The 113,559-nt window shown below is 69.1% G+C and carries 99 protein-coding genes and 1 pseudogene (2 of these 100 cut by a window edge); 42 read left to right on the top strand and 58 right to left on the bottom strand.

The genetic code is table 11. The features are described 5' to 3' along the window. Together dld and ABD893_RS13625 are read left to right on the top strand one after the other, a co-directional pair. A protein-coding gene (dld, locus tag ABD893_RS13630; protein ID WP_345081260.1) for a D-lactate dehydrogenase crosses the window boundary here: on the top strand, window positions 1–1,369 show its 3' portion. It extends 341 nt beyond the left edge of the window; the window shows 1,369 of its 1,710 coding nt (coding positions 342–1,710); its start codon lies off the left edge, out of view; it ends in the stop codon at window positions 1,367–1,369. A gap of 31 nt (window positions 1,370–1,400) precedes the next feature. Next, window positions 1,401–2,339 (top strand): SMP-30/gluconolactonase/LRE family protein, encoded by a 939-nt coding sequence (locus tag ABD893_RS13625; RefSeq protein ID WP_345081257.1) that lies wholly within the window; start codon window positions 1,401–1,403, stop codon window positions 2,337–2,339. Window positions 2,340–2,358: 19 nt separating this feature from the next. Here ABD893_RS13625 and ABD893_RS13620 read toward each other — a convergent pair whose 3' ends face one another. The 7 genes and pseudogenes from ABD893_RS13620 to ABD893_RS13590 form a co-directional block, all read right to left on the bottom strand. Then, window positions 2,359–3,114: an SDR family oxidoreductase gene (locus ABD893_RS13620; protein WP_345081254.1), complete on the bottom strand. Its 756-nt coding sequence runs from the start codon at window positions 3,112–3,114 to the stop codon at window positions 2,359–2,361. An 854-nt stretch (window positions 3,115–3,968) separates the two neighbouring features. After that, entirely contained in the window at window positions 3,969–4,274 is a 306-nt protein-coding gene (locus ABD893_RS13615; protein WP_345081251.1) for a helix-turn-helix transcriptional regulator, read from the bottom strand. A gap of 5 nt (window positions 4,275–4,279) precedes the next feature. Beyond that, window positions 4,280–4,630, bottom strand: coding sequence for a type II toxin-antitoxin system RelE/ParE family toxin (locus tag ABD893_RS13610; protein ID WP_345081248.1), 351 nt, complete (start codon window positions 4,628–4,630; stop codon window positions 4,280–4,282). A 79-nt stretch (window positions 4,631–4,709) separates the two neighbouring features. Further along, complete coding sequence (locus tag ABD893_RS13605; protein WP_345081245.1) at window positions 4,710–5,921, bottom strand: Wadjet anti-phage system protein JetD domain-containing protein; 1,212 nt, start codon at window positions 5,919–5,921, stop codon at window positions 4,710–4,712. Next, window positions 5,921–6,511 (bottom strand): SbcC/MukB-like Walker B domain-containing protein, encoded by a 591-nt coding sequence (locus tag ABD893_RS13600; RefSeq protein ID WP_345081242.1) that lies wholly within the window; start codon window positions 6,509–6,511, stop codon window positions 5,921–5,923. Before ABD893_RS13600 ends, ABD893_RS13605 begins: the two co-directional genes overlap by 1 nt. Before the next feature lie 32 nt (window positions 6,512–6,543). Further along, window positions 6,544–6,879: pseudogene (locus ABD893_RS13595) on the bottom strand (transposase); the annotation flags it as partial. 199 nt (window positions 6,880–7,078) lie between these two features. Continuing rightward, window positions 7,079–8,164 (bottom strand): 2,3-butanediol dehydrogenase, encoded by a 1,086-nt coding sequence (locus ABD893_RS13590; RefSeq protein ID WP_345081239.1) that lies wholly within the window; start codon window positions 8,162–8,164, stop codon window positions 7,079–7,081. Between the two features lie 169 nt (window positions 8,165–8,333). Between ABD893_RS13590 and ABD893_RS13585 the strand changes: the two genes are divergently transcribed. Continuing rightward, window positions 8,334–9,245, top strand: a complete 912-nt coding sequence (locus tag ABD893_RS13585) for an ankyrin repeat domain-containing protein (protein ID WP_345081236.1) — start codon at window positions 8,334–8,336, stop codon at window positions 9,243–9,245. A gap of 49 nt (window positions 9,246–9,294) precedes the next feature. On the opposite strand, the gene ABD893_RS13580 is transcribed toward ABD893_RS13585, so the two are convergent. Together ABD893_RS13580 and ABD893_RS13575 are read right to left on the bottom strand one after the other, a co-directional pair. Continuing rightward, complete coding sequence (locus tag ABD893_RS13580; protein ID WP_345081233.1) at window positions 9,295–10,029, bottom strand: DUF429 domain-containing protein; 735 nt, start codon at window positions 10,027–10,029, stop codon at window positions 9,295–9,297. 5 nt (window positions 10,030–10,034) lie between these two features. Next, window positions 10,035–11,525: a C69 family dipeptidase gene (locus ABD893_RS13575; protein ID WP_345081230.1), complete on the bottom strand. Its 1,491-nt coding sequence runs from the start codon at window positions 11,523–11,525 to the stop codon at window positions 10,035–10,037. Window positions 11,526–11,656: 131 nt separating this feature from the next. On the opposite strand from ABD893_RS13575, the gene ABD893_RS13570 reads away from it, so the two are divergent. Continuing rightward, window positions 11,657–12,376, top strand: coding sequence for a hypothetical protein (locus ABD893_RS13570; protein ID WP_345081227.1), 720 nt, complete (start codon window positions 11,657–11,659; stop codon window positions 12,374–12,376). A 196-nt stretch (window positions 12,377–12,572) separates the two neighbouring features. Here ABD893_RS13570 and ABD893_RS13565 read toward each other — a convergent pair whose 3' ends face one another. Beyond that, the gene (locus tag ABD893_RS13565; protein WP_345081224.1) at window positions 12,573–15,764 is read right to left on the bottom strand and encodes a DEAD/DEAH box helicase; all 3,192 of its coding nucleotides are present in this window, start codon (window positions 15,762–15,764) and stop codon (window positions 12,573–12,575) included. A gap of 243 nt (window positions 15,765–16,007) precedes the next feature. On the opposite strand from ABD893_RS13565, the gene ABD893_RS13560 reads away from it, so the two are divergent. From ABD893_RS13560 to mcrC, 3 genes are all read left to right on the top strand, one after another. Beyond that, on the top strand, window positions 16,008–17,015 hold the full coding sequence (locus tag ABD893_RS13560) for a hypothetical protein (protein WP_345081221.1): 1,008 nt from the start codon (window positions 16,008–16,010) through the stop codon (window positions 17,013–17,015). 257 nt (window positions 17,016–17,272) lie between these two features. Then, window positions 17,273–19,507, top strand: coding sequence for an AAA family ATPase (locus ABD893_RS13555; protein WP_345081218.1), 2,235 nt, complete (start codon window positions 17,273–17,275; stop codon window positions 19,505–19,507). Further along, on the top strand, window positions 19,504–20,553 hold the full coding sequence (gene mcrC / locus ABD893_RS13550; protein ID WP_345081215.1) for a 5-methylcytosine-specific restriction endonuclease system specificity protein McrC: 1,050 nt from the start codon (window positions 19,504–19,506) through the stop codon (window positions 20,551–20,553). Before ABD893_RS13555 ends, mcrC begins: the two co-directional genes overlap by 4 nt. 64 nt (window positions 20,554–20,617) lie before the next feature. Here mcrC and ABD893_RS13545 read toward each other — a convergent pair whose 3' ends face one another. The 4 genes from ABD893_RS13545 to ABD893_RS13530 form a co-directional block, all read right to left on the bottom strand. Next, window positions 20,618–22,351, bottom strand: coding sequence for a DNA/RNA helicase domain-containing protein (locus ABD893_RS13545; RefSeq protein ID WP_345081212.1), 1,734 nt, complete (start codon window positions 22,349–22,351; stop codon window positions 20,618–20,620). Further along, the gene (locus ABD893_RS13540) at window positions 22,338–22,619 is read right to left on the bottom strand and encodes a MazG-like family protein (RefSeq protein ID WP_425548381.1); all 282 of its coding nucleotides are present in this window, start codon (window positions 22,617–22,619) and stop codon (window positions 22,338–22,340) included. Before ABD893_RS13540 ends, ABD893_RS13545 begins: the two co-directional genes overlap by 14 nt. A gap of 148 nt (window positions 22,620–22,767) precedes the next feature. Continuing rightward, entirely contained in the window at window positions 22,768–24,366 is a 1,599-nt protein-coding gene (locus tag ABD893_RS13535; protein ID WP_345081206.1) for an SNIPE associated domain-containing protein, read from the bottom strand. 117 nt (window positions 24,367–24,483) lie between these two features. Then, window positions 24,484–25,761 carry an exonuclease domain-containing protein gene (locus ABD893_RS13530; RefSeq protein WP_345081203.1) on the bottom strand — a complete coding sequence of 426 codons (1,278 nt, stop codon included), beginning with the start codon at window positions 25,759–25,761 and terminating at the stop codon, window positions 24,484–24,486. A gap of 193 nt (window positions 25,762–25,954) precedes the next feature. Here ABD893_RS13530 and ABD893_RS13525 point away from each other — a divergent pair, with 193 nt between their 5' ends. Next, a complete protein-coding gene (locus ABD893_RS13525; RefSeq protein WP_345081200.1) occupies window positions 25,955–26,947 on the top strand; it encodes a phospholipase D-like domain-containing protein in 993 nt (330 codons plus the stop codon). A 344-nt stretch (window positions 26,948–27,291) separates the two neighbouring features. Further along, window positions 27,292–28,476, top strand: coding sequence for a Fic family protein (locus tag ABD893_RS13520; protein ID WP_345081198.1), 1,185 nt, complete (start codon window positions 27,292–27,294; stop codon window positions 28,474–28,476). An 81-nt stretch (window positions 28,477–28,557) separates the two neighbouring features. Here ABD893_RS13520 and ABD893_RS13515 read toward each other — a convergent pair whose 3' ends face one another. The 4 genes from ABD893_RS13515 to ABD893_RS13500 all read right to left on the bottom strand — a co-directional run bounded on the left by ABD893_RS13515 (window position 28,558) and on the right by ABD893_RS13500 (window position 30,941). Beyond that, window positions 28,558–29,301 carry a hypothetical protein gene (locus ABD893_RS13515; RefSeq protein ID WP_345081195.1) on the bottom strand — a complete coding sequence of 248 codons (744 nt, stop codon included), beginning with the start codon at window positions 29,299–29,301 and terminating at the stop codon, window positions 28,558–28,560. 76 nt (window positions 29,302–29,377) lie between these two features. Next, entirely contained in the window at window positions 29,378–29,482 is a 105-nt protein-coding gene (locus ABD893_RS13510) for a hypothetical protein (protein ID WP_345081192.1), read from the bottom strand. Further along, window positions 29,455–29,775: a multicopper oxidase domain-containing protein gene (locus ABD893_RS13505; RefSeq protein WP_345081189.1), complete on the bottom strand. Its 321-nt coding sequence runs from the start codon at window positions 29,773–29,775 to the stop codon at window positions 29,455–29,457. The genes ABD893_RS13510 and ABD893_RS13505 overlap by 28 nt, the downstream gene beginning before the upstream one ends. Window positions 29,776–29,969: 194 nt before the next feature. After that, entirely contained in the window at window positions 29,970–30,941 is a 972-nt protein-coding gene (locus ABD893_RS13500) for a sugar-binding transcriptional regulator (RefSeq protein ID WP_345081186.1), read from the bottom strand. A gap of 87 nt (window positions 30,942–31,028) precedes the next feature. On the opposite strand from ABD893_RS13500, the gene ABD893_RS13495 reads away from it, so the two are divergent. The 4 genes from ABD893_RS13495 (at window position 31,029) to ABD893_RS13480 (ending at window position 35,265) form a co-directional block, all read left to right on the top strand. After that, window positions 31,029–32,399, top strand: coding sequence for an ABC transporter substrate-binding protein (locus ABD893_RS13495; RefSeq protein WP_345081183.1), 1,371 nt, complete (start codon window positions 31,029–31,031; stop codon window positions 32,397–32,399). A gap of 9 nt (window positions 32,400–32,408) precedes the next feature. Then, window positions 32,409–33,266 (top strand): carbohydrate ABC transporter permease, encoded by an 858-nt coding sequence (locus ABD893_RS13490; protein ID WP_345081181.1) that lies wholly within the window; start codon window positions 32,409–32,411, stop codon window positions 33,264–33,266. Further along, window positions 33,263–34,147: a carbohydrate ABC transporter permease gene (locus ABD893_RS13485; protein WP_345081178.1), complete on the top strand. Its 885-nt coding sequence runs from the start codon at window positions 33,263–33,265 to the stop codon at window positions 34,145–34,147. Before ABD893_RS13490 ends, ABD893_RS13485 begins: the two co-directional genes overlap by 4 nt. 65 nt (window positions 34,148–34,212) lie before the next feature. Next, the gene (locus ABD893_RS13480; protein WP_345081175.1) at window positions 34,213–35,265 is read left to right on the top strand and encodes an NAD(P)-dependent alcohol dehydrogenase; all 1,053 of its coding nucleotides are present in this window, start codon (window positions 34,213–34,215) and stop codon (window positions 35,263–35,265) included. A 61-nt stretch (window positions 35,266–35,326) separates the two neighbouring features. Here ABD893_RS13480 and ABD893_RS13475 read toward each other — a convergent pair whose 3' ends face one another. From ABD893_RS13475 to ABD893_RS13445, 7 genes are all read right to left on the bottom strand, one after another. Then, window positions 35,327–35,653 carry a nucleotide pyrophosphohydrolase gene (locus ABD893_RS13475; RefSeq protein ID WP_345081172.1) on the bottom strand — a complete coding sequence of 109 codons (327 nt, stop codon included), beginning with the start codon at window positions 35,651–35,653 and terminating at the stop codon, window positions 35,327–35,329. 167 nt (window positions 35,654–35,820) lie between these two features. Beyond that, on the bottom strand, window positions 35,821–36,756 hold the full coding sequence (locus tag ABD893_RS13470; RefSeq protein WP_345081169.1) for a carbohydrate kinase family protein: 936 nt from the start codon (window positions 36,754–36,756) through the stop codon (window positions 35,821–35,823). Next, the gene (locus ABD893_RS13465) at window positions 36,753–38,162 is read right to left on the bottom strand and encodes a glycoside hydrolase family 32 protein (protein ID WP_345081166.1); all 1,410 of its coding nucleotides are present in this window, start codon (window positions 38,160–38,162) and stop codon (window positions 36,753–36,755) included. The genes ABD893_RS13470 and ABD893_RS13465 overlap by 4 nt, the downstream gene beginning before the upstream one ends. 143 nt (window positions 38,163–38,305) lie before the next feature. Next, the gene (locus ABD893_RS13460; protein WP_345081163.1) at window positions 38,306–39,892 is read right to left on the bottom strand and encodes an extracellular solute-binding protein; all 1,587 of its coding nucleotides are present in this window, start codon (window positions 39,890–39,892) and stop codon (window positions 38,306–38,308) included. Window positions 39,893–39,936: 44 nt separating this feature from the next. Further along, on the bottom strand, window positions 39,937–40,878 hold the full coding sequence (locus tag ABD893_RS13455) for a carbohydrate ABC transporter permease (protein ID WP_345081160.1): 942 nt from the start codon (window positions 40,876–40,878) through the stop codon (window positions 39,937–39,939). Further along, the gene (locus tag ABD893_RS13450) at window positions 40,878–41,897 is read right to left on the bottom strand and encodes an ABC transporter permease (RefSeq protein ID WP_345081157.1); all 1,020 of its coding nucleotides are present in this window, start codon (window positions 41,895–41,897) and stop codon (window positions 40,878–40,880) included. The genes ABD893_RS13455 and ABD893_RS13450 overlap by 1 nt, the downstream gene beginning before the upstream one ends. Continuing rightward, entirely contained in the window at window positions 41,897–42,910 is a 1,014-nt protein-coding gene (locus ABD893_RS13445) for a LacI family DNA-binding transcriptional regulator (protein WP_345081155.1), read from the bottom strand. The genes ABD893_RS13450 and ABD893_RS13445 overlap by 1 nt, the downstream gene beginning before the upstream one ends. Before the next feature lie 206 nt (window positions 42,911–43,116). On the opposite strand from ABD893_RS13445, the gene ABD893_RS13440 reads away from it, so the two are divergent. Further along, window positions 43,117–44,583, top strand: a complete 1,467-nt coding sequence (locus ABD893_RS13440) for an FGGY family carbohydrate kinase (RefSeq protein ID WP_345081152.1) — start codon at window positions 43,117–43,119, stop codon at window positions 44,581–44,583. Between the two features lie 355 nt (window positions 44,584–44,938). Here ABD893_RS13440 and ABD893_RS13435 read toward each other — a convergent pair whose 3' ends face one another. Beyond that, window positions 44,939–45,544 carry a flavin reductase family protein gene (locus ABD893_RS13435; protein WP_345081149.1) on the bottom strand — a complete coding sequence of 202 codons (606 nt, stop codon included), beginning with the start codon at window positions 45,542–45,544 and terminating at the stop codon, window positions 44,939–44,941. A gap of 251 nt (window positions 45,545–45,795) precedes the next feature. On the opposite strand from ABD893_RS13435, the gene ABD893_RS13430 reads away from it, so the two are divergent. Then, window positions 45,796–46,629: a hypothetical protein gene (locus ABD893_RS13430; protein ID WP_345081146.1), complete on the top strand. Its 834-nt coding sequence runs from the start codon at window positions 45,796–45,798 to the stop codon at window positions 46,627–46,629. Between the two features lie 7 nt (window positions 46,630–46,636). On the opposite strand, the gene ABD893_RS13425 is transcribed toward ABD893_RS13430, so the two are convergent. The 3 genes from ABD893_RS13425 to ABD893_RS13415 all read right to left on the bottom strand — a co-directional run bounded on the left by ABD893_RS13425 (window position 46,637) and on the right by ABD893_RS13415 (window position 49,196). Beyond that, window positions 46,637–48,058 carry an MFS transporter gene (locus tag ABD893_RS13425; protein WP_345081142.1) on the bottom strand — a complete coding sequence of 474 codons (1,422 nt, stop codon included), beginning with the start codon at window positions 48,056–48,058 and terminating at the stop codon, window positions 46,637–46,639. Next, entirely contained in the window at window positions 48,051–48,539 is a 489-nt protein-coding gene (locus ABD893_RS13420; RefSeq protein WP_345081138.1) for a MarR family winged helix-turn-helix transcriptional regulator, read from the bottom strand. Before ABD893_RS13420 ends, ABD893_RS13425 begins: the two co-directional genes overlap by 8 nt. A gap of 87 nt (window positions 48,540–48,626) precedes the next feature. Next, window positions 48,627–49,196, bottom strand: coding sequence for a DUF421 domain-containing protein (locus tag ABD893_RS13415; protein WP_345081135.1), 570 nt, complete (start codon window positions 49,194–49,196; stop codon window positions 48,627–48,629). A gap of 267 nt (window positions 49,197–49,463) precedes the next feature. Between ABD893_RS13415 and ABD893_RS13410 the strand changes: the two genes are divergently transcribed. From ABD893_RS13410 to ABD893_RS13400, 3 genes are all read left to right on the top strand, one after another. Next, window positions 49,464–50,114, top strand: coding sequence for a VOC family protein (locus tag ABD893_RS13410; RefSeq protein WP_345081132.1), 651 nt, complete (start codon window positions 49,464–49,466; stop codon window positions 50,112–50,114). Between the two features lie 23 nt (window positions 50,115–50,137). Then, window positions 50,138–50,860, top strand: coding sequence for a GNAT family N-acetyltransferase (locus ABD893_RS13405; protein ID WP_345081129.1), 723 nt, complete (start codon window positions 50,138–50,140; stop codon window positions 50,858–50,860). Window positions 50,861–51,030: 170 nt separating this feature from the next. Then, window positions 51,031–51,747: an NINE protein gene (locus ABD893_RS13400; protein ID WP_345081126.1), complete on the top strand. Its 717-nt coding sequence runs from the start codon at window positions 51,031–51,033 to the stop codon at window positions 51,745–51,747. Window positions 51,748–51,772: 25 nt separating this feature from the next. Here ABD893_RS13400 and ABD893_RS13395 read toward each other — a convergent pair whose 3' ends face one another. Together ABD893_RS13395 and ABD893_RS13390 are read right to left on the bottom strand one after the other, a co-directional pair. Next, on the bottom strand, window positions 51,773–52,546 hold the full coding sequence (locus tag ABD893_RS13395; protein WP_345081124.1) for a pyrimidine reductase family protein: 774 nt from the start codon (window positions 52,544–52,546) through the stop codon (window positions 51,773–51,775). 28 nt (window positions 52,547–52,574) lie between these two features. After that, window positions 52,575–52,889 (bottom strand): MGMT family protein, encoded by a 315-nt coding sequence (locus tag ABD893_RS13390; RefSeq protein ID WP_345081121.1) that lies wholly within the window; start codon window positions 52,887–52,889, stop codon window positions 52,575–52,577. A gap of 421 nt (window positions 52,890–53,310) precedes the next feature. Between ABD893_RS13390 and ABD893_RS13385 the strand changes: the two genes are divergently transcribed. Beyond that, window positions 53,311–53,841 carry a Dps family protein gene (locus tag ABD893_RS13385; protein WP_345081118.1) on the top strand — a complete coding sequence of 177 codons (531 nt, stop codon included), beginning with the start codon at window positions 53,311–53,313 and terminating at the stop codon, window positions 53,839–53,841. A 106-nt stretch (window positions 53,842–53,947) separates the two neighbouring features. On the opposite strand, the gene ABD893_RS13380 is transcribed toward ABD893_RS13385, so the two are convergent. From ABD893_RS13380 to ABD893_RS13365, 4 genes are read right to left on the bottom strand one after another with little or no spacing between them, the layout of a single operon-like run. Next, window positions 53,948–56,371, bottom strand: a complete 2,424-nt coding sequence (locus ABD893_RS13380) for a TIM-barrel domain-containing protein (RefSeq protein WP_345081115.1) — start codon at window positions 56,369–56,371, stop codon at window positions 53,948–53,950. 7 nt (window positions 56,372–56,378) lie between these two features. Further along, the gene (locus tag ABD893_RS13375) at window positions 56,379–57,197 is read right to left on the bottom strand and encodes a carbohydrate ABC transporter permease (protein ID WP_345081112.1); all 819 of its coding nucleotides are present in this window, start codon (window positions 57,195–57,197) and stop codon (window positions 56,379–56,381) included. After that, a complete protein-coding gene (locus tag ABD893_RS13370) occupies window positions 57,197–58,150 on the bottom strand; it encodes a carbohydrate ABC transporter permease (protein ID WP_345081109.1) in 954 nt (317 codons plus the stop codon). Before ABD893_RS13370 ends, ABD893_RS13375 begins: the two co-directional genes overlap by 1 nt. Window positions 58,151–58,198: 48 nt before the next feature. Then, complete coding sequence (locus ABD893_RS13365; RefSeq protein ID WP_345081106.1) at window positions 58,199–59,575, bottom strand: ABC transporter substrate-binding protein; 1,377 nt, start codon at window positions 59,573–59,575, stop codon at window positions 58,199–58,201. 164 nt (window positions 59,576–59,739) lie between these two features. Here ABD893_RS13365 and ABD893_RS13360 point away from each other — a divergent pair, with 164 nt between their 5' ends. Continuing rightward, window positions 59,740–60,756, top strand: a complete 1,017-nt coding sequence (locus tag ABD893_RS13360) for a LacI family DNA-binding transcriptional regulator (RefSeq protein ID WP_345081103.1) — start codon at window positions 59,740–59,742, stop codon at window positions 60,754–60,756. A gap of 16 nt (window positions 60,757–60,772) precedes the next feature. Here ABD893_RS13360 and ABD893_RS13355 read toward each other — a convergent pair whose 3' ends face one another. Then, window positions 60,773–62,176 (bottom strand): FAD-binding oxidoreductase, encoded by a 1,404-nt coding sequence (locus ABD893_RS13355; RefSeq protein WP_425548382.1) that lies wholly within the window; start codon window positions 62,174–62,176, stop codon window positions 60,773–60,775. A 195-nt stretch (window positions 62,177–62,371) separates the two neighbouring features. Between ABD893_RS13355 and ABD893_RS13350 the strand changes: the two genes are divergently transcribed. Beyond that, the gene (locus tag ABD893_RS13350) at window positions 62,372–63,565 is read left to right on the top strand and encodes a MalY/PatB family protein (RefSeq protein ID WP_345081094.1); all 1,194 of its coding nucleotides are present in this window, start codon (window positions 62,372–62,374) and stop codon (window positions 63,563–63,565) included. Window positions 63,566–63,649: 84 nt separating this feature from the next. Further along, entirely contained in the window at window positions 63,650–65,173 is a 1,524-nt protein-coding gene (locus ABD893_RS13345; RefSeq protein WP_345081091.1) for a hypothetical protein, read from the top strand. An 82-nt stretch (window positions 65,174–65,255) separates the two neighbouring features. Here ABD893_RS13345 and ABD893_RS13340 read toward each other — a convergent pair whose 3' ends face one another. From ABD893_RS13340 to ABD893_RS13320, 5 genes are all read right to left on the bottom strand, one after another. Further along, window positions 65,256–65,675: a type II toxin-antitoxin system VapC family toxin gene (locus ABD893_RS13340; protein WP_345081088.1), complete on the bottom strand. Its 420-nt coding sequence runs from the start codon at window positions 65,673–65,675 to the stop codon at window positions 65,256–65,258. Continuing rightward, entirely contained in the window at window positions 65,672–65,908 is a 237-nt protein-coding gene (locus ABD893_RS13335; protein WP_345081085.1) for a type II toxin-antitoxin system Phd/YefM family antitoxin, read from the bottom strand. Before ABD893_RS13335 ends, ABD893_RS13340 begins: the two co-directional genes overlap by 4 nt. Window positions 65,909–66,243: 335 nt before the next feature. Then, the gene (locus ABD893_RS13330; protein ID WP_345081082.1) at window positions 66,244–66,897 is read right to left on the bottom strand and encodes a dihydrofolate reductase family protein; all 654 of its coding nucleotides are present in this window, start codon (window positions 66,895–66,897) and stop codon (window positions 66,244–66,246) included. A 207-nt stretch (window positions 66,898–67,104) separates the two neighbouring features. Continuing rightward, window positions 67,105–67,317 carry a CsbD family protein gene (locus ABD893_RS13325; protein WP_345081079.1) on the bottom strand — a complete coding sequence of 71 codons (213 nt, stop codon included), beginning with the start codon at window positions 67,315–67,317 and terminating at the stop codon, window positions 67,105–67,107. A gap of 175 nt (window positions 67,318–67,492) precedes the next feature. Continuing rightward, the gene (locus tag ABD893_RS13320) at window positions 67,493–69,439 is read right to left on the bottom strand and encodes an aconitate hydratase (RefSeq protein WP_345081076.1); all 1,947 of its coding nucleotides are present in this window, start codon (window positions 69,437–69,439) and stop codon (window positions 67,493–67,495) included. A 340-nt stretch (window positions 69,440–69,779) separates the two neighbouring features. Here ABD893_RS13320 and ABD893_RS13315 point away from each other — a divergent pair, with 340 nt between their 5' ends. From ABD893_RS13315 to ABD893_RS13290, 6 genes are all read left to right on the top strand, one after another. Next, on the top strand, window positions 69,780–70,892 hold the full coding sequence (locus ABD893_RS13315; RefSeq protein ID WP_345081073.1) for a 3-deoxy-7-phosphoheptulonate synthase: 1,113 nt from the start codon (window positions 69,780–69,782) through the stop codon (window positions 70,890–70,892). Continuing rightward, window positions 70,889–71,539 (top strand): DUF5701 family protein, encoded by a 651-nt coding sequence (locus ABD893_RS13310; protein WP_345081071.1) that lies wholly within the window; start codon window positions 70,889–70,891, stop codon window positions 71,537–71,539. Before ABD893_RS13315 ends, ABD893_RS13310 begins: the two co-directional genes overlap by 4 nt. A gap of 49 nt (window positions 71,540–71,588) precedes the next feature. Continuing rightward, on the top strand, window positions 71,589–73,070 hold the full coding sequence (locus ABD893_RS13305; RefSeq protein ID WP_345081068.1) for a DUF1990 domain-containing protein: 1,482 nt from the start codon (window positions 71,589–71,591) through the stop codon (window positions 73,068–73,070). A 304-nt stretch (window positions 73,071–73,374) separates the two neighbouring features. Further along, a complete protein-coding gene (locus tag ABD893_RS13300; RefSeq protein ID WP_345081065.1) occupies window positions 73,375–75,093 on the top strand; it encodes a carbon starvation CstA family protein in 1,719 nt (572 codons plus the stop codon). 56 nt (window positions 75,094–75,149) lie between these two features. After that, entirely contained in the window at window positions 75,150–75,434 is a 285-nt protein-coding gene (locus tag ABD893_RS13295) for a cory-CC-star protein (protein ID WP_345081062.1), read from the top strand. Then, the gene (locus ABD893_RS13290) at window positions 75,425–76,417 is read left to right on the top strand and encodes an ArsA family ATPase (protein ID WP_345081059.1); all 993 of its coding nucleotides are present in this window, start codon (window positions 75,425–75,427) and stop codon (window positions 76,415–76,417) included. Before ABD893_RS13295 ends, ABD893_RS13290 begins: the two co-directional genes overlap by 10 nt. 11 nt (window positions 76,418–76,428) lie before the next feature. Here the strand turns inward: ABD893_RS13290 and ABD893_RS13285 are convergent, their stop codons facing one another. From ABD893_RS13285 to ABD893_RS13270, 4 genes are all read right to left on the bottom strand, one after another. Then, the gene (locus ABD893_RS13285; RefSeq protein WP_345081056.1) at window positions 76,429–76,905 is read right to left on the bottom strand and encodes a P-loop nucleotide/nucleoside kinase family protein; all 477 of its coding nucleotides are present in this window, start codon (window positions 76,903–76,905) and stop codon (window positions 76,429–76,431) included. Between the two features lie 34 nt (window positions 76,906–76,939). Then, complete coding sequence (locus tag ABD893_RS13280; protein ID WP_345081054.1) at window positions 76,940–78,511, bottom strand: DHA2 family efflux MFS transporter permease subunit; 1,572 nt, start codon at window positions 78,509–78,511, stop codon at window positions 76,940–76,942. Window positions 78,512–78,757: 246 nt separating this feature from the next. After that, window positions 78,758–79,465: a response regulator gene (locus tag ABD893_RS13275; RefSeq protein WP_345081051.1), complete on the bottom strand. Its 708-nt coding sequence runs from the start codon at window positions 79,463–79,465 to the stop codon at window positions 78,758–78,760. Next, window positions 79,462–80,853 carry a sensor histidine kinase gene (locus ABD893_RS13270; RefSeq protein WP_345081048.1) on the bottom strand — a complete coding sequence of 464 codons (1,392 nt, stop codon included), beginning with the start codon at window positions 80,851–80,853 and terminating at the stop codon, window positions 79,462–79,464. Before ABD893_RS13270 ends, ABD893_RS13275 begins: the two co-directional genes overlap by 4 nt. A gap of 103 nt (window positions 80,854–80,956) precedes the next feature. Here ABD893_RS13270 and ABD893_RS13265 point away from each other — a divergent pair, with 103 nt between their 5' ends. The 3 genes from ABD893_RS13265 (at window position 80,957) to ABD893_RS13255 (ending at window position 84,108) form a co-directional block, all read left to right on the top strand. Next, window positions 80,957–81,703 carry a GAP family protein gene (locus tag ABD893_RS13265; RefSeq protein ID WP_345081045.1) on the top strand — a complete coding sequence of 249 codons (747 nt, stop codon included), beginning with the start codon at window positions 80,957–80,959 and terminating at the stop codon, window positions 81,701–81,703. Between the two features lie 81 nt (window positions 81,704–81,784). Beyond that, a complete protein-coding gene (locus ABD893_RS13260; RefSeq protein WP_345081042.1) occupies window positions 81,785–82,822 on the top strand; it encodes a LacI family DNA-binding transcriptional regulator in 1,038 nt (345 codons plus the stop codon). A 5-nt stretch (window positions 82,823–82,827) separates the two neighbouring features. After that, window positions 82,828–84,108 carry an alpha/beta fold hydrolase gene (locus ABD893_RS13255; protein ID WP_345081039.1) on the top strand — a complete coding sequence of 427 codons (1,281 nt, stop codon included), beginning with the start codon at window positions 82,828–82,830 and terminating at the stop codon, window positions 84,106–84,108. Between the two features lie 130 nt (window positions 84,109–84,238). Here ABD893_RS13255 and ABD893_RS13250 read toward each other — a convergent pair whose 3' ends face one another. Continuing rightward, complete coding sequence (locus ABD893_RS13250; protein ID WP_345081036.1) at window positions 84,239–85,216, bottom strand: formylglycine-generating enzyme family protein; 978 nt, start codon at window positions 85,214–85,216, stop codon at window positions 84,239–84,241. Continuing rightward, window positions 85,213–86,157 (bottom strand): ribokinase, encoded by a 945-nt coding sequence (locus ABD893_RS13245; protein WP_345081033.1) that lies wholly within the window; start codon window positions 86,155–86,157, stop codon window positions 85,213–85,215. Before ABD893_RS13245 ends, ABD893_RS13250 begins: the two co-directional genes overlap by 4 nt. 196 nt (window positions 86,158–86,353) lie before the next feature. Here ABD893_RS13245 and ABD893_RS13240 point away from each other — a divergent pair, with 196 nt between their 5' ends. Then, on the top strand, window positions 86,354–87,736 hold the full coding sequence (locus ABD893_RS13240) for an exo-beta-N-acetylmuramidase NamZ family protein (RefSeq protein WP_345081030.1): 1,383 nt from the start codon (window positions 86,354–86,356) through the stop codon (window positions 87,734–87,736). Between the two features lie 13 nt (window positions 87,737–87,749). Continuing rightward, window positions 87,750–89,525, top strand: coding sequence for a glycoside hydrolase family 3 protein (locus ABD893_RS13235; protein WP_345081027.1), 1,776 nt, complete (start codon window positions 87,750–87,752; stop codon window positions 89,523–89,525). 7 nt (window positions 89,526–89,532) lie between these two features. Here ABD893_RS13235 and ABD893_RS13230 read toward each other — a convergent pair whose 3' ends face one another. Then, window positions 89,533–90,792 (bottom strand): MFS transporter, encoded by a 1,260-nt coding sequence (locus ABD893_RS13230; protein WP_345081025.1) that lies wholly within the window; start codon window positions 90,790–90,792, stop codon window positions 89,533–89,535. Window positions 90,793–90,929: 137 nt separating this feature from the next. Here ABD893_RS13230 and ABD893_RS13225 point away from each other — a divergent pair, with 137 nt between their 5' ends. From ABD893_RS13225 to ABD893_RS13205, 5 genes are all read left to right on the top strand, one after another. Next, window positions 90,930–91,526 (top strand): helix-turn-helix domain-containing protein, encoded by a 597-nt coding sequence (locus ABD893_RS13225; RefSeq protein ID WP_345081022.1) that lies wholly within the window; start codon window positions 90,930–90,932, stop codon window positions 91,524–91,526. Further along, a complete protein-coding gene (locus tag ABD893_RS13220) occupies window positions 91,523–91,738 on the top strand; it encodes a hypervirulence associated TUDOR domain-containing protein (protein ID WP_345081019.1) in 216 nt (71 codons plus the stop codon). Before ABD893_RS13225 ends, ABD893_RS13220 begins: the two co-directional genes overlap by 4 nt. A 67-nt stretch (window positions 91,739–91,805) precedes the next feature. Next, complete coding sequence (locus ABD893_RS13215; protein ID WP_345081016.1) at window positions 91,806–92,213, top strand: GNAT family N-acetyltransferase; 408 nt, start codon at window positions 91,806–91,808, stop codon at window positions 92,211–92,213. A 49-nt stretch (window positions 92,214–92,262) separates the two neighbouring features. Further along, the gene (locus tag ABD893_RS13210; RefSeq protein WP_345081014.1) at window positions 92,263–93,147 is read left to right on the top strand and encodes an aldo/keto reductase; all 885 of its coding nucleotides are present in this window, start codon (window positions 92,263–92,265) and stop codon (window positions 93,145–93,147) included. A 249-nt stretch (window positions 93,148–93,396) separates the two neighbouring features. Then, window positions 93,397–93,894, top strand: a complete 498-nt coding sequence (locus ABD893_RS13205) for an FBP domain-containing protein (RefSeq protein ID WP_345081011.1) — start codon at window positions 93,397–93,399, stop codon at window positions 93,892–93,894. A 37-nt stretch (window positions 93,895–93,931) separates the two neighbouring features. Here ABD893_RS13205 and ABD893_RS13200 read toward each other — a convergent pair whose 3' ends face one another. The 7 genes from ABD893_RS13200 to ABD893_RS13170 form a co-directional block, all read right to left on the bottom strand. Next, window positions 93,932–94,579, bottom strand: coding sequence for a nucleoside/nucleotide kinase family protein (locus ABD893_RS13200; protein WP_345081008.1), 648 nt, complete (start codon window positions 94,577–94,579; stop codon window positions 93,932–93,934). Then, complete coding sequence (locus ABD893_RS13195; protein WP_345081005.1) at window positions 94,569–97,793, bottom strand: UvrD-helicase domain-containing protein; 3,225 nt, start codon at window positions 97,791–97,793, stop codon at window positions 94,569–94,571. The genes ABD893_RS13200 and ABD893_RS13195 overlap by 11 nt, the downstream gene beginning before the upstream one ends. Next, window positions 97,790–100,477, bottom strand: coding sequence for a PD-(D/E)XK nuclease family protein (locus tag ABD893_RS13190; protein ID WP_345081002.1), 2,688 nt, complete (start codon window positions 100,475–100,477; stop codon window positions 97,790–97,792). Before ABD893_RS13190 ends, ABD893_RS13195 begins: the two co-directional genes overlap by 4 nt. 80 nt (window positions 100,478–100,557) lie before the next feature. Then, window positions 100,558–101,595, bottom strand: a complete 1,038-nt coding sequence (locus ABD893_RS13185; RefSeq protein ID WP_345080999.1) for a hypothetical protein — start codon at window positions 101,593–101,595, stop codon at window positions 100,558–100,560. Between the two features lie 94 nt (window positions 101,596–101,689). Beyond that, window positions 101,690–102,841, bottom strand: a complete 1,152-nt coding sequence (locus ABD893_RS13180; protein WP_345080996.1) for an SPFH domain-containing protein — start codon at window positions 102,839–102,841, stop codon at window positions 101,690–101,692. A gap of 51 nt (window positions 102,842–102,892) precedes the next feature. Then, a complete protein-coding gene (locus ABD893_RS13175) occupies window positions 102,893–103,384 on the bottom strand; it encodes a glutathione peroxidase (RefSeq protein WP_345080993.1) in 492 nt (163 codons plus the stop codon). 94 nt (window positions 103,385–103,478) lie between these two features. After that, window positions 103,479–104,390 carry a PfkB family carbohydrate kinase gene (locus ABD893_RS13170; protein ID WP_345080990.1) on the bottom strand — a complete coding sequence of 304 codons (912 nt, stop codon included), beginning with the start codon at window positions 104,388–104,390 and terminating at the stop codon, window positions 103,479–103,481. A gap of 30 nt (window positions 104,391–104,420) precedes the next feature. Between ABD893_RS13170 and ABD893_RS13165 the strand changes: the two genes are divergently transcribed. Beyond that, window positions 104,421–106,298, top strand: a complete 1,878-nt coding sequence (locus tag ABD893_RS13165) for a penicillin-binding transpeptidase domain-containing protein (RefSeq protein ID WP_345080987.1) — start codon at window positions 104,421–104,423, stop codon at window positions 106,296–106,298. On the opposite strand, the gene ABD893_RS13160 is transcribed toward ABD893_RS13165, so the two are convergent. Then, window positions 106,299–108,362: an oxidoreductase gene (locus tag ABD893_RS13160; RefSeq protein ID WP_345080984.1), complete on the bottom strand. Its 2,064-nt coding sequence runs from the start codon at window positions 108,360–108,362 to the stop codon at window positions 106,299–106,301. It lies immediately after the preceding gene. Window positions 108,363–108,501: 139 nt separating this feature from the next. Here ABD893_RS13160 and ABD893_RS13155 point away from each other — a divergent pair, with 139 nt between their 5' ends. After that, a complete protein-coding gene (locus ABD893_RS13155) occupies window positions 108,502–109,119 on the top strand; it encodes an isochorismatase family protein (RefSeq protein WP_345080981.1) in 618 nt (205 codons plus the stop codon). 1 nt (window position 109,120) lies between these two features. Here ABD893_RS13155 and ABD893_RS13150 read toward each other — a convergent pair whose 3' ends face one another. After that, window positions 109,121–110,833, bottom strand: coding sequence for an HNH endonuclease signature motif containing protein (locus ABD893_RS13150; protein WP_345080978.1), 1,713 nt, complete (start codon window positions 110,831–110,833; stop codon window positions 109,121–109,123). A 591-nt stretch (window positions 110,834–111,424) separates the two neighbouring features. On the opposite strand from ABD893_RS13150, the gene ABD893_RS13145 reads away from it, so the two are divergent. Continuing rightward, complete coding sequence (locus ABD893_RS13145) at window positions 111,425–112,672, top strand: AAA family ATPase (RefSeq protein WP_345080975.1); 1,248 nt, start codon at window positions 111,425–111,427, stop codon at window positions 112,670–112,672. A 44-nt stretch (window positions 112,673–112,716) separates the two neighbouring features. Further along, the gene (locus ABD893_RS13140; RefSeq protein ID WP_345080972.1) at window positions 112,717–113,214 is read left to right on the top strand and encodes a DUF1648 domain-containing protein; all 498 of its coding nucleotides are present in this window, start codon (window positions 112,717–112,719) and stop codon (window positions 113,212–113,214) included. A 9-nt stretch (window positions 113,215–113,223) separates the two neighbouring features. Here ABD893_RS13140 and ABD893_RS13135 read toward each other — a convergent pair whose 3' ends face one another. After that, window positions 113,224–113,559: the 3' end of a MerR family transcriptional regulator gene (locus ABD893_RS13135; RefSeq protein ID WP_345080968.1), read on the bottom strand. The gene runs 753 nt beyond the window's last position; only the last 336 of its 1,089 coding nucleotides appear in the window; its start codon lies beyond the right edge, outside the window — the gene reads right to left on this strand; it ends in the stop codon at window positions 113,224–113,226.

Here is a 113,559-nt window from a genome sequence, read left to right as displayed (position 1 = left end):
TGAGGCGATCTGCCTGCCCGGCTCCACCCTCTTCGCACTCGAGGAGACGCTCGCCCAGCACGGGCGCGAGCCGCACTCGGTGATCGGCTCGACCTCGATCGGGGCAACCGTGGTGGGCGGCATCGCCAACAATTCCGGCGGCACCCAGATCCGCAAAGGCCCGGCGTACACCGAGCAGGCGATTTTCGCGCGGGTCGATGAGCACGGGAAGATCCAGCTCGTGAACCACCTGGGCATCGATCTCGGTTCCGACCCCACGCACATCCTGGACCGGCTGCAGCGAGGCGAGTGGGAGGCCGCCGACGTCACCCCGCCGCCGCCTGACTCGACCGGCACCGCCTATGCCGATCATGTGCGCCAGCTCGCCGGCACCCCGGCCCGCTTCAACGCCGATCCGACCTTCCTCCATGAGGCCTCGGGCTGCGCCGGGAAGTTGATGGTGTTCGCGGTGCGCACCCGCACGTTCCCGCTCGAGAAGGACAAGGCGACCTTCTATATCGGCACCGACCGTCCGGCGGACCTCGAGGGTCTGCGCCGCACCTTCCTCGCCGCGGACGCCCCTTTGCCGATCTCCGGGGAGTACATGAGCGCGCACGCCTTCGACCTGGCCGTGACGTATGGGAAGGACACGTACGTCTCCCTCAAGCACGCCGGCTCCCGCACCCTGGTGCGCATGTTCGCCCTGAAGAGCTGGGCGAACGGGGTCCTGGCGAAGGTTCCGGGGCTGGGGCCGTCGGTGGCCGACGCGATCTCCCAGAAGCTGTTCGCCCTGGTGCCGGAGAAGCTCCCGGCGCGCCTGGTCGAGCACCGCGACCGGTACGCCCATCACCTGCTGCTGGTGGTCAGCGGCAGCCAGCGGGAGGCGACCGCGCAGCTGCTGACGGAGTTCTTCACCGCGCCCGAGCACGAGGGCGCGTTCTTCGAGTGCGACGCCGACGAAGCCGAGAGCGCCACCCTGATCCGCTTCGGCGTGGCCAGCGCCGCCAGCCGCTTCTTCGTCATGCACCGCAGCGAGGCCTCGGCGATGGTCACCTTCGACGTCGCGTTGCGCCGGGACGACGAGGACTGGCTCGAGGTGCTGCCCCCACAGATCGCCGACCAGCTGCTGGAGAGCGTCTACTTCGGGCACTTCTTCTGCCACGTGCTGCACCAGGACCACGTGGCGAAGAAGGGCGTGGACCCGGTGGCGCTGAAGAAGGAGATGACGGCGCTGCTCGTGGACCGCGGCGCCGCCGTGCCCGCCGAGCACAACTTCGGGCGCATCTACCCGGCACCCGAGCCGATGATCCAGCACTTCCAGCAGCTCGACCCGCTGAACATGTTCAATGCCGGGGTCGGGGAGACCTCGGCGCGGAAGGGGTGGGCGTGAAAGCGGCGATCCCGGTAGACGGAGGCACCCCATGAGCATCGACCACCTGCTGGCCCCCGACGCCCGCCTGGAGAAGGTCGCGAGCGGATTCACCTGGGTCGAGGGACCCGCGTGGATCCCGTCCCGCGGCGTGCTCCGCTTCAGCGACATCCCCGGGAACCGGGTCCTCGAATACTCGGAGACCGCTGGCACCACCGCCGAGATCAGCACCGACGCCGAGTACACCAACGGCCGCACCCTGGGCCGCGACGGCGCGGTCATCGAGTGCTCTCACGGCCGACGGGCGGTGCAGATCGACCGGGCCGCCTCAGAGCCGGACGCACCGTATGCGCCGGAGATCCTGGTGGACCGCTTCGGGGACGCGCGGCTGAACTCCCCGAACGACGTGGTCGAGAAGTCCGACGGGACGATCTGGTTCACCGACCCCTCCTACGGCATCAAGCGACCCGACGAGGGGCATGCGGGGGAGGAGGAGTACGGGGACCGGTACGTGTTCCGCTTCGATCCGACCGACGGCTCCCTGCGCCCCGTCGTCATCGATGTCGAGGCGCCCAACGGCCTCGCCTTCTCCCCGGACGAGTCGATCCTGTACGTCGGGGACTCCTCACTCTCCCCGGCCGACCGCGACCACCCGAATCCCGCCCGGCCCCGGGGTCACTCGATCCACGCCTATGACGTGGTCGAGGGGCGGCATGCGAAGAACGGAAGCCCGCTGGTGGAGGTGAGCCCGGGCCTGCCCGACGGCTTCCGCGTCGACGGGGAGGGGAACCTCTGGTCCTCCTCCCTCCGCGGCATCCAGGTCTTCACCCCTGGCGGCGAGAAGCTCGGCGAGATCCCGGTGCCGGAGAAAGTCGGCAACTGCTGCTTCGGCGGGGCCGACGGGCGCACGCTGTACATCTGCGGCAGCACCAGCATCTTTCGGATCCGCACCCGCGCCCAGGACGCCGCCGCGGCACGGCGCGCGGGCTGAGCGCTCGCGGGCACCGGGCTCAGCCCGCCCGGTGCTCCTCCTGGAGCCACTGCGCGAAGGTCATCTCACCGACCAGGGCATCAGCGGGGTCACCCCGCAGCGCCCCGGAGGCGAGCCCGCGCCCGTAGGCGCCGGGGAAGCGCGCCTCGAGCACCCGCCGGGAGGTTCCGTCGTGCGCAGAGAGGCGGCGGATCATGTCGGCGAGCGTGTGCTCCTCGGGGCCGATCAGGTCCTGCGCGCGACCGGTCGGGGCGGCTTCGGCGGTCCGGATGAGGTGCTCGCCCACCTCCCGCGCGGCGACGGGCCGGGCCAGCAGGCGCGGCGCGATCGTGAGCGGGCCGAGGGAGGTGCGGGCGCTCATCTGCTCGGCGAACTCGTGGAACTGGGCCGCCCGCGCGATGGTGTGCGGAACGCCGGAGGCCTCGACGGCCCGCTCCTGGGCGAGCTTGCCGGCGTAGTAGGACGCGTCAATCCCATCGATGCCGACGATCGAGAGCACCACATGGTGGGCCACGCCCTGGCGCGCTCCGGCCTCCAGCAGGTGACGGCTCGTGGTGCGGAAGAACTCGGTGGCTTTCTCGCGCGAGAGCGACGGGGTGTTCAGCGCGTCCACGACCACGTCGACGCCTTCCAGGTGCTCCTCGAGCCCGGCACCCGAGAGCACGTCGATGCCCTCGCTGCGGGAGAGGACCACCACCTCATGTCCCTGCGCCCGTGCGGCCTGGACCGCTCGACGTCCGACAACTCCGGTGCCCCCGGCGATCGCGATCCTCATGGCAGTCCTCTCGTCCTGCCCAGCATCGTCGTCTCGGGGCGGAGCGGGGTCAAGGGCGGTGCGGCTCTGTGGTGAACCAGCTCGAAGAGAAGGACTCCGCCGACCCCTGCGCGGATCTGCTTCAGCTGGCTGTAGGCCCGACGGGGATCTCCTGTCCTCGCCCGGCGAGGCGGTACGGGTCGGCACTCGCGTCGAAGGCAGTCTTCGTCTGCTCGCGCAGCTCGGTGAACCAGGCTCGGTAGGAGTCTGCGGGGCTACAACCCTCACCCGACCCACTCCAGGACTCGAGGTAGCGGCGGATCAGCGTCGACTGGCCGGTGCCCGCCTTGCCGGTGAGGAACAGGTGGTGGCCGGCATGGAGGTGGTCGAGCGCGGTCTGGAACTCGGTGGTGATGGTGAGAGGAGTGGCCGACGGGGCCAGTGCTACCGACGGGGTGGGTGCGGCCGGCGGGGCTGCGCGGACCGCATCGGCCGGGCGGCGTGCATCCGGGCGCGCCGGGCAGCGAGTCGGTGGTGGTGGCGGCGACCGCCCTCGGAGATCCCGCCGACGGCGATGCCCTGCGCACGGGCCCAGATACGCGGCTCGGGCGAAACCTACGTCATCACTGAGAGCAGATGCGTGCTGGTCGAGAACGGGAACGCCTGACGCCCTGCGGTCGAGCGAGCCCGCGGATCGGACTCACTCCGTCCCTGCGGCCGTCTCGGAACTACTTGAAGTTTTTTAGAGTAGTTGCAAGTAGCTTCGAGTCGGCGTGCGCGTGGCTGGGTGATCGAGTGGATGCCGAAGCGGAGCGCGCGGCCGCAACGCGACGCAATGGTCATGGCCTCCTGCTTCGAGGTCACTACCGCATCGCTCAGGCGACCTGGACCCTGGAGTCGCCGGTGACGTACTCGAGCGAGAGCCCACCACCGACGGCTTCGAGATAGCCGCGGATGGTTCCGACCTTGGCGTTCTCCAGGTCGCCGTGCTCGATTTTGGAGACCTGTCGCTGAGAGACACCGATGCGGTCGGCCAGCTGCTGCTGGGTCAGCCCGGCATTTTCACGGAGCTCGCGGAGACGGTATGCGCGCACCTCGGCGAGCAAGCGCTGCTTGTGTTCCTCGACGCGCGCGCGATCCACCGGGTGCTCGGCGAGGAAGTCGTTCAATGTCATGGCCATGTCCGTCATTCTCCTTTCTGCGTGCGGAGGTGATCGTCGAAGAGGTCGTCTGCCACGGGTATGTTGCGCTGGTACCAGCGCTTCCAGCTGCCTGCCTTGTCTCCAGCGACGAGCATTATCGCGTTCCTCGTGGGATCGAAGGCGAAGAGTATTCGAAGCTCTGATCGTCCAGAAGAGCCTGGGCGGAGCTCCTTCATGTTCTTGTGACGGGACGTGCTGACCGTGTCGACCAAGGGGCGACCCAGGTGCGGCCCCTGATCCTCCAGGATCTCGATGGCGGCGACCACCTGTGCCTGCGAGTCCTCATCCAGCGAAGCGAGCCATCCCGCGATCAGCTCGATGTCGACGCTCCACATGAAGCAACTTTAGAACCTCCAGGTTCTGGGGTCAAGGTCCCGGGAGGGGTGCGGCGGTGCTTCGTGAATGGCCGGGAGGTCAGGGCAGGGAGGGAGGGGGCGTGGTGTGCAGCCGCTCATCGAGCGTCCTGCGCAGCTGCTCGACGGCATACCCCAGCTCGATCCGCTCCTGCTCGAGCCGCAGCCCCGTCGCGCTCAGCTCGCGATACAGCTCGGCCTCCGCAGCTGTGAGGTGCGTCAGCACGACCTGGCTGCGCTCACCTCCGGATCCTGTCAGTTCCTGGTGCGCGTCGAGAGTGGCTCGATCCATCAGCACGCTGCGGACATCGCTGTGGTGATGGCGGGCCCTGTCGAGGATCCGCAATCCGTCAGCATCGGTATCGCCCCAGTACAGGACGGGTGCTCGCTGGATCCATGGCACAGCGAAAAGTTCCGACAGGTTGTAGCCGGTCCCGCCCACCGCCACGGTCCCTGGCAGGTCCGGCAGCACCTGCACGGTCTCGGAGTTCTCGCACACGATCACCACGCGAGGGTGAAGCCTCGTCGCAGCGAGCGCCTCCGGATCCATGCGGCTCGATCGGGGCAGGCCCGGCCGCTCGGCACGTGACGGGGGATCGAGCACCACGAGATCGTGGAAGGTGGGCGCGGGCCGGAGCCCCAGCTCGGTAGAGCCATCGGCCCGCGCGGCGCCGACAAGTCCTTCGACCACGGCGCGATGATCCTTCAACCACTTCGTGTGCATCCCGGGCAGCGGCACCTGACGGATCCGGTAGCCGCTGCCGGGATGAGCGAGCAGCCAGGCAGCGGCCCGGACGCACAAGTCCGCATCGACCGATGGCATCTGCAGCCACTGCGCTCGGCGACGCGTGATCGCGGTGGCCACTCGGGACCGCAGATCCGAAGAAGCATCGTCCGCGAGCGTCATCGCCGCGAGAGCCTCCACCGCCGCCTCCGCATGTCCGAGGAGCACCGCCCACTCCGCTCGAGTCGCCTCCCCGGCGAGCCGACACAGCGCCCCTGCCTCCCCGGCCTGCCACCGCACAGGAACCAGCTGGGTACCCAGGTTCGCCCAGCGCCGCTCCTCCCACGCCACGAACTCAGCCAGCAGGCCGGTACTCCGCCACGCATCGATCCAGGTGTGGGCGCTGGTCGGGTCGGCGAGCGCCTCGGCGCCCGTCGGTGGATGCAACGGCACCGAGACGGCCGCGCCCGAGGGATCGGCGATCCACGCTGCGGTGTTCCGTGCCCATGCCTGCTGCAGGCGCTTGCGCACTTCCTCCGGGAAACGCATCACGCCTCCAACTCGGCGAACGTCACGGCCGCGAGATGAGAGGTGCTGTCCGCACTCTTGGCCACCACGGCGGCACCGCCCACGTATTCCTCGATGGTCTGCAGCATCTTCAGCGGCGTGGCCAGCAGCATCTGGAACCCGAAGGAGCGGAACACCTCGAGCCCGGCGCGTGTGTAATGCATGTCGGAGTTCCCGAAGGCTTCGTCCAGCACCACCGAGCCATACGCCGGCACTCCGTCGGCCGACTCCATGAGTTGATAGCGCAGCGCTGCAGCCAGGCAGAACGTCACCAGACGTTGCCGCTGCCCACCCGAACGGCCGCCCGCACCGCGGTAGACATCCACCACCGTGCCGGATTCATCGAGCTCACGCGCCTCGAACTCGACGTGCCGGCGTGTGTCGAGCACGCGACGTCTCCAAGAGACGTCGCTGGTCTCCGCACTCCCGAGACGGCGCAGAAGCGCATCCATCCGCACATAGCGGTGCTCCGCCTGGGCGATGGTCTCCTCTCCTTGGCCGAAGGCGCCCTGTGTGATCTCCAGCAGCGCGGTGAGGAAGTCCCGTACCTCTTCGGTGTGCTTCTTCTTCACGACGATGGTGAATCGGCCCAGGTTCTCTGCCGCTACTTTGCGGGTGCGGGCTCTCGGGTGAGGGCCTCGTAGTGGAGCGTCTCGGACTCTACCGGGGTGAGCATCCCGAGAGAGCCGTGGAGGCGGCGGTTGTTGTACCAGTCGACCCAGCCGGCGGTTGCGAACTCGACGTCCGCGAGAGTCCGGAACGGGCCTGAATGGAAGACGGTGGTGCGTATGCACTCGGTCTTGTAGAGCCCGCTGATCGTCTCCATCAGCGCGTTGTCATATGCGTCGCCGACGGTCCCGATCGACGGGGCGATGCCCTCGAGGGCGAGGTGCTCGGTCAATCTGATCGCGGTGTACTGGGATCCCGCGTCGCTGTGATGGGCTGGCAACACCGTACCGCCGATCCTTCTGTCGGCCGTCGAGCATCCGGAGTTCCGCACTCTCATCGATCTGATCACCCACCCGGGCGCTGCCGTGGACGCGACCTACGTGGACGCGCTCACGTCGGAAACAGCGGGACCGGAGCACCGCGAGGCGAGGAGCTCCGGTCGCGGCCGCTGAACGTCACGGCACCCCGGCTCAGGCCGGGTCGACGCCCTTGCCGGAGGGGGAGACCAGGATCTTCACGGCCGTCTCGTTGCGATGGATGAGGGTGTCGAACCCCTTGTCGATCAGGTCCTCGAGCTGGATGCGCCCGGTGATGAAGGGAGCGAGATCGATCTTGCCGCTCTCCACGAGCTCGATGACCGCCGGGTGGTTGTTGACGTATCCGATCGATCCACGCAGGTCGATCTCCTTCATCACCAGCTTGTGCATGTCGAAGTCGGAGCGGTGGCCCCAGATCGAGATGTTCAGCAGCACCCCGGTGGGTCGCAGCGCATCCATCAGGGTGTCCAGCACCGCCTGCACGCTGGTGGCCTCGAAGGCGATGTCCGCGCCCTTGCCGCCGGTGAGGTCGTGCACCTCCTGGGCCACGTCGACTGCGGCCGGGTCCAGTGCGTGATCGGCGGCGCCGGAGTCCAGGGCCTTCTGGCGGCGCAGCGAGGAGAGCTCGGAGACCACCACTGTCACGCCCAGGGCCCGCAGCACCGCACCGGTGAGCAGTCCGATGGGGCCGGCGCCGCCGATCACGGCGATGTCACCGGCCTTCGCGCCGGAGCGCTGTACTCCGTGATAGGCGACGGCGAGCGGCTCGATGAGCGCGGCCTGGTCCAGCGGGATGCTGGGATCGATCTTGTGGACCCAGCGGCGACGGACGGCGAGCTTCTCGGCCAGACCGCCTCCGCCGCCGCCGAGGCCGATGAAGTTCATTCCCTCGGAGAGGTGGTAGTCGGTCGAGTCCGGACCGGTGTCGGTGCCGTCTTTGAGGATGTAGGGCTCGACGACCACCGTGTCACCCACCTCGAGGTCGGTGATGCCCTCGCCGAGCGCCGACACGACCCCGGAGAATTCGTGGCCGAGCGTCACCGGGGCCGTCTCTCCGGTCCAGGACGTCGGCGTGTCCGGGGTGGGACAGAAGATCGGACCGTCCAGGTACTCATGCAGATCGGTGCCGCAGATCCCACAGAAGGCGACGTCGATGAGCACCTCGCCAGCGCCGGCGGTGGGTTCGTCGATCTCCTCGATGCGGATGTCCTTGTTGCCGTAATAGCGTGCTGCGCGCACGGTGATCAACCCTCTCGACTTCGCTCTCCGGTCGCTTCTCGCCCGGGGAAGTGATGGCATCGATCGTAGCGAGCCGGATGAGATGCGGAGGGGGACCAACGTCGCTCAGAGCGGAGCGGCACGATGACCTGAGGACGACAACCCCCGACGAGATCCGCGATGACCGCTCATGAGCGCAGAATGGCCCGGCATCCTCGATCCCGAGGTGATGAACGAGAGCATCGTCGAGGCATCCCACCGCCTCGCAGACGCCGGGAAGACGGGCCGCTGGGACGTGGTGATCGACCTCCTCGAGTCGGGGCAGGCGCAGAACGCCAACCAGTGGCGGTTCGGCGGGACGTCCTGGTTCACCCCGCTGCACCAGGCGGCGTGGCTCGGCGCTCCGGTCGAGGTGGCCGAACGACTGATCCGACTCGGCGCGTGGCGCTCGCTCCGGACGGCCGGCGGCGCCCGAGCGGTCGATCTCGCACGGAAGCGCGGCCACCACCACCTGCTCGAGATCCTCGCCGTCCCGGAGCCGACCGAGCGGGAGCAGCAGAAGTTCGCAGCGTGGGATCAGCACGTGGCCGACCTGATCGCGGAGCGCACCCGGAGCCTCGATCCCGTGCGGTCCCGCCCGGTGCCCACCGAGGTGATCGCTCTGGACCGGCTCGAGTCGCTCTGGTTCCCCTATCCGGGGGATGTACGGCGGCTTCAGCATGTCGCTCCAGGAGGACCGGCTCGTGGTGGCGAGCTGGAGCCGGGTTGTCGACGGCTCCGGGTAGAGGCACGTCATCACCGAGAACGGGTGCGAGCTCGTCGAGGAAGGGTTCGTCTGAGCCGTCGTCGGCACGTCGGCGTGCTCGCTCCTCCCACCTGGTCCGCCGCTCCCGCCGCGCGTAGCCTGGGGGCACCACGACAGGGAGGCCTCGCCATGACCGTTCGCTCCGGAGATCCCACGCACGAACCGTTCCCCGGACCTGGGGAACCGCCCATCCCGCAGCTCGAGGACGATCAGACGACGGCGCCCCGCCCGGAGGAGGAGATCGCAGATCAGCTGCGGTCCGAGCCCGCTCCGGACGGCCGCCCGCACGACGGCTGACACGCGGCGCACCGCACGAGCCCAGGTCGTCGCGGCGGGACCATGGCCCTCACTCCGGCGCGGGCAGCCAGATCCATCCTTCGTCGGCTGCGGCGGCGGCCAGTTCCGCTGGTGGAGCTATTGCCCTGCCGAGGAGCACCTCCCGGGCGACCACCGCGGCGATCACGGCGTCGAGTGCATCGTCCGAGCCCGCGCACACGTCCTCGTGTCCTGCCCAGTCCAGCCACGGCCAGCGGGCGCTGAGCGCTTCGACGAGCTCGCCGCGCACCAGAGCTCCGGCGGCCTTCTTGTAGCGCTGGGCTCCGAATCCCCAGGCGGCCAGCGCGGCGCCCGGGTAGACCTCGCAGGCCACACCGCTTCCGTCGAGCGGGGTGGGGGTGTCCTGCTCCCGCAGGCGCGCAGCGATCGCTGCCCAGCGGATGGCGGGGTAGGCGATCTTGTCCGCTGCGACGCTGAGAGGCGTCTTGCCCACCCGCCTGCGCACCTCGAGATCCGTCTCTCGGAAGAGAACGGCCCGACGCCAGTCCGGTCCGGTGTCCGCCGGGGACTCGAGGTCGCCCGCCTGGTGCCCGGCGACCAGGTCGACGAAACGGCGTGGCCATCCGAAGGGCACGTCCACGCCGGCTTTCGAGGCGGGAATGATCGCCGCGAGAACGTCGTCGTCGCTCGCCCCCACGTGGACGTCCTCGATGCGGACCACGTGGTTCTCCTCGCGGAGCACCGCGAGACCCGTCCTGCGCGGGTCCGCCGCGAGATCGATGCCGGCGACGAGCCGAGGGGCCACCGTTCTCACCCGTCCGACCGTGAGAACCGGTTCGTCATGTGCGTGCTCGCGGTGGCGAGGACCTCGCCCAGCAGCGCATCCGTCGCGGTGCGGATCTGCTCGGCGATCGTCGTGTTCGCCACGGCGAGCAGGCCCGGCACCGCGGCGTCGTCGGCCGACGATGCCGCCGCGGTCGCCGCGTGCACGGCGACGTGACCGAGGGCCAGGGTGCGCTGCTGGTAGCGCTCGATCGCGGGGATGATCTCGGCGTGGTGCGCATCGGCCAGGGCGGCGATCAGCCGTGAGGTCCAGTAGAAGCTGTCCGTGCTGACGGTGCCGGTGGTGGTCGTGAGATAGGCGGGTGCCTCCTCGACGTTCGTGAACATCGGGATCAGCGTGGTGAAGGGGAGCGAGGCGTAGGCGACCCACTGCAGCGCGCGATGGGACGGGGGCAGGTCCGGGCGGATCTGCAGGATCGCGAGCGCGTTGTGGCGGTTGATGCCGATGGGGCGGAACGCCGTGCGCTCCGCCGCGGTGCCGCGGGCGGAATACGGGTCGAAGACCGTGCCCTGGTAGTGGGAGCTGAGCACGTCCTTGACGTCCTCGATCGTGAGGAGGCGCTCGGGCCGCCGGCTCCACGGGAGATCGTCCGAGTCCGGGCTCGCCCCGGGCAGGCCCGCGTCCCAGTCCTCGCTCCTGGGGTTCAGGGTGCGCTGCATGGACCAGGCGCGGGGTGTGTTGTAGACGTGGTCCGCGGGTGAGTGGGAGCCGAACGCCTCGCGGGGGTTGAATTCCGACGGCGCCGGATCGTCCACGTCCCGCTGTGTGAGGTCCAGGTGGTGGGTGGTGAGGAACTCCCGCAGGTCGGGGCTCGCCAGGTGGTCGCGGCCCGGCCCTTCCGCGTCGTCGAGGTCGAAGGAGTCGATGCCCAGCTGGTTCGGCATCGTCACGTAGTGGTCCTCCGGGACGCGCCGCGCGGTCCAGTGGTGCCCGCCCACCGTCTCGAGCCACCAGATGTCCTGCTCGTCGCTGAAGGCGATCCCGTTCATCTCGTAGGTGCCGTGCTCTCCGAGCAGCGCGCCGAGGCGCTCCACCCCCTCGCGGGCGGAGCGGATGTAGGGGAGGACCAGCGTCACGAAGTCCTCCTCGCCGAACCCGCAGGGCGCGCCCGTGGCCGGGTCGTGCTCCACGAGCGGATCCGCGCCGAGCACCCGCGGGTTGCTGGTGATCGTCTCCGTGGCGCTCATGGCGACGTTCGCCGCGTTGATGCCGGCGCTCGCCCACACCCCGTTGACCCCCAGCGCATCCGGGATCGCGGTGTATCGCAGCGGCTCCTCGGGCAGGGCGATCGTGCGCCTGCCGATCACGGAGGTGTAGGTGCGGGGCTGCTCGGCCGGCTGCACCACCACGACCCGCTTGGGATCGAAGGACCCTTCGCTGGAGTCCTCGTTGCGGGCGACCAGGGGAGAGCCGTCGGCGCTCGCGCGGCGGCCGACGAGGAGGGTGGTGCATGGCATGGGGGAGGGTTCCTTCGAGCGCAGGGATCTGGGGAGGTCCACGGTAGTCCCGGGGCCGACGGTCCCGGTGCGGGCCGCCCGTCTCCTGGGTCGGTCCCGACGCTGAGGAGTTCCGCAGCTCGTGCCACCAGGTGCGCGCACAGCTCGCGGACGTTCTCGAGAGGATTCGACGATGGGCGGACGACCTCGACGCCGAGGCCGACGAGCAGGACGCAGCCTCAACGGCCGATTCGGCCGGGTCGGGCTCTGGCGGCGGTGGGACCGGATCGGACAGATCTCCGTTCGACATCCTCAAGGACTTCCCGTTCGGCACCGGGGATGGTGATTCGTGGTCGCTGCCGGACATCTTCCCCCGCATCTCGCCGCACGGGTGGGTTCCTCCCCTTCTGAAGGAGGGCGCCGATGTCGTCGCCGACCGGGTCGAGAAGGGACTCCCGGTCGCCGAGCGGGTGCTCAAGAAGGGGACACCGCTGATCCCCGACCTGTACGACGCCGGACGCCACTACCTCAACGGCGAGACCGCGGAGGGGAACTTCGTGGTGATGCGCGCGGCGGTCAGCGCGGTCCCGTACGTGGGCGCCGGGGTCGATCTCACCGACCTAGCGACGTCCGCCGATCCCGACGGCTCGATCCTCGACCGTGCCGAGAGCTGGTACGTCGAGAAGCTGAAGGATCCCAACTCCGCCATATCCAGGGGAGAGCAGATCGGCCTGCAGGAGGCGGATGAGCGCGGCATCGAGAACACCTACGTCCGGAACATCTTCGAGGTCGCCATGGGGAGCGGCACGGCGTGGGGGGAGACGAATCTGCATCGCGACGAGAACGGTGACATCAATCCCTGGATGACCTGACCGTCTGCGCAGGGCCTTGCCTGAGGAACAGGCGCTCCGCGAGCGCGACGCCGTGCGGGGGAAGGCATCCACTCAGTGCCTATCGAGGGCCGCGGTGCAGCTCACACTCTGTGCATAGGCCTACAAGTTCTGGATGCCCGGGGAGCTTGGGCGGGTCATCGAGATCCTCGGCAGGAGGTTCCAACGCACCGCAACCCTATGCCGCCAGCGCTGAACTGAGCTCGCGGAAGTACGGGTGCCGCGCCCATTGAGCGCGGTCGCCGATGACATAGAGGCGTCTCTTCGCCCGGCTTGCCGCGACGTTGACCAGATTGACGCTCTCCGACGCCCAGCTCTTCGCCCCTTGCGCCGCGGGGTCGCCGCCCAGCACGAGGAACACGACCGAGGCCTCTTTCCCCTGTGCTCGATGAATGGTGCCCGCCGTGAGATCAGGGACCTCGCGGGTGAGGGCCGCCAGCCGATCAGCCACCGCCCGGAAGGGTGAGATCGCGATGATCGACGCGGGATCAACACAGTGCTCGCGCAGCCTCTCGATCTCGAGGAGCATGCGGGCGATCTGGTTCTCCTGGAGATGGGTTCCCTCAACGGGCGCGGGCTCATCAAGCCATCTGCTCTGGGTGATGCGGGGGCCGTCCGGGCCGTCGAAGAGATCGGGCCGACGGGGGTCATCAAGGGTGCGATCGATGCCGTTGACCATGATCCCGCCGTAGGCCACGTCGTTGCAGAAACTGAACATCGGGTCGTCGCACCGTCGGTGGACCGTGAGCGGAGCGCTCACCCAGACGTCCTCCTCCCCATTGCGCAAGGTGGTTCCGAAGCGGGAAACGCGGTCGGTGAGAGTCTGGACAGATGCCTGCGGCGGAATCCACGTGCCCGCCACCCCGAACGCCTGGGCGATATCGCGCTGTGCCTTGTGCGGCATCGTGACGACGGGTTGCAGCTGAAGGGGGTCGCCGACGGAGACCACTCGCCGTGAACGCCAGATCGCACCGGCGGCGTACTGCGGGCTGGCCTGACCGGCCTCGTCGATCAGGAGCCAGCCGAGCGATTCTCGACCCAGGCCGGTGAACATGCGTGCGTACGAAGCGAAGGTGGTCGAGACCATAGGCACGACGAGGAAGAAGGTCTGCCAGGCGGCGAGCACCTGCTCCGGCGTCAGGTTCCGCGGTGCATTTCCCGCGACGACGTCCATCGCGGCGCCGAGGCCCTTCTTCATGTCCGTCGCGGTATTGGCGAGGAAGTCCTCATGCAGACGCATCGCGGCGAGGAACAGACGGGAGCGCGCTGCATCGAGCTGAGCGTCGAGCCACGGGGCGTGAAGCTCGCGACGGTCGCCGCTCCAGTTCTCATCCGGGTACCCCGCACCGAATCGACCAGCGTCCTCGGTGAGCTTCGCCTGCAACGTGCGGAGCCCGTCGTCCGCGCGAGCGCGGGCCACGGCGGCTGCCTCGGCATGCTGCTCGAGGGTGAGGAGCTGATGTTCGAGCTGCTGAGAGTGGGCTCTGGCCTGCGCGAGATCATCCTCTGCAATCTGTCGGCGCTCCTCGGCGTCTCCGACCTTCGCACGCCAGTCCTTCGTTGCCCGCCCCCAGGTCAAGAGCGTCTCGAGCCATCCGGGTCGAGTGGCGAGGTGGCGGTCCCATTCCTCTGACGCCTTCGCGAACTCGGCTTCCGCGAGCCCGGCTACTGTGTCCTCCTCCGTATAGGCGTGCTGCGCGGCAGTCAGATCGGTGGAGAGCTCGTATTCTCGTCGTACCTGATCCTCGAGTTTCCGGAGGGCGTGAGGGAGCTTTTCGCGACGTTCCGCAGCGTCTCGGCGAAGACGGATCAGCTCCTCTACTCGGGCGGCTTTCGCCTGGAACTCGTCGCGTGCTTCTCGCCAGCTGCGGTGGGCTGTAGCGCCACTTTCCCAATTCTTGAGCAGGGTGAGCATCCCTGGCACAGCGTGAGAAGCGGCGGTGCCCGTTCCGTGAGGTTTCTGGTCGAACCAGAACGAGGAGAAGAACGACCCTCGGTTGCTCTTGTTCCCCAGCTTCGCAGCGATGAGCCCCCAGGCGCGGGGGAGATCGTCGTCGCGGCGAGGTAGTGCACTTCCCAGTGCCGCGGAGGCGATGTCGGCGAAGAACTCCGCGGAATCGCGCCACGGGTCTGCGATGGCGTCCCGGGCGGGGATCTCCGCGCTCACGTTCTCCACGGCGGCATTGTTCGCTGAGGCGACGACCATCTCGAATCCGGTCAGCTCAGGTCGGAGCTGGCGAACCGACCGGGTGTATCGGCCGGTCTTCCACGTGTGGGTGGTCTGGGTGAAGGCGTCTCCAGGACTCTTGAGCTGAGAGAGACGACGAGCCCGTTCCACGACGTTCCCTGCCAGGATGTCCCGCAGCATCGTCGTCTTCCCGGTACCTGGCGGGCCGTTGATGCCCAAAAGCCCCGAGGACGAGGCGAGTTCGCCGAGGGCGCGGTTCACGGCGAACTGCTGGCGGAGCGCGAGGGCGTGCTCGGGGTCAGACGGCCACCGACCTCGAGGAAGATGGCCGAGCCCCGCCTCGGCATCGACAGTCCGATGCGACGTCATGACGTCGATCCGGTGGTCGCGGCGCAGCTCCCGCTCCGGCGTCAGATACTCGCTCAGCGCTGCCGGAACACCTCCGCGGCGGAGATCCTTCTCAACCTGCGCGAGGTCTTCGAGGAAGAAGCTATTGAGGAAGTCGTTGTCGCTCGCCTGCGACTCTTCACGCACCCGGGACTCGATGACGATACGTGTGCTCGCGAGCTCGGGAATCGCCTGAACCCCCGCTGCACGGTGCGCGACCCTGAGGAGGGCGAACAGGGACTCCTCATCGTGGGGGAGCGGCTGATCCGCACCATAGAGGTCTCGACGGGCCCCTTCGACCTCGTCGATCGTGTCGCGGAACGCGCTCGCAGCGTCGGGGAAGTCGGTCGCCCACTCGGGACCGCGCGAGGGAGACCCGGCCTCGAGCTTTGCGATCGCCCACGGCGCAGATGCCAGGACGGACGAATCGATCGCCAGAACTCCCTTGTGGTCGAGCACCACGGCGGCGCACGCGCTCTGGCCCGAGCGGCGTGCGTCGTAGGCGTCCCGATCCTCGCCGAAGGCACGGTGGAGGAGCTGGAAGGTGTCCTCGAGCTCGTAGACGCCGAGGTAGACAGTGTGCTGCCACGATTTCGGGGTCTTCCCCCGCTGTGGCGGAGGGGCGAGTGTCACCCAGGGCAACTGCTGACCGGGCTGCCAGGAGACGACCTGCTTGTCTCCGGGGCGGGTCGATCGCCGAGTCGGCTTGGGCACCGATTGCGGACTGAAGAGTTCGAGCAGCGTCCAGAACTGCAGGATGCGCTGTCTGTCGGTCGTGTGAGTCCCCATCCCCATGGGGCGATTCTGCCTGACTGATGGGACGAATGAGGTGCAGGTAACGGTTCCGGCGCGAATCGGCCCGGGTCTGCTCTCCCCATTGAATCCGACAACTGTTGCAGGACCGAGACCGCCACGCTGCATATCCGTCATACGGCACGCCTATTCTGCGCTTGACAGCCCGTCGCCTCCGATCGGGCATCGTGAGGAGCGGCAGGGACAGTGCAAGAAGATGACAGCGCGCTGACGGAATTCGATGACGTGCAGATTGAGCCTCTCAAGGTCACCGAGGATCCGGTCTCTGAGCTCCAAGGGGTCTCGGAGTCGCAGGGACTGGAAGCTGAGAAGTTCGCGATCGAGTTCCTCTCCCGTGTGATCCGTCTGAGGGGCGTGCGGATCGATCGCGAGCATTTCCTGCGTTCTGAGCTGCATCGACGTGGCATCAGCAACGAGTCGATCGACGCGGCGGTGGCAGAAAATCCTGCAGCTTCTGGCATCGGGATCGAGATGCTCGATCGCATCGCAGCCGAGGTCGTCGAGTTCGAAACGCGGAAGTCCACCGCGATGTCCTTCGCGGCGGGTATTCCCGGGGGATTCGCGATGATCGGCACGATCCCGGGCGACATCACCCAGTTCTATGTGCACGCGTTCCGCATCATGCAGAAGGTCGCGTACGTGTACGGGTGGAGAGAGTTCCTCTCTGATACGGACCACGTCGACGACGAGACCCTGGGCAAGCTCACCGCCTTCCTCGGAGTGATGATGGGCGTCGGTGGTGCCTCGGCGACCGTCACCAACTTCGCGGCGAACATCGCCCGACCCGCGATCCAGCGTCAGATTGCTGGCGTCGCGCTCACGAAGACCGCCTGGTACACCCCGATGAAGCAGGTGCTGCGGGTGGTCGGCGTGAAGCTCACCAAGGACAGCTTCGCCAAGGCGGTTTCCAAGGCGGTGCCGGTGGCCGGGGGAGTCATTTCCGGCAGTCTCACCTATGCCACCCTCCGAGTGCAGTCCGCCCGGCTCATCAAGCATCTGCGCCAGCTCCCGCCCCCGAACGTCGATGCGGAGGCGTATCTCGCGCGGCTCTTCGTCATCGATGAGGCGGAGGCGGAGCGGGTGGAGAGCTCGTTGCGGGGACGCGGCCTCGGAGCAGTGAGGGAGACCAGCTCAAAGGCGAAGGGTGTTGCGGGCTCCGTGAAGGGCCGAGTGGGGTCCCTTCTCTCACGGCGACAGGCAGCGGAAGACCCGGAAGCCGACGGCGAGGCGTAAGAGTCGCGTGTCCGCTGACCCTGGAACGGAAAACCGTGGGTTTCAGGACGCGCCGTCGGGCAGTTCAATCTGCCGCCTCGTCGAGAGTTGGCTGTTCCATCGTGCTTGCGATTCAGGACGCCGCCATCGCTTAGCGTGGGGCTTTTGTGTCATTGCGAGATCTCATCAAATCGCGGTAGCGAGCCCGGTCGCAGCTAATCGCGATACTGGGGATTGGCGCTTCGAATGTCAGTCTGATCAGGCACACTGTGGTCATGATGCACACTCCGCTGGACGCCGACGACTTGGCCATCATCGAACGCTCACGTTCTGCCTCGTTCATCTCGATAGCTCGCGAGATCGGACAGGTGTTTGCGCATATGTTGGGCGATGGACGCTCCGTGATTGATCCTGCAGAGACGATCTGGACCGCGGAAGCCGCTGAAGATCTTCGGGCCCGGGTCGAGGACAATCCGATCCTCGGAAGCACTCAAGGGCAGTGGGAGAAACTCGACCTCCAACTGCAGGGAGCTCCTCGAGAAGTCGTGCTTCTGGCTGCTGAGCTGGTGCTCCTGCGCGAACACGCGGTACGCAATATCAGGCCCGATGTGCGGTATTCGCACGTCGAACGCGTACTGGCACATGCTGAGCCAAAGGTAGAGCTCCCGGAAACCATTGCCGGGTGGCTGTCGCGCCCGACGAACACCGCGGGTGCGCACGTCGGCCAGGGTTACTTCGGCCGTATGTGGCGGCACATCATCTGGGGATCGAGCTTCGTGCGCTACTGGACGTCCCTTCCCGAGTCCGAGCGGGAGGAGGCCCGCACAGATCCGTGGGCGTTGCAGCGGGTCATGCTCGCCTCCGGCGAGGACGAAGCCGAATTTCGCAACGCGATGCAGTTCCTGGCTCGACCCGACGCGTTCGAGCTGATCACCGCGGCTGACATGAAGAAGCGCATCCGGAATGGACTTGCCGACAGGATCAACGGTGGGTCCGGCGCCGGCCCATATGACATCGATCGTGACCTGCTGGAGATCCGTCTGGAGCTGGCACGTGAGATGACGGAGCCGTTCAACTTCTGGGACTCCGGAGTCAGAGAGCTCTGGGACCCGACCTCGAACGCGGTCGACCCCGAGACGGACTCACCGGCGGAACCTCGGGAGCGTCACTACTGGATGTACTCGCCGGGCGAGAAAGCTTCGGAGTGGGAGCAGTTCTCCTCCGAGGGCATCATGGGGATCGCCTGGGATGAGCTCGGCAATCTCTCTGCGTATCCCACTAAGGATGCCGTCCGCCGCGCGCTCGATCCAGGAGGATCCGGTGCGTCCAAGATGAATGCACGGCTTGCGGTATGGCAGTTCCAGAACGAGATCGCGATCGGCGACATCGTCTATGCCAAGCGCGGACGGAAGGAGCTCGTCGGCCGTGGCGAAGTCGTCTCCGACGCACGGTTCGAGCCGGAGCGAGAGTCCTACCAGAACCTTCGCTCAGTCAGGTGGACCCATATCGGGTCGTGGGAGCACCCTGGGGATGCCGTGCTCAAGACTCTCACCGACATCACGAAGTACCCGGGCTACGCGCAGAAGTTGGAAGCGCTCTTCGTGGGAGTGGACGATGTCGAACTTCCCGTGACCAGTACGGACCACCTTCCGGCCTACGGCATGGCGGACTTCCTCGATGACGTCTATCTGCCGAAGGAGCGTTACGACCGGCTGCGTTCTCTGCTCTGGCGCAAGAAGAACGTCATCCTCGCCGGTCCGCCCGGCGTCGGCAAGACGTTCGCTGCAAAGCGACTCGCGCAGTCGATCATGGGACTGAAGGACCCCAGCCGGATCCAGGTAGTCCAGTTCCATCAGAGCTACTCGTACGAGGACTTCATGATGGGCTACCGCCCCAACGAGGACGCTGGCTTCACTCTGACCGAGGGTCCCTTTTATCGGTTCTGCGAGGAGGCGCGGGCTGATGACTCCGACCGTCCCTATTTCTTCATCATCGACGAGATCAACCGCGGCAACATCTCCAAGATCTTCGGGGAGTTGCTCATGCTCATCGAAGCCGACAAACGGGGCCAGGAGCTGCGTCTGCTGTACAAAGACGAGCACTTCTCCGTTCCGCACAATGTGCACATCATCGGCATGATGAACACTGCCGATCGCAGCCTCGCCGTGCTGGACTACGCGCTGCGGCGACGCTTCGGCTTCTTCGAGATGCGACCGGGCTTCGACTCGGACGGCTTCACGCGCTGGCAACGAGGCGTCGACAGCCGAGCGTTGGACAGCCTGGTCCGGACTCTCATCGATCTGAACAAGGTCATCGCCGAAGATCCAGCGCTCGGGCAAGGCTTCGCGATCGGCCACAGTTACCTCACGGGGCCTCTGGAGGGTGAGGACCTCGAGGAGTGGATCCAGTCGGTCGTCGAGGACGAGCTCATTCCTCTGCTCGACGAGTACTGGTTCGATGAGCAGGCGCGGTCGGCAGAGTGGGCGGAGAAGCTGAGGGCCGTAGTCGCATGACTCCCGGCCCGATCGCGATCCGCAACATCTACGTGATGATGGCGTATGCCTTCGGCGCGATGCGCGACGAGGGCAAGGACCGGATCGCCTCCGAGCCATTCGACCATCTTCACGACCTGTTGGCAGAGATCCTGGTGCGGGGCGTCGGCGCTGAGGTGAAGCGCGGCCTCCACCGCGACTACCGACGCAACCGGGAAGATCTTGCCACGGTGCGGGGCCGGATCGACATCACGGGAACGATCGCGACACGTTCCACGGTGAAAGGGAGACTGGTCTGCGAGTTCGACGAGTACGAGATCGATACCCCGCACAACAGGGTGTTGAAGTCGGTCATCGTCCTCCTGATCCGAAGCGGTCAGATCGCAACCTCCCGTAAAGGCTCGTTGCGACGCCTCCTGCCCTACCTCAATGAGGTCACGCTGATCGCTCCGACCTCGATCCGCTGGGCGACCCTGACCTACCACCGCGCCAATGTCAGATACCGGATGCTCATGGGCGTCTGCGAACTGATCGTGCGCGGGCTCCTCCCCACGAGGGCCTCGGGAACAACAGACCTCGCCGCATGGATCTCGGACGATGCCATGAGCACCCTGTACGAGAGGTTCCTGCGCGAGTACTACGCCTTCCATCATCCTGAGCTCTCTCCCCGCGCTTCTCACCTGGCGTGGGACTACGACCATGAGAGCGCCGTCGGAGCAGCGCAGCTTCCGGCGATGCGCACGGACGTCACCTTGCGACGTGACGGTCGAGTACTGATCATCGACGCGAAGTACTACAGCCAAACGCTTCAGTCCCGATGGGAGAAAGAAACCATCCACTCGGGGAATCTTTATCAGATGCTGGCGTACGTGAAGAATGCGGACATCGACCGTTCCGGGGCGATCAGCGGCCTGCTCCTCTACGCGCGCACGGGCGCGAGCACCCAACCCGACCTCGACGTCATGATCCAGGGGAACCGGGTTGGTGCTCGCAGCCTCGACCTCGATACTCCTTGGGAGGAGATCAGGTCCGAACTCGAAGGTATTCTTCGCTGGCTTGACGCCTGATGCCGAATCGCCCGGGAAAGATGCATGATCAGGTGGGGTGGAGCCGCCAGGCCGGGAGCCCGACTCAAGCTAGATTCGTAGCCAGGATCGAGGCGATCCTCCGCCGTAACAGCGGATCCACTACATAGAGATACGTCCCCCGCATCCCCCGCGTGAGCAGCACCCGGTACACGTTCACGATGTACCGCAGCAGATCCTCATCAGAGGTGGTCTGCCCCCGCATGGTGTTGTTCGCCTTGCCCTTGGTGTCGAAGTAGTTCTCCTTGTCGGCGACGAGCATCCCGGTCTCCGGATCGATGCGCAGGTCCCCGCCGATGATGACGCCGGCGTAGTTGAGGTCGTAGCCCTGCACGGTGTGGATGGAGCCGACCTCTTCGAGGGACGTCTTCGAAGCGATCCAGTCGACATCGGAGACGTTCCAATCGAGGGCGACGCCGTCGAGCTCGATGTCGTGCAAACCGGACTTCTTCTTGCTGCGCCACTTCCATGCATAGCCGGCAACGAGCCGGGCCAACCCATGCTCCTCGTCGCGGTCGCGGATCCTCTGGTGCATCTTCCCGAGGTCGTCGAACAGCTCGAACTCGTACTCCTCGAGATCGGGGACGGTTTGCGGGGGAGTATCCGACAGGAGAGCGCGGGCGAAATCGAGGTACGCCTTGCCTCCCTTCACACGCATCTGCGTGTCGAGCGGATACAGGCGCTTGTGTGTGCGGGCTTCGTCGAGCACTCGCTCGAACACTTCGGGTTCGATGTCGATCGGTCGGACGCTCTGCGCGGTGTCCAGCAGCAGGATCGTGTGGCGCGTACGACGACGGATCCAGTCGAGCTGGTTGATCGCCAGATCGTCCTCGCCGAAGAGCCGAAGCGTGGTCTCCCTGTATCGCTTGGTGAGCGTCCCGTGAGCCTGGGCGCCGCGCTGGGTGAGCCGGTGTGCCTCGTCGACCACAATGACATCGAAGTCCTCTTCTGCGTCGGCGACCTCGTAGGGGGTGAGCACTTGTGCATCCCGGAGCGCCGGCACCTTCCGGAACACCCTGCTGATGGACTTCCGCAGTGATTTCTGTGGGATGACCAGGCCGATCCGGAGCCCGGTGAAGAGCTCGCGGTTCCCCTCGACGAAGAGGTCGGAGAACATCGAGTCGCCTTCGACCTCGTCGGTGGGGTCGAAGTCGGCGAGATCCCGCATGAGCTTCATGAGGTAGATGCCGACGATGGTCTTCCCGGTGCCGGGGTCCCCTTGGATCGCTGCAAGGGTGCGGACCTCTGGGTGGTGCAGGTCCTGGACGAGGCCCTCCATGATGTCGAGCACGGCGATGCCCTGCTCGGTGTTGAGTGCCTTGTAGGGGGAGAGCTTGAAGAGGTCGGAGTTCTCGATTTCGGGAATCGATCGCTCGAAGTATCCGCGCGAGCGGAGCTCCTCGAAGATCTCCTTGAAGGTGTCGTTGTATTCGCTGCGCTGGAAGTAGTCCTGGTTGGTGATGCCCTCGTTGCGGTTCAGGACCTCGTACTTCCCGTCGCCTCCGAGCAGGCGGATCAGGAGGGACTCGAGGTCCAGGCAGGCTGAGCCGTTGAATCGATCGTCGAAGACGATTCGGACCTCGCGCAGGTGCTCCTTCTGCTCGGACTTGAGGTGCTGGCGGATCCGTCGGTCCGCGCTCCCGGTTTCACCGACGTAGATGTCTCGGCCGTCCTCGAGGAGGTATACCACGGGCCAGTTCGAGAACCGGGGGAGCCGTGCCCGGGCCTCCTCTACGGACTCCGGCGAGAAGCGGAGCTCCTCGATCTCAAAGGCGGTCATATTTAGTGCTCCGACCCTTTGCCTTCTCGACGGGATACTTCGTGCCCGTGCGCTCGAGCTTGCTTCGGATGATCTGCTCGGGATCGAGATCGAGTTTGTCCGCGAGGAGCAGAGCGTAGGTCAGGACGTCAGCTAGCTCGCCGGCGACGTCGTCGAGGTCGGCATCGTCGCTCCACTGGTAGCACTCCAGCAGTTCCCCGGCCTCGATGTTGATCGATTTCGCGAGGTTCTCCGGGGAGTGGAACTGCTGCCAATCGCGCTCAGCCATAAACGCGCGGAGGGTCTCGAGCAAAGATTCGCTAGTCACGTCTGCAACCTAACATTCACGCGACCGGCTCGCCGTGCAGAGTCTCGTCGGAAGTGGGCGTTCTGCGGTGAGATACCGGCGCGACCAGCACGAAAATTGGCGACTTCCATCAGCGGATGCTTTCGCCGTCGAGCTGCGCAAGCATCGCCAAGCTTGTGCGGTAGTCCTCTGCCTCTGCATCTGTACGGAACTCGAGCACGGAGACCTGCCGTCTCTGCAGGCTGTCCAGCACCTCGGCCGGAGTGACACGGAAGAACTCCTTGCGGGGATTCACCTGGTTCAGCCTTCGTTCGGCGAAGTCCTTGTGCAACGACGCTTCGATGGTCACAGCGTCGTCGGAGAAGAACAGTGCGTGGACGTCGAAGGTGAAGGGGACGGAGGCATCGCCCAGTTCCCTGACTCTGTCCATCGGGTCGAGGCGTCGCGTCATCCCGATCTTCACGACTCCCTCCCCGAACGCGCCGATGTTGGAGATGACGTAGACGTAGCCGGCGCGGATGTTCGCAGCGCGGTAGTCGGCTTGGGCGATCTCCTCATCGATCTTGCTGAGCTGGGCTTCGAGCGCGTCGGCCCCAGCGTCGTCGCCCGCGGCGCGGAGACGTTTGATCGAGTTGAGGTAGTGGGTGCGCTCCTTCTCCAGCCGTTCTTTCTCCGCGCGCAGTTCCTGCTCGGCTTTGCGCTGCTCACGCAGCTCCTCGCGCCGTTCCCGTTCAAGAGCCTTCTCCGCAGCGACAGCCTCGTGATGACGTGCCGCGAGTTCGATTTCCTGGAGCCGAAGGTGGTGGTACTTACCGTCGACCGCGAGATCGATCATCGTCCCCTGCTTCTCGATCTGCTCCTTGGCACGGGAGAGTCTCTTGATCGCCGGAGCGAGGTTCCCTGTCTTCACCGTCTTGACCGCATTCTCAGCTTCCGCGTTATAGGCGCGGAGCATGATGCGACGCATCTGGTTGACGAACGTCTTCCCCTTCGCTTGCGAGTTGTTGAAGACGAAGTTCGACGTCGCGTGGATGGCTCTGTCGTACTTGTTGCTCTCCTTGATTTCGGCGCGCAGGCGCTCGAGGTTGCCGGCGAGCGTGGAGGAGGCCTCCGCGACGTGCTCATAGTCGAACAGTCCTCTCGCCTCGAGCTCCACACGGTCCCGGGCGACGATGATGTGCTGTTCGACGGAGGCAAGTTCTCCTTGTGCTCGAGCAACCTGCCGCTGGACTGCAGTTAGTTCGTCACCCACTGCGCGCGCTTCAGCAGCGGCACTCTCGCGTTGTGCGACTTCCTGTGCGCGAAGCGCGTCGATGCGAAGCGTGATCTCTGCCGACTCTAGGCCGCCGTACTCACGAGCTACCTCTACGAGAGCTCTCACGCGGGCGCGAAGCTCCCTAGTCTCGGACTGGAGTTCAGTAGCAATCTTCTTAGCCGAGAACATCGTGATCTTGGCGTCGGCGGCACCGGAAGCCTCAGCGGACGCTTCGGCTTCGAGCGTGGAATTGGTCTGCGATGCCGGCGATCCCTGCTCAGTGACAGTAGTCGTTTCGGGTCGGGCTTCGACATCGTGCTGCACGGTGGGGGAGGCAGGCAGTAACGGGTCGTCTCCGCGGATCCCCTGGTCGGTTACCGCATCACGCCAGCGCGTTCCATCCCACCAGCGCGACTCGTGACGCCCTGACGGGTCTGAGTACCACCCCGGGGCTACGGTCCCCTGCTCGCTCATCCTTCTTCTCCCTTTCGATTTTCATTAGAAAGCTTTCTGCCTGTGTGGCGACAATCCCCGGACGCGGCGTCGGCTGCCAGCTGCGCTCGGGCTGCGCGCGTCAGGTCCACCATCGCGTCAGGCTCCGACCATGCGAGCGAAGGCCTCTTCGGTGATGATCGGGATCCCGTAGGTTCGGGCCTTTGCTGCCTTGCCGGACTGTGAGTTCGGATCCGCAGCCACCACCAGCGCGGTCTTCTTGGTGATGGTGCCGGGGACGTAGCCGAGCTCCCGCGCGAGAGCCTCCCACGAGGCGCGATCACGGATCATCGCGCCGGTGAAGACGATTCGATCGCCAGGAGAGAGAGCAATCCCCGCAGTGCCCAGCCGCAGGGCCGCCACGTGCCCGTCGGGAACGCTGCCGTGCTCAGTCGTGCCGGACGCGGCGAGCGACCGCCTGCTGGTCGCGGTCTCGAGCGCGCGGTCCACGTCCACCTCCTGCAGGCCCAGCATCGCGGCGATCCGGTCTAAATCACCGCGTTCCTGGTTCGTGACCACGTTGTCCTTGAGCGCGATCTCCGCCAATGCCTCGAGATAGCGCGAATGAAGGTCCAGCACACCGCCACGAGTCAGACCAAGGTCGAAGGCGACTTCGACCAGCTCATCCTTTTCGTGCTCGGCGAGCACGCCGTCCAGCAGTGCGCGCTCGAGGGTCTCGAGGTAGGAGTCGATGCGGGAGTCCGCCGTGCGAGGCATCCGCGAGAGGATTCTGTCCAGCCAGCCGTTGGGCCGTGCGGAGCGCGCTGCGTCACGGGGCAGCACTCGCACTGAGTCGGAGGCGAAGAGGGAGGGCCAGATCTGCGCGGAGCTGAGCTCATGCTCTTCCTGCCAGGGGAGTGCACCGCTGCCCTCGACCAACGAGATGTAGTGCCCGAGCAGAAGGGCCGTGGCACGGGCGTCCGCCATCGCGGAGTGGGCATCCACGAGGTCGATGCCACTCGCTGAGCAACAGTCCGCCAGCTTGCGGGACGGAGCCTCGAGGAAGATGTTCGACCACTGCATCGTGCACAGTCCGGTGAGTGGCAGCAGGGTCGGGGCCACCCGCGCCCGCAGCAGCTCCGCCTCGAGGAAGCGTAGGTCGAACGGAGCGTTGTGGGCCACGATCGTGCGGCCCTGCACACTTTCGATCAGCGATGGAGCAAGCTCAGAGAAGCGGGGAGCGCCGGCCACGTCGGTCGCAGTGATCCCGTGGACATGCGAGTTCCCGATGTCCCGCCCGGGATTCACGAGTGAGGCCCACTCACGTTCGATCTCTCCAGATTCCGAGACCTCCACGACCCCGATCTCGAGGATTCGATGGTGCTTCGCCGGAGAGAATCCGGTGGTCTCGAGATCGATGACTGCATAGCCGGGCACGGCGCCTCCCTCTGCTCTGTTTCTCCTGGTCAGACTGATCCTGTCATCGACTTCAGACAGATGAAGGAGAAATCTGGTCTCGAGGAGATGACGATCCTGCGGAGGTGCGGGCTGACTGCTTCGAGCGGTTCAGTCCCCGATTTGGCCCCCTGTCGTTTCATCAGACTCCCGTTTGGGCCGCTAGCGTTGACCTATGTCTGCTCAGGGACCCCTCATCACCTCGGCCGCCAACTGGCTACGGGAAGCGCTCGTACAGGTCGACGGCGATGTCGTCCTCACGAGTCCATTTCTGTCATACGACGTGTGCCGCCAGGTGGCATCCGCCGCTGAAGGTTCGTCCCGGTCCTGGCGGCTGATGACAACACTGGACCCCAGCGCTGTCGCGAATGGATATCTCAGCGTCCAGGGTATGCGGGCACTCCACCAGGCAGGGGTCGAGATCCGCCACGTCGACCGGCTCCATGCCAAGTGCTTCGTAGTCGGAACCCGGGCAATGCTCGGGTCCGCCAACCTCACCGGCGCCGGACTGGGCAGCAGTGCCAGCCCGAACCGGGAGCTTGGGGTGGAGCTCGACCTGGAGCAGTTCCATGAGGCGCTGGAATCGATCACCGCGTGGCCCTCGCGAATTGTCAGCTCGGAAGACCTGGTCCAGCTCGAGAAGGACGCACAAGGCCTGACCAGCGCTTCCTCTCAGTCGCAGGCAGCGCCTCCCGACGCCCGTTCTGCTCTCCAATTGGCGGAGACACTTCTGGCGGATGCGCGGGACGACGATCGAACCCTGTGGCTGAAGCTTGAATACGGTGCACCCAAGCGTGATGGCTGGAGGGAACCGTCGTTCTTCGCCAGCCCGAAGAAGGGACGGCCTGGCTTTCGACCGGGTGACCTGGTGTTCATCTGCGCCAAGGAATCGAGTGACTGCTACGCAGTCATAGAGGTGACCTCGGAGCCCGAGTTCCAGCCCGAGGACTACGCCGCTGCCGTCGCCGTGGATCGCCCGGGCGACCTCGACCGGTGGCCCTGGGTAAACAGGACCGCACCGCGGTTGGTTCCCGATGATCTCCGAGAACTCAAGTTGCATGAACTTGGCGTCCAGGGCAGAGCTCTTCAGAATGGGCACGTTCGCTTGAGGTTCGACCAGTTCACTGCGGGCGTCCGAGCGTTGGCGCGACTGACCAGCAGGCCATGAGGGTCGACACTGTGAGGAGCGGTCATCGTGATGACCTCGTTCGAGAGTGCTGTGAGAGGCCTACTCGAGGGATCACACAGCGACCGCGTCCTCATCGGGACCACCGGCTCGTGGTCGGGACCTTCCTCGAGGACCGCCTGGTGTGCGCCGCGAATATGTATCCATGGCGGGGCACGCAGCTGGCCGACCTCGGGCTCCTCACTCTCCCCGAGATCCGGCTCCGCGGACTGGGCCGGGGGACGGTGAGGTCCATCTGTGCCGCCGCGCTGGAGCGGGGCCACCATCTCTCATCCAGGATCGGCTTCAGTTAACCTTAGGTCTATAAGGTTAACTGAGGAGGGGATATGGGTATCCACGGCACGTGGCTGGAAGGCCACCAGGCGCCCGACTACCGTGGCGCCACCGCCTCCGCCCGGCGAGGGGGCGACTTCTCCTACTTCAGGCCTGCGAAGCTCGCCGGTCAGGACATCGGCGCTCTCCTCGACCGAGAGGTCCGCGAGGAGGCGTTGGAGGCCTCGGGCCTCGTCACCGCCGCCTCGGCGCAGGTCGATGAGGCGACTCGAACAGGGATATACCCCCTCCTCCTCCGCTCGGAGTCCATCGCCTCCTCCTGGATCGAGCGGGTCGCCGCCTCGGGGCGCGATGTCTCCTATGCCCAGCTCGGGGACCAGCAGGATCACCTGCGCAATCACAACGCGCTGAGCGTGGCCCGCAACGTCCAGGCGACGCGCACCGCCATCGAGCAGCTCGCAGAGCGAGGCGTCTGGGGCGTCGACGACGTCGAGGAGATCCATCGGGCCCTCGGCGTGGTCGGAGCCGCCGAAGGGTTGCGAGCCGTCGACGTGTGGATCGGCGGGCGGGACAGGCTCCGAGCCGACTATGTCGCCCCGCCTCCGGGCCTGGTCCCCGCCCTCGTCGAGGATCTCCTGGACTGGCTGAACGGCTCGGGAGAGCATCCTCTGCTGCTCGCCGCCATCGCGCATCTGCAGTTCGAGTCCATCCACCCGTTCGAGGACGGCAACGGGCGCGCCGGCCGGGCGCTGGTCCATGCCGTTCTCGAGCGCGGGGGAGTGGTGCGTTCGGGCCTCCTCCCGGTCTCCACGGCGATCCGCGCCCGGGAAAGGGAGTACGTGCAGCGCCTCAGCGCCGTCCGTACCGATCAGCCGGAGGACGCCGTCGAGGCGCTGAACGCATGGGTGGCGTTCTTCGTGGCGATATCAGGCGAGGCGTGCGAGCGGATGGAGCGCACCCAGGATGCGGTCCGGCTGCTCGACGCGACCCTCGCTGAGAAGGCGGCCGGTCTGCGCGCCGACTCGTCTGCACGTCGCATCCTCCCGATCTTGCGGGAGCAGCCGGTCATCACCGCGAAGTTCGTCGCCGAGCGGCTCGACGTCTCCCGCGTCGCTGCGCACCGGGCGGTGGACACCCTGGTCGCGCGGGCAATCCTCGTGCCGGGCACGGGGAGATACCGGCGGTCGGAGGTCTTCCAGGCCGATGACGTGCTCCGGGTGATCGACGACGCGAGCTGACTCGCGCCGAGCACATCGCGATCAGACCTCGAGCCCGAGCGGCCCCTCAGCAGCTCCCCTTCGTGCCGGCCCTCCCGCGCCTCACCGCCCGGCGTACACCGCCGAGATCACAGCCGTCGACTCGGGCTCGCCCTTATCCATCGAGCGCTGCACCGTCCAGGTCTTGCCGCGTTCGAAGGTGTCGGCGATGTCCTCGGAGGTCAGCAGCTCGGAGCCGTCATCGCAGCGGTACCAGCTGAACATGCCGTCCCAGTGCTGGTCGTGGTCGTGGGAGATCGTCGTGCAGGTGACGTCGTCGGGCAGGTTCACCAGCAGCGGCATTGGGTCGCCCTCGCGGGAATCGACCTGCTGGGGTGCGGTGGGAGAGTCGAACTCGATCGCCGTCCTGCCGACGGGGTCGACGATGCACTGCACTGTCCCCTCCGCGAGCGCGCAGGCCTGCGCGCCGGCGGCCGTGGGCCCGCACACGAACAGGTCCTCCTGCTCGGAGTAGGGCGAGGCGTACCCGCCGCCCATCTCGCAGAGGTCCTCCTCGACCGCCTCGACGCTCCACGAGTCATCGATCCACATCGTCTCGAACGAGGTGGGGCTGACCTCGGGGCCGGACTCCTCCTCCGTCGGCTCCTCAGCGGTCGACGACTCCTCCGTCGGCTCGTCGGACGCCGCCTCCTCTTCGGTGGTCCCCTCCTCGGTCGGCTCCGCGGGAGTGGTCTCTTCCTGGGCGGTGGGAGTCGCCGGGGAGTCCTGGTCATCGGGGCCGCAGGCGGCGAGGCCGGCGGCGAGAGCGGGAACGGCGAGGAGGGCGAGCAGGCGGCGCGGCATCATGCGCTCATCATGCCTGAGCAGACGTCATCTCTCAGCCCTTCCCGCCGAGCCGGTCCCTGTCCCTGAGCCCGGCCCGTCAGTGCCCGTGCCCCGCCATCGCCGCGACCCCCACATGGTCCTCCTGACCGGGCTCGATGACCACGAACTGGCCCATCATCCCCTCGTCCTCGTGCAGCAGCATGTGGCAGTGGTAAGCATGTGGCAGTGGTACATGTACGGCACGGCCGGATCGGCATAGTCCGCGAAGCGCACCAGCAGGCGGTACCGGACCTTCGGCAGCAGGTAGATCGTGTCCTTCGGTCCCGCGAGCTCGGGCCGCGGGGGAGCGTCGTCCACGGTGAGGATCCGGAACTGGACGTCGTGGATGTGGAAGCTGTGCGCGGGCGAGGTCGATGCGCACCTGCTCGGGCTCGCGGGCACGCCCGCGCCCACGGCAACTTCTACGCCGCTGAGGACCGATGCCGAGGCCCGCATCGGTCCTCAGCGGCGTAGAAGTGACCACTTCGCTGAGCGTCGGTTCCCTGTGTGTCCTTCATCAGCTGGCAGCAGTAGTTGAGCACGTCCGCTCCATATCTACGTCACCTGTTTCATCCTCACTCTCGGCGCATGAGTGGCTCATTGCTGGTGGAGACGCAGCACAGTGCGTACCTCGTCGGCCGGCACCCTGATCACGCCACAGCCCCATCCCGCTCCAACGCATACCGCGCCGACTCCACATCGGTGATCACCACATCCGCGAGCCCCGACCGCAGCACGGCGAGCACCGCATCGTGCTTGCCGGCCCCGCCGCCGATGGCGACGCGCTGGGGGATGGCCTGCAGCTCGGCGCTCGAGATCCCGATCAGGCGGCCATCCAGAGCATTCACGTCGCGTCCGTCGGCGTCCAGCAGCGTCGAGCCGAGCTCGGCGACCACATCCTTCACGAGGTGCTCATCCCCGTAGTCGGAGACCTGTGTGGCGAGCAGGGAGGAGTCGGGCCAACCGCCGATGGTGAGGAATGCCTGGCTGATCCGGCGGAACCGCTGCAGTGTTCGTTGCAGGGAGGGGTGGGTGAGCATCGTGGAGGTGGTCTGTCGATCCGCGAGGAAGGGCGCATAGAGCGGGTAGGTCTCGCCGCTCGAAGCCCGGCCGAGGTTCAGCGCCGCCTCCACTCCGTCCTCCACCCGCGAGTTGCCCACGCCGGTCAGCTGGACCACGTCGGCCGTCGGAAGGGAGTCCACCAGGCGTGAGGCGCGCACCATCGTGCGGCCGGGGGTGGCGCCGATGATGTCGCCGTCCTTGACGTTGTCTCGGAGGAACTTCGCGGTGACTGCGGCGATCGCCCCGCGCACGTCGTCCTCCGTCGTTCCCGAGACGGCGACCGCCAGTGCGGAGCGGAGCGAGAACTGCGAGGCCAGCTGGGTGGAGAGCGTGATGTCCACCGGGTCTCCCAGCGTCGCCCGCACCTCCACCAGCTTCAGCTCGCGGGCGCGCTTGACCATGCGCGAGACGGTGAAGCGGGACAGGCCCACCTCCTCCGCGATCTCCAGGATGGGGCGTCCATGCCCGAGGTGCTGCACGGCGACGTAGGCGTGCAGGACCCGGCTCTGCAGATCCATCGAGGTGCTCATATGTGCACTCTTTCCATCGGGGGCGCTCATGTGGGTAGTCTCTCATGCGGAACGGAAGCGAGCCATCCACTGTCGGAGCGCTCCTCAGATTCATCAGCTGTCCAAGGGAGGACACGAATGCCCACCGGAAAACTCGCAGTCTCACGGCGCAGCGCCGTGGCTGTCGGTGTCGTCGCCATGACGGCGCTCGCCGCCGGCTGCAGCAACAACACGGAGATCCCTGCTCCGAAGACGGTCGACACCTTCGACTGGAAGAACTTCTCGGGGGAGTCGCTGAGCCTGCTCATGAGCGAGCACCCCGTCTCGATCGCGGTGCGGGAGCATCTGCCGGAGTTCGAGGAGCTCACCGGCATCTCCGTGAGCCTCGAGACCCTCAGCGAGACCGACTACATGGTCAAGCTCCTCACCGAGCTGCAGTCCGGCTCCGGCAGCTATGACGCCTTCATGTCCTCGCAGCCCATGAACTTCCAGTACGCGGGAGCGGGCTGGATCGAAGACCTCATGCCCTGGGTGGAGGACACCACCAAGACCGCTCCGGACTGGGACTTCGAGGACTTCTACCCCGCGCTCATCGAGTCCCTGCGCTGGGATCAGACGGAGTACAGCGGCGCCGGCGAGGGCGGGCTCTGGGCCATCCCCGCCAACGAGGAGGGCTATGCCCTCTTCTATCGCAAGGACATCCTCGAGGCCGCCGGCATCGCCGCCCCGGACACCATCGACGAGCTGATCCAGGCCGCCGGGCAGTTGCACGGCACCGTGGTGGACGGGATCGAGATCAACGGGTTCGTCAGCCGCGGCGACAAGACCTACCCCACCCTGAACCCCTTCAGCACCTTCTTCCTCGCCCACGGCGCCACCGACATCGACGGCGGCCAGGCGGCCGTGAACTCGCCCGAGTCCGTCGCCGCCGTCGAGCAGTGGGTCCAGCTGATGCAGTACGCGCCGGTCTCCGCCAGCACCTACACCTGGTACGAGGCGCAGCAGGACTTCATCTCCGGCAACGCCGCCTTCTACATCGACGCCGACCACATGGCACCGGACTTCGAGAAGAGCCCCATCGGCGGGAAGGTCGGCTACTCCCTGCCGCCCAGCGGCCCGAAGGGTCGCGGCTCGAGCATGTGGGTGTGGTCGCTGGGCATGAACGGCGCCTCCCGCAAGAAGGACGCCGCCTGGCAGTTCATCCAGTGGGCCACCTCCAAGGAGTTCCTCACCACCGCGATCGCGAACGGGAACATGAACCCCACCCGGATCTCCGTCGCCGAGAGCGAGGAGATGACCGCGGCCACCGCCGAATGGGGCAACTACAACGAGGTGTGGCAGGAGATCCTCGCCGAATACGCCCAGTGGGCCTACACCCCCTCGTCCCGCTTCCCGGAGATCGGCGACGCCTGGACCGTGCGGATCCAGTCCGCGGTGCTGGGCCAGCAGAGCCCGCAGGAGGCCATGGACGAGGCCGCCGAGAAGATCAACGCGATCATCGCGGATTGAGGAGCGACCATGAGACACAGCAAATCCCTGCCCTACCTCCTCGCGCTGCCGGGGATCGCGGTCCTCATCGCGATCATGTACCCCTTCCTCACCGGCGTGTGGTGGTCCTTCACCGACTACCGCCTCACCGAGGGCGGCCCCTCCTTCAACTTCGGCCAGAACTACCTGGAGCTGTTCACCACCGGTGACGGCCTCCACGCGATCCTGGTGACCCTGACCTACGCCGTCTGCGCCGTGGTCATCGAGGTGCTCATCGGCACCGGCCTCGCCTACCTGCTGAACATGGGCCCCTACGGCTCCTTCTTCCGCATCCTCATCGTGCTGCCGCTGCTGCTGCCGCCGGTGATCGCAGCGCTGATGTGGAAGGTGATGCTCACCGAGAACGGCGTGGCCAACTGGCTGCTCGAATCCACCATCGGCCAGGGCTTCCTCTGGTTCAACGGGCCGGATACCGCGCTCGCCACCGTGATCCTGGTGGACGTCTGGCTCTACACCCCGTTCGTGGTGCTGCTGATGCAGGCCGGACTGCGCAGCATCCCCACCGAGATCCGCGAGGCCGCCGGCGTCGACGGCGCCGGCCCCCTGCGCAACTTCTTCTCCATCACACTGCCGCTGGTGATGCCGGTGCTGGTGGTCGTGATCGCCTTCCGCGGCATCGACTCGCTGAAGATGTTCGACGTCATCTACACCACCACCAAGGGCGGCCCGGTCGACGCGACCACGAACCTGCACGTCCTGGCCTACCTCGAAGGCATCCGCAACATGAACTTCGGCGCGGCGATGGCGATCCTCGTCGTGCTGTGGCTGCTGTGCTACCTGATCTCGTACTTCCTGCTGAAGGCTCGACGCAAGGAGATGTCGGCATGACCCTCACGTCCCCGCGCACATCCACCCCTCCCACCAACTCCGGCAGCTTCCGCCGTCGCCGGCGCCGACGGATCGGGCACGCGCTCGCGATCACGGCGCTGACGGCCTGGTCGATCTTCGCGCTCGCCCCGATCGTGTGGATCTTCATGATGTCGCTGAAGACCCCCGCCCAGGTGGTCTCCAACCCACCGCTGTTCTTCTTCACGCCGACGCTGGAGAACTACGCATCCGTGCTCAGCGGCTCACAGTTCCTCGACCCGTTCGTGAACTCGATCATCGTCACCGCCGGCTCGCTGCTGCTCACCCTCGTGATCGGACTGCCCACGGCCTACGCCCTGGCGCGATTCTCCTTCCGCGGGCGGGAGAACATCGGCTTCGGCATCCTCTCCCTGCGCTTCGCCCCGGAGCTGCTGATCATCCTGCCGCTCTACCTCGTCTTCCAGCGCACAGGCCTGGCCGACAACTACCTCGGCCTGATCCTCGCCTACCAGATCGTCACCCTGCCGATGCTGGTGTGGATGCTGCGCTCCTTCATCGAGGACCTGCCCAGCGAGCTCGAGGAAGCCGTCGCGGTCGACGGCGGCACCCGCTGGACCGCCTTCCGCCACGTGCTGCTCCGCCTGATCGCCCCGGGCCTGGCAGCGAGCCTGATGCTCTCGTTCATCTGGGCCTGGAACAACTACATGATCCCGCTGGTGCTGGCCGGGAAGAACACCCAGACCATCACCACCGGACTCCAGCAGTACATCGGCTACCAGTCCATCGAATGGGGCCCGATGGCCGCCGCCACGATCGTCTCGATCATCCCCGGCATCCTGTTCGCCATCTTCTCCCTGCGCTGGATCGTGGGCGGGCTGACGGCAGGCACGGTCAAGGGATGAGCGCCCCCGCGACCACGCACCCGGACGACCACACATCCACACCTCACTCTGAAGGAGACCGCACGATGACGACCACCCCCGAGACGATGACCGCGAGCGTGCTCACAGAGGCGCTCGAGATCGAGCTGCGCCAGGTGCCCGTCCCGGCGCTCGGCCGGAACCAGGTGCTGGTGAAGGTCGAAGCCGTGGGCGTCTGCGGCTCCGACACCCACTTCTACGAGACCGGGAACATCGGCGACCTCGTGGTGAAGGGCCCGGTGATCCTCGGCCACGAATCCTCCGGCACCATCGTCGCCGTCGGCGCAGATGTTGCCGCGACCCGGATCGGTGCCCGCGTCGCGGTCGAACCGCAGACGGTCTGCCGCCGCTGCGAGTACTGCAAGCGCGGGTCCTACCACCTGTGCCGGGCCGTGGAGTTCTACGGAGCCTGGCCGGTGGACGGCTCCTTCTCCGACTACGAGATCATCGACGACGACTTCGCCCACGACATGCCCGAGCAGATGACCTTCGAGCAGGGCGCGATGGCAGAGCCGGTCTCCGTGGCCGTGCACGCCGTGCGGAATGCCAAGATCACCGAAGGCTCCAAGGTGCTGATCACCGGCGCCGGCCCGATCGGCGTGCTGAACGCGCAGGTGGCCCGGGCCTACGGCGCCTCAGAGGTTGTCATCTCCGATCCCGTCGAGAACCGCCGACGCTTCGCCGAGGCGCACGGCGTCACCCGCGCGATCGACCCGGCGCAGACGGACTTCTCGCAGTTCGAGGAGCACTTCGACTGCTACATCGACGCCTCCGGCAACGCCCGCGCGATCGACGCCGCGATCCCCACCATCCGGCCCGGCGGGATTGCCGTGCTGGTGGGCATGGGCGGGGAACGGCTCGAACTGCCGATCGCGCTCATGCAGCACCGGGAGATCACCCTCACCGGCACGTTCCGCTACGTCAACACCTGGCCCGCCGCGATCGCCCTGATCAGCTCCGGCACCGTCGACGTGGACTCGCTGATCACCGGCCGCTACGGCCTCGGCGACGTCGAGGAAGCGCTGCTGAAGGGCAAGACCGACCCGCTGGCGATAAAGACGATGGTGATCCCGGGGCTGGGTGCCGCAGCCGAGCGGTGAGTGGTTGAGGGGTGTGTGTGGAACAGGATCGGCCGGGCCGTGGGCGCGGCCCGGCTGGCGCCTACGGCCTCGTCCTCGAGCTGTCGCCGCGCACCGCGGTGGGGGAGTTCGCCGGATACTTCACCCGAGTCTTCTCCAGCTTGTCCAGCACGATCTGGTCGGGGTCCAGCTCCAGTCGTATCGCCAGCTGGTAGCAGTAGGTGAGCACGTCCGCGAGCTCGTCACGGACCTCCGCGAGATCCGCGTCCTCGCTCCACTGGTAGTGCTCGAGCAGCTCGGCGGCTTCGATGGAGATGGACTTCGCGAGGTTCGCGGGAGTGTGGAACTGCGCCCAGTCCCGTTCGGCGGAGAAGGCTCGGAGTGCGGTGAGGACAGCGGAGTCGACCATCTGGGGACCGTAACACCTGCCTCGGGTAGCAGTGTTGAGCATCTTTCGCGACGCAGACGCTGTTGATGCGGGCTCGTCATCATGACTCCTCGACTGATCAAAGGCGCCGGCCTTGGCCAGCGCCCTTGATCAGTGGACTCACGTCAAGAGGCCAGCCCTCCCCACGCTCACCCGGCGGTGAGCGACTCCCTCTCCATGCCCACACCCAGATCCGCCGGATACGGAGGCTGCGCCCCGTGCCGGCTCACCGTGATCGCGGCGCTGTGCAGTGCGGTCCTGGCCCAGCCTTCCGCGACCTCTTGGGAGAGGTCACCGGAGCGGACTGCCTGGTCGCCGTCCGCGGTGAGGATCGCGTAGAGCAGGCCCGACATGAAGGCGTCACCTGCCCCGATGGTGTCCGCCACGGTGACCGGCAACGCCGGTATCTCGGCGGTCCACCGGGCAGTGCTGAGCGTGCAGCCCTGGGCACCGCGGGTCACGATGAACAGGTGCACTCCGGAGGCGTGCATCAGGGCGGCGACGGCACTGAAGGGTTCCGCGGGGTACAGCCACTCGAGGTCCTCATCGCTCATCTTGACCAGATGCGAGAGGCCCGCGATGCGCTCGAATCGTCGGCGAGCCTCGTCCCGAGGCAGGCCGAGCGACGGGCGGACGTTCGGGTCGAAAGAGATCAGGGTGCCCGGGTGTGCAGCGGCGAGTGCTGATTCCACCGCGCCTGCTCCGGGCTCGACCACCGTCGCCAAGGAGCCGGTGTGGATGAGCCGGACGGGGTCGAGCGCGATCTGGCCGGGGTTCCAGTCGATATCGAAGCGGTAGGTCGCTGCGCCATCGGTCCCGATCCGGGCCTCGGCGGTCGACGTCCTGTCCGGAGTGACGCTGCCGGCGCGCAGCGTTACTCCGGCCTGCTCCAGATGCTCCCGCAGCGCGTCGCCGTGCGCGTCGGCACCGAGGCAGGTGAGCAGCTCGGTGGCGACTCCGAGCCGGGCCAGGCCCACCGCGACGTTGGCGGGGCTGCCCCCAGGCCGGGAGCGGACGGTGCCGTCCACCTCGCGGACGATGTCGGTCAGAGCCTCCCCGATGACGAGCGCGGCGGGCGTGCTCATGCAGCCGGCTCGGTGAACACGGCCAGGGTGCTGGCGCCCGGGAAGATCTGCGCAGAGATCATCGCGCGGCCGCCGTCCAGCTCCAGGTCGACGCAGGATCTGTCGATGACGAGGTCGAAGGAGATCTCGTCTCGGTCCGTCGCGGGGGCGTAGGGCAGGGTGCGGGTGTGTTCCGGGGCGAACGGCTCGCGATGGGCGTCGCTGCGATCCAAGGAGATGCGGCCTTCGGGATCGACGGCCAGGATCAGGTCACGGGCCTGCGGGCCGTCACCGAAGCGGAGGAAGAGCCGGTGCGCTGAGCGGGTGGAGAGCGTGCCGCGCAGCCTGATCGGCTCCTCCGCGTCGAGCTCGGCCAGCACGGCGGAGGAGGTCGGCAGCTCCAGGTCCAGGGTCCGGATCTCTGCGGGGACGATGAGGTGCTGGATCACCTCGAGCGTGCCGTCGGCCGCGGTGCCCAGCTGGAGCGTGCGGGGGAGGGTCATCGAGGAACGCCACGGGTCCGTTGGCGTGTGCTCGGCGTAGGCCCAGTTGTTCATCCAGCCCAGCAGCACGGGATCACCGTCGACGCCGGAGAAGGAGACGGCGGCATAGCAGTCCGGGCCGAGGTCCAGCGGCTGGGGAGCTGCCTCCGTCGTGAAGCGGCGACCGTCGAAGTGCCCGATCAGGGAGTAGGTTCCGGAGCCTCCGGCCGGGCCGCCGGGGTTGGTGCTGACCACGAGGACCCACGAGTCCTCGCCCCCGCCGGGGGTCGGCACGCGCAGTAGGTCGGGGCATTCCCAGATGCCGCCGTCGAGGCCGGGGTGGGTGAACACCGAGGCGGGCTCCCACGCCAGCAGATCTTGGGACACATGGAAGTGGACGCTGTGGTCGAGAGCTTCGACGGTGACCATCACCCAGCGGCTGCTCTCCTGGTGGAAGAACACCTTGGGGTCGCGGAAGTTCTCCGAGTCGCGGGTGAGAACGGGGTTCTGGGCATAGTAGGTCCAGGTCGCGCCGCCGTCCTCGGAGAAGGCGATCGACTGGGCCTGGATGCCCGGCGTCGTGGGATGAGCGGGCGTGTACGCGCTCGTGTAGAACGCGACGAGCGGGCCCTTACCGTCCGTGGCGCCGAGGCCGGAGGTGTTCTTCGCGTCGTGGACGACGCTCCCGGAGAAGATCAGCTCCGTCTCGGAGAAGGGCAGCGCCACCGGCAGGTTGGTCCAGGTCGCCAGGTCCTCTGACACGGCGTGGCCCCAGGACATATTCCCCCAGGTGCTGCCTTCAGGGTTGTTCTGGAAGAACGCATGCCAGACCCCGTCATGCCGGATCAGGCCATTGGGGTCGTTCATCCAGGTGGCATCGGCAGTCAGGTGATACCTGGGTCGGTGCACGTCAGCGGGAGCGATGGGGGAAGACGTTGAATTCATGATCTCTCTCGATACTCAGGAGGGGTCGGGGGCGGCAACTCGCCGCGGGCAAGGCAGGGCTGGGTGCAGGGTGCAGGGCGCTGGAGGCAGGGGCCTGGGGCCGGCCGCCGAGTCTCAGACACTCGGCGGCGGGCGCTGGGTGGTCAGGCGTTCGCGGAGAAGCGGTCGTAGGCGGTCTGGTAGACCTCGACGACCTCGGGGAGGCCGATCGTGTCCAGCTGGGCGACGTACCCGTCCCACTCCTCCTCGATACCGCCCTTGACGACCCAGGTCGCAATCTTCTCGGTGACCAGAGTCGAGATATCGGCTTCGATGGTGCTGATCCGGTCCAGCTCCTCGACCGAGAGCATGACCGGCGGGTACTTCTCGTTGGCGCGATGGGGCTCGAAGAACTCCGCGATCTGGGCCTGTCGCTCAGCGGCGCGGGGCTCGGCCAGCACGACCGTCTCGAAGTCCTTCGCGGTGATGATCTTCGGGCCACCGGGGGCGCACTTCACCCGACGCTCCTGCTCGGTCTCGCCCTCGCCCACGGGGATCTGCTCGAGCAGGCCGTCCGCGTTGACCTGCTGCGAGACCCCGATCGGTCCCCAGTTCGCCTGCGCGCTCATGACCGGGTCGAAGAGCATGTCCGCCCAGCGCAGCGTCGCCGCGGCGTACTGGTTGGTGCGGCTGATCGCGAAGGCGCCGCGGTTGATCTCCTGGTTGTTGGCGACGCAGGCGCGCTGGACGCCGTCGGGGCCGGGGAAGATCGGCACGATCTCGTACTGCCCGGCCCGCTCGGGCCCGACCACCTCGGGGCCCTCCCAGAAGTAGAACGAGCCCAGGGTCTGCGGATCCGCCTTGCCCTTGGAGACGAACTTGACGTAGTCCTGGGAGAAGGACTCCTGGTCGATCAGCCCTTCGCCGTACCAGGTGTGCAGCTCGGCGATCGCGTCGCGGAAGCCGTCCTTGTTCGCGGTGTAGATGACCTTCCCGTCCTCCACGATTCGGTGGTCCGCGTTGTCGGGCTGCCCACCGATCGCAGCGATCAGGTCGGCGATGGCACCGGTGTCGAGGAAGGACAGCGGGAGCGTGCCGGCCGGCCCGTTCTCCTTGAAGGCGAGGAGCACCTGGTGGTACTCCTCAACGGTCGTAGGCATCTCCAGTCCGAACTCCTCGAGCCAGTCGGTGTTGAGGAAGAGCATGCTGGGGAACTCGACCAGCCCCATCTCCTCGACCGACGGCAGGGTGTAGATGTGCCCGTCCGAGGCGGTGATGGCGGCTTTGATGTCCGGACGCTCTGCCAGGATCCCGGCCAGGGTGGGAGCGTTCTCCTCGATCAGATCCTCGAGGGCGATCAGGGTGCCGTTGGCGCCGTACTTGGCGACCTCGGCATCGGAGAGTCCGGTGTTGAACAGGGCGTCAGGGAGCTCGCCGCTGGCCAGCAGCAGGTTCTTCTTCTCCCCCCACACCTCGTCGGGCTCGTTGTTCCAGGTGATCTCGATGCCGGAATCGGCCTTCCAGGTCTTGACCAGCTCCATCGCCTCGTAGTCCGGTGCCAGCGGCGACTTCGCACCGCCGAAGGTGAGGGTCAGCTCGTCGGTCACGACCGGCAGCCCCGAGTCGGTCAGGCCGACCTCGGTGGAGAGGTCCTCGATGGTGCGCTCCGAGGGACGGGAACAGGCGGAGATGCCCAGCATCGTGACGCCGAGGGCAGTGGCGGAGAGGGTGAATCGACGGCGAGAAAGCATGGCGGTACTCCTTCGTAACGGTGATGCAGTGGGATGGCGAGAGGTCAGCTCTTCAGGGCGCCGAGGGTGGCGCCCTTGATGAAGTGGCGCTGGAGGAAGGGGAAGGCGATGAGGAGGGGGATGGTGGAGACGACAATCATCGAGTACTTGAGCAGCTCGCCCATCTTCTGCGCGGCGGCGGTGCTGTCCATCGAGGCCATGTCCATCCCGGAGGCGGAGGCCTGGGATTGGATGAGCACATTGCGCAGGATGAGCTGCAGCGGGTACTTCGATTCGTCGTTCAGATAGATCATCGCGTCGAAGAACGCATTCCAGTTCGCGACGAGATGGATCATCACCATCAGGACGATGAGCGGTTTGGACAGCGGGATCGCGATCCCGAAGAAGAAGCGGAAGTCGGAGGCGCCGTCGAGCTGCGCGGCCTCCCGCAGCTCGGGGGAGAGGTTCTGCTGGAGGAACGTGCGGGCGATGATCAGGTTCCAGACCCCGACGGCTCCCGGCAGCACCACGGCCCACATGGTGTTGAGCATGCCCAGCTCCTTGACCACGAGGTAGCGGGCGATCATGCCGCCGTCGAAGAACATCGTGATGACGAACAGGATCATGAACAGGTTGCGTCCGGGCATGTCCTTCCTGCTCAGCGCGTAGGCGCCGGTGAGGATCATGGTCACGCTGAGCGCGGTGCCCACCACGGTGTAGAGCACGGAGTTCGCGAACCCGCGCACGATGGTCGAGGTGCCGAAGATGGTCAGGTAGCCGTCGAAGGTGATGCCCCGGGGGAAGAGGATGACCTTGCCCTGCTGGACGAGGTTCGGATCGGAGATCGAGGCGATCACGATGAAGTAGAGCGGGTAGACGATCAGGACGATCGCCACGGCGATCAGGCCGTAGGTGACGAGGCCGAACAGGGGATCGGCCATGCGGCGGTGGAAGGGTTCCCGGCGGAGGGAGTTCTTCGTGGGGGACAGGGTGCTCGACATGTTCATCACCACAGGCTCGATTGGTTGGCCTTCTTCGCGACCCAGTTGAAGGTCAGCAGAAGAAGAAGGTTGAGGACGGAGTTGAAGAGCCCGATAGCTGCGGAATAGCTGAACTGGGCGTTCTGCAGACCGGTCTTGTACACGTAGGTGTTGATGACCTCGGAGGTGGGGAGGTTGAGATCCGTCTGCATGAGATAGACCTTCTCGAACCCGAGGTTGAAGATGTTCCCCACCGCGAGGATGAACAGGATCGTGATCACCGGCAGGATGCCGGGGACATCGATGTGCCGGATCCGCTGAAAGCGGTTCGCCCCGTCCATCCGGGCGGCCTCGTGCAGCGACGGATCGATGGCCGTCAGCGCCGCGAGGTAGATGATCATCGAGAAGCCGGCGTTCTGCCAGATGTCGGACCCGATGTAGAGGGGACGGAACCATTCGGGAGATCCCATGAAGAAGATCGGGTCGCCGCCCAGCAGCGAGATCCCGTGGTTGACCATGCCGGAGCTGGGGGAGAACAGCAGGTGGATCATGCCCACGATCACCACCACCGAGATGAACGACGGGGCGTAGAGGATCGTCTGCGTCATCCGCTTGAACCGCTCGCTGGGCAGCTGGTTCACGATGAGCGCGAGGATGATGGGGACGGGGAACGCCACCAGCAGCCCGACGGTGTTGATCGTCAGGGTGTTCGCGACCAGCCGCTCGAACTGGAACGAGGTCACGAAGGCGACGAAGTGATCCAGCCCCACCCAGGGGCTCCAGAAGAAGCCGTCGACGGGGTTGTAGTCGCGGAAGGCGATCTGGGCCCCGTACATCGGCCAGTACTTGAACACGACGAGATAGATCAGAGCCGGCGCGAGTAATACGTATAACTGCCAGGCATGAAAAATGCGGGGGAGCAGGCGCCGTTTTGCGCGCAGAGCAGGGGGCGTGGTCCCCGATGCTGCGGTTGCGGTGCTGTGAGCGACAGCAACGGCGACCGGGGCTGCGGTTCCGGCGTCGGTGGCGGGGGGCGAATGCGACATCATCGTCCTTTCGGCGGGGCAACGGACTTGCGGTGGATGACGGGGCAGTGGACCAGATGGACCTCTGCCGGAGCGTCGGGGTCGAGGATGAGGGCGGCCGCACGGTCGCCCATCTCGGCGAAGGGCAGGCGCACGGTGGTCAGCGGCGGATGGAAGAAGTCACGCAGCAGATCCTGGTCGTCGAAGCCCACGATCGAGACGTCCTCGGGAACTCGGAGGTGGAGCTCGGCGAGGGCCTGGTAGGCGCCCAGGGCGCTGCGATCGTTGCCGCAGAAGATCGCAGTCGGGGGAGAGGTGAGGCTCATCAGGTGCAGGACGGCCTCGAACCCTGAACGCTGGATGCCTTCGCCCATGTAATAGAGCTCCGGGTCGGGTTCGATGTCCGCCTCGGCCAGCGCGCGCGTGTACCCCTCGTAGCGGCCTCGAGCTGCGGGGAGAGCGTCGTGGATGTTGATCATCGCTATGCGGGTGTGCCCGGCGTCGAGCAGCACCTTGGTCGCCTCGTAGCCGCCAGTGACCTCGTCCGGGGTGACGCTCGGGGCCCGGCCCGAGAGGTCTCGGGCGTTCAGGCAGACCACCCGTGTGGTGGCGGCCGCTGCTGGAATCTCGACCTCTCGGTGGTACATGGCGGTGTAGATGATCCCGCGGACCCGGTGCGAGAGCATCGTCTCGACGGCCGCGCGCTCGAGAGCGTCGTCGCCACCGGTGTCGATGGTCATCAGCATGTGGCGGTCCTGCCAGGCGCGGTCCTGAGCGCCCTTGATCAGCATGCCCGAGAAGGGGGCGGTGGCGACCTCGTCGCCCACCAGCCCGATGATCTCGGCGACCCCGGTCTTCAGGCTCTTCGCCTGGAGATTGGGGCGATAGTCGAGCTCCGAGGCGGCGTCCCGCACGCGCTGGGCGGTGGTCTCCGACGCGCGCCCCGAGTACGACCCGCTGAGCACGATGGACACCACGGCCTGGGAGACGCCAGCAACGGCGGCGACGTCGTGCATGGTCGGGCGCTGCGCCATGATTCTCCCCTCCGACCCCCGTTGGTCGTCGCCGTGGACCCCTGTGATCCGCGCTGACGTTATTCGTATGACGGAGAGAATGAACCACGCCGATACTGCCTGTCAAGGGGTGCGCGGAAATTGGTCTCGGGGCAGGCTGGTGAGGCAACGCTCGCGCTGTACGAGATCCACATCTACGAGGCGACCACCCCGCCTACCCTGATCCCATGCCCGCCCTCCTCGCTCTCGACCTCGGCACCACCTCGGCGAAAGCCGCACTGATCGACGTCGAGGGGAGCACGATCGCCTCCGCGAGCGCCGGCTATCCCACCCACCACACCCCGGACGGCGGCACCGAGCAGGACCCCGCCGACTGGGTGCGTGCCGCCCACGCCGCCATCGCGCGCACGCTCCCGCCCGGCGCGGACGTGACGGCGCTGTGCCTCACCGGCCAGATGCAGGACCTCGTCCTCGAGGGCGAGCACGGTGCGGCCCGCCCGGCCGTGCTCTACACCGATCTGCGCGCTGCCGCCGAGGCCGACGAGATCCGCGCCGCTCTCGCCGCGACCGGCGAGGACTGGGATGCGCTGACCGGGAACCTGCAGGACGCCAGCAGCTGCGGGGCGATGTTCCGACGCCTGGCCCGCACCAGCCCGGATATCGCAGCCCGCACCCGCGGCCTCACCTTCGGCCCCGCCGGCCATCTCGCCCACGCGCTCGGCGCCGGGCTGCACTGCGACCTCACCACCGCCGCGGCCACCGGACTGCTCGATGCCCGCACCAGCGACTGGTCACCCGCGGTCGCTCGCGCTGCCGAGATCGACGAGGCGCTCCTGCCGCACCTGACCTCCGAGCTCGGCGAGATCGTGGGCCACACCGGCGCGAGCGCCGCCGAGCTGATCGGCCTGCCCGCCGGGATCCCGATCGTGCTGGCACCGGGAGACGCCGGCGCCGCCGCGCTCGGGATCACCGGCGTCGAGACCGGCCAGGACCATGCCTCGCTCGGCACCAGCGGCTGGATCGCCAGCATCCGCCTCGCTCAGCAGGTGGCGACGGTCGACGGCGCCTCGCACCGCCTCGCGCTCGGGGGGAATGCCGCGCTGCATATCTCCGCGATCCTCGCCGCGGGAGCGGCCGCCGCCTGGGCACGGGACGCGTATCTCAGCGGAGAATCCGCCCGGAGCGCCGACGCCCGCCTGGTCCAGCGCGCACAGACGCACGGACGGGCCCCGACGGGGCTGCTGGTCCTGCCCTCACTCGGCGGCGAACGGTTCCCTGTCCGCGACGAGTCACTGCGCGGCGCCGTGCTCGGCATCCATGCCTCCACCACCCCGGCAGACCTCTACGCCGGCACCCTCGAAGGCGTCGCCCTCGCCCTCTCCCATGCGCTCGACCCGGCCGACGCAGGGCGGGTGCTGCCCGTCGTCGGCGGGGGAGCGGCCTCCGCCCCCTGGCGGCGCATCCTCGCCGACGTCACCGGCCGCCCCGTGCTCCGGGCCGACGGCACCGACGCGACCCTGCTCGGCGCCGCGCTCGCCGGCGCGCAGGCACTCGACCTGGACCACCGCATCGCCCCGCTCGCCGCGCAGGGCGGGGAGGTCACCGAGCCGGACCCGTCGGCCGCCGGAGTCTTCACCGAGCTGCGCCCGGCGCACCGGCGGCTCTACGACGCGGCCGCGGACCTGGCCGGCTGACTCGTCGGCTCCTGCGGTCGTCGGCTCCTGCGGTCGTCGGCTCCTGCGGTCGTCAGGACCCAGGGGGAGTCGTCGAAGATCTGCTCAGCGCCACGCCTGACGGCCCGACAGGCCTTCCGTACGATGACCCGATGACGACCAGCCCCGACGGCACCAGCGAGGACCAGACATGAGCGCAGCCTGGCCAGGCATCCTCGATCCCGACGTGCTGAACCCGAGCCTCGATCCCGTGCGCTCCCGGCCCGTGCTCGTCGAGGACGGTTTCGTCTGAGCCCGCAGATTCTGAGCGTCTCCAGTTCTCCGCAGCTGCCTTCTCCGCAGCGCCAGCGCGTCATCGGCCGCGCCTCCGGGGACCTCAGTCCGGCCGGCGCATGTCGAATCGCTGCCCCTCGTCGATCCCGAAGTACGCGGTCGGCCCGCCGCCGCGCAGCACCGGCTGCGCCGCGGCCGTGTCGTAGATCCCCTCCACCAGCAGCGACTCCTCGATATGGACGCCCACGACCTCGCCGACCACGAACCAGGAACCGGACGCGTCCCCAGCGGCTGTCTGCAGGTCGACGATCTGGGTGACCCGGCATTCGAAGTTCACCGGAGACGCCGCCACCCGGGGCGCCGCGATCTCACTCGAGGCGGCGGCCGTGAGCCCCGCGGCGTCGAACTCGTCGACTCCGGCGGTGGTCGCGGAGGTGTTCATCTGCTCGGCCAGAGGGCGCGAGACCAGGTTCCAGGTGAACTCACCCGTGGCCTCGCAGTTGGCGACCGTGTCCTTCCAGGCGTTGCTGGAGAACCCGACCAGGGGCGGGACATAGTTCAGCGCGTTGAAGAACGAGTACGGCGCGAGGTTCCGTCGGCCGTCCGCGTCCAGCGTGCCGATCCAGCCGATCGGTCTCGGCCCCACGATCGCATTGAACGGGTTGTGGGGCAGGCGGTGACCCTCGGAGGGCCGATAGAAGTGGGTCATCCACTCATTGTGTCCCGCGACCGAGCCTGGAGCGAGGCTCGACGCCATCGCGGCTGTGACGCGCCTCATCGGGCCCGTCACCGCAGGCCACGGCGAGATCCGAGGCGCTCCCCGGCAGCTGTGAGGACATCCGTGGCGAGTTCTGACGCTGGTTGGCCAGGGTGGGACTCATGGCTTCCCCTGTGCGTCACTCCGCTCGTCCTTCCGCTGCTGGACCCGACTCGCAGGACCCGCCCTCGCAGTCCCCTCCCGTGCAGACCCCTTCTTCGCAGACCCCGGACGGCGAGCCAGATCTGCAGGTCAAGAAGCTTTCCCCGGTGGGCCTGATCGCCAGTGGGGCGGCGGCGGCCACCTCGACAGTCATCGGCGGCCAGCTGGGCATCGCAGGCACCGTGGTCGGAGCCGCACTCACCTCGGTGGTCTCCGCCACGGCGCTCGCCTTCTACACCGACTCGGTGAACAGGAGCACGCAGAAGCTCAAGGACGTCGCCGCACGGGGTCGCCAGCGCCCCCAGGCGAACCAGAAGAACGGAGTCCACACCTCCCGGACAGCCGCCCGACGCGACGACCCCGCGGACCCCGAGAGCACTCCCGGCGCGCTCGACGGCAGCGACGATGCACCCTCCGAGGCGTCCTCCGAGACTCCCTCCGACGCTCCGTCCACCCGGCGTCGGATCGTGAAGATCTCGCTCCTGGCCGCCGTGATCGCCCTGATCGGCATCGGCGCGGTCTTCGGCATCCAGAAGCTGACCGGCACCGAGCTGTCCCCGGGCACCGGGCAGATCCAGCGATCGGTCACCGGCTCCGACGCGGTCTCACCGCGTGAGGACTCCTCCTCGACGGACGACGGTCTGGACCGGCCGGGCGACTCCGAACCGGGCGACTCAGAGCAGCGCGACTCCGAGCTGGGCGAGGATCTGGCCCCGGCCACCGAGGTGCCGGAGGATTCCGGCGAAGGGGCCGGCACGCAGGAGGGCGACGGTGCCAGGACAGACCAGGGCGGCACGTCGAGCGACCCGGCCGAGGCTCCGAACGACCAGCCCACCCCGCTCCCGGGACAGGATGGCGGCGGGGGCGGGCGGTGACTGCCGCCTACGCCTCCCGGCCCGCCTGAGCTCCGCCGACCCGCGCTGCCGCATGGGTGAGCACGTGGTTGACCAGGAGCGCGATCAGCACCACCGCGCAGGCCGCGGCGCTGATCAGCAGGGCCAGGTCGATGCCCGCAGCGGTGGGATGCAGATCCGGAGCCATGTGGGTGGCGAGGACAGCACCGGAGATGGCGCTGCCGAACGCGCCGCCGACGGTGCGCAGCACCTGGTTGAAGCTCACCGCACTGCCCAGCTCCTGGGCGGCGACGCGGCGGGCGATCAGGGACGGCATCGCGGCGTAGGTCGCACCGGTGCCCACCCCGAACAGGAACATCCCCAGCAGGATCTCCCACAGGGTGCTGTGCGCGAGATACAGCAGCAACGAGGAACCGGTGACGATCGCGGCACCGAGGGGGAGGAAGGTGGGCAGGTGGATTCGCCGGGCGATGACGTGCATCAGGCGGTTCGCCAGGAAGCTGCCCACCGAGAGCGGGAACATGACGAACCCGGCCCAGAACACGGGCAGCGCGATGCCGTAGTCGGTCGAGGCGGGGGCCTGGGCGATGAGGCTGCCGATCGAGAGACCCATATACATCACGGTGCCCAGGCCGATCGCGGTCGCGTTCGCGAGCAGCACCTCGGGGTTCTTCAGCACCCGCAGGTTGATCAGCGGATGCTCCACCCGCAGCTCCACGACCACCCAGGCGGCGAGCACCACGACCGCGAGGGCGAAGGCGGCCAGGGTCGGCAGGGAGGTCCAGCCCCAGTTCGGGCCCTCGCTGACCCCCAGCAGGATCCCGCCCACGCCCAGGCCCATCAGGATCGCCCCGAGCAGGTCGAAGGGGCTGCGAGGGGCGAGCTCGTCGGGCCCGGAGGGGACCGTGCGGAGCACCACCACGATGGCGCTGAGTACGAACGTGGCGGCGAACCAGAAGGCGATGCGGTAGTCGAAGGTGCCGGCGATGATGCCGGTCAGCGGGTAGCCGATCCCGATTCCGGTGGAGACCGTGACCGACAGGCTCGAGATCCCCGGCCCGCTCTTCTCGGCGGGGAGGTACCGGCGGGCCAGCGCGATCGTGATCGGCACGATGCCGTAGGAGAGGCCCTGCATCCCGCGGCCGACGAGGAAGAGCCCGAAGGTGGGGGCGAGTGCGGCGAGGATCGAGCCGGCCAAGATGATCGACAGCGCGATCACCAGGATCTGCTTCTTGTGCGGACCGTCGGCCAGGCGCCCCAGCACGGGCGTGGCGATAGCTCCCACCAGCAGGTTCACGGTGAGCATCCACTGCGCGGAGCCGACGCTGATCCCGAAGACCTCCGCGATCGTCGGCACCAGCAGCATGCCCAGCGAGCTGACGATCGCCGTGCACAGGGCCGCATAGATCAGGACCGGCAGCAGGCGGGTGCTCTCGCGGCGCTCAGACATCAGTGCGCTCCGCGGTGCCTTCCACGCTGCGCTCGCCAGAGAACGTGCGCTCGCCGGAAAGTGTGCGCTCACCGGTGAGCGCACGCAGCGCCGGGAGGGCGGTGCGGAGGGCGGCGCGCTCCTCATCGTCCAGTCGTTCGGTGAGGGCGCCATCCAGCCAGGCCTGTCCAGCGGCGCGGTCGGCGGCGAGACGCTGGCGGCCCGCAGCGGTGATCGACACCCAGATGCGCCGACGATCCACCTCATCAGGGGTGCGCTCGATCAGCTGCGCGGAGTCCATCTCGCGCAGCGCCGCGGTGACGGCCTGCGGGGTGATCTGCTGAGAGGCCGCGAGCTCGGAGGCCGTGGTGGGCCCCTGCTCGATCAGCTGGGCGAGGATCCCGGATTTGCCGAGCGACATCGTGCGGGCGGCGTTCAGGCGACGGAACAGCGGGCGCATGGCCTCGCGGAGCTCCTGGGCAAGGGTGGGATCGGAAAGCACCGAGAAATCGTACAAGCAGGTTGATCAATCTGCTTGATCACTGTGGGGGATTCCTCGCCGGCCCGACGCCGTGCTCGGCAGCTGCGCTCATCCCGCGAGCAGTCGCCCTGGGATCTCCTCGCGGCCGTCGACCCCTGCCACCAGCGCCGCATCGATCGTGTGCCCCTGCCGCACGATGGTGAGCGTGCCGCGGTTCTCGAGGATCACCAGCTCCACCTGCTCAAGGTTCAGCACCCCGGAGATGCGCAGGCGGTTCAGCAGGTCCGGCTCGGAGAGGCGGCGTCGGCGCAGCGCGCTGGCCACCGTGCGACCGCCGACCATCACGACCGTGGGTCGGCGGAGAGCGCCGAACGAGCGAGCACGTCCCGTGCGCCGCAGCGTGCCCATCAGCCACTCCAGGAGCATCAGCGTGTTCAACACGATCAGCGCCGCGAGCAGGGTGGGGGATTCGCCGAGCGTTGCCCGGGCGGTGACGCCGCCGATCACGGCGAGCACCACGAAGCTGCCCACGGTCGGGTTCGCCATCAGGCGCTGCCCGGAGATCTGCACGAGCAGGGAGAAGAACGCGTACAGCGCCACGGCGGCGAGGGTCACCCCCAATGCACCGCTCCAGCTGATACCCAGATAGTCCCGCCAGATGAGATTCCAGTCGATCATCCGTCCATTGTCGTCGGCCTGCCGAGCCGACGGATCGGCGGTGCCACCGAATGCGGTGCACTCCCGCGGCTGTGAGGGTCTCGGGTGTTCTCCGTGAGACAGTCGTCGCCCGCGAAGTGTGCGTCTGCGCGGCGCGGGACCGAAGAAGCCAGGTAACGTCGGCACCAACACTGGCGGTGCCCACTCCTGCTGAGCCCACCGCCTCGCGCACTCCTCGGCATCCCGAGATCCTGACCCTTCCCGCCCGACCCTCCCTAAGGAGAGCTCATGAGCGTTCCCCACCTGCTCGACCACATCGTCATAGCCGGCCCCGACCTGGCCGAGATCGTGGAATGGTTCCGCGAACTGACCGGCGTCACCGCCGCCCCCGGCGGCACCCACCCCACCGGCACCGCCAACGCCCTGGTGGCCCTCGCCGTGAACGGCGAGCCACGCCCGCACTACCTCGAGCTGATCGGTCCGGACCCGGAGCGGGAGGGCGAGGAGCTGCCGAAGACCTTCAGCATCAACCGGCTGAAGAAGCCCACCCTGATCACCTACGCCGTCCACCCCCAGGGCATCGACCAGGTCGTCGAGCGCGCCCGCGCCGCCGGCTTCGACCCCGGCGACGTCGAGGAGCTCTCCCGCACCACCGCCGACGGCACCGAGCTGCAGTGGCGGCTCACCCAGGCCGCGGCCCCGCGCAACTACGGCGTGCCGTTCCTGATCGACTGGGGCACCACGGATCACCCGGGCCTGGGCGAGCTGCCCTCGATCGAGCTGGTCTCCTTCGAGCGCATCGAGGTCAACCCCGGCCCGCAGCAGAAGTCCACCGACGCACTCGGCCTCGGCGACGGCGTCGCCGAGATCCGCAAGGCTCAGGGCTCCCGTTTCGTGCTCCAGCTGCGCACCGAGGACGGCACCGAGATCACGATCTGAGGCGACCGGCTCAGGTTTCATTGGTGACCACTCTGCTGCCCGCTACCCTGCACGCCCTTCATGAGATGTGGGCGGGCAGGTTGGGTGTGCACCCCTCGGTGTTCGAGCGGGAGCAGACCGTCTATCGGGACTGGCCCGGAGCGTCGGCGGCAGTCATGGTCCGAGCTGGCTGGACCGTCGTGATCGGCGCTCCGGAGCCAGCGCTCACCCGCCTACGGGAGCTCTCACGGGATCATGTCCAGCAGCCGAAATCTCTGATGGCTGCACTCAGCGATCTCAGCCCCCAGCTGCTCGGCCCGGCGTGTCTGGCCTACGCGGACGCAGACACGCTGAATCTCGGCGCGATCTCGCAGGTCCACCGTGCCTCGCGCCACGAACTCGACATGGTGCTCGCCCTGTGCCGGGGAGGGGATCGTGAGGAGAGCGGTCTGGAAGAGATGACGCAGTGGTGGGTCGCTACCGACCACGACGGGGAGCCGGTTGCTGCCGCTGGCTATGAGACCTGGGATGAGCGTGTCGCCCACCTCGGGGTTCTGGTCGCGCCGCGCAACCGCGGGACCGGTCGCGGTGCCGAGGTGGCATCGGCGGCGATCACGCACGCGCTCGAGGCCGGGCTGGTCCCGCAGTGGCGCAGCGCCGTGTCGAATGAGCAGTCGCTGCAGCTGGGCCGACACCTTGGGTTCGTTCCTCACGGCGAACAGGTCACTCTGCTCCTCTCCGGAGGAGGCGGGCCATCTGCGCGATGAATACGGCGAGGAGTCCCCTTCGAACGTAGCCAAGGGGACACGACCACCCCCGGTGGGCGTGCCCCCCGCCGCTGTGGGAAGCTCGGGTACTGCCCGACCTCCCGCAGCGCCCGCGCAGCGGCGCCCGTCGGCCGTCGATCCCGCATGAACCCGCACCGCCAGGAGACCCGATGCCCCGCACGGAGACGTACGACCCGACCTCCGCGCTGGTGCTCTCCATCCTGCTCGGCTATCTCGGCATCGACCGGTTCTACATCGGGCACCCGATCCGTGGCCTGCTGAAGCTCCTCACGATCGGCGGGCTGGGGATCTGGTGGCTGATCGACATCGTGCTGCGCGCCGGTGACCTGCGCCGCGCCCGCCGCGCAGTTCGCACCGCACCCGTACAGCCGGCGCCCGCACCCGCGCCCACCACGAGTCCGAGCGCGACTGCGGGGGAGCGGGTGCCGCCGGCTCCTGCCGGGATGGCCATCGAGCCGCCGGCCCGCACCTCGATGATGACGGAGGTGGTGGGCGAGCATCTGCGGTCCGGCGCCTTCGCGCACCTGCTGGAGGGTGAGCCGCAGAACGGCTCCTACCTGAAGGTCGAGCGCATTGCCGCACTCAGCCTCGACCCGGAGAATCCGGACGACCCGGGCCTCGCGGTCTCGGTATGGATCCAGGGGCGGCACGTCGGCTTCCTCGCCCGCCAGAACGCGAGCCGTTACGCGCCGCTGCTGACCGGCATGGCCGAGCGCGGTCAGCATCTGAGTCTGCATGCCGCGATCGCAGGACGCTACGACCGGCGCCAGCAGCGCTGGACGGTCGACGTCAGCCTCGAACTTCCAGAGCCCGAGCTGATCCTGCCCGGGTCACCGCCCCGCGAGAGCGGTTCCGCAGGCCACTGACAGGCCACTGACCCGCCCAGCGGGCTCAGGCCGTGACGCCCTGTGCGTCCGGACCGGCGTCGGCTCTCTTCGTATACCGCAGCAGCAGCTCGTCGCCGCCGCGCAGCACGCCGGCGAGCTCCATCGCCGTGGGCGCCGACTGCGGCGCCTGCGTGACGCGCATGGCCGTTCCCGCCTCGAGGGTCGGGGCGAGGGTGAGGCAGAGCTCGTCCACGACGCCCGCCTCCAGGAACGCGCCGAACAGCGTGGGCCCGCCCTCGGAATGGATGCGCGTGTGACCCCGCGCCTCGAGCTGGGCACGGACCACGGCGGGATCCACCACCGTCTCGCCCGCGTCCACGATCTCCGCCACCTCGGACAGGGCCGCCCGGCGGTCCGCAGGAGCATCGCTGACGGTGAACAGCAGCGGCGTCACCGGGGCGTCGGTGAAGATCGGCGAGGCCGGATCGAGATCCAGGCGCCGCGTCACGAGAGCGAAGACGGGCTGCGGCGCCAGGCCCTGCTCCACCCGCCAGCGCTCCGCCTCCGCGGGCAGCCGCATCGCGCCGTAGCCCTCGGCGCGCGCGGTCCCCGCCCCGAGGAGCACGACGTCCGCCCAGCGCCGCAGCAGCTCGAAGACCCGGTGATCGGCCTCATCGCCGAGGCCGCCGGAGAGCCCGTCGCGGGTGACGGCGCCGTCGAGACTGGAGATGAAGTTCATCCGCAGCCAGGGGCCGACGGGCGGCGCGTAGAGCTCCAGCAGCTGCTCATCGGTGAGGTCCGCGTTCGGGCTGGGCCAGAGCGACTGGATCGAGGTCATGGGGTGACTCCTGTCAGGCGGGGGATGCTCAGGCCAGGGGCTGCGAGGGTTGCGGGGGAGCGGGGTGGGGCTGGCGCAGCGCGCGCAGGTTCACTCGGTTCCCGCGGAAGGGAACATGCTCCTTCGCGAGCAGGGACGGGGCGGTCCCGCCGTGGCAGGTCGCGGGAGTCCCGTCAGCGCGGAGGATCCGCCACCAGGGGATGGACTCGGAGATGGCGCCGACGATCCGGCCCACCTGACGCGGGTGCAGGTCGGTCGCGAAGGCGATCTCGCCATAGGTCATCACGCTGCCCGCCGGGATGGTGAGGGCGACAGCGCGGACAGCGGCGGCGGAATCCTCCACGGCACCATCCCTTCCACGACCTTCTCCATGGCTGCAGAGCATCCCGACCAGGGATTGGCCGCAGCAGGCTCCTCCTGGAACTGTATGCCCACCGCGGCGCCCACGGACTGCGTGATCCCCGAGTCAGCCTTACCGCCGCGGTGCGGGTTGGTGGGGCCGACGCCCGCTCCACCCTCGCCCTTGACGTCCACACGGGCCACGAGCACCACGACAGAGCCCCGTTCCGTCGGCCCGTCGGTCTTTCCTCTGAGCGCCGGCGCCGGATTGGCGGGGTCGCAGCCCTCCTTCGCCCCGGGTCTACCGTTCGGCCCGGTTTCTTGCTGTCCCGTCCCGTGCTCCATAACGTGGAGGGCAGTTCGGGCAGTTCCCCGACATGAGCGATTCATCGACCTGATCCACCTGTCCACCTGGAGGAGTTCCCATGAACGACACCGTCAAGGTCCCCACCCCCGCCGGCGCGAAGCGCACGAAGAAGGAGAACGCCGAGAGCGGCTTCCTCGCCCCCGCAGCTCTCGCCAAGAATCTCCAGGCCGTCCTCGTGGACCTCACCGCGCTGCACCTGGTGGGCAAGCAGGCGCACTGGAACATCGTGGGACCGAACTTCCGCGACCTGCATCTGAATCTCGATGAGGTCGTCGCCATCGCCCGCGAGAGCGGCGACCAGGTCGCCGAGCGCATGCGTGCCCTCCACGCCACCCCCGATGCCCGCCCGGCCGTCGTCGCCGAGCAGAGCTCGCTGCCCGAGTTCCCGCAGGGCGAGGTGCTCACCCACGACGCGATCGACCTCGTGGTCGCGGCGATCGAGAGCGTCGTGGGCACCATGCGCTCCGTCCACGACGAGGTCGACGAGGCCGACCCCACCTCGGCGGACATCCTGCACGGCATCCTCGAGCAGCTCGAGCAGCAGGCCTGGTTCATCAGCGCGGAGACCCGCACCCCGAAGACGAGCTGACGCCGTAGCCTGCGGTGATCGGGCCGGGTTGCTCGACGAAGCAGCTCGGCCCGGAGCCCGTCGGGCGCTCTGCCGGCACGCTCCTCCAGTCCCTCCGGTCACCCCGTCACTCCGCGAAGAGGATCTCCTGCATCGCGGAGATCAGCTCGGGGGAGGCGATGTTGTAGTCGTGGACGAGCGGGGAGTGCCCGCTCGGCACCACTCCAGCCGCGCTCCAGGTCGCCGCCGCCCCGATCCCGAGATCTTCCACGGAGCGCAGCAGCGTCTCCTTCAGCCCGAACCCGATCTGCGCCTCATCCAGCAGCTCGGTCACCTGCCCGAGCACATCATTCGCTCCCGTGGTCCGGAAACCTCCGGAGCGGAGCTCGATGTCACCGGTGCTGCCGGGCAGATCCACCTCGACCAGCAGCCCTCCCTCCTCCGGGCGCACCTCGGCCGGCCCGGCCGGCCCCGCCAGATCCGCGAAAGCAGAGCTGTCGAAACCGAGCAGCCGCAGGCTGAGCCTCCGTTCCGGCCCGAATCCGGCGCCGTCGCTCGTGATGCGCAGGGAGCCCGCCTTGATGTCGAGCGCGAACTCGGTGCAGGTCCAGCGGCCCTCCTCGGGCTCCTCCCAGAGCGCGAAGCTGCGGCTCTCCCCGGCGGCGACGAGCACCTCGAGGGCGGGCATCCGGGCCTGGGACCAGGGGTCATCGAGCTCAGTCGCGAGCGGGAGGATGCCTCCAGCGCGCAGCAGCACGGGAATGCTGCTCAGGTCCCGGTGCAGGCGCAGGGTGCGCCCGCCGCGGTAAGCGAGCCCAGTGCGGATATCGACCCAGCGCCCTGCGGGCAGATGCACCTCGACCGCGCCGCGTCCTGTGTCCTGCGCAGCGGGACGGGTGATCGGGGCGACCAGCAGCTCGGAGCCGAAGGAGTACTGATCCAAATGGTCGTAGGCCGCCGGGGAGTGGTCCACGAAGTACGTCGGCTCCACCAGCGAGCGTCCCTCTACATGGGCCCGCCGGTTCATCGCATGCAGGTAAGGCAGCAGCCGATGCCGGAGTCGAAGGTGGTCAGCCATCGTGGCCTCGGCTGCCGTGCCGAAGCGCCAGGGCTCCTTCCCGCTGAAGGAGGAGTTGCTCGAGTGCAAGCGCATGATCGGCGAGAACACCCCGAACTGGACCCAGCGCGCGGCGAGCTCATCATCCCGGTAACCCTCCATATGGCCGCCGATGTCATGGCTCCACCAGCCGTAGCCGATGTTCGCCCCGGCCGCGGTGAAACGCGGCTGGAAAGCGAGGGAATCCCAGGTCGTGACCGTGTCCCCGGAGAATCCGATCGGGTAGCGATGGGAGCCCGGCCCGGCGTAGCGGGAGAACGTGAGGGGACGCCGATCCTCACGAGCACTGTCCTCGAAATGCCCATGGTTCAGCACCCACAGCGGATCCAGACCTGCCCGCCGCGAGTACGGACCCGACTGCCAGTCGACCCACCAGAAGTCCGTGCCCTGCTGCTCGAGATCCCGATGCAGCACCTCGAAGTACGCGCTCATGAAGGCCGGGTCGGCGGCATCGAAAGCGATCGGCTCGCCGTCCGCCTCCCGCCCGAGCGCCCGGCACATCGCGGGATAGGCCTCCTCGAAGGCGCGGACACCGTCGGCCGGATGGACATTGAGGGTGACGGCCAGCCCGCGCTCGTGCAGCTCCTGCTGGAAGCGCGCCGGATCGGGGAAGAGCTCCCGATTCCAGGTGTAGCCCGTCCAGCCCGAGCCATGCTTCGGATCCACCTCGGTCAGGTGCCAGTCCATGTCGATCACCGCGACCGAGAGCGGGACCTGCTCGTCGCTGAAACGGTCCATGAGCTGGAGGTAGGACTCTTCGCTGTAGCGGTGGAAGCGCGACCACCAGTTGCCCAGCGCGAAGTGGGGCAGCAGCGGCTGGGGACCGCTGAGCGCGTGAAAGTCCTGCATCGCGCCGATGTGGTCGTGGCCGGCGACGAAGAGGTACAGGTCCAGCGTCCCAGGAGCGGCGTCGCGCGGCTGCAGGGCCCCGTCGGCGTCGAACACCATCGACTCGGAGTCGTCCAGCAGTGCATAGCCGTAGCGGGAGTTCACCCCGGTCTCCAATGGGATCGCCCCGTCGGCCTCATCGAGGGTGCGGGCGGCCCCGCCGAGGTTCCCGTCCAAGATCCGCGTGGGCTCCCCGCGGCGCCGGCCCTCCTGATGGGCCGGCAGGGACAGATCCTGCCCGTACCGCCACACCGAGTGATAGGCGGAGATGTTCCCGGTGACCTGGACCTGCAGGCCGTTGGTCGAGAACGGGCCCTCGTCATACTCCAGCCGGTAATGCTCGGAGACCACGCTCAGCCGGCCTCCCTCGCGGGTGGCCCGTACCGGCTGCGGTGCCAGGTCGCGGTGGATCGCGAAGGTGGAGGGACGGTCCTCGAACCGCCCCTTCGGGGACCACTCCAGTCGCACCACACGGGGTGCGACCGGGGTGATCCGGTAGTGCTCGCCGCGGAGCGTGCCGTCGGTCTCGAGCGCGGACTGGGTCATAGGTGCCTCATCCCTTGACTGCTGCGCTCGCCGCACCGGCGATGAAGCGCTTCTGGAAGATCATGTAGACGATCAGCACCGGCAGGATCGACAGGGTGGTCGCGGCGAACAGCCCGCCGAAGTCCGTCGAGTAGCGCCCGCTGAAGGTGGTGAGCCCGACGGCGAGGACCTGCTTCGCGTCGTCGTCGATCATCAGGTAGGGCCACAGGTAGTCCTCCCAGACCCACAGGAACTGGAAGATCGCCAGCGCGCTGATCGAATTGGTGCTCATCGGGATCACGATGCGGTGGAAGATGTACAGCTCGGAGGCACCGTCCATGCGGGCCGCCTCGAGGATCTCGTCGGGGATGCCGTCCATCGACTGCTTCATCATGAAGATGCCGAATCCGCTGAACACGGCAGGGATGATCAGCGACGCCCAGGAGCCCTTGAGGCCCACGTCGGCGAACATCGTGTACCGCGGGATGATCGTGACCGCCCAGGGGATCATCATCGTGGACAGCACGAAACCGAACAGCAGCCCGCGCCCCCGGAAGACGTACTTGCCGAGCACGTAACCGGCCAGCACGCTGGTGTACAGCGAGATCGCGGTGATGGTCGTGGAGAGCACCACGGAGTTCGCGAACAGCCGCAGGAAGTCGAAGTTCTCCTGGATGTTCAGGAAGTTCTCGAAGGTCCATTCCCGCGGGAAGAACGTCTGATCCAGTGCGCGGATCTCGCTGTTGGGCTTGAAAGCGCTCAGCAGCATCCACACGAACGGGAACACCGTGATGACGCCGATGACAATCAGCCCGACGTGGAGGATGAGGTGCGGAAGGCGGCGCATCAGGAGTCCTTCCTCTGACGATCGGCCCGGCGGGGCAGGCGCATCCCCGACAGGGCGAACGAGAGCGCGGTGAGCAGGGCGGTGGCGAGGAACAGCGCGAAGGCGACCGCCGAGGCGTAGCCGAAGTTGTACTTCACGAAGGCCTCGTCATAGATGAGGTATGAGATCAGGAAGGTGGAGGAGCCGGGGCCGCCCTTGGTGAGCACCAGCACCTGGATGAACGCCTGCAGGTAGGAGATCAAGGAGGTGATCACCACGAAGATCGTCATCGGTCGCAGCAACGGGAAGGTGACGAACCAGAACCGCTTCCACGCACCGGCCCCATCCATCTGGGCCGCTTCCATGACGTCCTCCGGCAGCGAGTACAGCCCGGCGAGGAACAGGATGACGGCGTAGCCGAAGTCCTTCCAGATCGTCATCGTCATGATGGCGGGCAGCGCGAAGGTGGTGTCGAACAGCCAGTTGACGTCCAGGCCCAGGAAGGAGTTGATCGCTCCGACCTGCGGGTCGTACATCATCTTCCAGACGTAGGCCACGGCCACCAGCGGGGTCACCGTGGGCATGTAGAACACGGCACGGAACAACGTCTTGAACCGGGTGGCCTTCGAGAAGATCGCCAGCGCGAGCGCCAGGCCGATCACCACCCGGGCCACGATCACCACCACGCCGAAGGCGGTGGTGTTGGTGAGCGAGCGCAGCAGCCGAGGATCCGTGAACATGCGCGCATAGTTCTCGAGGCCGACGGGATCGTAGACCCCGCTGAGGGGGTTCCAATTGTGGAAGCTGCCGGCGAACGCGATCCCGACCGGGATCACCAGCAGCAGGAGGTTGAAGGCGATCAGGGCCAGGACGACGGTGTTGCGCAGCGGCGCCTCGCCCTTGTAGACGATCTTCCGGCGGCGACGCAGCGGTGGGTCAGTGGTGGGGGCGGTGGCAGTGGCAGTGGTGTGCATGAGGTCCTCCGAGCGGGGCCCGACGCAGCGGTCGGGCCCCGCATCAGGTCAGTGGGAGGGCTGGTAGAACGCGTACTTGTCCTCGACGGCGACGAAGTCGGCGGAGGACAGATCGGTCTCGATCGCGGCCTGGGCGGCGGCGATCGCGTCCGCGGGGGCGACCCCGTTGTAGAGGATGTCCTCCCACATGGTGGTGGCGTTCTCCTCGATGGTGGCGGGCATCGGCCCGGGCCAGATGTAGCGCTCCAGGTTCTCGGCGAGCGAGGAGAGCTGGGGGTTCTCCGCGATCTCGGGAGCCTCCGCGAGCGGCCCGTACATCGGGAACACGTGGTAGTTCAGGCACAGGGCCTTGAGGTTCTCCTCGCTGGTGAGGAAGAACGTGAGGAAGTCCTGGGCCACGGCCTTCGCGGCATCGTCGGCGTTCTTGCTGATCCCGATCGTGGATTCACCGTTGTAGCGGTCCAGTGCATAGGGCTCCTCGCCCGTGACGGGAACCGGGGTGGGGAAGGTGGCATAGGGGAGGTCCGGGAAGTCCGCCGCGAGGGTGCCGCCCAGGTGGGTCCAGGAGTAGGTCATCGCGGTCTGTCCCTGGCCGAAGGAGTCGCCGGCCGAGGTGCCGAAGTCCTTCGAGCCCACCTTGTCGATGTCGTAGAGGCCCTGGAAGAAGGCGACCGCATCGGTCATCGCGTCGGTCGCGAAGGTCGGGGTGATCTGGTCCTCGGCGAAGAGGTTCTGGCCCTGCTGGTACGGCATCCCCGGGGTGAAGGCGCTGAACTGGGCGTTGAAGTTGAAGCCCGCCTGGGTGAAGTTCTCGCCCTCGCTGATCGTGAGCTTCTTGGCGACCTCACGCAGCTGGTCCCAGGTCTTCGGGATGTCCGCGTCGGTGAGGCCGGCGGCCTCCCACATGTCGGTGTTGTAGTAGATGACCCCGGACATCAGGCCGTAGTCGACGTAGTAGACCTTCCCGTCGATGACGTGAGCGTCCACGGCGGTGTAGTCCTCCGAGAGCTGCGCGATATCGAGGTCGTACGGCTCGAGGTAGGGGAAGAGGTTGGTGTGGTAGCTGTTGTGGATGTTGAAGATGGCGGGGTTCCCGCTGTCCTTCAGCGCCAGCGGCAGCTTGGTCCAGTAGTCCTCCCAGGGCTGCTTGACGATCTTCAGCTCCACGTTGGTGTGGATCGCGGTGTAAGCCTCGGCGAAGGCACCGAAGATCTCGTCCCCATCCCACAGCCACCACTCCAGGGTGATCGGCTCGCCGTCGTTGACGAGGTGGTTGGGGTCGTAGGTGAGGGCTGCGCCCTGGACCGGATGACCGCTGGGGGCGGTCTCGAGGGCCGCGGGGCCGTCGGAGGAACAGCCGGCGAGACCGGCTGCGCCGACCACCCCGAGGGCTGCTGTCGACAGGAATGAACGTCGGCTGAACATGGTCCACCATCCTTGCTGGATTTCAGGGAGTCGTGAGTGGTGCAGGTCGTCCAACGCTCGTGATCAGCATCGATGCAACGTTTAGCGTTAAACTGCGGATAGAGTAGCGCACGCTGATGCCGACGGCAACCAGGTGATCGCGACGGAATGAGAAGGAGGGGCCCATGACCACGCTGGCTGATGTCGCGGCGAAAGCCGGGGTGAGCATGATGACCGTGTCCAATGTGCTCGCCGGGAAGACCAAGAAGGTCTCGGCCAAGACGGCGGAGCGCGTGATGGCCGCGGTGGAGTCCACCGGCTATGTCCCCAGCGGCGCCGCCAGAGCCCTCTCACGCCGGCGCTCGCGGATCGTGGCGCTGATCGTGAACGGGGACGGCGACGTGATGACCTCGACCCACGATGCCCGCTACGTCGGCGAGCTCTCCCGCGTGCTGCAGAAGCACGGCTACGTCTCGATGCTGATCACCGCCACCGACCTGCAGGAGACGGTCGTCAGCCTCCGCTCCTGGAACGTCGAGGGCGCGATCGTGATCAACACGCTGCTCACCGAGGTCGAACGACTTCGCGGCGGGCATGACGTGCCGATGCTCTTCTCCGACAACTACACCGCCGTGCCCGGCACCCTCACCGTGCATGCCGACGACTTCGCCGGCGGCAGGCTGGCCGCCGAGCACCTGCTGGAGAACGGGCACCGCCACGCGCTCTTCCTCGGCCCGATCCGCGAAGTCACCAGCGTCGACGATGAACGGTGGCGAGGCTTCCGCGCCGGCTTCGCCCAGGCCGGACTGCCCGCCCCCGAGGCGATGCCCGCCCTCACCGAGACCACTGTTGGTGCCGGGATCGCCGCCGCACAGGAGGTCCTCGCGCTCATCCCCCGACCCACCGCCGTGTTCTGCTCGGCCGACGACCTCGCCGCCGGACTGCTCCACGGCCTGACCGCGGCCGGGGCCCGGGTCCCCGAGGACATCTCCGTGATCGGCTTCGACGGATTCGACATCAGCCAGGTCACCTCCCCGGTCCTGACCACCATCGGGCAGGACATCTCCGTGAAGGCCGAGCAGAGCGTGGACCTGCTGCTCGCCGCGCTCGACGAAGGGGTCGACGCCGCGACGGCGCAGCACCCGGGGCCGGTCGCCGTCAGACTCATGCCGGGGAGGTCCGTGGGTCCGGCGCGAGAGTGAGCGGGCGGTCTCTCCTCTACGGCGCCACGTTGTAATTTCCCCGGAACAGGTTCCCCGGGTCGTAGCGCTGCTTGACCCGCTGCAGCTGGCGGTAGGTCTCTTCACCGTAGATGTGGCGCGAGATGTCGGCGACGGGGTGGGTGTGCTCGCGGGCCCGGAAATTCACGTACTCGCCGTGCTCGCTGAGCTGCTCCATCACCGCGCGAGCCCGCTCGGCGAAGGCAGTCAGAGGTGCGTCCTCGCCCTCCTCCTGCCAGAAGCCGTAGATCGTCATCCAGAACCGCGCGGTGCGGTTCGGGAAGGCGGTGGACTCCTCGGGCACGCGCGCAAAGGCGCCGCCGAGGTGGTGGATGTCCACGGCGGTGCCCCGCCCGGGAATCGCTGCGGCGATCGAGGTGAGCGCATCCAGCGCATCCTCATCCATCCGGGAGAAGGCCACATTGCGCCAGAACCCGCGTGACCCCGTCGGAAACAGATCATCCATGGCGCTCTGCCATCGCGGCCAGTCGATCACGCCGGAGGTCTGGTCATCGGGCGGGGCGGCTCGGCGCAGACGGTCCAGCAGCAGGTTCCCCGCCTTCACGTCGTCGCCCACGTAGGCGCAGCGGATCATCAGCCACGCCTCGTCGCCCATCCCCAGGTGCTCGGGCATGACCATCATCGTGAGGATCGTGGTGAGCGTATCGGGCAGGCCGCGGCTCCAGCGCTCGAAGGCTGCGAGCGCTCGGCGCCAGCGGGCGGGCTGGTAGAACAGGGTCACCCCGAGCATCGGGTCGGGGAGGCGCACCGCCCGGAAGGTGAAAGAGGTGACCACGCCGAAGTTGCCGCCACCCCCGCGCAGCCCCCAGAACAGGTCCGGGTTCTCGGTGGCGCTCGCGGTGAGCTGCTCGCCGGCCGCGGTGATCACCTCGGCGCGCTCCAGCCGGTCCAGCGTCAGCCCTGCCCGGCGGGCCAGCCAGCCCACCCCGCCGCCGAGCGTCATCCCGGCGATCCCGGGCGTGGAGACCGTCCCCAGCGGTACCGCCAGGTGGTGAGGGGCGGTCGCGGCGTCGACGTCGCCGGTCCGAGCCCCGGGCTCAACCGTCACCAGGCGGGTCTCGGGATCCACGTGCACGGCGCGCAGAGCGCCGAGGTCCAGCACGATCCCGTCGTCCACGGTCCCCAGGCCTGCGATGCTGTGCCCGCCGCCGCGCACCGCGAGCGGCAGCCCGGTCTCGCGGGCGGCCTCGAGCGCCGGGACCACATCGGCCACAGAGGCGGCGCGGACGATGGCCAGCGGGTACCGGTCGATCATCCCGTTCCACACCGCGCGGGCCTCGTCGTACGCCTCATCACCGGCTTCGAGGAAGGTGCCGTCGATACGGTCGCGCAGCCGCAGCAGAGCGGGCCTCGCCTCAGGAACCGGATATCCCTCGATCATCATCGCTGCCAGAGCTCCCTGCACCCGCCGTGGACTGCATGAATACTGCTTCCGACGGTACCCCCGTCGGCGGGGCGGAGCAATGGACCAACGGCCCGACTGGCCGGGACGGTCACTCCTCGCGGGCACCAGTGCTCGATAAGCTCCACAGCATCCGCAGCGCCTACCCACGCGCGCCGCACCGAAGGAGTTCCCATGCCCACCACCCCGCAGCTCGACGCCATCACCCAGGACGACCTCGTCGCGGCCGGCGCCACCCGCTGGGCCCGCGGCGGGGACGTGATCGGAGCGTTCGTCGCCGAGATGGACTTCGGGGTTCCCGCGGCGGTCACCGAGCGGCTGCACACCGAGGTGGAGCGCGGCGCCTTCGGCTACCTCCCCGCCCCGCTCGCGGCCGAGCTGCAGCAGGCCACCGCCGCCTTCCTCGATCGGCAGACCGGATGGGCCGTGGATCCCTCGCACATCCACGAGATGCCCGACGTCATCTCGATCTTCCAGGCCGTGATCTCTCATTTCCTGCGCCCGGACTCGAAGATCATCGTGCCCACCCCGTCCTATATGCCGTTCCTCCAGGTCCCGCCACTGATGGGCCGCGAGGTCATCGAAGTCGAGATGCTCCGCGATGACTCCGGCCGCTACCGCTACGACCTCGCCGCGCTCGAAGCCGCCTTCGACGCCGGTGGTGAGCTGCTGGTGCTGTGCAATCCTCACAACCCCACCGGCAGAGTCGTCACCCGGGAGGAGATGGACCCGCTCATCGACCTGGTGGACCGCAAGGGCGGGCGCGTGTTCTCCGACGAGATCTGGATGCCGCTGGTGCTCGAGGGCCAGCACCTCCCGTACGCCTCGCTCAGCGAGACCGCCGCCGGCCACACGATCACCGCCGTCTCCGCGTCGAAGGCGTTCAACCTGCCGGGGCTGAAGTGCGCGCAGCTGATCACCAGCAACGACGCCGACCGCGACCACTTCATCGCCGTCGGCCACTTCGCCCGCCACGGCGCCGCGAACCTGGGCCTCGCCGCCACCGCGGCCGCCTACACCGAGGCGGGGGAGTGGCTGGAGGACATCGTCGCCTACCTGCGCCGCAACCGCGACACCCTCACCGAGCTGGTTCGCACCCTGCTGCCGCGGGCGCAGCTCACCGCGATGGAGGGCACCTACGTCGCCTGGCTCGACCTGCGCGCCTATGGCATCACCGGCTCCCTGCACGACCACCTGCTCGAGCACGCACGCGTGGAATGCACAGACGGCACCGACTGCGGCGCTGCCGGAGCCGGGCATGTGCGGCTGATCTATGCGATGCCGCAGCCGCTGCTCATCGAGGCGGTCACCCGCCTCGCCCGGGTGCTGGAGCCCGTGAAGAGCGGCGACGGGTTCGTCGTCAGTTGATTCGTGCACGGAGTGCGCCGTCGGAGAGAGCGCGTCGTGAGCTCGATGTCGCGCGGCATCCCTTCAGCCGTCATCATGGGAGACATGCCGAAGAAGCGCAGAACACGACGCGACCACCGCGAACAGACAGGTCCCGGCCCTGACCGGCACAGCACCGGTACCCGCCGCTGGGAGCGGGATGTCGAGGCGCTGCTCGCACAGTTCGTGCTGTCGCGCCGGGACGCTGTCTCCGTGGCGACGGCGGACTCGGAGGCATCCCATGTCGAGCAGCTGCTGCGACTGAAGGCGGAGCAGCTGGAGAGCCCTGACCCCACCTACTGGACCGGGGAGCTCATCGAGGTGCTGCTCACCGAGGTGGCGCCCCGGAAGGTGGTCCAGCCGCGGGAGATGGTCATGGCGCAGGGCCCGGCGCTCGGGCAGTTCCTCGGCTTCCTGCAGGAGACCGGCCGCCGACACCCCGACGGGCTCACGGCCGATGACGCCCAGGAGCTCCTGGCGGAGCTGGAGTTCACGACGCTCGAAGCGGCCGACGACCCCTCCCGTCGTACCTTCTCCGGGAACATCCTCACCTACGCCCAGACCCTCGGCGTCGAGCTCGACGACGCCGAGACCCTGGAAGGCTTCATGACCTGGTACAACACAGAGCTCACCGTGGTAGAACGCCATGAGCTCAGCGACACAGGGCAGCTGCGGAACCCCTCCCGTCCCTACATCCCCGGTGCTCGCAGCCCAGCGCTCGGAGCCGGCAGCGGCTCCGCCTTCTTCTCCCATGCCCCGGCACCGGAACCTGTCAGCACGGACCCTGCGGCCTCCGCCGGTGCGGAGGCGCTCGGCTGGCCCTGGTTCCTCCCGCAGGACGGGCTGTCGCGCAGCGCCCTGGAGAGCTCCGTCGACGTCGACGAGGACCCGGTCGGAGCGGCGGCCGTCTACGCCGAGATCCCTCTGGTGCGCGGCGCCGTGCGCCTGCTCGAGCACGTGGGCGAGGGCCGCCGGATCACCTCCACCGGCGCGCTGCGCATGGCCGACGTCCGCGCCCTGGTCGAGGCATGGCAGCTCGACCTCGGCGAGCAGAAGCTCACCACGATGTGGCAGGTCGGCCCGATCGTCGGCCCTTGGAACGCCCTGGTCAGCGGCGGCTGGCTGGAGCTGAGCAGCACCCGGGTCACGCCGGGGCAGGGGCTGACGCCCGCGGTCCCGCAGACGGAGGACCCTGCGGCCTTCGTCCGCTTCTCCCGGGCGCTGCTCATGCTGCTGATCCTCGACACCCTGCAGCAGGGGCCCGAGGAGGGTGGCCTGTTCGGCGGCCCCGACACCTTCGCGGCTCTGATGCACACCATCTCGCCCGGCGGACTCGCACTCCCGGCCACGATCCGCGTCGCGCTCGACCGTGACCTGGTCCCGGCGGACCTCGGCGGTGACCCCGACATGGACGAGATCCAGCGGTACTGGCAGACGGGACGGGACCTGGCAGCGCTCGCGACCTACGGACTGCTGGTGCGCGAGGCCTCCCCGGACGGGAACGACCTCCGATTCCACGGCACCGTCGAGGTGATCGTCGAGGCCTTCGGCGCACTGGAGATGCAGGAGGAGTATGAGGGTCTGGGGTGAACACGGCGATGCGGACGTCGCGGACCACATGACGTTCGCCGTCCCGGCGTCGATCCTCTCGCCGTGGATCTGTACGGCGCGGTCACGCGTCGTCCGAGCGCCGCACCTCATGCACCGTGAGTCCGTCGATCCCCTCGAAGCCCTTCGGGTTCGCCGTGTAGACCGGCAGTTCCCGGGACATCGCGACGGCGGCGATCAGTGCGTCGTAGGCGCGGGCGGCAGGCTTGCGGCCTGAGGCGCGCAGCGCCGCGGCGACCAGCCCGAAGGCGCGTGCCGCAGAGCTGTCGAAGGGGATCGGCTCGAAATCTGCTTCCGCCTGCTGCAGATGTGCCTGCCGCGCCGCCCGCACGGAGGCTGACCGGGCCGCGTGAGGGCCGACCGAGAGTTCGGCGAGGGTGATCGCAGTGATGCTAGGCCTCGAGGGCAGGGATGACGGGTCCAGCGAGGCAAGATCGATCAATGCCGAGGTGTCCAGCACTCCATGGCTGTCCGGGTGCGTCACAACGCTGGATCGATCAGCTCGTCGATCTCGGCCTGCAGCTCCGCTGCATCGATCGCAGGCAGCGAACGCCGACGGGCGATCAGCGTCTCGACGGAGAGTGCCCGTCGAGGAAGGGGGCCGACGGCGGCGACGGGCTCGCCGTCCCGCGTCACGGTGAGCGTCTCCCCGTGCTCAACCCGACGAAGCACTTCGGCGCTGCGATTCCGTAGGTCTCTGACCGTCACTCCGTTCATGAAGGGAGTGTATCACCGGTGATACCAAAGCCCATGGCGCAGGTTCTGCGGTCAGCCCCCGATTCGGCGTGCAGGCGGCGTGGTGGGCAGCATTGGCTGCTCAGCTCGCGGCTCTCAGCTCACCGCCCGGCGAACACTGCGACGCTCACGGCGGTCTCCTCCGGCTCGCCCTGGTCGACCGAGCGCTGCACCGTCCACGGCTCGCCGCGGTCGAAGGTCTCGGCGATGCCACCAGAACTCTGTCTCCTGTGAGCTGTGAACGGCTGTGGAGCGTTCAAGACCTCACGAGCGACAGAAATCCGGTGGCGAGACCGGTGGCGAGACTGGTGGCGAGATCAGGCGGAACGCCGCCAGAGGAAGCAGTGCGTCACACCGCTGTCAGCAGTGATCTTCTCCAGGTGGAAGCGGTCCTCGAGATCCTCCGGCCGATCCCAGAGCTTCAGGCCCGTCCCCAGCGCGATCGGCGCGATCGCCACGTGCAGCTCGTCGACCAGGTCTGCGTCGAGGAAGGCGCGCAGGGTGGTGACACCCCCACCGAGCCGCACATCGAGCCCATTCGCTGCCGTTCTCGCCTGTTCAAGTGCCTCAGCCGGGGTGGCGTCGAGGAAGTGGAAGGTGGTCTCGCCCTTGACCAGCGGCGGGCGCGGGTGGCTCGTGAGCACGAAGACAGGGGTGTGGAACGGTGGTTCCTCACCCCACCAGCCCTCCCATGTCTCGTCGGGCCAGGGGCCGGACTTGGGGCCGAACTTGTGACGGCCCATGATTTCGGCACCGATGCCGTGGGTGAAGTCGCGGGTCAGGCGGTCTTCGACGCCTCGGCTGCCGCCGGAGTCCGTGCGGTTGGGCCAGCTCGCGGTGCCCGCAGCCCAGCTCATCAGCTCCATCGGATTCACGTCGTGGCCGAAGGGCCGCTCGAGCGTCTGGTCCTCGCCGGCGGCGATGCCGTCACGGGAGACGGTGAAGTTCTGGACGCGCAGGCGCTGCGTCATGGCGGGGTCCTCTCGGAGGGGTCCGGGCCGCCCATCCTGCTCCTCGCGGGCGTGGCTGTCACCCCTGTTGCTCACGCCCGAACCCGTCAACCCCACTCTTGGCACTGAAGGGCGGCACGCCCGACCCTCAGGCATGACCGTGGCGGCCCCACCACGTGGAGCCGCCACCGAGAACTGCGCGCAGACCGGGCTCTCGCCCGGGCCGGATCAGTCCCGCTTGTCCTTGTCGCCGAACATGCCCTCAGCGGCACCCTTCACGGAATCGCGGGCGTCCTGGAGCTTGTCCTTCGCCTCGGCCTTGCCCTGCTGGGCCTGACCCTCGGTCTCGGTCTGCTTGTCGCCGGTGGCCTTGCCGAAGCCTTCCTTGGCCTGGCCGCCCAGCTTGTCCTTCGCGTTCTCGAACTTCTCGTCGGTGCTCATCGCGTACCTCCTGATGTCGAGGGTCCGCGCCGATAGTGCGCGGTGGTCGCGAGTGTAGAACGACAGCGCCGGTCGGGTCCGACCTTCCGGTCGGAGCCGATGCGCCTGCGCGTCAGCCCTTCGACGCCCCGGTGACCGCGTCCCGGAACCAGTCGACGTCACGCCTGGCACACACTCATCTCACCTGCTGCGCCGTCAGCGGGATCCGACCCCCGGCCAGGACCATGCCCACCTGGCGCTCCGAGAGCCGGTGCGCCAGGCGCACCTCGCGCCCGCCGATCGTCGCGCTCAGGCTTCGACCCTCGCGCAGCGCCGCGTGTACGCCCTCGAGGATCACCTCATCGCCGACCGCGATCGACTCCAGATCCGCAGGGTCCTCGAACTCGAGCGGCACGATCCCGAAGTTCGCGAGGTTCTGCCAGTGGATCCGGGCGAAGCTCACCGCGATCACGGCCTGCAGCCCCAGGTAGCGCGGGGCGATCACCGCGTGCTCGCGCGAGGAGCCCTGTCCGTAGTTCTTCCCGGCCACCACCACGTGTCCGCCGTCGGTCTCCCGGGCCCGGCGCGGGTAGTCCTTGTCGATCCGGGTGAAGGCGAAGTCGGCGATGCGTGGGATGTTGGAGCGGAAGGGCAGCACCTGGGATCCGGCCGGCAGGATCTCGTCGGTGGAGACGTCATCGCCCATCACCAGCAGCGTGGGCACCGCGAGGCGGTCCGCGATCGGCGCGAAGTCCGGCAGCGAGGAGATGTTGGGTCCCTTGACCAGTTCGACGGACAGCGCCTCCTGCTCGGGCAGCGGTGGGATCAGCATGTCGCTCATCTGCGCGTACTGCCCGGGCAGCGTGGGTCGCGGATATGGGAGGTCGTGGCTGGCCTCGAGGGTGCGTGGATCGGTGATCGTCCCGGTCAGCGCCGAGGCGGCTGCGGTCTCCGGGGAGCACAGCCACACCGCATCCTCCTCGGTGCCGGAGCGGCCCGGGAAGTTGCGGGGCATGGTGCGCAGGGAGTTGCGGCCGCTGGCGGGGGCCTGGCCCATTCCGATGCAGCCCATGCAGCCGGACTGGTGGATCCGGGCGCCGGAGGCGACCAGCGACCCCAGCCAGCCGCCGGTGATGAGGTCCGCCAGCACCTCCCGCGAGGTGGGGTTGATGTCCACCGACACCCGCGGGTCGGCCTGCCTGCCGTCGAGGATCTCAGCCACCACGGCGAAGTCCCGCAGCCCCGGATTCGCCGAGGAGCCGACGACCACCTGATTCACCGGCTCTCCGGCCACCTCCGCCACCGGCACTACGTTGCCGGGGGAGGAGGGGCGGGCGATCAGCGGCTCGAGCGCAGCGAGGTCGATGCGCTCGGTCAGGTCGTAGGTCGCGCCCTCGTCGGCCTCCCAGGGCTCGAACTGCTCGGCGCGGCCGACGGCCTCCAGGTAGTCGCGGGCGGCGTCGTCGGCCGGGAAGACTGTCGCGGTCGCCCCGAGCTCGGCGCCCATGTTGGCGATGACGTGCCGGTCCATCGCATCGAGCTGGGCGAGCCCCGAGCCGTGGTATTCGATGATGCGGCCCACGCCGCCGCTGACCCCGTGACGGCGCAGCATCTCCAGCACCACGTCCTTCGCGCTGACCCAGTCCGGCAGGTTCCCGGTCAGCTCGACGCCCCAGATCTCCGGCAGGGTGACGTACAGCGGCTGACCGGCCATCGCCATCGCGACCTCGAGCCCGCCCACGCCGATCGCCAGCATCCCCAGTGCCCCGGCCGCGCAGGTGTGGGAGTCCGAACCGATCAGCAGCGCGCCCGGACGACCGAAGTGTGCCTGGTGGACGGGATGGGAGACGCCGTTGCCGGCCTTGGAGAACCACAGCCCGAAGCGCTGGGCGGCGGACTGCAGGAACAGGTGGTCGTCGGGGTTCTTCTCGTCGGTCTGCAGCAGGTTGTGGTCCACGTACTGCACCGACAGCTCGGTGCGGACCCGGTCCAGGCCCATCGCCTCCAGCTCGAGCATGACCATGGTGCCGGTGGCGTCCTGGGTGAGGGTCTGGTCGACCCGCAGGCCGATCTCGGCTCCGGGCTCCAGCGACCCCTCCACCAGGTGAGCGGCGATGAGCTTCTGCGCGACGTTGCGGGGCATGGCACTGTCCTCCTCGGAGAGCGGAACGCCGTCGAGGCCCGTCGGCGGACCTGCCTCCACCGTAGGCCCGTCCTGCCGCGAAAGCGATGGCCCGCCCACCCGCTCCCGCCCCGCTGCGGACTCGGGCTTGCTCCCCGCAGGGATCCATGTAGTCTCTCCCGCATGCAGAACCGTTGGTTTACCTATGCGAAGTCGGCCCTGGAGGGGCCGGCGGCCGTGTAGCGTCCCCAACCTCTCCAGAGCCGACAAGGGCAGAGCACACGCTCTGCCCTTCGCCATTTCCCGGCGGGCTCTGCGCAGGTTCTGAGCATCGGGTCCGCCCCTACGAAGGACAGGACCCATGACTGCTCTCGCCACCGCCCCCGCACGCACCACCACCGCCCCCGAGCGCCACATCGCGAGCTACACCCCGCTGCCCACCCCGGCCGAGCTCCTCGCCGAGCTGCCCCTCGGTCCCGAGCATTCCGCACGGGTCGCGGGCCACCGCGACCGGATCCGCGCAGTGCTGGCAGGCGCCGATGACCGGCTGCTGGTCGTCGTCGGCCCCTGCTCGATCCACGACCCGGAGGCGGGACTCGACTACGCCCGCCGCCTCGCCGCGATCCAGCACGAGGTGGGGGAGGAGCTGCTGCTGGTGATGCGCACCTACTTCGAGAAGCCGCGCACCACCGTGGGCTGGAAGGGCCTGATCAACGACCCGCACCTGAACGGCTCCCACGACATCGCCACCGGCCTGCGCCGCGCCCGGACCTTCCTGCGCGAGGTGACCGCGCTCGGCCTCCCCACCGCGACCGAGTTCCTCGAACCGACCAGCCCCCAGTACATCGCTGACCTCATCAGCTGGGGCGCGATCGGCGCCCGCACCACCGAGTCCCAGATCCACCGCCAGCTCGCCTCCGGCCTCTCCATGCCGATCGGCTTCAAGAACGGCACCGACGGCGGGATCCAGGTGGCGCTCGATGCGATCGCGGCGGCCTCGGCCCCGCAGTCCTTCCTCGGCATCGGCAGTGATGGACGTGCGAGCCTCGTCTCCACCACCGGCAATCCCGATGCCCATCTGATCCTGCGCGGCGGGGCCGACGGCCCGAACTGGGGCCCCGGCCCGGTGCGCGCCGCCACCGAGCGCCTCGCCCACGGCGGCCTGCCGCAGCGCCTGATCATCGACGCGAGCCACGCCAACAGCAACAAGGACCATGTGCGCCAGGCCGAGGTCGCGACGATGCTCGCGGGCCAGATCGCGGTCGACGGCGCGGCCGTGGCCGGGGTGATGCTCGAGAGCAACCTGATCGCCGGCGCCCAGAAGCTCGAGGTGGACCAGGGACCCGCAGGCCTCGTGCGCGGCCAGTCCGTGACCGACAAGTGCATGGGCTGGGGGGACACCGCCCGGGTGCTGCACGCGCTCTCCGGCGGGGTGCGGCGCCGTCGCCAGGCGCTCGTCATGGGGTGCGCATGAGCGCCGCGCACGGCCCCGCCCTGCCGACCCTCTCCGCTCAGGCGCAGCGCCTGATCGACCTCGACGTCCACGCCCTCGCGGGACTGCCCGAGGATGCGCTGCGCACCGCAACCAAACGGTGGGGGAACGACCGCACCGACGCACTGCTCGTCATCGACCCGGCGCTCGCGCCGCCGTCGGCCCTCACCCCGCTGCTGCGCCGCAGCGGGAAGCCCGGCTTCGTGGTCGAGGACATGACCGACGTGGACCAGTTCGCCCCCACCGGGATCGAGCTGGGCGGCGAGGCGCTCTACCTGGTCGAGGGCCTGGACCGCGGAGACGAGTTCGAGAATGCCTCCCCGGCGGAGGCTCTCGCCGAGCTCACCGCTCGTGGCCGCACCCCGCTGCTGCTCACCGAGGGCATCCACTGGGTGCTCCAGCAGCCGGGCATCCTCGAGCGGAACCACTGCTTCATGACCATCGGCTCGCGCCTGCAGAAGCCCAGCGGCAGCTTCGACTCCCGCACCCCAGCGCTCTGGATCTCCAATGGCACCGGCCGGGACGGGAAGGACCGCAAGGACGCCCCGAAGCTCGGCTGGTGCTGGTGGAACAACCGCCACACCTGGCTCGGCATCGCCTCCGCCGCGGGGCGCAGCAGCGCAGGCTGACGACATATTCCGGTAGAGGTCCGGCGTTGGTCACGGTAAGTTCCCAGGCATGACCACTACCCCCGCCCCCACCTGGTGGGAGGCCGATCACGCCTCCCTCTGCGAGATCGCGGAGGACGCCTCCGAGCAGTGGGCCGACGCCGGCCCGCCGTTCTCCGACGCACTCCTGCAGCTGCTGTCCGAGGTGGAGGAGACCTTCGCGGAGACCGGCGCGGACACCCCCGGATGGGAGGACCCGCACCGGGGACCCGACGGCGAGGACCGCGACAGCCTGGAGGAGGAGTACAGCCGCTGCCTCAATCCCGGCAAGTACCGGATCCTCTGGGCACGGGCCGAGGCCTGGGCGCGAGTGCTCACCGCCCGCGGCTGGGCGACCCGCGAGGACGTGGAGAGCGGCGACCTCCGCGCGGGTGTCCGCTGGGCGACCCCGCCGCGCCTCGCCCTCCACCGCACCACCGTGCTGCGTCCCAGTCGGCCCGGCGCCCTGCCGCTCGTCCTCGCCCGCACCGCGCCCGATGGCGCAGCAGGCAGCACCGACCTCGAGGGCGGCGACGCATTGATCCTCGGCCTGGTCGTCGGTATCGGTGACCCGGCGGTCTCCGTCAGCACCGTGCCGGACTGCGGCTGCGATGCCTGCGACTCCGGTTCCCGCGACCTGCTCGAGGACCTCGACCGCACGCTCCTGTCGATTGTCGACGGCTCCTTCGAGGTGGAGCTGTCACCGGACTGGTCCAGTCAGCGCACCTCTTTCGGTGCGAGCGGTGGCAGCGGCGAGGACGGGACGGGCCCGTCCCTGACCCTCACCGCCGGCCGCTGGGCCGACGGCTGGACGCCCCGCCCGCTCAGCCCGGCGATTGACCGGGACGATTCCGCCTGGGCCGACGAAATGCTGCGCGAGGGCCGGTGGGCGCTGCGGCTCGACACCCTGATCGACTCCCTTCCGTCGCCGCTCGCGAGAAGCGTTCATCGCCTGCGACCTTCGCGCTCCTCGGCCGCGGTCTCCTCCGTCTCTCTCCCGCTGGTCGAACACCCGGTCACCGCCCCGCACGACGCCCTCGAGCATCCGCCCGCCGGGTACCGCAGGGACCACCGCAGCACCGTGATCACCGGCATGGACTTCGAGCGCGCGGTCTCTGCGCTGCGCTCCTGGGTGGTGCACCATCGTGCGGGACTGCAGGTCAGCGCCACTCACACCCCGCTGCAGGAGGGCACCGAGGTGCACCTGGTGCTCGGTCGCCGACCTTTCCAGTTCACCGCACCCTGCCGCGTGCTGCAGGTGGTCGACGCACCGGACCGCGCCGGCTTCACCTACGGCACCCTGCCTGGTCATCCCGAATCCGGAATCGAGCAGTTCACCCTGACCCGCACAGCGACAGGGCTGGTGCGCTTCCACCTCGACGTCGTCTCCCGCCCCGCGACCTGGTACGCCCGGCTCGGTGCCCCGGTCACCCGCCTCGTCCAGGAGCTCGTCACCCGTCGCTACCTCCGCGCCCTGTCGTCCCCCGCGCCCCATCCGCCACCAGAACTTTGACGCCTGTGACGCTTGAACGGCTATAGGGCGTTCAAGCCTCACCAGAGACAGAACTCCGGTGGCTCCGGGCGAGGGGTAGAGCCCCGGTGGCGCAGTTGCGGTGGTCTGATGTCGAGGGCGCGGTTCAGGTGGTGCCGGACCCGGCACAGTGCTCAGTTCCGTGCACAAGGGCGCAGGCGTCGGTTACGGTGAGTCCCATCGCGCGCGATGACGACGTGATCGGTGACCGGCGGCTCCGCCCGTCGGCCGCCCTTGCGCCCCTGTCGCCGTGGTCCCTTCCCCGCCCCTCGACAGGAGAGCCCCCGTGAACTCCCTGATCCTCGCAGTGGTCGGCATCGCCATGATGATCGCCGGCTATCTGCTCTACTCCCGCTTCCTCGGCAGGCGCGTCTACAAGCTCAGCGCCTCCTTCCGCACCCCCGCCCATGAGCTGCAGGACGGGGTCGATTTCGTCCCCACCAACAAGTTCATCCTGTGGGGACACCACTTCACCTCGGTCGCCGGCGCCGCCCCGATCGTCGGTCCCGCGGTCGCCGTGATCTGGGGCTGGCTGCCGGCCTTCCTGTGGGTCACCCTCGGCACCGTCTTCTTCGCGGGCATGCACGATCTCGGCGCCCTGTGGGCCTCGGTCCGCAACCGCGGCCAGTCCATCGGCACCCTCTCGGCGCGCTACATCGGCAAGCGCGGTAGCCGCCTGTTCCTGGTGGTCATCTTCCTGCTGCTGCTCATGGTCAATGCCGCCTTCGCGGTGGTCATCTCCGGACTGCTGGTCTCCACCCCCACGGCCGTGATCCCCACCTGGGGCGCGCTCGTGGTGGCCGTGCTGATCGGCCAGGCGATCTACCGCCTGAAGTGGAGCCTGCCGGTCGTCTCCGTGATCGGCGTGGTCGCCCTGTACGGCCTGATCCTGCTGGGCGACCGCTTCCCGGTGGTGCTGCCGGAGACCGTGCTGGGCCTGTCCGCCGGTGCGTTCTGGATCGTGGTGCTGTTCGTCTACGCCGCGATCGCCTCGGTGCTGCCGGTGTGGGTGCTGCTCCAGCCGCGCGACTACATCAACGGCCTGCAGCTGTTCATCGGGCTGGGCCTGCTCTACGGCGCGGTGCTGATTTTCCGCCCCGAGGTGGTCGCCCCCGCGATCAACGCGAATGTGCCCGACGGGACCCCCGGCATCATGCCGCTGCTGTTCGTGACCATCGCCTGCGGCGCCGTCTCCGGCTTCCACGGCGTGGTCTCCTCCGGCACCTCCTCGAAGCAGCTGGACAAGGAGACCGACGCCCGCTTCGTGGGCTACTTCGGCGCGGTCGGAGAGGGCCTGCTGGCCCTCGGCGCGATCATCGCCACCACCGCCGGGTTCCGCACCCTGGCGGACTGGGAAGCCGTGTACTCCGCCTTCAACGAGGGCGGCGTCGCGGCGTTCGTCACCGGTGGCGGCTCGATCCTCAATCAGGGTCTCGGCATCCCCACCTCGCTCTCGGCGACGATCCTGGCCACCATGGCGGTGCTGTTCGCGGCGACGACGATGGATACCGGGGTGCGCCTGCAGCGCTTCGTGGTCCAGGAGATCGGGCAGATCGTCGGCGTGAAGCTGGGGACGCTGGTGGCGACCCTGATCGTGCTGGCCGTGTGCCTGGGCCTGGCCTTCAGCGCTGGCGCCGACGGGGCCGGCGGCATGATCATCTGGCCGCTGTTCGGCACCACCAACCAGATCCTCGCCGGGCTGACCCTCGCGATCCTCGCAGTGATGCTGATGCGCAAGCGCCGCCCGGTGCTGCCGATCATGATCCCGCTGCTGTTCGTCCTGTTCGTCAGCGTGTACGCCGCGATCATCCAGTTGGGCACCTTCTATCGCGAGGGCAACTGGCTGTTGCTGATCATGGATGTGATCATCGTGGTCGCCGCCGTGTGGGTGATCGTCGAATCCGCGATCGCGCTGAAGCGGGCCTACGGCTCGGAGCCTGAGCCGGACCTGGACGAGGAGGACGAACGGGACTCCGTCTCGGCCGACGGCGGCTCCCGCGAGTGACTCCGACCTCCCCACGCGCTCCCGTCGGCGGGTCCCCGGACAGGCCCGCCGGCGGGGTGGCCCCCGCACGCACCCGTGTCCGGCTCGCCCAGCGCTGGCGGTCCTTCAGCGACGGCCTCCACGAGTTCTACGTCGCCCCCTACCGGCGCACCTTCGCCCGCGCGAGGCGCGATGAGGACGACCTGTTCCGAATGCTCGTGATGAGCGAGATGCTCGGGGTCCCGAACCCCGCCGCGTACTACACCGCCGAGCTGCTGCCCGTGCTCTACGACAGCTTCCATGACTGGCATCGCCGCATGGGCATGGAGCGCTCACCGCTGGAGGACTACCGATGCTGCTGAACCTCGCCGCCGAGCGCCGCGTGCTCTTCCTGGGCGGGAAGGGCGGCGTCGGCAAGACCACCGTCGCCTCCGCCGTGGCCCTCGCCGCCGCCCGCGGGGGCCGACGCGCGCTCGTGGTCTCCACCGACCCCGCCCACAACCTCGGCCACCTCTGGGGCCAGAGGATCGGTGACCGTGTCGCCCCGCTCGGCGACGGGGTGGACGGGCGCCTGTTCGGCCTGGAGATCGATCCCGACGCCACCACCGACCGTCACCTGAAGGACGTCGCCCACACCCTGAAGCGCCTCATGCCGGACAACCTCGCCGGGGAGGTCGACAAGCACATGGACCTCTCGCGCCGCTCCCCGGGCACCCACGAGGCCGCGGTGCTGGAGCGGATGACGGAGCTCGTCGAGACCGGGCTCCGGGACTATGACCTGGTCGTCTTCGACACCGCCCCCTCCGGGCACACCGCGCGGCTGATGGCGCTGCCGGAGGTGATGACCGCCTGGACCGACGGGCTGCTCAAGCGCCGCGACAAGTCCGCGAAGCTCGGCGCCGCGATGCGCGGGCTGGACGGCGACCGCGGGAGGACGCTCCTCGGCAGCACCGCTCCACGCGACCCGATCGAGGAGCGGGATGACGAGATCCGTTCCATCCTGCTGCGCCGCCGCGACCGCCTTGCCGGGCTCCGCGAGGTGCTCGTGGACGCCGAGCTCTCGTCCTTCGCGATCGTGCTGGCCGCTGAGCGTCTGCCCGTGCTGGAGACCATCGAGCTGCACCAGGAGCTCACCCGCACCGGCGTCGACATCGGCGCCCTGATCGTCAACAAGCGCTCCCCGGCCGGCCGCGGGGAGTTCCTCGACCGGCGCCGCGCGCTGGAGGAGGAGCACCTGACGACCCTCCGTGCCGCCCTGCCCCACGTGCCGCTCCAGGAGGTGCCGCTGGGGGAGGAGGACGTGGTGGGCCCGGCCGCCCTGGAACGCTTCGCGGCGCTGCTCTGAGTCGAGCTGCCTCAGTCGGTGCGGACCACGGTGACGGGGCCCTCGTCGTCCGTCGGCGGCTCGAAGTGGTCGTAGTAGATCTCCGCGATCTCGCGCGGCAGGCGGAAATCGTCGCTGTGGCCCACGGCCCGCGCCGCGACCCGGGCGAGCGCCGTCTCCCGGGAGACGACCACGTGCACGATCTCCGGGACGATGCCCGACGGGGCGAGCAGCGCCCGCCAGTCGTCCCGCATCTGCCGGGACCAGAATGACAGGTCCAGCACCACGTCCTGCCCCGCGCGCACGCACGCCAGCAGGCGCTGCTCGAGCACGGTGATGATCTCGGCGGCCACCGCCTCGGGCAGCGGCATCGTGCGGTGCCCGCGGGCCCAGGCCTCAGAGTCCACGGACAGCCGCACCATCCCGGCGGCCTCGAAACCGCGCGCGACGGTCGACTTCCCCGAGCCCGCCGGCCCGCACATGAAGATCACCCTGCTCATCGCGTTCATCGCGCCAGCTTAGGGAAGTCGCCGCGGCGTCCGCTCAGGCGGCGGGCTCGTCCTGGGCAGGGGTCGACTTCAGCGTGATGGCCAGCACGGTCGCGACCGTGGTGATCACGCCACCGAAGACGAATGCCCAGGAGATGCCGCTGGCCTGGGCGGCCTGCGCCGAGGCACCGGACTCTGCGGCGATGACCGCGCCGAGGGTCAGCAGGGCGATGAACACCGCGGTGCCGAGCGCCCCGGCGAGCTGCTGCAGGGTGTTGAGGATCGCCGAGCCGTGGCCGTACAGCGAGCGCGGCAGCGCCCCCAGCGACAGCGTCAGCAGCGGGGTCATCACCATCGCCATGCCGATGCCCAGCGGGATGTTCAGCGCGATGATCAGGCCCTGGGTGGCGTCGGCGTCGAGCAGGAACACTTCGAGCCAGCTCACGATCGCCATCAGCGCGATGCCCGGCACCACGATCGGTCGCGGACCGACCCGGTCGTACAGGGCGCCGATGAACGGGCCGAGCAGGCCTGAGGCCGCCGCACCGGGCAGCATCGTCAGGCCGATCTCGAGCGTGGTCATCTCGAGCGCGCCGGTCATGTACAGCGGCAGCGCCACGACGGTGCCGAGCATGGTCGCGAAACCGATCAGGATGACCAGCACCGAGACCGTGAAGGTGCGCACCTTCAGCGGGCGCAGGTCCAGCAGCGGCTCATCGCCACGGGAGAGCATCCGCAGCTGGCGGAGCGTGAACGCGGTGAGGGCGAGTACGCCGATCCCGGCCGCCAGCAGCGGGATCAGGCGGCTGGTGCCCGAGACGATCTGGCTGATCGAGGCCAGCGCGTAGATCGCGCCGCCGAAGCCGAACGCCGAGAGGATCACCGAGAGCACGTCGAGACGTACCTTCTCGGGCTCGGTGTAGTTGCGCATGAAGATCAGCCCGATGGTCAGGGCGATCACGATGATCGGCAGCATCATCAGGAACAGGTGGTGCCAGGTGCCGTGCTCGAGGATGAACCCGGAGATGGAGGGGCCGAGCGCCGGCGCTGCGGAGATGACCACGCCGACGAGGCCCATCACCAGGCCGCGGGAGCGGATCGGCACCAGCGCGAGGATGGTCGTCATCAGCAGCGGCAGCACCATCGCGGTGCCGGCGGCCTGCACCACACGGGCGCCCAGCAGCACCGGGAAGGTCGGGGCGAGCATCGCGCTCGCGGTGCCCACCAGGAACAGCAGCATCGCGATCAGGAACACGTGCCGCACGGACAGGCGCTTCATGAGGAAGCCGGTGGTGGGGATGACCACGGCCATGGTGAGCATGAAGCCGGTGGAGAGCCACTGCGCGGTGACCGCGGTGATCGACAGGTCATCCATCAGGGTGGGCAGTGCGACCGACAGCAGGGTCTCGTTGAGGATCATGACGAAGGCGGAGACCACCAGCACCGCGATGATCGGGGCGACCGTGACGTCCTTCGGAGCGTGACCGTCCACGACCGTGGTCGAGGGGTCGTCGGCGCCGTCGCGCGTGGCGAACTCGGCCTCGGCGGCGGAGGAGCCGCCTGCGACGATGCCGGAGGACTGGATTGCGGGGAACTCTCCCGTGGGGGTGGGAGTCTGCGTCGTCATGAGAGCAGCAGGGCTTTCTTCGTCGAGGGACCGAAGGGCCGGAACCCGCACGTCCGCGCGTTCCCGAGGGGAAGCCCTGAAAGGGCTGGGGCGGAGCAGTCAGGTCACCATCCGGTGGGGCCGACGGAACAGCGTCCGCGACCACTGTGATCCTTCCATGCCGACCCTCTTCTCGTCACGGTGATATATGACGCGCCGTGGGGCCTGGCCTTCGCCCCTCACCTCAGATCCGTCCCTCCCGCGGGCTCAGCCCCGGTGCTGCTGCCACCACAGCGCGGCCTGCACCCGTGAGTCCAGCTGGAGCTTCAGCAGAGCATGGGAGAGGTGCGACTTCACGGTGCTGATCTCGACGAAGAGCCGCGAGGCGATCTGCTGATTGGTGAGCCCCTCGGCGACCAGCGCGAGGACGTCCTCCTCGCGGCCGGTGAAACTCGGGGCGGGTTCGACGGGAACTGCGGAACCGACCTGCGCCGCGGGGCTGGCCACCTCCACCTCGCGCCCGCGCAGCGCCCCGACCACGGCGCGGGTCGCCGCCACGGAGAGCACGGCATCTCCGCGGTGCACGTCCCGTACCGCGGCGAGGATCCGCTGCGGGTCCTCGGTCTTCACCAGGTACCCGTCGGCGCCGGCCGCGAGCGCGCCGAGCACATAGTCATCCAGATCGAAGCCGGAGATCACCAGCACGTTCGCACCGGTTTCCCGTAGACGGGGCGTGATCTCGATGCCGGTCGCACCCGGCATGCGCACGTCGGTCAGCACCACGTCCGGGTGGTGCTCACGGGCCGCAGCCACCGCGGCCTCGCCGTCGGCCGCCTCCGCGACCACGGTGATGTCCGGCGCGGAAGCCAGCAGCGCCACCAGGCCCGAGCGCACGGCAGGGTGGTCCTCAGCGACCAGCACCCGGATCGGGGGAGGGGTCGCGGTGGACGCGGCGGGAGCGGGCGGGGTGGTCATGAACGGGACTCCTCGGGTGTGGTCACGAGGGGCTCTGAGCCCAGCGCGACGGTGGGCATGGCGGCCTTCACCGGCAGTCGCGCGAGCACCCGCCAGGAATCAGAGCCGGAGTGAGAGCCGGAGCCGGAGCCAGTGCCCGCTCCCGAGCCGTCGCCGGCGACAGGTCCTGAGCTCGCGCTCCCGCCCACGGCGGCGGCCCGGTGCGAGAGCGCGCCACGGCCCACTCCGATGCCCGGCGCCCCACTGTCCGGCGTTCCACCGCCCGGCCCCGAATTGTCCAGCCCCGTCGCTGCCGACCGCCGATTGCGCAGCTCGAGCACCACGCTCCCGGCATCCACTCGCACCGCCAGCGTGATCGGGGCCTGCCCATGGCGCACCGCGTTGGTGACCGCCTCGGCGCCGATCCGCAGCAGCGCTGCCTGCACCGCCGGCTCCACCCGGGCGGGGTCAGCGACCACCGGATCGATGCTGACCTGCGCCTCCGGGTCGCGGCCGTGCAGGCGCGCGGTGAGCGAGGGCCAGTCCAGCGTCACGTCGGGCAGGGCCCCGGCCTCCGCGGTGGAGAGCATCCCGATCATCGAGCGCAGGTCGCGCAGCGCGGCGTGCGCGGACTCCCGGGCGGTGGTCAGGGAGCGGTCACGGGCGGCCCGGTCCTCGAGGGAGGAGGCGAGGTTGGTGTGGAGGGAGACGGCGCTGAGATGCCCGGCGATCACATCGTGCAGGTCGTGGGCGATGCTTCGCCGCTCGGTCTCCACCGCGTGAGCGGCGCGGGTCGCGGCGAGCTCGTGCTCGAGGCCCGCGAGCTGCTCGGCGGCCTGCCGTGCATCGCGATGATGGCGCACCTCCCAGCCCCACAGCAAAGGGGTGACCACGACGAGCAGGGCGATCATCGCGAGGACGAAGACTGCCTCGCCGGGGAGGCCGGAGAAGAGGACGGCCAGCAAGCCTGCCGCCCCGAGCACGAGTGCCGCCCAGGTGGTCCGCACCGCGAGCCGTCGACTGCCGTGCATGACGGGGTCGAACAGCGCCTCGAACAACAGGAAGTACGCAGAGATCTGGCCGCCCACCATGATCTCCGCGACGCTCAGGGGACCGGCGACGATGAGGGTGATGACCGGTCGCCGGCGCCGCCAGAGCAGGCTCGCACAGGCCACCAGCATCAGCGCGGTCGAGACCTCCGCGGGCCAGATCCGCCCCTGGAGCAGGAACCCGGAGTTCTCCGCACCGGAGGCGGCCAGCAGCAGGACGATCACTGAATAGACCGCGACGACCAGCAGGTCCCGCGCCCCGATCGGCGGCTTTCCATCGTCCTCGGACGGTTTCGGCTCGAACAGTGCCGGGAGCGCGCGCGCGAGCGAGCTGCGGCGCGGGGTGGGAGCACTGGTCATGGTGCGAGGCTACGTGGCTGCGCACCGCTGATCACGCCCGCCCGACGCACTTCCTCCCAAGGGAGGAGGACGGCACCGGGTCCGCGGCACCACGCTGGTCACCATGGAATCACTGATGGATGTCGCGGGCCCGCTGGGCCTGCTGGTGCTCGCCCTGATCGACTCGACCTCGATGGGCACGCTCGTGATCCCCGTGATCCTGCTGGTGGTGGGGGAGGGCGGGGCACGCCGCGTCGCCGGCCGCACCCTGCTGTTCCTGGCGGTGATCGGGGTGTTCTATCTGCTGCTGGGCATCGCGCTGCTCGCCGGGCTGCTGCCGCTGATCGAGTCCTTCGGGCACCTGCTGACCTCTCCGCCGGTGTTGGTGGTGCTTGCTGCGATCGGAGCGCTGCTGGTCATCTATTCCTTCCGCATCGATCCCAAGGCGATCGCCAAGCGCGGCGGGGACCCGGAGGCGTCCGCCCGGAAGTGGACCGCACGCGCGCGCCGCGCCTCCGGCCGACCCGGCCTGCTGATCGGCCTCGCACTCACCGCCGGCCTCATCGAAGCGGCCTCGATGATCCCCTATCTCGCGGCGATGGGGATCATCGCCGAGAGCGGTGCGGGCCTGGCCACCGGCAGCCTCATCCTGCTGGCCTACTGCGCGGTGATGATCGTGCCGGGGGCCGTGCTGTGCGCAGTGCGCGCCGCGCTCGGGGATCGGGCCGACGCCTTCCTCGACCGCGCGCACGACTGGGCGGTGAAGAACGCGACCAGCTCCTTCTCCTGGGTCGTCGGCATCATCGGCGTGATCATCCTGCTGAACACGATCGGCCCGGCGCTCACCTGGCTCACCGGGGGCGGCGTCTGACGCGAGAGGACCGGCCGGTAGACTCCAGGGAACTGTGGCCGGTCGCGGACTGACCGCGCGGCGTCGCGAGAGGAGGAGCAGATGAAGCGCTCTCCCGTGCCGCGCAGCACCGTGACTCTGGCCGACGTCGCCCGGGCGGCGGGGGTGTCCCTCGCGACCGCCTCCTTCGTGCTCTCGGGCCGCGGCGGCTCCCGCTCCGCCGGTTCCGCCTCCACGAAGGCGAAGGTGCGCGAGGCTGCGACAACGCTGGGCTATGTGCCCAACCGTCATGCCCAGGCCATGCGCACCGGCCGCGGCGGCGGCATCGTGCTCACCCTGGGCACCCTGGATGATCCCTGGGCCGTGCAGCTGACCACCCAGGTGCGGGACGACGCGCTCGTGCACGACCTCTCCACCCTGGTCCTGGCCGACGAGCGCTGGTACGAATACCTGCTCGGCGCCTCCGCCGACGCCGCCCTGCTGACCAGCATCGACTTCGTCCAGGACGGTCCCGACCAGGTTCGCCGCCTCGCCGCCTCGACGCACAGCGGGATCGTCGCCTTCACCGCGCAGATGGAACCGGAGGACTTCGACGTCGTCTCCTCCACGCCCGTCCACGCGATCCGCCGCGCCTATGAGCTGCTGCGCGCCCGCCACCCGCGGGTCCAGCTGCTCGCTCCCGATCTCGAACGGCGCCCCGGCGGCACCCTCGCCCATCCCCGCACCGGCGCCTTCCTCGAGGCGGTGCGTGAGCACGGCGACGGGCCCGCGGAGGCGCTCGTGCATGTCGTCCCCGAAGGCAGCCACGAGACCTACCTCGCGGCGCTCGACTGGCTGCAAGGGCCCGACCGCCCGGAGGCGGTCATCTGCTTCACCGGCTATCAGGCCGTGGCGCTGCAGCTCGCCGCCGAGCGGGTGGGACTCAATACCCCGGACGACCTCGAGTTCCTCTCCATCGGTGACGTCCCCGCGAAGACCGAGTTCTTCGGCCCGATCAGCTACTACGGGGTCGACGACGTCTTCGTGCGGCTCTCGAGCATCATCATCGACCGCGCGATCGACCGCGAGGACACTCCCGGCCGCCTCATCACCTTCGACTGGGAATTCTTCCCCGGCACCACCACCCGCCACGACGAATGAGCGATATGACCTCCTGGATCCTGCCCGGCCTGCAGCTGCGAGATATGACCCTGCCCGTCCCGCTGGACCACGCCGATCCCACCGGCGCGCAGATCGAGGTGTTCGCCCGGGTGATCGCCGAGGACGGCGGCGAGGGCCGTCCCTTTCTCGTCTACCTGCAGGGCGGCCCCGGCTCCGAGGCCCCCCGCCCGCTCTCGCCCGGCTCCACGCCCTGGCTGCCCCGCGCCCTGCGCGAGCACCGCGTGGTGATGCTCGATCAGCGCGGCACCGGCCGCTCGACCCCCGTCGGCCCCGACACGACGCTGCCCGAGGGCGCGATCCCCGGCGCCGCGACCCTGCGCGAGGCGACCGCCGCCCAGCAGGCGCACTACCTCACCCATTTCCGAGCCGACGCGATCGTGGCCGACGCCGAAGCGCTGCGCGAGCACCTCGGGGCGGCGACCTGGTCGCTGCTGGGGCAGTCCTTCGGCGGCTTCACCACCCTGCGCTACCTCAGCGCCGCCGCCGGCAGCGTCGAGAAGGCCCTGTTCACCGGGGGCCTGCCGACGGTCGGCCCGGATATGGACGCCGTTTATGCGACCACCTGGCAGGGCATGATCGGGCGCAGCGAGCGCTACTGGTCCCGCTTCCCCGGCGACCGCGACCGCTTCCGCCGCCTCGCCGACGCGGCGGGCGCCGGGCGCCTCCGCCTCCCGGACGGACAGCGGGTGGGGGTGGAGCGGCTGCGCCGACTGGGCCATCTGCTCGGCGCCTCCCAGGGGGCGGAGCGACTCCACTACCTGCTGGACCTCGACCCCGCCTCCCCGGCCTTCGTGCACGATCTCGGCGCCGCGCTGCCCTTCGGCGGCCGGAACCCGCTGTATGCGGTGATCCATGAGAGCTGCTGGGCCGACGGCACCTCCACCCGCTGGACGGCGGACCGCATGATGCCGGCCGAGGTGCGTGAGGACCCGACCCTGCTGGGCGGCGAGCACATCCACCGGGACCTCTTCGCCGAGGATCCGGAGCTGGAGATGTGGGCTGAGGCCGCGGATCTGCTCGCCGAGCACGACTGGCCCCGGCTCTACGACGAGCAGGCCCTCCGCGCCGCCGACGTTCCCGGCGCCGCCGCGGTCTACTACGACGACGCCTATGTGCCGCGCGAGTACTCGATGGCGACCGCCGCGCTGCTGCCCGGCCTGCGTCCCTGGGTCACCAGCGAGTACGAGCACAACGGATTGCGCGCCGGCGGCGACGCGGTGCTGGACCACCTGCTCGACCTCGCTGCGGGGCGCCGCGCCGCCTGAGGTCGGCGCTCAACGCCAGCTACCAGCGGCGTCTCCTCATAATGGACGTCCTGCCGAACATCTACCAGCCGTCCTGCCGGGCAACTAGCAGTCCTCCTGCCGGGTGCGGGCCAGCCCCGCCACCCGTCGCTCAGGCGTCGACCGCGAGCCGGAAGCCCTTGTTCCCGCTCGCATCCTCGGCGGCGGTCGAGGACCGGGCCGCGACCCGGTAGCGATTGCAGTACGAGTCGTGGCACAGGTAGGACCCGCCGCGCATCACCCGCACATCCCCGGTGAGCGACTGCGACTGCCCGGTGGTCCACGCATCGCTGCACCACTCCCAGACGTTCCCCGCCACCTCGTAGAGCCCGAAGCCGTTGGGCGGGAAGGACCGCACCGGGGCCGTGCCCAGGTAGCCGTCCTCGAGCGTGTTGCGCACCGGGAACCCGCCCTGCCAGATGTTGCAGCGGTGCTGCCCGCCCGGGGTCAGCTGGTCGCCCCAGGCATAGCGGGCCTGGACTAGGCCCCCACGGGCGGCCTTCTCCCATTCCGCCTCGCGCGGCAGGCGCATCCCGCACCAGGCGGCGAAGGCCTCCGCGTCACGCAGCGAGACGTGCACGACGGGATGGGTCCCGCGATCCTCGAGCGTGGAGCAGGGCCCTTCCGGCTGATCCCAGCGCGCCCCGTCGACCGCCCGCCACCAGGGTGTACCGGGCGGTTTCCGGCTCGCCCGGCGCAGCTCCGGCTCGAGCAGAGCGCCGAACACGAAGGACCAGCCGAACTCCTCCGCCTCGGTGACATAGCCGGTCTCGCCGACGAACGCGGCGAACTCGGCATTGGTCACGCAGGTGGCATCGATCCGGAAGTCAGGCACCTCGACGCTGCGCACCGGCGATTCGCCGTCGCCGCGGTTCCGGTCCGCATCCTCGGTGCCCATCTGGAATGCGCCGGCCTCGATCAGCACTGCCCGCTCGGCGCGCGCACGCACCTGCTCGACGGGCGCGGCGAGCGACAGATCCGGTGCGGTCGGCGACTGCGACTGCGACTGTGACTGCGCCTGAGACCGCGCCGCGGCATCCGCACTCCCACTCAGCTCCGCCCGTCCCGCCGCGCAGCAGCTCCCGCTCATGCCCTCACCCCGTCCGCCAGCAGCTGCTGGACCTCGTCGAGTCCAGGGATGCTGGGGGAGGCCCCGCGCCGGGTGACCGCGATCGCCCCGGCCGCTCCGGCCTGCTGGATCGCGTCGGTCAGCCCCTGACCGCCGGCGAGCCCCGCGGCGAGATAGCCGGCGAAGGCGTCCCCGGCTGCGGTGGTGTCCACCACCGTGACCGGATGGGGCGCGATGTCGAGCACCTCGTCGCGCGTGACCAGCACGCTGCCCGCGCCCGCCATGGTGATCAGCGCGGCGCCCACCCCGCGCTGAAGGAACCAGCGCCCGGCACGCACCGCCTCCTCGCGGCCCGCCACAGCGATGCCGGTCAGCAGCGCCGCCTCGGTCTCGTTCGGGGTGACCACATCGATCAGCGGCCAGATCTGCTCGTCCAGCTCGCGCGCCGGGGCAGGATCCAGCACCACGGTGAACCCTCGCGCCCGTGCACCGCGGATCGCGTGCAGGGTGGCGGCCGCGGGGATCTCCAGCTGGGTCAGCAGCACCCCTCCCGTCGGCGCGGCCTCGTCGAGCGCCGCATCGATCTGGTCCGCGCCCAGCGCATCATTCGCCAGCGGCACCATCACGATGTCGTTCTCGCCGGCGCCGTCCACCCGGATGTGCGCGATGCCTGTCTGCCCGGGCACCTCGCGCAGGTGCGTCAGCTCCACCCCCGCAACGGACAGTCCCTCCCGCACCAGCGGGGCGAACAGGTCATCCCCCACGCAGCCCACGAAGCGGGTCTCCGCCCCGGCCCGCGCCGCGGCCACCGCCTGGTTCGCGCCCTTCCCGCCCATCACCAGCGAGAACGCGTCCCCGAGCAGTGTCTCGCCAGGCCCGGGCAAACGCGCCGAGAAAGTGGTCAGATCCACCGTGGCCGAGCCGATCACGAGCACCTGGCCGCTCTGCTGACTGCTGCTCATAGGCATCGGGTCTCCTTCATCGCGTTCCCGCGGCGTCCACCACCGCGCAGACCTCACGGTAGCCCGAGCGCCACGCAGTCCCACATGGGCAGTTTCTGCAATCGGTGGCGGTTCAGCACACAGGGTTGTTAGCGTGCATGAGCGTGCGCCGCCGTGCGCACGCACACGATCCGACAATGATGACGGAGGTCCTCTCGTGAATCAGCCTGCCCCCAGAAATCCTCGCCCCGCGGCCGACGCGACCGTGCGCCCCGCACGCCGCCGAGTCCTCGCCACCCTCGGCGCCCTCCCTGCCGGAGCGGTCCTCGCCTCCGCCGGCGCCGCACAGGCCGCCCCCGCCGGACGCGACAAAGGCAAGGGCCAAGGACATGGAAAGGGGAAAGGCAAGGGGAAGGGCGGCTTCCGGCTCGGCATCGAGAATCTGCTGGAGCCGGAGAGCCTCGAGACCCTGCGCGGAGCGCGCGTCGGCCTGATCACGAACCCCACCGGCACCGACAGCGAGCTGCGCTCCACCATCGACCTGCTGGTCGCCGCGCAGGCGGACGGCGGCTTCACGATGGCTGCCCTGTTCGGCCCCGAGCACGGGGTGCGCGGCGCCGAGCCGGCCGGCGGCTCCGTCGGCGACTACATCGATGAGAAGACCGGGCTGCCGGTGCGCTCGCTGTACGGCGCGACCCAGAATCCCACCCCGGAGATGCTGGCCGACGTGGACGTGCTGGTCTTCGACATCCAGGACATCGGCACCCGCTTCTACACGTACATCTGGACGCTCTACTACGCGATGGAAGCAGCAGGTGAGAACGACAAGCGGTTCGTGGTGCTGGACCGCCCGAACCCGCTGGGCACCGATGTCGAGGGCTTCGTGCTCGAGCCCGAGCTGTCGAGCTTCGTGGGCCTGCGCGAGATCCCGCAGACCCACGGCCTCACCGTCGGCGAGCTCGCCCAGCTGTTCAACGGCGAGTTCCTCGACGGCGCCACCACTCTCGAGGTGATCGCGATGAGCGGCTATGACCCGGAGGACCCGGCGGCCGCGGATCTGCCCTGGGTGCTGCCCAGCCCGAATATCCCCACTCCGGACACCGCGGTGGTCTATGCGGGGACGGGCCTCATCGAATCGCTGAACATCTCCGAGGGGCGCGGCACCACCACGCCCTTCCTATGGTTCGGGGCCCCGTTCATCGGGGAGGCACAGATCGACGCGATCATCGCCGACCTGCAGAGCGCGGAGCTGCCGGGGGTGCTCTACCGGCCGATGTTCACCACGCCCGCCTCCTCCAAGCACGCCGGCGCGTTCTGCGGCGGCCTGCAGCTGCACGTCACCGACGCCGACGCCTACGAGCCGGTGCGCACCGGCATCCACGTGCTCGCCGCCCTGCTGCGGAACGTCGACGAGGTCGACTGGCGCGAGGGGGAGGACTGCCGCACCGAGGCGGACGTCTGCTGGATCGACAAGCTCTCAGGCACCAAGCGCACCCGCGCGATGCTCGAGGCCGGGGACAGCCCGGAGTCGATCGTCGCCGCCTGGGGCAAAGAGGCCCAGCGCTTCTCCGCCACCACCCGCAGCTACCACATCTACTGAGCAGGAGCACGGCATGACCTCCCACCACAGTCTCAGCCGCCGCGCCTTCAGTGCCGCCGCACTCGGCGGCCTCGGCGCCTCCATCACCCTGCCCACCGCCGCCCATGCCGCCCCCGGCGGCCCCGCCGCCCCTGCCGGCAAGAATTCCGGCCAGATCGACGAGCTCCTCGCCGGCATGAGCCTCGAGCAGAAGATCGGCCAGCTGTTCGTGGCCGTCGGCTACGGGTCGACGGCCCATGCCCCGCACCCCTCGAACACCAGCTCCACCGGCGTGGACACCATCGCGGAGATCGTTCGCACCCACCACGTGGGCGGGCTGATCTACTTCGTCTGGAGCGACAACCTCCAGGACATCGAGCAGATCGCGACCCTCTCGAACGACGCCCAGGACGCCGCCCTCGATTCCGGCGGCATCCCGCTGGTGATCAGCGCCGACGAAGAGCGGGGCGTCGTCTTCCGGCTACCCGCTCCTGCCACGCCGCTGCCGGGGCAGATGGCGCTCGGTGCCACCGGCTCCCACGCCCACGCTCGCAAGGCCGGGGACATCGTCGGCACCGAGATGCGGGCAGCCGGCCTCCACCAGGCGTTCTCCCCGGTGGTGGACGTCAACATCGAGGCGCAGAACCCGGTGATCGGGGTGCGCTCCCTCGGCGCGGACCCCAGCGCGGTCGCACGCCTCGGCGCCGCCCAGATCAAGGGCATGCAGAAGGCGAACTGCTCGGCCGCGGCCAAGCACTTCCCCGGCCACGGCGACACCGCGACCGACTCCCACCTCGGACTCCCGGTCATCGACCACACCCGCGAGGAGCTCGACACCCTGGACCTGCCGCCCTTCATCGCGGCGATCGAGGAGGGCGTGGACAGCATCATGACCGCGCACATCGTGGTCCCGGTGCTGGATGATTCGGGGGTCCCCGCGACCCTGTCGCACCCGATCCTCACCGGTCTGCTGCGTGAGGAGCTCGGTTTCGAGGGTGTGATCGTCACCGACTCGCTCGCGATGGAGGGCGTGCGCACCCTGTTCGGCGATGCCCGGGTCCCGGTCGAGGCGATCCTCGCCGGCGCCGACCAGATGCTCATGCCCCCGGATCTCGTGGTCGCCATCGGAGGCGTGCGCGATGCGGTCGCCAGTGGCGAGATCACCGAGGAGCGACTGGACGAATCGGTGCGACGCATCCTCGCCCAGAAGCTGCGCCGCGGACTGTTCGACCAGGTCCATGTGGATCCCGCGACCGCGGCCGACGCGATCGGGACGGCCCGCTCGGTGCGCACCGCCCAGAAGATCGCCGACGACGCCGTCACCCTCATCAGCGATGACGCCGGCGCGATCCCCCTCGCGAAGGGTGCCTCGGTGCTGGTCACCGGCGCTGGCACGGCGGCGAAGATCGACGTGGCCACCCAGGCCCTGGGGGCGCACGGGCTGCAGGCGACCTCGCTCGCCGGCGCGACCCCGGAGGCAGCTGCCGCCGCGGCGACGGACGTCGACGTGGCGCTGGTGTTCACCTCGTCCTCCGGTTTCACGACCCCCGCCTCCCAGGTGGCGGTGGTGGCGGCGCTCGCCGCGACCGGCACCCCCGTCGTGCACGTCTCGCTGCGCAATCCCTACGACGTGGTGCATGTGGGAGAGGTCGCCGCATCGCTGGCCGCCTACGGCAACTCCGACTGCAACTTCGAGGCGGTCGCCGGAGCGCTCGCCGGGGACGTGACCCTGCGCGGCACGCTCCCGGTCCCGATCCCCACCGCCGACGGCACGGGGGAGGCCTACCCGCTCGGGCACGGCCTGCGCTGAGGCACCCTCAGCCGAGCGGCGCGGGTGCGGAGGCGGTCCCTTCGTGCGCGCGCCGTTCGGCCGCTTCCCGGGCGAGACGCCGCCGGCGGGCTGTCACCCAGCCCGCGGTGAACACCAGCCCGGCCACCACCATCACCGCAGTCATCAAAGCGATCACCACGGAGAAGGTGACCTGCAGGGACACCAGCGACAGCAGCGCGCTCGAGGTGATGATGCCCAACGCATTCGCAGTGCGCAGCAGCGCGAACACCTCTGCGCGGTGCTCCGGGGCAACGAGGTGGTCCAGCACCAGCGAGTAGTAGGTCGCCAGCGGCGCGAGCACCGCACCCACCAGCAGGGCGCCGATCACGGTGGCGGCCACCGAGTTCCCGAAGCCGACGGCGGCGACGCCGAGCGCGGTCACCGCGAGCCAGGCGAGCACGGTGCGGCGACGCGGCATCCGGTTGTGGACGCTCACCCAGATCCCGCCGACGATCGAGGAGGCGCAGATCGCGACGGGGAAGAGCACGCCCCAGGCCGCGGGCAGGCCGAAGGAGACCGCCATGGAGACCGCGCCGATCTCGATCGCGGCGATCGCAGCAGCACTCGCCCCGCCGCACACCAGCCACAGCACGATCATCGGGGTCAGGCGCAGACGGCTGCGCCGCTGCTCCGGTCCGGGCGCAATGGCAGTCGCGATGCGCGGCAGCAGCACCATCGGGCCCATCCCCAGCACCACCATCGCCCAGGCCGCAGCCTGAGGCGAGTAGCTGCCCAGCACCGCGGCGAGCACCGGGGAGGCCACGAAGGTGACCTCGTTGAGGGTCGCGGCGACACCGAGTGCGCGCGGCAGTCGTCCCGCGGGCACCAGGTGGTTCAGCACCGCCCGCAGATTCCCATAGGCGGCGCCGTTGACCAGGCCCGCGAGCGCAGCCCCGGCCACCACCAGCGCGAAGGGGGCATGGAGCCCCGCGAGCACCGCGATCCCGATCAGGGCCAGCGTGCGCAGCCCGATCAGGACCCGCAGGAAGGGGATCGGCGAGAAGCGTCGGCCCAGCCGCGTGATCGGCACCGCGCCGAGCACCTGCGCGATCGTCATCGCGAGCATCATCGCGGCGCCGCTGGCGGCATCGCCGGTCAGGGGCAGCGCGATCAGCGAGAAGGCGATCGGCGCCGCGGCCTGCGGCACCGCGAAGGAGCCGTAGGACACGAACCAGCGCAGCAGCGCTCCGTCCGGACGGCGCAGCGGGGTGCGCTGCACAGGGGCGACGGCAGTGCGTCCGGCCATGGGGGACCTCCTTCGAGGCGCGGGGGAGCAGGGGAGATATCTTCTCTGCGCAACATAGTGCGCATTGCTGTCGGTGCGCAATATAGTTCCCGTCACCCTGGCTAGGATCGGACGACCAACACCACGAGGAGGCCCGGATGAGCGGTGGGATGCGCCCCGCAGTCGTCGCGCAGCTCGGCGACCGGATCCGCGCTGCCCGCCAGCAGCAGGACCTCAGCGTCGGCGCCCTCGCCGAGCTCAGCGAGGTCAGCCGTCGGATGCTCACCCAGATCGAGCTCGGCCAGGCGAACCCCTCGGTCGCGACCCTGGACCGCATCGCCGCCGGGCTCGGCACCACCTTCGCCGCCCTGATGGGGGTGGGGGCCGATGGCGCTCCGGTGGGGGTCGAGATCTGGTCGACCGACGCCGGCAGCTGGTCCGTGCTGCTGGATGCGGTGGACACCGAGACGCTCTCGGTCGAGACCTGGAAGTGGAAGCTGCTGGGCGAGGACGCCTACGAGGGCGGGGCTGGCATCCCGCTGCCCGGCCTGATGCATCACGTGATCGAGGGTGCGCTCGAGATCGACACCGGGGACGACGTCCAGGTCATCGAGGCCGGCGGCTCCGGCAGGATCGTCACCGGCGGCGCCTACCGCTACCGTGCCCACGAGGGCCAGGCGGCGGTGTTCTTCACCGTCGCGATGCTCGCACGCCCGGCGCGGGGATCAACCGAGCAAGGAAGAGGAAAACCATGAGCACAAAATTCTCTGTCGGAGACCACGTCAGCTGGAACTCCGAGGCGGGGCACGTCTCCGGCACCATCACCGAGGTCCATACGAAGGACTTCGACTACAAGGGCCATACCCGCCGCGCGAGCGAGGAGGAGCCTCAGTACTCGATCAAGAGCGACAAGACCGACCACGTCGCCGCGCACAAGGGTTCCGCGCTCCAAAAGCTCTCGAGCTGACCTCGACGGAGCAGGGATTCTGCGGAACCCCTGACGTGGCCGGGTCGCACCCTGCACACTGAGACTTATGGAACCCACGGATCCGCTCCGCTATGCCTGGCGCGAGGCGATCGACGACGAGGAGCTCTCGACCCTGCATTCCGCAGCTTTCGACCTCGAGCACGGGGTCCAGCCGTGGAGCGAACGGCTCGAGCGCTACTCGCTGGGCTGGATCACAGCCCGCCGCGGCGAGACCCTGACCGGCTTCTGCAACGTCATCACCGACGGCGGGCGCCACGCCTTCCTGCTCGACGTCGTCGTCCATCCTGAGCATCAGGGCACCGGGGTCGGCCGCTCCCTGGTGCTGCACGCGATCGAGAAGTGTCAGTCCACCCCGGTGCAGTGGCTGCACGTCGACTTCGAAGCGGACCTCGGCGACTTCAACATGGCCGACGGCCTCTTCCGACGGAGCACCGCAGGGATCCTGAAGGTCTGAGCCGTCCGCGCGGTCGCGCCACCACCTCGCATCGGCATACGCTTACCTCATGACGACCCCCACCCGCCGCATCGGCTCCCTGTCTGTCTCTCCTCTCGGCCTCGGCGCCATGCCGCTCTCGATGGGCCGCGGTGAGCCCGCCCCGCACGACCGCGCGATGGCCACCGTCCACGCCGCCCTCGACGCCGGCGTCACCCTGCTCGACACCGCCGATATCTACGCCCCCACCTGGGACACCATGGGGCACAACGAGAAGCTCGTCGGCGAGGCGCTGCGCAGCTGGCAGGGCGATCGCTCGGTCGTGAAGATCGCCACCAAGGGCGGCATCACCCGCTCCGCCGACGGTGGCGGCCGTGACGGCTCGGCCGCCTATCTCCGCTCCGCGCTCGAGAAGTCGCTGACCGACCTCGGCATGGACTCCGTGGACCTCTACTACTGGCACCGACCCGACCGCAGCATCCGCTATGCGGACGCGGTCGAGGTGCTCGCCGCCTTCCAGCAGGAGGGCCTGATCCGGGAGGTCGGCATCTCCAATGCGAACGTCGAGGAGATCGACGTGGCCCGCGACGTGCTGGGCGAGGGTGGCCTCGCCGCCGTGCAGAACGAGTTCTCCCCGACGTTCTTCCACACCAGCCGGAACGAGCTGCGGCACTGCGGCGAGCACGGCATCGCCTTCGTGCCCTGGTCGCCGCTCGGCGGCACCGGTGGCGGCGCTGCCGCAGTGGGGGAGCGGTTCCCGCAGATCCAGCGCGTGGCCGAGGCGCACACGGTCAGCCCGCAGCAGGTCGTCCTCGCCTGGGAGCTCTCCCTCGGTGAGCACGTGATCCCGATCCCGGGAGCCAGCCGCCCCGAGTCGATCACGGACTCCGCACGCGCGATGGGTCTTGAGCTCAGCGCCGAGGAGCTTGAGCAGCTCAGCCAGATCATCGCCTGAGCTGAGCGTGCTCGGCGCCTGAGCGCTGCGCCGCTATTGCGTTGCCACACCTGGCGCAGAGGCGTACCGTGGCGGCGTCCAGGACAGGAAGAGAGACGGCATGCGCACCACGCCTGCAGGAAGCGGGGCGGCCCACGAGGCCTGCTCGGTGTGAGCTGGCGTGCCTGCACGCCAGTCACCGCTGACCGTCATCTCCCGCGCCGGGACCCCGCCATCGGGGTGCTCCCGTGCGCTCTCCTTGAGGACCCCATGATTGCCCTGAACTCTGCACAGATCCGCTCCAGCTTCGTCAACGCCACCAAGGGTGACGCCACCCGGGCCGAGCTGCCCGACCTCTCCGCCGTGCGCTGGGAGGCCATCGACTACCTCGGCTGGCAGGACGCCCGAAGGCCGCAGCTGCACTACGTGGTGCTCGAGGTCGACGGCGAACCCGTCGGCCTGATGCTGCGCGGCACCGGCCGCCCGCCGAGCCGCAAGATGCTCTGCGCCTGGTGCGAGGACGTCGTCGACGGCGTCCGAGCCGCATCTTTCGTGGCGCCCCTGGCAGGAGCTTCCGGCCGTCGCGGCAACACCATCGGCACCGCGATCTGCGCCGACTTCCGCTGCTCGCGCAATGCGCGCCGCGCCCCGGCCGCATTCGAGCTGCGCACCAAGGACCCGGAACTGCTCGCCTACCATCGCGATCAGCGCATCGCCGGCCTGCAGGAGCGCAGCGCGGGCTTCGCCCGGGCAGTCCTGCGCGGCTGAGTCCTGCACGACTGAGCCCTGCGCGGATGGCCGGGTCTCAGCTCAGCTGCACCACGACGTCCGCCCGGTCGCGGGTCTCCGCGATCAGGCGGGCGTTGTCCTCGTCGGGCCCGAGCGCCCACTCCCGCGCCGCCGCAGGAGTCTTCCCGAAGCGCTCGTGGCGCTCGATCAGCCACCGGTGCCGCAGCTCCTCGTGCGCTTCCACGAACCAGCGCGCATCCAGCATCCCGCGCACCAGCGCCCACGGCCCGTCCTCGCACAGCAGGTAGTTCCCCTCGGTGATCACCAGCGGCACCCCGGCAGGCACCTCGATCGCCCCGGCCAGCGGCTGCTCGAGGTCCCGCTCGAACATCGGCGCCCACACCGGCGGATCCTGCGGCATCGCGGCCCGCAGCCGCTGCAGCAGCGCCACATAGCCGGCGGCGTCGAAGGTGTCCGGCGCCCCTTTCCGCTCGCTCCGGCCCAGCCGCGCGAGCGCCACATCCGCCAGATGGAACCCATCCATCGGCACCACCACGCAGGACCCTGCGGGAAGCTCCCGAGCCAGCATCGCCGTGAGCGAGGACTTCCCCGAACCAGGCGCCCCCGCGATCCCGAGCACCCGGCGCGCTCCGGTCCGCAGCGCCTCATCCAGCAGCACCCGCACAGCACCGACCGCCTGCTCGGCGCTCAGCTCAGCGGGCATGTGCGGCCAGCTCGATCTCGACGATCTCTCCTCGCAGCGGCAGGTGCATCAGGATCCGGTCCGGTGCCCGGCCCGCCGCTGCGAGTGCCCGCGAGTAGGTCGCCATCTGCCCCAGGTACCGCTCGCGGATGTGCGTCACCGGCTCAGCCCCCGGATACGCCTTGTGGTCCACCAGCACGATCTCGCCCGAGGGCAGGCGCAGCAGGGTGTCGATCCACCCCTCCATGACCTGCGCATCTTCGTTCCACCAGGTGATCGGCTGCTCGGTGAGCTGCTCCGCGCCAGGGAACTCGGATGCCACGAAACGCGACCAACTCTCCCCGGCCTCCAGCAGCACCCGCGCCTCCACGGTCCGCGTCACCACCCAGCGCGAGAGCAGCCGCTCAGCGGCCGCGAGCCGCTGCTCCGGCGAGAGATGCTCGAGCGGCAGTGCGAGATAGGCGTGCACAGCCTCGCCGACGCGCTCCCACTGCGGACCGCCGCCGCGCACCAGCACCGGTCCGATGCTGCGGGGCTCCGCGACCTCGCCGAGGGTCCCGTCGGACGCCGCGGCCGATGCCTGGAACCGGGCTGACGCCCGAGCGGTGCCCGGCACCTCGGGGCGCAGCGGGATATCGGTCGCAGCCAACGGGTCCACGCTGCGCGGCAACTTTGCGGGGATCTGCTCCATCAGGTCATCGACGTTCACCGCAGTCACGGTCGCCGGCAGTGCGCCCTCCGTGCCGTGCACGCTGAGCGCCCCGTCGGACCAGCTCACCAGCGGCGGCGTCTCGATCAGGGTGTCGAGCACGGTCGAGGCGCCGGGCACCGCGAGCACCGACGTGCGGGCGGCGCGGGTGAGGGCCACATAGTGCAGCCGCCCGGACTCCTCCGCCTCGGCGTCGCGCCGACGGTTCGCGAAGCCCGAGGCCGCGAGGTTCTCCGCGGTCTCCGCAGGGGCGGCGATCTTCGGCCAGAATCGCAGGCTGCGGCCATCCAGCGGGGCGGTCACGTCGAGCGCTGCGGGGGAGACGACGAGCACGCCGCTGGAGTGGTCGCGCTCCTTCGGCGGGGCACCGAGATAGGCGATGACGTGATCCCATTCCAGGCCCTTGGCACCGTGGATGGTGCCCACCCAGACCGCCTCGGGCAGGGCGGAGAGGTCCGGTCCCTCCGTCCATGCGTCGAGCTCCGCGCGCAGGCCGGTCAGCGTGACGGGGGAGCCCTCCGCCCGTCGCCGCTGCGTGGTCTCCTGCGCCATCGCCCGCAGCGCGTCCAGGCTGCGACGGCGGGAGCCCTGCCCGGTCCAGCGCTTGATCCGCTGCGGCAGGTCCAGGGCGTCGATCAGCGCGCTGATCATCTCCACCGGGGTGAAGTCGATGCAGGCGCGACGCACCTCGCGCAGCCCGGCCAGCACCGGATCCTCCCACCAGCGGGCGAAGACTTCCTTGCGCGCGTCGCGATCCGGCGCCGCCATCAGCTGCGCGAACCAGTCCTCGTGCGCCTCGTGATCGTTCAGCAGCGTCACCAGCTCGGTGAGCGCGAGGGTGTCGGAGCCGTCCAGGGTGACCGCGAGCGCCGCCTGTACCAGCTGCGCCTCGCGGGTCGCGAGCAGCGGATGGGCGGCGCCGGCGGTGGGCACCCCGCGCTGCTGCAGGGCGGCGACCACGGAGGCCCGCTGAATGTTGCTGCGCACGAGCACCGCGGTCGACCCCGGGGTGAACGCGCCCTCATCGATACGGCGGCGGATCTGCTCGGCGATCATCGCCGCGTGCTTCTGCGCGGAGACCACGCGACGGTCGTTCTTCGTCGCCTCCCACACCTCGAGCGTGCCGCCGGCCGCCTCCGCTTCCCGCTGCTCGGGGATCTGGAGCCGCACCCGCTCCAGGCCCTCCCCGTCGGGCGCGAACACCGGGGTGAACAGGGCGTTGGAGAAGTCCACGAGCAGCTTCTGGGAGCGCCAGGAGTGGGAGAGGTTCTTGACCTCGCCGGTCCCGAACACGGTCCCGCCGCCTTCGAGCGCGGCGATGATGTCCTGCATCAGGCGCGGATCGGCGTCGCGGAAGCCGTAGATCGCCTGCTTGGGGTCGCCCACCCAGATCTTCTCCTCGATGAGCTGGGAGAGCTCGAGGAAGAGGGCCAGCTGCACGGGGGAGGTGTCCTGGAACTCGTCGACCGCGAGCAGGCGATAGCGCGAGGCGATGGACTCCCGCACCCGCGGGGAGTCCTGCAGCAGCCGCAGCGCCTGCACCTCCTGGTCGATGAAGTCGATCAGCCCCAGCTCGCGCTTGTAGGTCTCGTAGGCGTCCAGCGAGTCCGCGGCGACGTCGAGCACGAGCGCGATGAGATCGCGGAGGTCCTGCTGCCAGGCCGGGTTCTGGGCGAAGCCCTCGGAGACCTCGATCGCGAGCGGCTCGAGGGCCTTCTTCGCCGGCGCCCCGAAAGCGCCGCCGGCCAGCCGCAGCCAGCTCGACCACGGTGCCCGCTCCCGATCCCGCAGGGTCCGCTCGAGTCGCCGCAGCGTGTCGAGGTCAGTCCGTGCTTTGTTCACGCTGCGCGGGGCGATCGGCCCGCCGTCGACCGACGCAGCCAGGTCCGCCGCGAACCCCTCGATCCGCTGCCCCAGCTCGTGCAGCCAGCGGCCCCGCAGATCCTCGCCCGGCTCGGGCAGCTGGGCCGCTTCCCGCAGTTCCTCCCAGGAGCGCGGCGCCGCCGCCCGCAGCTCCTCGGCCCCGAGCAGGTTGGTGCGGGCGGCGTCGGCGACGTCCTTCACCCGCCCGCGCCAGGCCTGCTTCCGGTTGCCGAAGCCGAAGCCGGTGTCCTTCTCGTCGCCGTCATGCTCGGTACGAGCCAGCATCGCCGCCCAGCGCACCCCGGCAGCGGCGGCGGTGCGGTCGATCGCCGCCGCGAAGGCCGCCTTCTGGGTCGTGTCGTCCAGCACCTGCACCTGCGGGGAGATGCCCGCATCCAGCGCATACTCGGTCACCAGGCGCCCGGCCACCGAGTTCACGGTGCTGATCAGAGCGCTGTCGATGCCGCGCGCCGCCTCGACCTGCTGACGGTCCAGGAGCGTGGAGCGCACCCGCTGGGAGAGCTCGTCAGCTGCCTTGACGGTGAAGGTGGTGGCGATGACCTGCGAGGGGTCCAGCCCGGCCGCGAGCCGCTCCGCGAGCAGCCGGGTCAGGGTGTACGTCTTGCCGGAACCGGCCGAGGCGTTGATCAGGGTGAAGCTCATGATGCATCGCCTCTCAGGCCGCACAGCAGGGAGAAATCGCAGAAGTCGCAGCGGGCATCGACCACGATCCCGCCGTCGGCCCGCGCCTCCTCCTGCGCTGCGGCGTAGGTCTTCTTCGCGTCGACGCGCGGGGTGCCGAGCCCCTGCCCGGCATCGACCAGGATCTGCCCGGACTCTGCCGTGACGGTGCCCGCCCCGATCGCATCCAGCGCCTCGGTGATCCCGCCGACGGTCGTCGACCATGCCTCGGCGATGTCCAGCGTGGGCCGGCCGTGGGGGTCCAGCGCCGGGTTCGCGGAGACGAACTCGCCCTGCTTGAGCAGGAAGTAGCCGACGTCGGCCGAGTCGTCATGCAGCGACCAGGCATAGGAGGCGAGCTGCAGCGCCTCACCGGCATCGAACAGCTCGGGATACTTCTTCGCGGCCGAGGTCCACTTCAGGTCGATCACGGTGGGCCTCCCGGCGGCGTCCTCGGCGAGCACATCCCGGTAGCCGAGGAACGGCACCTCGAGGTCCCCGCGCTGCAGATGCAGGGTCAGCGGCTCTTCGAAGCGGGACTCCACAGAGGTGATCACGAGCCCCGCGTCCGCCAGCCGGCTGAAGAACTCCACCAGCGAACGCACCGCGGTCTCGCGCATCGAGGTCAGCTCCACCTCCCGACCCGGCAGCAGCAGCTCTGAGGCGAGCTGAGGCACGAGGCGGTCGAGCATCGTCGAGATCTCCGCGGCCGAGGGAGACCCGCCGCGCTCCCGGCCAGCGTTCACGAGCTCCTCGACCACGGCATGCACGAGGGTGCCGATCATCTGATTGCCGCTGGGCACGCTCGCGACCGACGCCGGGCGGATCCCGAGCCCGGTGCGATAGGTCCATTTCTGCCGGCAGCCCAAAAGGTTCTCGGCCTGCGAATAGCTCAGCGCAGTCGGCACCAGGTGCGGCGCGGGACCGGCATGCTTGGTGAGATCCAACGGCGGCTCCGGTCGTTCCTCCGCAGGAGGAGCACTCAGCGGCCGACGCGACCCCGCCAGCTCCCAGCCCCCGTCCCCGACCGCCGCGCGGGAGTCCACCCGATACCGCTCGAGCACCTCGGCGACGTCCTCCCCAGCCGCGGCCCGCTCCGCGGCGAGGTGGGCGAGCAGGGAGTGCGGGGCGGTCGCCTTCTCGACGCGGCTGCGGGTGCGGACCACGACCAGCCGGCCGGCGTCGCGCAGCCCGCGCAGGCCCGCATCTGTCTCCAGGGCGGCGAGCGCGGCCGGGTCGACCACCCGTGCCCCGAGCCCTGCGAGCGCCTCGATCTCGACGCTGTCCCAGGACACCCCGGTGTACGGATCCTGCCGGTCCGCGCCCCACCACAGCACGTCTCCGCCGCGCGGGCGGAGCTGCGCCGGGCGGGTGCAGGTGGTCCAGGCGTCGGTCGCCTCGGGGCGGGCGACGGGGGAGGCGGCGCGCCCGCCCGCGGCCTCGACGATCTGGGAGAGTTCACGCGCGCCCAGCATGTGCTGCTCACCGAGGGTGTCGAGCACGGCGAGGAAGGTCTGCAGATGGGCGCTCGCCCGCACCAGAGAGGGCGCGCCCTGCCCGAGCGCGCGCAGCCGCTCCCCGAGCCAGGTGGTCGCCGCCCGCAACCGGGCAGGCGTCAGCTCGTCGGGGCTGATCGGCGCCGTGACCAGCGCAGAGACCTCCCGTGCGATCGCCAGCGCCGCCGCCTCCTCGGGATCGGCGGCGAGCTCCGCGAGCACCGCCTGCCAGGCCGAGCCTCCCGTGCCGGGCTCGGCGGCCAGCGCGTCGAGGAATCGGCGCCGCACCCGTGAGGGCACCAGGCCGATGGGCTCGCGGTCGGAGTCGGGGGCATCGAGCACCCGCAGGTCGAGGAAGGCGCCGAGCTGCTGCACATCCACCGGGGCGATCGCGATCGAGAGGTACAGCGGGAGGATCTGCAGGCTGGTGCGGTCCGCGGAGGCTCCCGCCACCCCGATCGCCGCCTGGCCACGGCGGTGCAGCTCCTGGTCCAGCAGGATCGTGTCCTCGGTGGCGAGGACGTGCACGGGATCCCCGCCGCGCCCGGCGAGGAAGCGGGCGGCGGTCTCGGCGGCGGTCCATTCGTCGTCGGCCTCCAGGAGCATCAGCTCCGGGCGCCCTGACGGCGCCTCGTCAGCCCGACGGATCTCCGCACCGGCTCCGGCCAGCAGCTCCACCAGCTGCGGCCATAGCCCTGGCAGGGTGGCCGGCTCCTCATGGCAGAGGACCTGCTCGATCCCTAGTGGCCAGGGCGAGGCAGCGAGCTCCTGGAGCAGGTCGACGATCTCTCGCAGATCATCCGCCGCGCCGGGGGAAAGGCCAGCAGCCTCCTCGATCGCGCACAGCGCCTCGATCCGTGCCGGCAGCCCGGACGCCCTGCGCAGCGAGGCGCCGGCCATCACGGCGGCATCCCGCCAGGCCAGCATCGTGCCCGCAGTCGCCCAGGGGTCGACGTCGAACGAGGACCGCACCCACCCGTGGTCCGCCGCGGCGATCGCGCGGGCGTACTGGGCGATCCGCACCGCCGGATCGACCGACGGACGGGTGAGCGCGAGCCGTGTCTGCAGCAGCTGCACGAGGCCACGGGGCCCCATCCGCACCGTCCCGGCGGCGCTCGCGCCATCCGCCCAGGCGGTGCCGTCCAGCGACCAGCCGAACTCGATCTGCATCTGGGCTCCTCCGTCGTCGCATGTCCCGCCCCAGACTAGGGGAGGGGGCGGACATCGGGGATCAGGTCCGGCCAGCACGGTCAGCGGTTGAACGGATCATCCGCGCGGACGCCCCAGCTGAACCCGCGCTCGTAGAGCACCATCGCGGAGTCATCCGGGGCGAGCACCAGATCCTGTCCTTCACCGCTCACCCGCAGGGTGCCGTCGGCCTGCTCCTGGAGCGTCAGCGTGAGCACGACGGGCTCGATCGCGGAATGCTCCTGCAGCGGTGTCCCCTGCTCCCGCAATGGCCCCAGCGACAGCTCCACGGCACCCTCCCCGGTGCGCTCATAGCTCCCGGTCAGCAGCTCCCCGTTCGCCTGCCGGAGCTGCACCGCGGCGCGGCCGTCGTACTCCACCTCGCCGAAGGCGAGCGCGCTCCAGCGCGTATCCTCGTGCAGCTGTGCGGCGGGCTCGGCGGTATCCTCCTGCACGGTCCACACCCCGGCCGGTGCGGACTCGTCGACGCTCCGCTCGGGGTACATCGCGCCGACGCCCCAGCCCAGCACGACCACCAGCAGCAGCGCGGCGAGCGGGCCGGCGATGTTCGTGATCCGGGCGGCCGGCCGCCACGGCACCAGCGTGGGCAACGGTCCCTTCCCGATCTCTCCATGGCCGAGGAACGCCTTGGCCAGGCGCGGCATCCACGGGATCAGCACGAGCAGCGCCATCACCAGCAGCGCGAGCGCGATCTGCTTGACCGGCACGTCATAGCCGAGGTTCAGCACCAGCACGAGCGACATCGAACCGGCGGCGATCACCGCACCGAGCGGCACCGATCGCCGCCACAGCAGCGCGATCGCGGCGCCCCATTCGGCAAGGCCCGCCAGGAACTGGAACAGCGGCGAGAAGGCCATCATCCGCCACAGCATCCCCATCGGGCTCATCTCGCCCTGGGTGATCAGCGCATCGCCCATGTCGGTGACCCCGAACTGACCGAGCACGAGCTTCGCGTAGCCGTAGTAGAGCATCGCCACCGCGAGCAGCAGCCGTACGCTGCCGTGCGCCCACCAGCCCAGGGTCACCGCGGCGGTGCGGGCCATCCGCTTCTCGGCGGAGTAGTCAGCAGAATCGTTCATACCCCCAGCTCATCGCAAAGGCCGACCCCGAGGGATCATCCCTCGGGATCGGCCAGGTGCGACTTTCGGCGATTCACCGGCGCGCGATCATCCTTCAGCCCTGGTTCGCGCTGCCCGGGCGCGTCCACGGCGGGACGCTCCCACCCGGATAGCCGTTCGGGGCCTGCGGTGACTGCTGTGCCTGCTGCCTCGCCGTGCGGGCGCGCTGCTCGGCCTGAGCCCGGGCCTGCTCGGCCCGCGACTGCTCCTGCTCGCGCAGCTGATCGGCGGAGATGCGCTTGCGGGAATCGGCGTCGGCCACATCGGCGTCCTGGCTGGCCGCGGCCGCGGCCTGCGACTCCAGCATCGCGGTGCGGATCTCGTCGCCCATGGAGCCCACGGCGCCCGGGTTCGAGGGCAGGAACAGCACGTTGGAGCGGGCGTTGCGCGCCACGTCCTGCATGGTGTCGAAGTACTGCGTCATCAGCAGCAGCTGCTCGGCGGAGTTCTCGATGCCGACCTTGCGGAGCATCTCGTACTGCTCGGCGATGCCGAGGGCGATCGCCTTGCGCTGGGCGGCGACGCCCTCACCCTGGAGGCGCTTGGACTCTGCTTCCGCCTCGGCCTGGGTGACGCGCTTGATCTTGTCCGCCTCGGCGAGGGACTGCGCCGCGACCCGGTCGCGCTGGGCGGCGTTGATCGAGTTCATCGAGTCGCGCACGCGCTGGTCCGGGGAGATGTCCTGGACCAAGGTGTTGATGATGTTGAAGCCGAACTTCTGCATCGAGGTCGCGAGGGTCCGCTCGACGCTGCTGGCGATGTCGTCCTTCGACTCGAAGGCCTGATCCAGCTCGAGGCCGGACAGCGCCGAACGCACCGTGTCGAAGACGTAGGAGCGGATCTGCGCTTCAGGGTTCGACAGCTCGTAGTACGCAGCGACGACCTGTTCCTTCTCGATCTGGTACTGGACGGCGACCGGGACGTTGACGAACACGTTGTCCTTGGTCTTGGACTCGATGTTCACCTCGAGCTGCTGCACGCGCAGCGAGACCGGCTTGGTGATGTTGTCGATGAAGGGGGTCTTGAAGTTCAGGCCGGCATTCGCGACGCGCTTGAACTTGCCGAAGCGTTCGATGATGACGGCTTCCTGCGTATGCACGGTGAACATCAGCGAGGTGCGCAGGCCGCCGAACAGCAACGCTCCCACGATCACGAGGAAGATCAGGAAGCCGATGCCGAGGACGAGGAAGAGAATGACGCCTTCCATGGGGGTCACCTTTCAGGTAGGTGGTGGGTTGTGACCCACGCTACCAACCCTTCATGGGCGCAGGCCCAGCTCGGCCTCGATACGTCGGGCGATGCGGGAGGGTGGCACCGGTGGAGCGTACCGACGCAGCACCTTCCCCTCGCCGTCGATGAGGAACTTGGTGAAGTTCCAGGCGATGCGCCCGCCGATCACTCCGGCCTTCTGCGTGCACATCCATTGCCACAGCGGGTGGGCGGAGGAGCCGTTGACGTCGATCTTCGAGAACAGCGGGAAAGTGACCTCATAGCTCGAGGTGCAGATCTCCAGGATCTCCTCATCTGCCCCCGGCTCCTGATGGAACTGGTCGGAGGGGAAGCCGAGCACCGTGAAGCCATGGGCGGAGAAGCGGTCGTGCAGCTCCTGCAGGCTGGTCAGCTGCGGCGTGAAGGCGCACAGCGTGGCGGTGTTGACCACGAGGACCAGGCGGCCGCGGTACTCACTCATCGCTCGGAGCTCGCCATCGATGGTGAGCGCTGAGAAGTCGTGGAAGGTCGGGTCAGCCATGGTCTCCTGATTCGGATCGAAAGGTGATGTGCGCCTCTATATTAGGCGCGGGCCCTGATCAGGTGCGGGGACCACGCTCCCGGCAACCTGTACGTCAGGCGAGGAACTCGTCGACCTCGGCGCGGGTGGGGGCGCTCTCGGTGCCGTGGCGGGTCACGGCGATCCCGGCGGCGGCGTTGGCGCGGGTGGCCGCAGATTCCCAGTCCGCGCCGAGCGCCCGCTCGGCCAGCATCACCCCGGTGTGGGTGTCGCCCGCGCCGTTGGTGTCCACCGCCTTCTGCGGGAAGGCAGGGATCTGGGTGCCCCGGCCGTGATGGAACACCAGGCAGCCGCGATCGCCGTCCCGCACCACCACCGCAGCGCCCGGGGCGAGCCGCCGACGGATCGCCTCCGGGGTGTCCTCGAGGTCGTCGAGATCGGTGAGCGCCCGTGCTTCGTCGGCGTTCGAGGTCCATACCGTGGTGCGCGCCAGCACTCGCCGTTGGAGCTCGCGGGGGAAGTCCGCGAACGGGTCGCCCGGATCCAGCACCACGTCGACCCCCTCGGGCAGGGTCTCGAGGAACTCCAGCAGCGGATCGCGGGTGGGCTCGAACAGGCTGTACCCGGAGATGCACACCAGGTCGCCGGGCTGCGGAGCCAGGGTCGCCAGCGATTCGGCGGTGATCTGCCGCTCCGCCCCGTAGACGGTGAGGAAGGTCCGTTCGGCCGACGGTTCGAGCAGCACCGTGCAGTAGCCGGTATCCACGTCGGGACGGATCTCGTCGGACAGGATCACGCCGTCCCGTGCGAGCGCCTCGCGGATCAGGTCGCCGTGCGGGCCGGTGCCGTGCGCTCCGCCGTGGACCGCCTCCGCGCCGGTGCGAGCGGCGGCGATCAGCGTGGTCACCGCGCCGCCGGCATACCAGCGTTCGCTGCGGGCGTTGGCGTTGCCGCCGCGTGGGGGCAGCTCGTCGATCTCCAGGATCACGTCGACGAGCGCTTGGGCAGTGTGGAGCACTCGGGGCATGCGCACGAGTCTAGGTGGGAGCATGGGGCAATGGCCTCCTCTTCAACCCGTCGAGCACCCCTGTTCATCCTGATCGCCGTGCTCGCGATCGCCGCGCTGGTGGTGGGTGTTCTGCTGTGGCGCAGCAGCGCCGACGACGGGCAGGAGGAGGCGGAGGCGCTCGCCGCAGCGCTTTCGGAGGGCTCCGCAGCCCCACACCAGCAGGTGCTCGGCCCGCTCATCGAGGCGACCGGCGCCGCCCCGCAGGTCGAGCTCACCGATGCCGGGGCCGCCGAGGACGGCGTGCGCACTGCGACCCTCGCCTGGACCTGGACCCTCTCGGATGACGCCGGGACCTGGGAGTACACCACCGAGGCGACTCTGCGTCGCGGCGAGGACGGCTGGGCACCGGAGCTCCGCCCGGAGGTCTACGCCCCGGGCCTGGGCAGCGACGAGCATCTGGACCTCGCGACCGTGCCCGCGACGCTCGGCACCGTCACCGATCGCGACGGCGAGATGCTGTACGGCGAACTCCCGGTGAAGGTCCTGGGCCTGGACAAGACCCAGCTCGAGGAGAGCGAGCAGGAGGCCGCGGCCCGCGACCTCGCCGGCCTGCTGGGCATCGACCCCGACCGCTACGCCCAGGCCGTCGCCGACAACGGCCCCGAGGCCTTCGTCCCTGCCCTCACCATCCGCGTCGAGGCCGAGGGGGAGTACCCGCTGGACGAGGCCGCGCAGCTCACCGGCTTCCACGCGGTCGAGCAGAACCGTCCCCTCGCCGCCCAGCGGGACTTCGCCCCCGGCGTGCTCGGCTCGCTGCGTGAGGCGAGCGCCGAGGACATCGAAAAGTCCGAGGGCGAGCTCGTCGCCGGAGACCTGGTCGCCAGCGGCGGCGTGGTCGCCGCCCGGCATGACGCGCTCGTCGGCACCGACGGCGCCGAGGTGGTCGCTGCGGCCGACGACAGCAGTGAGCAGCGTTCCCTGCATCGGGTCGATCCGCTGGACGGCGTGGCCGTCCCCACCACTCTCGATTCCGCTCTGCAGAGCCTGGCCACCGAGGCGATCGCCGATGCGGAGTCCCCGGCCGCGGTGATCGTGCTGCAGCCCTCCACCGGTGATGTCCTGGCCTCCGCCCTCGGTCCCACCGGCCAGTCCTATCCGGTGGGTCTCGTCGGCCAGTACGCCCCCGGCTCCACCTTCAAAGCGGTCACCGCCCTCTCGCTGCTGCGGGCAGGCGTCACCCCGGACACCGAGCTGGAATGTCCCGAGACCGCGACCATCGACGGCGCGAGCTTCAAGAACGCCGACTCGATGGACCCGTCCCTGTTCGGCTCCATGCCGCTGCGCAGCGTGATCGCGCACTCCTGCAACACCGCACTGCTGCTGCAGCACGACACGGTGGACCAGCCGGCGCTCGCCGACGCCGCCACCACCCTCGGGATCGGTCAGGAGGCCCCCGACGGGCTCGAGGCATTCATGGGCTCTGTCGATCCCGAGGACACCGGCACCGAGCACGCCGCGGCGATGATGGGCCAGGGCCGGGTGCTCACCTCCCCGCTGTCCATGGCGGTGGTGCTCGCGAGCGTCCAGAACGGTGCCACGGTCTCCCCGCGGATCCTCGCCGACGCCGACCCGGTGACCACCGAGGTGCCCCACCCGCTGAGCACGGAGGAGACCTCGCAGATGCAGGAGATGCTGCGCGGCGTGGTCACCGACGGCAGCCTGGACGAGTTCGCGGACCTCCCCGGCGAGCCGGTGATCGGCAAGACCGGCACCGCGGAGTGGACCAACGCGGAGGGCGAGCTGAAGCTGCACTCCTGGGTGATCGTCGCCCAGGGCGACCTCGTCGTCGCCGCCTTCGTCGAGGACGGCAGCTACGGCTCCGTGACCGCCGGACCGATCGCCCGCGAGGTGCTCGAGGGGGCGTAGCTAGAGCCCGGCGGCGACCTCGACGGCCTGCCGGATCGCCCGCTCGGCGTCGAGCTCCGCGGCGACGTCGGCCCCGCCGATCACATGCACGCGGGGCGCCCGGCCCTTGCGCGCGGCGGTCACCTCATCGGCCAGGGCGTTGACGCTGACCTGCCCCGCGCACACCACGACCGTATCCACCTCGAGCACCCGGGCCTCCTCGCCCTCGAGGATGTGCAGGCCCAGTTCGTCGACGCGGCGGTAGGTCACGCCGCGATGCTGGATCACGCCCGCGTGGCGCAGCTCGGCCCGGTGCACCCAGCCGGTGGTGCGGCCGAGCCCCGCCCCGATCCGGGTCTCCTTGCGCTGCAGCAGATGGATCTCGCGGCGCGGCTCCTCGACGGGCCGGGTGGTGACGCCGCCGCGATGCTCCTCGTCGGCCTCCACCACACCCCAGTGCGTCTTCCACACGGCCACATCCAGCGTGGGCGAGGGCCGCGGGGCGCTGAGGAACTCGGCCACGTCGACCCCGATCCCGCCGGCGCCGATGATCGCGACCCGTTCCCCGGCCTCGGCCCGGCCCTCGAGCAGGTCGGCGTAGCTGATCACCTGCGGTCCGCCCTCGGTGGGCAGGTCGATCTCGCGGGGCTTCACACCGGTCGCGACGATGACATCATGGAAACCGCTCAGGTCCGCACCCGTCGGCCGAACCTCCAGCCGGATCCCGACCCCGGCTGCTGCGAGCCGCATCCGCCAGGACTGCAGCGCCTGCGCGTAATCCTCCTTGCCGGGGATGCGGGCGGCCAGTCGCAGCTGTCCGCCGATCTCCGCGGTCGCCTCGAAGAGGGTCACGATGTGGCCGCGCTCCGCGGCGGCCAGCGCCGCCTCGAGCCCGGCGGGACCCGCGCCGACGACGGCGACCTTGCGGGCGCGACGTTCGATCACGGGCTTCAGCACCAGCTCCGTCTCGTGCCCGGCGCGGGGGTTCACCAGACAGCTGGCCCGCTTGCCATCGAACACCTTGTCCAGGCAGGCCTGGTTGCAGGAGATGCAGGCCACGACCTGGTTCGCGCGGCCCTCCGCGAGCTTGTTCGGCAGCTGCGGATCCGCCAGCAGCGGGCGCGCCATCGAGATCAGATCCGCCTGGCCGTCGGCGAGGACCTGTTCGGCGACGGTGGGGTCGTGTATCCGGTTCGAGGCGATCACCGGCACGTCCACCAGCTCGCGCAGGGCGGCGGTGTTCTCGGCGAAGGCCGCGCGCGGCACGGAGGTGACGATGGTGGGCACCCGCGCCTCATGCCAGCCGATCCCGGAGGAGAGTACATCCACGCCGCGCTCGACGAGTCCCTGGGCGAGGGCGGTCGTCTCCTCCCAGGTCTGGCCGCCGGGGACCAGGTCCAGCAGGGAGAGGCGGTAGCTGAGCAGGGCGTCGGGGCCGATCGCTTCGCGCACGGCAGCAGCCACGGCGAGCGGCATCGTCCGTCGGCCGTCTGCGCCGCGTCCCCAGCGGTCTCGGCGACGGTTGGTGGCCGGGGCCAGGAACTGGTTCAGGAGGTAGCCCTCGGAGCCCATGATCTCGACGCCGTCGTAGCCCGCCTCGACGGCCCGCTGTGCAGCCTCGGCGAAGTGCTCGACGGTGCGGCCCACTCCGCGCCGGGTCAGGCGCCGGGCCCGGAAGGGGGACAGCGGCGACTTCCCGGCGGCGGAGGAGGCGGCCAGGGGGTGGAAGGCGTAGCGGCCGGCGTGCAGCAGCTGCAGGATGATCCGGCCGTCGGCCTCATGGACCTCGCGGGTGATGACGCGGTGACCGCGCAGGGTGCGGGCATCGGCCTGTGCGCCGCGCGGGGTGAGCCGGCCGGTGCGGTCGGGGGAGAAGCCGCCGGTGACGATCAGCCCGGCACCGCCCCGTGCGCGCTCGCCGAGATAGGCGGCGAGCTTCTTGATCTCGGCGGGGCGGTCCTCGAGGCCGACGTGCATCGAGCCCATCACGATACGGTTGCGCACCTCGAACGGACCCAGGTCCAGCGGCGAGAGCAGCCGGGAATAGGTGCGGGGCGCGGTCGGGTGGAGAGGCAACTCTGACATGCGAGCGATTCTGCCAGGCTCTGGCGGGGAGCGGGTTCGCGGCGGTGACGGCGGTGGCGGTGGCCGTGGCGGCGGCGGTTGCGGTGGTGCGGCACTGCGTACGCTGGGGTGGATCCCTGTCGCCGGAGCGAGGAGTGCTATGTCAGCGCGGATGCTGATCATCGTTGATGTCCAGAACGACTTCTGTGAGGGCGGTGCGCTCGGCGTCGACGGGGGCGCCGGGGTCGCGGCGCGGATCGCCGAGCATGTGCGGCTCCATGGCGCCGGGTATGACCGCATCCTCGTCAGCCAGGACTGGCATCGCGGGGACACGGACAACGGCGGGCACTTCGCGGTGCCGCCGGCAGAGCCGGATTTCCTCGCGACCTGGCCGGTGCACTGCGTCGCGGAGACCGCGGGTGCGGCGCTGCATCCCGAGATCGCGGCGCTCGCCGAGGAGCTGGGGGAGCGGCTCGAGATCGTGCGGAAGGGTCACGGGATCCCGTCGTACAGCGTGCTCGAGGGGACGGTCGTCGCGACGGGTGAGCAAGTGGCACGGCTGATCGCTGAGGCGGAATGGGAGCGGATCGACGTGGTCGGGCTCGCCTACGACTTCTGCGTACGCGCGACGGCGCTCGGGGCAGCCGAGTCTGGTGCGCCGGTGCGGGTGCTGCGGGATCTCACCGCGGCGGTGCACCCCGCCGAGATCCCGGCCCTCGAGGTGGAGCTGTCGAAGGCTGGGATCGAGGTCAGTGCCTCGCCGGGTCTGACTGCCTGAGTCAGAAGGGTGGTTCGGTCTCGTCGTAGGTGAGGCCGGGTGGGATGATTCGGCGGCCGCGGTGTTTGGCCCACGCGGCGCGGCGGTCTTCTGCCGCGCGTTCTTGCCGGGGTCTGGCTTTCTCTTCGGCGTGGAGGCGCAGCGCGTCCTCGTGGGCGCGTTGGTAGGTCCGCCAATCCCGGTCGAGGATCCGGGCGAGGCGTGGGGTCAGCAGATCCGTGTCCTCTACCGTGCGTAGCCGGATATCCCGCCCGATATCCCACGTCGTCTCCAGCGGCCCAGCGGTCGTGGTCCCGTCACCACCAGCGGGGTCATCGGCCGGGTCACGGATCGGGTCGATCATGCCAGCGGTCTTCTGTTTGTGGTGGAGCCAGCAGAGGCGGTGCAGATTCCATAGCGAGGTCTGCCCACCCTGATCGGGATGTTCGTGGTCGTATTCGATGATGTGGTCATCCTCCGCAGCGATCACCGTCGCCCGGGTGCAGCCCGGCACCGCACACACGGGGTGCCGTAGCCGCAGCTGCAACCGCATCTGCGCGGTCGGCGTGTAGGTCTCCGCCGTCACCGGCAGGTACGCGCCGGTGATCGGGTCGGTGAGGATCCGCTGCCACGTCGGTTCCCCCGCGGCGAGCTCCCTCGCGAGCTCTGCGGGCAGGGGCGTCATCCCATCCAGCAGCGCCGGCGCGTCACTATGGCCCATCAACGTCAGGGCCGGGACGGTGACCAGGATCTTGTACGGCCGTACTGTCTCCTCGACCGGATCGATATCCAGGACCGAATGCGTCAAAATCGCATACCTCAGCGTCCGGAGCGACAAGGCCGTCCCTCGGTCGGCGAGGTCACGATCAATATCGAACGGCAACGGTCCCTCCGCCCCGGCTTCGAGCGCGTGACGCTGAGCCTTCTGGACGGTGCGGGCTGCGATATCGAGCCGGTGGGCAAGGGCCTGGATCTCCGGGATCGGACCGGTCACCATCAGCGACGCGGTCCCCGTCTCGGTATCAACCCCCACGATCTCCACATTCCGTGACTGCGACGGCAGGGCAGGCAGAGTCCCGGCGGTCGCGAGAGCGACACCGAGCCGGACCTGCTTCTCGAACGTGTCCTGCGAGACCGACGGGATCTGGACCGCAGCCATATGCGCATCCACGTCCCGGGCCTGGTCCTCGGTCAGGCGACGGGTGTGGCGGATCAGGTAGTGGTGCCAGTCCTCGGGCAGCTCCCCGCGCCGCAGATACGTGAACGTCACCGGCATCCACGCAACCGCCAGATGCGCATCACGCACCATCGCGTGGGCCTGGAGATAGGTGCACCGCAGCCCGGCGGCGACCTTCAGCGCAGTGATGTCCGCGTCATCGAGCACGCCCTGCACCTCGGGATCCTCCCGAAAGAACGTCGAGAGCTGACGCAGCTGATGCGCCCGCAGACTCGCCCGGAACCGCATCGTCCGATGCAGATCCATCACCCGCCCCGCATCCAAACTCCCCGGCACAGCCTCAGCGAGGATGTACTCCGCATCCAACTCCCGCCGCGCACGCACCCTCCACGCCGGCAGGCCTTCCGGCGCGGTACCGGGGGCCGAGGAGCGCGCGGCAGAGACATCACCGTCGGTCGGCACCTCCCCGGCCGCGACCCCATCACGCGCAGGGGCTCCGGCCGGCTGCTGACCCGCATCCTCGTCGGACGCGAACTGATCCTTCTCGAACTCACCCACCGAAACCCCTCCTCCCCGCCCACCAAGAAACCCTCGCGAACCACTCCTGCAATATCCCTCAATACTAATTCCCCACCGTCGCTTACTGAAGGGTCAGTGCGAAATGGGGATGAGTCTGTGGATAACCCACGAGTGGGGAGGAACCGTCGCACAAAGGGAAGGCTGACGAGGCGTCACTGAGGCGCTGCCAAGATGCTGCAGGGGCTCCACGGATGCGCTCGCGGGATATCTACGGAGGCATTTGTCGAGGCTAGCTTGATGTGAAGTACCAGGTGGGCCTGTTGGCATGCACTGCAAGTGCAGGCCGCGGAGGGGCCCGCGAGAAGTGCGCACCGCCACGAACGAAAGTGCCGATGAGGACGAGTCCGGGCGGACTTTAAAAGAGATTATTCAATTGTCAATACCCGCCGCAGGAATGTGGATAACTCGCACTGGGGAGGAACGGTGCGGCCAAGGGCGAGACGGCGCCCCGCGGCCAGAAATCCCCGCCGTCCGAGAGCCCCGCGGTCAGAGACCTGCACACGCAGTCCGGCCCCCGTGCACGCAGACCAACCCCTGTACATACAGCGACATACAGCGCACCATAGATCCATGGCCACGCCCTCCCCGATGAACCGCTCGACGCTCCCACCGACCCCACCGACCCCACAGACCCCAACGACCCCGGCGAACCCCTTCACCCCAGGCTTCGGGCTCACCCCGATGATCCTCGCCGGGCGGGACCTCGCGATCGAGGAGTTCACCGCGGCGCTGGCCGGGAACGTGCCCGAGGCGAGGGCGATCCTCATCTCCGGCGCGCGAGGCTCTGGCAAGACTGTCCTGCTCACCGAGTTCCGGGAGCTCGCCCTCGACGCCGGATGGACCGATCTGCGTCTGCACACCTCCTCGACGTCCCTCACCGAGGAGCTGCGCAGTCAGGCCATCGCGCGTCTGCGGGAGATGGATCCCGAGGCCGAGACCTCGCGCCTGACGTCCGCGCGCGCCTTCAACGTGAGCGCCTCCCGCGACATCGTCCAGCGCTACGAGGGGGAGGGGGAGGTGCTCACCACGGTGCTCGACCGCCTCGCCCAGCTCACCGACGAAGACGGCGGCGGGCTGCTGATCACCCTCGATGAGCTGCAGTCGGTCGAGCGCGACCAGCTGCACGCCCTCACCCAGCACGTGCAGGACCTCATCGGGTCCGGTCATGCCGTCGCCTTCATCGCCGCTGGTGTGCGGCCCGGGGTCGACGCGCTGCTGGACCATGAACGCACCACCTTCCTGCGCCGCGCCCACCGCATCGAGGTGGGCAGCGTGGACGTCGGCACGGCGGCGGAGGCGATCCGCATGACCATCGCCGACACCGCCAAGACGATCACCCCGGATGCCGCCGTGCTGGCCGGAGAGATCTCCCGCGGGTACCCCTACCTGATCCAGCTCATCGGCTCGAAGGCCTGGCAGAACTGCGGCGGGGCGGACACGATCGAGATCGAGGACGTGCGCGGAGGGCGCGACGCCGTGATCGCGGCGATGATCAAGAACGTCCACGGTCCGGCGCTGCGCGGGCTGAGCCCCCGCAAACGCGAGTACCTCCACGCGATGCTCGAGGACGAGGGTCCGTCGGCCGTCGGCGACATCGCGAAGCGGATGGGCATCGATCCGCGCAACCAGTCGACCTACCGCGAGCGACTCATCGAAGAGGAGCTGATCCGCCCCGCCGGTCGCGGCTTCGTCGAATTCTCCCTGCCCTACCTCGGCGACGCGCTGCGTCACGAGGCGCGGGAGGGCGTCGGAGCGGACGTCGAACCCGATCGCGGGGTCCGACGCTCCCACCGGTCGCGGCGCGAAGATCGACCTTAGGGGGAGGCGCAGGCCCCGCCGCCGTCAGTACCGTGGCGAATGCTATGAACACCCTCCTCGCCACCTCCCCGCGTCCCGCCCGCACCTATCGCACCGGCACGATCACCTGGGGCCTGCGGGCTCTCGGCGTGCTCGGGGCCCTTGGGGTCACGGCGTGGATCCTGGCGCGCTATCCGTCCCTCCCAGACACCGTCGCGACCCACTTCGACGCGAGCGGGCAGGCCGACGACTGGGGTCCGAAGTGGTCGATCCTCGTGCTCGCCGGAGTGATGCTGCTGCTGTCTCTGGGCCTCGCAGCGCTGTCGAGCCGCCCGCGAGCCTTCAACTATCCGCTGGAGATCACGGCGGACAACGCCCAGACCGTCTACCGCGAAGGGGAGCGGCTGATGGTCTGGACGTTGCTCGGGCTGGTGGCGATCTATGCCGGGATCGCCTGGTCGACGGTGCTGACCGGCGGAGCACCGCTGATCGCCGTCGGCGTTGTGGTGATGGTCGCGGCAGTCGTCATCGGGATCATCCGCCTGGTCCGCGCCGGGCGCTGAGCGCCGCTCTCAGACCCGCGCGAGGGCGAGGCCGACGTTGTCCGGTGCGCCAGCGGCGAGGGCGAGGTCGATGAGCGAACTGGCCAGCGCGTCGACGTCCTCGTTGCCGCCCACCAGCGCCTCCGCGAGGGCCGACGGGTCGAGGACGGCGTGCAGCCCGTCGGACGCCACCAGCACCAGATCCCCCGGGGCGAGGCGGCGCACCAGCAGGTCAGGGGCGGTTGGAGCACCCGCGGCCAGTGCCCGGTTCAGCACTGCACGATCCGGATGCGAGGCGACCTCCTCGGGGGAGAGCCGGCCCGCCTCGACCAGGGAGCGCAGCCGGGTGTGGTCCTGCGTGATCAC

This window comes from Brachybacterium paraconglomeratum, from assembly GCF_039541415.1.
GTDB classification, from domain to species: Bacteria; Actinomycetota; Actinomycetes; order Actinomycetales; family Dermabacteraceae; genus Brachybacterium; species Brachybacterium paraconglomeratum_A.
The sequence above is the reverse complement of the archived record's forward strand: the minus strand, read 5'-3'. Positions and strand labels throughout refer to the sequence as shown.

Coding starts and splice junctions, on each gene's coding strand:
- ABD893_RS13435 (WP_345081149.1), bottom strand. CDS start 45,544: ATGACCCACTTCTATCGGCCCTCCGAGGGTCACCGCCTGCCCCACAAC.
- ABD893_RS13185 (WP_345080999.1), bottom strand. CDS start 101,595: ATGAACGATTCTGCTGACTACTCCGCCGAGAAGCGGATGGCCCGCACC.
- ABD893_RS13265 (WP_345081045.1), top strand. CDS start 80,957: ATGGAATCACTGATGGATGTCGCGGGCCCGCTGGGCCTGCTGGTGCTC.
- ABD893_RS13510 (WP_345081192.1), bottom strand. CDS start 29,482: ATGCTGCTGCACGAGGACGAGGGGATGATGGGCCAGTTCGTGGTCATC.
- ABD893_RS13620 (WP_345081254.1), bottom strand. CDS start 3,114: ATGAGGATCGCGATCGCCGGGGGCACCGGAGTTGTCGGACGTCGAGCG.
- ABD893_RS13615 (WP_345081251.1), bottom strand. CDS start 4,274: ATGGCCATGACATTGAACGACTTCCTCGCCGAGCACCCGGTGGATCGC.
- ABD893_RS13385 (WP_345081118.1), top strand. CDS start 53,311: ATGAACGACACCGTCAAGGTCCCCACCCCCGCCGGCGCGAAGCGCACG.
- ABD893_RS13520 (WP_345081198.1), top strand. CDS start 27,292: ATGGGTATCCACGGCACGTGGCTGGAAGGCCACCAGGCGCCCGACTAC.
- ABD893_RS13355 (WP_425548382.1), bottom strand. CDS start 62,176: ATGATCGAGGGATATCCGGTTCCTGAGGCGAGGCCCGCTCTGCTGCGG.
- ABD893_RS13455 (WP_345081160.1), bottom strand. CDS start 40,878: ATGAACATGTCGAGCACCCTGTCCCCCACGAAGAACTCCCTCCGCCGG.
- ABD893_RS13480 (WP_345081175.1), top strand. CDS start 34,213: ATGACGACCACCCCCGAGACGATGACCGCGAGCGTGCTCACAGAGGCG.
- ABD893_RS13260 (WP_345081042.1), top strand. CDS start 81,785: ATGAAGCGCTCTCCCGTGCCGCGCAGCACCGTGACTCTGGCCGACGTC.
- ABD893_RS13410 (WP_345081132.1), top strand. CDS start 49,464: ATGAGCGTTCCCCACCTGCTCGACCACATCGTCATAGCCGGCCCCGAC.
- ABD893_RS13310 (WP_345081071.1), top strand. CDS start 70,889: ATGAGCGCCGCGCACGGCCCCGCCCTGCCGACCCTCTCCGCTCAGGCG.
- ABD893_RS13535 (WP_345081206.1), bottom strand. CDS start 24,366: ATGAGCGAGCAGGGGACCGTAGCCCCGGGGTGGTACTCAGACCCGTCA.
- ABD893_RS13190 (WP_345081002.1), bottom strand. CDS start 100,477: ATGCAGATCGAGTTCGGCTGGTCGCTGGACGGCACCGCCTGGGCGGAT.
- ABD893_RS13370 (WP_345081109.1), bottom strand. CDS start 58,150: ATGCACACCACTGCCACTGCCACCGCCCCCACCACTGACCCACCGCTG.
- ABD893_RS13140 (WP_345080972.1), top strand. CDS start 112,717: ATGAACACCCTCCTCGCCACCTCCCCGCGTCCCGCCCGCACCTATCGC.
- ABD893_RS13195 (WP_345081005.1), bottom strand. CDS start 97,793: ATGAGCTTCACCCTGATCAACGCCTCGGCCGGTTCCGGCAAGACGTAC.
- ABD893_RS13160 (WP_345080984.1), bottom strand. CDS start 108,362: ATGTCAGAGTTGCCTCTCCACCCGACCGCGCCCCGCACCTATTCCCGG.
- ABD893_RS13490 (WP_345081181.1), top strand. CDS start 32,409: ATGAGACACAGCAAATCCCTGCCCTACCTCCTCGCGCTGCCGGGGATC.
- ABD893_RS13585 (WP_345081236.1), top strand. CDS start 8,334: ATGAGCGCAGAATGGCCCGGCATCCTCGATCCCGAGGTGATGAACGAG.
- ABD893_RS13215 (WP_345081016.1), top strand. CDS start 91,806: ATGGAACCCACGGATCCGCTCCGCTATGCCTGGCGCGAGGCGATCGAC.
- ABD893_RS13330 (WP_345081082.1), bottom strand. CDS start 66,897: ATGACGCAGCGCCTGCGCGTCCAGAACTTCACCGTCTCCCGTGACGGC.
- ABD893_RS13335 (WP_345081085.1), bottom strand. CDS start 65,908: ATGAACGGAGTGACGGTCAGAGACCTACGGAATCGCAGCGCCGAAGTG.
- ABD893_RS13220 (WP_345081019.1), top strand. CDS start 91,523: ATGAGCACAAAATTCTCTGTCGGAGACCACGTCAGCTGGAACTCCGAG.
- ABD893_RS13235 (WP_345081027.1), top strand. CDS start 87,750: ATGACCTCCCACCACAGTCTCAGCCGCCGCGCCTTCAGTGCCGCCGCA.
- ABD893_RS13175 (WP_345080993.1), bottom strand. CDS start 103,384: ATGGCTGACCCGACCTTCCACGACTTCTCAGCGCTCACCATCGATGGC.
- ABD893_RS13315 (WP_345081073.1), top strand. CDS start 69,780: ATGACTGCTCTCGCCACCGCCCCCGCACGCACCACCACCGCCCCCGAG.
- ABD893_RS13250 (WP_345081036.1), bottom strand. CDS start 85,216: ATGAGCGGGAGCTGCTGCGCGGCGGGACGGGCGGAGCTGAGTGGGAGT.
- mcrC (WP_345081215.1), top strand. CDS start 19,504: ATGACTCCCGGCCCGATCGCGATCCGCAACATCTACGTGATGATGGCG.
- ABD893_RS13290 (WP_345081059.1), top strand. CDS start 75,425: ATGCTGCTGAACCTCGCCGCCGAGCGCCGCGTGCTCTTCCTGGGCGGG.
- ABD893_RS13365 (WP_345081106.1), bottom strand. CDS start 59,575: ATGTTCAGCCGACGTTCATTCCTGTCGACAGCAGCCCTCGGGGTGGTC.
- ABD893_RS13380 (WP_345081115.1), bottom strand. CDS start 56,371: ATGACCCAGTCCGCGCTCGAGACCGACGGCACGCTCCGCGGCGAGCAC.
- ABD893_RS13470 (WP_345081169.1), bottom strand. CDS start 36,756: ATGAGCACGCCCGCCGCGCTCGTCATCGGGGAGGCTCTGACCGACATC.
- ABD893_RS13280 (WP_345081054.1), bottom strand. CDS start 78,511: ATGACGACGCAGACTCCCACCCCCACGGGAGAGTTCCCCGCAATCCAG.
- ABD893_RS13345 (WP_345081091.1), top strand. CDS start 63,650: ATGCCGAAGAAGCGCAGAACACGACGCGACCACCGCGAACAGACAGGT.
- ABD893_RS13230 (WP_345081025.1), bottom strand. CDS start 90,792: ATGGCCGGACGCACTGCCGTCGCCCCTGTGCAGCGCACCCCGCTGCGC.
- ABD893_RS13210 (WP_345081014.1), top strand. CDS start 92,263: ATGACGACCCCCACCCGCCGCATCGGCTCCCTGTCTGTCTCTCCTCTC.
- ABD893_RS13565 (WP_345081224.1), bottom strand. CDS start 15,764: ATGGGGATGGGGACTCACACGACCGACAGACAGCGCATCCTGCAGTTC.
- ABD893_RS13465 (WP_345081166.1), bottom strand. CDS start 38,162: ATGAATTCAACGTCTTCCCCCATCGCTCCCGCTGACGTGCACCGACCC.
- ABD893_RS13495 (WP_345081183.1), top strand. CDS start 31,029: ATGCCCACCGGAAAACTCGCAGTCTCACGGCGCAGCGCCGTGGCTGTC.
- ABD893_RS13395 (WP_345081124.1), bottom strand. CDS start 52,546: ATGACCTCGATCCAGTCGCTCTGGCCCAGCCCGAACGCGGACCTCACC.
- ABD893_RS13170 (WP_345080990.1), bottom strand. CDS start 104,390: ATGCCCCGAGTGCTCCACACTGCCCAAGCGCTCGTCGACGTGATCCTG.
- ABD893_RS13255 (WP_345081039.1), top strand. CDS start 82,828: ATGACCTCCTGGATCCTGCCCGGCCTGCAGCTGCGAGATATGACCCTG.
- ABD893_RS13245 (WP_345081033.1), bottom strand. CDS start 86,157: ATGAGCAGCAGTCAGCAGAGCGGCCAGGTGCTCGTGATCGGCTCGGCC.
- ABD893_RS13450 (WP_345081157.1), bottom strand. CDS start 41,897: ATGTCGCATTCGCCCCCCGCCACCGACGCCGGAACCGCAGCCCCGGTC.
- ABD893_RS13145 (WP_345080975.1), top strand. CDS start 111,425: ATGGCCACGCCCTCCCCGATGAACCGCTCGACGCTCCCACCGACCCCA.
- ABD893_RS13225 (WP_345081022.1), top strand. CDS start 90,930: ATGAGCGGTGGGATGCGCCCCGCAGTCGTCGCGCAGCTCGGCGACCGG.
- ABD893_RS13460 (WP_345081163.1), bottom strand. CDS start 39,892: ATGCTTTCTCGCCGTCGATTCACCCTCTCCGCCACTGCCCTCGGCGTC.
- ABD893_RS13575 (WP_345081230.1), bottom strand. CDS start 11,525: ATGCCATGCACCACCCTCCTCGTCGGCCGCCGCGCGAGCGCCGACGGC.
- ABD893_RS13555 (WP_345081218.1), top strand. CDS start 17,273: ATGCACACTCCGCTGGACGCCGACGACTTGGCCATCATCGAACGCTCA.
- ABD893_RS13525 (WP_345081200.1), top strand. CDS start 25,955: ATGTCTGCTCAGGGACCCCTCATCACCTCGGCCGCCAACTGGCTACGG.
- ABD893_RS13475 (WP_345081172.1), bottom strand. CDS start 35,653: ATGGTCGACTCCGCTGTCCTCACCGCACTCCGAGCCTTCTCCGCCGAA.
- ABD893_RS13505 (WP_345081189.1), bottom strand. CDS start 29,775: ATGCGGGCCTCGGCATCGGTCCTCAGCGGCGTAGAAGTTGCCGTGGGC.
- ABD893_RS13360 (WP_345081103.1), top strand. CDS start 59,740: ATGACCACGCTGGCTGATGTCGCGGCGAAAGCCGGGGTGAGCATGATG.
- ABD893_RS13205 (WP_345081011.1), top strand. CDS start 93,397: ATGATTGCCCTGAACTCTGCACAGATCCGCTCCAGCTTCGTCAACGCC.
- ABD893_RS13180 (WP_345080996.1), bottom strand. CDS start 102,841: ATGGAAGGCGTCATTCTCTTCCTCGTCCTCGGCATCGGCTTCCTGATC.
- ABD893_RS13200 (WP_345081008.1), bottom strand. CDS start 94,579: ATGCCCGCTGAGCTGAGCGCCGAGCAGGCGGTCGGTGCTGTGCGGGTG.
- ABD893_RS13415 (WP_345081135.1), bottom strand. CDS start 49,196: ATGATCGACTGGAATCTCATCTGGCGGGACTATCTGGGTATCAGCTGG.
- ABD893_RS13320 (WP_345081076.1), bottom strand. CDS start 69,439: ATGCCCCGCAACGTCGCGCAGAAGCTCATCGCCGCTCACCTGGTGGAG.
- ABD893_RS13275 (WP_345081051.1), bottom strand. CDS start 79,465: ATGACCACCCCGCCCGCTCCCGCCGCGTCCACCGCGACCCCTCCCCCG.
- ABD893_RS13165 (WP_345080987.1), top strand. CDS start 104,421: ATGGCCTCCTCTTCAACCCGTCGAGCACCCCTGTTCATCCTGATCGCC.
- ABD893_RS13375 (WP_345081112.1), bottom strand. CDS start 57,197: ATGCGCCGCCTTCCGCACCTCATCCTCCACGTCGGGCTGATTGTCATC.
- ABD893_RS13540 (WP_425548381.1), bottom strand. CDS start 22,619: ATGGCTGAGCGCGATTGGCAGCAGTTCCACTCCCCGGAGAACCTCGCG.
- ABD893_RS13625 (WP_345081257.1), top strand. CDS start 1,401: ATGAGCATCGACCACCTGCTGGCCCCCGACGCCCGCCTGGAGAAGGTC.
- ABD893_RS13605 (WP_345081245.1), bottom strand. CDS start 5,921: ATGCGTTTCCCGGAGGAAGTGCGCAAGCGCCTGCAGCAGGCATGGGCA.
- ABD893_RS13500 (WP_345081186.1), bottom strand. CDS start 30,941: ATGAGCGCCCCCGATGGAAAGAGTGCACATATGAGCACCTCGATGGAT.
- ABD893_RS13515 (WP_345081195.1), bottom strand. CDS start 29,301: ATGATGCCGCGCCGCCTGCTCGCCCTCCTCGCCGTTCCCGCTCTCGCC.
- ABD893_RS13350 (WP_345081094.1), top strand. CDS start 62,372: ATGCCCACCACCCCGCAGCTCGACGCCATCACCCAGGACGACCTCGTC.
- ABD893_RS13155 (WP_345080981.1), top strand. CDS start 108,502: ATGTCAGCGCGGATGCTGATCATCGTTGATGTCCAGAACGACTTCTGT.
- ABD893_RS13445 (WP_345081155.1), bottom strand. CDS start 42,910: ATGGCGCAGCGCCCGACCATGCACGACGTCGCCGCCGTTGCTGGCGTC.
- ABD893_RS13325 (WP_345081079.1), bottom strand. CDS start 67,317: ATGAGCACCGACGAGAAGTTCGAGAACGCGAAGGACAAGCTGGGCGGC.
- ABD893_RS13425 (WP_345081142.1), bottom strand. CDS start 48,058: ATGTCTGAGCGCCGCGAGAGCACCCGCCTGCTGCCGGTCCTGATCTAT.
- ABD893_RS13305 (WP_345081068.1), top strand. CDS start 71,589: ATGACCACTACCCCCGCCCCCACCTGGTGGGAGGCCGATCACGCCTCC.
- ABD893_RS13545 (WP_345081212.1), bottom strand. CDS start 22,351: ATGACCGCCTTTGAGATCGAGGAGCTCCGCTTCTCGCCGGAGTCCGTA.
- ABD893_RS13610 (WP_345081248.1), bottom strand. CDS start 4,630: ATGTGGAGCGTCGACATCGAGCTGATCGCGGGATGGCTCGCTTCGCTG.
- ABD893_RS13400 (WP_345081126.1), top strand. CDS start 51,031: ATGCCCCGCACGGAGACGTACGACCCGACCTCCGCGCTGGTGCTCTCC.
- ABD893_RS13485 (WP_345081178.1), top strand. CDS start 33,263: ATGACCCTCACGTCCCCGCGCACATCCACCCCTCCCACCAACTCCGGC.
- ABD893_RS13270 (WP_345081048.1), bottom strand. CDS start 80,853: ATGACCAGTGCTCCCACCCCGCGCCGCAGCTCGCTCGCGCGCGCGCTC.
- ABD893_RS13440 (WP_345081152.1), top strand. CDS start 43,117: ATGCCCGCCCTCCTCGCTCTCGACCTCGGCACCACCTCGGCGAAAGCC.
- ABD893_RS13285 (WP_345081056.1), bottom strand. CDS start 76,905: ATGAACGCGATGAGCAGGGTGATCTTCATGTGCGGGCCGGCGGGCTCG.